General features: G+C 71.2%; 106 protein-coding genes and 4 pseudogenes (1 of these 110 only partly in view). 56 read left to right on the top strand and 54 right to left on the bottom strand.

Translation table 11 applies throughout. From position 1 onward, the window contains the following. The 6 genes in view from ABZY11_RS00830 to ABZY11_RS00805 are tightly spaced (at most 48 nt apart) and all read right to left on the bottom strand, a layout consistent with a single transcriptional unit that may run on beyond the window. Positions 1 to 31 carry the 5' portion of an AMP-binding protein gene (locus tag ABZY11_RS00830; protein ID WP_356477027.1) on the bottom strand. Its footprint begins 1580 nt before the window's first position, so only the first 31 of its 1611 coding nucleotides appear in the window; its start codon is at positions 29 to 31; its stop codon lies off the left edge, out of view. Between the two features lie 48 nt (positions 32 to 79). After that, the gene (locus ABZY11_RS00825) at positions 80 to 1240 is read right to left on the bottom strand and encodes an acyl-CoA dehydrogenase family protein (protein WP_356477026.1); all 1161 of its coding nucleotides are present in this window, start codon (positions 1238 to 1240) and stop codon (positions 80 to 82) included. Beyond that, positions 1237 to 3192 carry a biotin carboxylase N-terminal domain-containing protein gene (locus ABZY11_RS00820; RefSeq protein ID WP_356477025.1) on the bottom strand — a complete coding sequence of 652 codons (1956 nt, stop codon included), beginning with the start codon at positions 3190 to 3192 and terminating at the stop codon, positions 1237 to 1239. The genes ABZY11_RS00825 and ABZY11_RS00820 overlap by 4 nt, the downstream gene beginning before the upstream one ends. Positions 3193 to 3200: 8 nt before the next feature. Beyond that, positions 3201 to 4799, bottom strand: coding sequence for a carboxyl transferase domain-containing protein (locus ABZY11_RS00815; protein ID WP_356477024.1), 1599 nt, complete (start codon positions 4797 to 4799; stop codon positions 3201 to 3203). Continuing rightward, a complete protein-coding gene (locus ABZY11_RS00810) occupies positions 4796 to 6511 on the bottom strand; it encodes an acyclic terpene utilization AtuA family protein (RefSeq protein ID WP_356477023.1) in 1716 nt (571 codons plus the stop codon). Before ABZY11_RS00810 ends, ABZY11_RS00815 begins: the two co-directional genes overlap by 4 nt. Next, a complete protein-coding gene (locus ABZY11_RS00805) occupies positions 6508 to 7341 on the bottom strand; it encodes a TIGR03084 family metal-binding protein (protein ID WP_356477022.1) in 834 nt (277 codons plus the stop codon). Before ABZY11_RS00805 ends, ABZY11_RS00810 begins: the two co-directional genes overlap by 4 nt. A gap of 466 nt (positions 7342 to 7807) precedes the next feature. On the opposite strand from ABZY11_RS00805, the gene ABZY11_RS00800 reads away from it, so the two are divergent. Further along, positions 7808 to 8767: a BTAD domain-containing putative transcriptional regulator gene (locus tag ABZY11_RS00800; protein WP_356477021.1), complete on the top strand. Its 960-nt coding sequence runs from the start codon at positions 7808 to 7810 to the stop codon at positions 8765 to 8767. Between the two features lie 46 nt (positions 8768 to 8813). Here the strand turns inward: ABZY11_RS00800 and ABZY11_RS00795 are convergent, their stop codons facing one another. The 8 genes from ABZY11_RS00795 to ABZY11_RS00760 form a co-directional block, all read right to left on the bottom strand. Then, on the bottom strand, positions 8814 to 9695 hold the full coding sequence (locus ABZY11_RS00795; RefSeq protein ID WP_356477020.1) for an ABC transporter permease subunit: 882 nt from the start codon (positions 9693 to 9695) through the stop codon (positions 8814 to 8816). Next, entirely contained in the window at positions 9692 to 10654 is a 963-nt protein-coding gene (locus tag ABZY11_RS00790; protein WP_356477019.1) for an ABC transporter ATP-binding protein, read from the bottom strand. Before ABZY11_RS00790 ends, ABZY11_RS00795 begins: the two co-directional genes overlap by 4 nt. Positions 10655 to 10740: 86 nt before the next feature. Then, complete coding sequence (locus tag ABZY11_RS00785) at positions 10741 to 11256, bottom strand: multidrug transporter (protein WP_356477018.1); 516 nt, start codon at positions 11254 to 11256, stop codon at positions 10741 to 10743. Between the two features lie 52 nt (positions 11257 to 11308). Continuing rightward, the gene (locus ABZY11_RS00780) at positions 11309 to 13456 is read right to left on the bottom strand and encodes a peptidase domain-containing ABC transporter (protein ID WP_356477017.1); all 2148 of its coding nucleotides are present in this window, start codon (positions 13454 to 13456) and stop codon (positions 11309 to 11311) included. Then, positions 13453 to 13965 (bottom strand): hypothetical protein, encoded by a 513-nt coding sequence (locus ABZY11_RS00775; RefSeq protein WP_356477016.1) that lies wholly within the window; start codon positions 13963 to 13965, stop codon positions 13453 to 13455. The genes ABZY11_RS00780 and ABZY11_RS00775 overlap by 4 nt, the downstream gene beginning before the upstream one ends. Next, the gene (locus tag ABZY11_RS00770) at positions 13959 to 17273 is read right to left on the bottom strand and encodes a type 2 lanthipeptide synthetase LanM family protein (protein ID WP_356477015.1); all 3315 of its coding nucleotides are present in this window, start codon (positions 17271 to 17273) and stop codon (positions 13959 to 13961) included. The genes ABZY11_RS00775 and ABZY11_RS00770 overlap by 7 nt, the downstream gene beginning before the upstream one ends. Positions 17274 to 17361: 88 nt before the next feature. Further along, positions 17362 to 17604: a mersacidin/lichenicidin family type 2 lantibiotic gene (locus tag ABZY11_RS00765; RefSeq protein ID WP_266689336.1), complete on the bottom strand. Its 243-nt coding sequence runs from the start codon at positions 17602 to 17604 to the stop codon at positions 17362 to 17364. 25 nt (positions 17605 to 17629) lie between these two features. Beyond that, positions 17630 to 17851, bottom strand: a complete 222-nt coding sequence (locus ABZY11_RS00760; RefSeq protein WP_030709583.1) for a mersacidin/lichenicidin family type 2 lantibiotic — start codon at positions 17849 to 17851, stop codon at positions 17630 to 17632. 307 nt (positions 17852 to 18158) lie between these two features. Between ABZY11_RS00760 and ABZY11_RS00755 the strand changes: the two genes are divergently transcribed. Beyond that, positions 18159 to 18332 (top strand): hypothetical protein, encoded by a 174-nt coding sequence (locus ABZY11_RS00755; protein WP_356477014.1) that lies wholly within the window; start codon positions 18159 to 18161, stop codon positions 18330 to 18332. A 36-nt stretch (positions 18333 to 18368) separates the two neighbouring features. On the opposite strand, the gene ABZY11_RS00750 is transcribed toward ABZY11_RS00755, so the two are convergent. Then, a complete protein-coding gene (locus ABZY11_RS00750) occupies positions 18369 to 18797 on the bottom strand; it encodes a DUF3592 domain-containing protein (RefSeq protein ID WP_356477013.1) in 429 nt (142 codons plus the stop codon). An 88-nt stretch (positions 18798 to 18885) separates the two neighbouring features. Continuing rightward, positions 18886 to 19863: an EamA family transporter gene (locus ABZY11_RS00745; protein WP_356477012.1), complete on the bottom strand. Its 978-nt coding sequence runs from the start codon at positions 19861 to 19863 to the stop codon at positions 18886 to 18888. A 150-nt stretch (positions 19864 to 20013) separates the two neighbouring features. Here ABZY11_RS00745 and ABZY11_RS00740 point away from each other — a divergent pair, with 150 nt between their 5' ends. Continuing rightward, positions 20014 to 20913, top strand: a complete 900-nt coding sequence (locus ABZY11_RS00740) for a LysR family transcriptional regulator (protein ID WP_356477011.1) — start codon at positions 20014 to 20016, stop codon at positions 20911 to 20913. 88 nt (positions 20914 to 21001) lie between these two features. Here ABZY11_RS00740 and ABZY11_RS00735 read toward each other — a convergent pair whose 3' ends face one another. Next, positions 21002 to 23956: an FAD-binding and (Fe-S)-binding domain-containing protein gene (locus ABZY11_RS00735; protein WP_356477010.1), complete on the bottom strand. Its 2955-nt coding sequence runs from the start codon at positions 23954 to 23956 to the stop codon at positions 21002 to 21004. 304 nt (positions 23957 to 24260) lie between these two features. Between ABZY11_RS00735 and ABZY11_RS00730 the strand changes: the two genes are divergently transcribed. The 8 genes from ABZY11_RS00730 (at position 24261) to ABZY11_RS00695 (ending at position 31739) form a co-directional block, all read left to right on the top strand. Next, entirely contained in the window at positions 24261 to 25805 is a 1545-nt protein-coding gene (locus ABZY11_RS00730; protein WP_356477009.1) for an ATP-binding protein, read from the top strand. After that, positions 25802 to 26245 carry a roadblock/LC7 domain-containing protein gene (locus tag ABZY11_RS00725; RefSeq protein WP_356477008.1) on the top strand — a complete coding sequence of 148 codons (444 nt, stop codon included), beginning with the start codon at positions 25802 to 25804 and terminating at the stop codon, positions 26243 to 26245. The genes ABZY11_RS00730 and ABZY11_RS00725 overlap by 4 nt, the downstream gene beginning before the upstream one ends. Next, entirely contained in the window at positions 26242 to 26604 is a 363-nt protein-coding gene (locus ABZY11_RS00720) for a DUF742 domain-containing protein (RefSeq protein WP_356477007.1), read from the top strand. Before ABZY11_RS00725 ends, ABZY11_RS00720 begins: the two co-directional genes overlap by 4 nt. Then, on the top strand, positions 26585 to 27259 hold the full coding sequence (locus ABZY11_RS00715) for an ATP/GTP-binding protein (RefSeq protein WP_356477006.1): 675 nt from the start codon (positions 26585 to 26587) through the stop codon (positions 27257 to 27259). Before ABZY11_RS00720 ends, ABZY11_RS00715 begins: the two co-directional genes overlap by 20 nt. After that, the gene (locus ABZY11_RS00710; protein ID WP_356477005.1) at positions 27256 to 28536 is read left to right on the top strand and encodes a cytochrome P450; all 1281 of its coding nucleotides are present in this window, start codon (positions 27256 to 27258) and stop codon (positions 28534 to 28536) included. Before ABZY11_RS00715 ends, ABZY11_RS00710 begins: the two co-directional genes overlap by 4 nt. Next, entirely contained in the window at positions 28533 to 29741 is a 1209-nt protein-coding gene (locus ABZY11_RS00705; protein WP_356477004.1) for a cytochrome P450, read from the top strand. Before ABZY11_RS00710 ends, ABZY11_RS00705 begins: the two co-directional genes overlap by 4 nt. Positions 29742 to 29861: 120 nt before the next feature. Beyond that, entirely contained in the window at positions 29862 to 30980 is a 1119-nt protein-coding gene (gene serC / locus ABZY11_RS00700) for a phosphoserine transaminase (protein WP_356477003.1), read from the top strand. Between the two features lie 147 nt (positions 30981 to 31127). After that, positions 31128 to 31739: a Uma2 family endonuclease gene (locus ABZY11_RS00695; protein ID WP_356477002.1), complete on the top strand. Its 612-nt coding sequence runs from the start codon at positions 31128 to 31130 to the stop codon at positions 31737 to 31739. Here ABZY11_RS00695 and ABZY11_RS00690 read toward each other — a convergent pair whose 3' ends face one another. The 3 genes and pseudogenes from ABZY11_RS00690 to ABZY11_RS00680 form a co-directional block, all read right to left on the bottom strand. Then, positions 31740 to 32141, bottom strand: a complete 402-nt coding sequence (locus ABZY11_RS00690; protein WP_356477078.1) for a DUF4259 domain-containing protein — start codon at positions 32139 to 32141, stop codon at positions 31740 to 31742. Positions 32142 to 32213: 72 nt separating this feature from the next. Continuing rightward, positions 32214 to 32711 (bottom strand): annotated as a pseudogene (locus ABZY11_RS00685) (GNAT family N-acetyltransferase); the annotation flags it as partial. A 4-nt stretch (positions 32712 to 32715) separates the two neighbouring features. Then, positions 32716 to 33708, bottom strand: coding sequence for a WD40 repeat domain-containing protein (locus ABZY11_RS00680; RefSeq protein WP_356477001.1), 993 nt, complete (start codon positions 33706 to 33708; stop codon positions 32716 to 32718). A gap of 58 nt (positions 33709 to 33766) precedes the next feature. Here ABZY11_RS00680 and ABZY11_RS00675 point away from each other — a divergent pair, with 58 nt between their 5' ends. Then, entirely contained in the window at positions 33767 to 34453 is a 687-nt protein-coding gene (locus ABZY11_RS00675; protein WP_356477000.1) for a GDSL-type esterase/lipase family protein, read from the top strand. A gap of 144 nt (positions 34454 to 34597) precedes the next feature. Here the strand turns inward: ABZY11_RS00675 and ABZY11_RS00670 are convergent, their stop codons facing one another. Next, entirely contained in the window at positions 34598 to 35221 is a 624-nt protein-coding gene (locus ABZY11_RS00670; RefSeq protein WP_356476999.1) for a helix-turn-helix domain-containing protein, read from the bottom strand. Positions 35222 to 35256: 35 nt separating this feature from the next. Further along, on the bottom strand, positions 35257 to 35847 hold the full coding sequence (locus ABZY11_RS00665) for a TetR/AcrR family transcriptional regulator (RefSeq protein WP_356477077.1): 591 nt from the start codon (positions 35845 to 35847) through the stop codon (positions 35257 to 35259). A 415-nt stretch (positions 35848 to 36262) separates the two neighbouring features. Here ABZY11_RS00665 and ABZY11_RS00660 point away from each other — a divergent pair. After that, positions 36263 to 36631: pseudogene (locus tag ABZY11_RS00660) on the top strand (class I SAM-dependent methyltransferase); the annotation flags it as partial. Positions 36632 to 36767: 136 nt separating this feature from the next. Next, a complete protein-coding gene (locus ABZY11_RS00655; protein WP_356476998.1) occupies positions 36768 to 37010 on the top strand; it encodes an SDR family NAD(P)-dependent oxidoreductase in 243 nt (80 codons plus the stop codon). Between the two features lie 155 nt (positions 37011 to 37165). On the opposite strand, the gene ABZY11_RS00650 is transcribed toward ABZY11_RS00655, so the two are convergent. Both ABZY11_RS00650 and ABZY11_RS00645 read right to left on the bottom strand, forming a co-directional pair. Continuing rightward, a complete protein-coding gene (locus ABZY11_RS00650) occupies positions 37166 to 37816 on the bottom strand; it encodes a hypothetical protein (protein WP_356476997.1) in 651 nt (216 codons plus the stop codon). A gap of 118 nt (positions 37817 to 37934) precedes the next feature. Next, positions 37935 to 38519: a cysteine hydrolase family protein gene (locus ABZY11_RS00645; protein WP_356476996.1), complete on the bottom strand. Its 585-nt coding sequence runs from the start codon at positions 38517 to 38519 to the stop codon at positions 37935 to 37937. A gap of 135 nt (positions 38520 to 38654) precedes the next feature. On the opposite strand from ABZY11_RS00645, the gene ABZY11_RS00640 reads away from it, so the two are divergent. Further along, positions 38655 to 39041 (top strand): YwqJ-related putative deaminase, encoded by a 387-nt coding sequence (locus tag ABZY11_RS00640; protein WP_356476995.1) that lies wholly within the window; start codon positions 38655 to 38657, stop codon positions 39039 to 39041. A gap of 21 nt (positions 39042 to 39062) precedes the next feature. Here ABZY11_RS00640 and ABZY11_RS00635 read toward each other — a convergent pair whose 3' ends face one another. After that, a complete protein-coding gene (locus ABZY11_RS00635) occupies positions 39063 to 39680 on the bottom strand; it encodes a hypothetical protein (protein WP_356476994.1) in 618 nt (205 codons plus the stop codon). 223 nt (positions 39681 to 39903) lie between these two features. Between ABZY11_RS00635 and ABZY11_RS00630 the strand changes: the two genes are divergently transcribed. Continuing rightward, a complete protein-coding gene (locus ABZY11_RS00630; RefSeq protein ID WP_356476993.1) occupies positions 39904 to 40290 on the top strand; it encodes an Imm1 family immunity protein in 387 nt (128 codons plus the stop codon). Between the two features lie 28 nt (positions 40291 to 40318). Here the strand turns inward: ABZY11_RS00630 and ABZY11_RS00625 are convergent, their stop codons facing one another. Beyond that, positions 40319 to 42352 carry a serine/threonine-protein kinase gene (locus ABZY11_RS00625; RefSeq protein ID WP_356476992.1) on the bottom strand — a complete coding sequence of 678 codons (2034 nt, stop codon included), beginning with the start codon at positions 42350 to 42352 and terminating at the stop codon, positions 40319 to 40321. A 125-nt stretch (positions 42353 to 42477) separates the two neighbouring features. After that, positions 42478 to 42978, bottom strand: coding sequence for a hypothetical protein (locus tag ABZY11_RS00620; RefSeq protein WP_356476991.1), 501 nt, complete (start codon positions 42976 to 42978; stop codon positions 42478 to 42480). Positions 42979 to 43401: 423 nt separating this feature from the next. Here ABZY11_RS00620 and ABZY11_RS00615 point away from each other — a divergent pair, with 423 nt between their 5' ends. Both ABZY11_RS00615 and ABZY11_RS00610 read left to right on the top strand, forming a co-directional pair. Continuing rightward, a complete protein-coding gene (locus ABZY11_RS00615; protein WP_356477076.1) occupies positions 43402 to 45474 on the top strand; it encodes an N-acetylmuramoyl-L-alanine amidase in 2073 nt (690 codons plus the stop codon). 123 nt (positions 45475 to 45597) lie between these two features. After that, positions 45598 to 46593 (top strand): aldo/keto reductase, encoded by a 996-nt coding sequence (locus ABZY11_RS00610; protein ID WP_356476990.1) that lies wholly within the window; start codon positions 45598 to 45600, stop codon positions 46591 to 46593. Positions 46594 to 46706: 113 nt separating this feature from the next. Here the strand turns inward: ABZY11_RS00610 and ABZY11_RS00605 are convergent, their stop codons facing one another. Then, positions 46707 to 47234 carry a PadR family transcriptional regulator gene (locus ABZY11_RS00605; protein ID WP_356476989.1) on the bottom strand — a complete coding sequence of 176 codons (528 nt, stop codon included), beginning with the start codon at positions 47232 to 47234 and terminating at the stop codon, positions 46707 to 46709. Positions 47235 to 47316: 82 nt separating this feature from the next. On the opposite strand from ABZY11_RS00605, the gene ABZY11_RS00600 reads away from it, so the two are divergent. Continuing rightward, positions 47317 to 48093 carry an alpha/beta hydrolase gene (locus ABZY11_RS00600; RefSeq protein WP_356477075.1) on the top strand — a complete coding sequence of 259 codons (777 nt, stop codon included), beginning with the start codon at positions 47317 to 47319 and terminating at the stop codon, positions 48091 to 48093. A gap of 199 nt (positions 48094 to 48292) precedes the next feature. Here ABZY11_RS00600 and thpR read toward each other — a convergent pair whose 3' ends face one another. Further along, complete coding sequence (gene thpR, locus ABZY11_RS00595) at positions 48293 to 48868, bottom strand: RNA 2',3'-cyclic phosphodiesterase (protein ID WP_356476988.1); 576 nt, start codon at positions 48866 to 48868, stop codon at positions 48293 to 48295. Between the two features lie 106 nt (positions 48869 to 48974). Between thpR and ABZY11_RS00590 the strand changes: the two are divergent. Then, positions 48975 to 49316 (top strand): annotated as a pseudogene (locus ABZY11_RS00590) (Uma2 family endonuclease); the annotation flags it as partial. Positions 49317 to 49390: 74 nt separating this feature from the next. Here the strand turns inward: ABZY11_RS00590 and ABZY11_RS00585 are convergent. Next, complete coding sequence (locus ABZY11_RS00585; RefSeq protein WP_356476987.1) at positions 49391 to 50725, bottom strand: MFS transporter; 1335 nt, start codon at positions 50723 to 50725, stop codon at positions 49391 to 49393. An 89-nt stretch (positions 50726 to 50814) separates the two neighbouring features. Continuing rightward, positions 50815 to 51255, bottom strand: coding sequence for a MarR family transcriptional regulator (locus ABZY11_RS00580; RefSeq protein ID WP_072485764.1), 441 nt, complete (start codon positions 51253 to 51255; stop codon positions 50815 to 50817). A 145-nt stretch (positions 51256 to 51400) separates the two neighbouring features. Here ABZY11_RS00580 and ABZY11_RS00575 point away from each other — a divergent pair, with 145 nt between their 5' ends. Continuing rightward, positions 51401 to 51616 (top strand): ribbon-helix-helix protein, CopG family, encoded by a 216-nt coding sequence (locus tag ABZY11_RS00575; protein WP_072485765.1) that lies wholly within the window; start codon positions 51401 to 51403, stop codon positions 51614 to 51616. Here ABZY11_RS00575 and ABZY11_RS00570 read toward each other — a convergent pair. Next, positions 51609 to 53063 carry an NCS2 family permease gene (locus ABZY11_RS00570; RefSeq protein WP_356476986.1) on the bottom strand — a complete coding sequence of 485 codons (1455 nt, stop codon included), beginning with the start codon at positions 53061 to 53063 and terminating at the stop codon, positions 51609 to 51611. The two genes, ABZY11_RS00575 and ABZY11_RS00570, sit on opposite strands and share 8 nt — an antisense overlap. A gap of 220 nt (positions 53064 to 53283) precedes the next feature. Between ABZY11_RS00570 and ABZY11_RS00565 the strand changes: the two genes are divergently transcribed. Both ABZY11_RS00565 and ABZY11_RS00560 read left to right on the top strand, forming a co-directional pair. After that, positions 53284 to 53598 carry a DUF2530 domain-containing protein gene (locus ABZY11_RS00565; RefSeq protein ID WP_356476985.1) on the top strand — a complete coding sequence of 105 codons (315 nt, stop codon included), beginning with the start codon at positions 53284 to 53286 and terminating at the stop codon, positions 53596 to 53598. Between the two features lie 147 nt (positions 53599 to 53745). Next, entirely contained in the window at positions 53746 to 56226 is a 2481-nt protein-coding gene (locus tag ABZY11_RS00560) for an HAD-IC family P-type ATPase (protein ID WP_356476984.1), read from the top strand. 21 nt (positions 56227 to 56247) lie between these two features. Here the strand turns inward: ABZY11_RS00560 and ABZY11_RS00555 are convergent, their stop codons facing one another. From ABZY11_RS00555 to ABZY11_RS00540, 4 genes are all read right to left on the bottom strand, one after another. Further along, entirely contained in the window at positions 56248 to 57021 is a 774-nt protein-coding gene (locus tag ABZY11_RS00555; protein ID WP_356476983.1) for a DUF5707 domain-containing protein, read from the bottom strand. A 143-nt stretch (positions 57022 to 57164) separates the two neighbouring features. Then, on the bottom strand, positions 57165 to 58049 hold the full coding sequence (locus ABZY11_RS00550) for a calcium-binding protein (protein WP_356476982.1): 885 nt from the start codon (positions 58047 to 58049) through the stop codon (positions 57165 to 57167). Positions 58050 to 58240: 191 nt separating this feature from the next. Next, positions 58241 to 61447 (bottom strand): molecular chaperone Hsp90, encoded by a 3207-nt coding sequence (locus ABZY11_RS00545; protein WP_356477074.1) that lies wholly within the window; start codon positions 61445 to 61447, stop codon positions 58241 to 58243. 460 nt (positions 61448 to 61907) lie between these two features. Next, entirely contained in the window at positions 61908 to 62843 is a 936-nt protein-coding gene (locus ABZY11_RS00540) for a DUF3027 domain-containing protein (protein WP_356476981.1), read from the bottom strand. A 489-nt stretch (positions 62844 to 63332) separates the two neighbouring features. On the opposite strand from ABZY11_RS00540, the gene ABZY11_RS00535 reads away from it, so the two are divergent. The 4 genes from ABZY11_RS00535 to ABZY11_RS00520 are packed head-to-tail and all read left to right on the top strand — an operon-like array spanning position 63333 to position 66853. Next, the gene (locus ABZY11_RS00535; protein WP_356476980.1) at positions 63333 to 64760 is read left to right on the top strand and encodes an MFS transporter; all 1428 of its coding nucleotides are present in this window, start codon (positions 63333 to 63335) and stop codon (positions 64758 to 64760) included. Positions 64761 to 64787: 27 nt separating this feature from the next. After that, positions 64788 to 65267 carry a DUF2771 domain-containing protein gene (locus tag ABZY11_RS00530; protein ID WP_356476979.1) on the top strand — a complete coding sequence of 160 codons (480 nt, stop codon included), beginning with the start codon at positions 64788 to 64790 and terminating at the stop codon, positions 65265 to 65267. Positions 65268 to 65295: 28 nt separating this feature from the next. After that, a complete protein-coding gene (locus ABZY11_RS00525; protein WP_356476978.1) occupies positions 65296 to 66003 on the top strand; it encodes a futalosine hydrolase in 708 nt (235 codons plus the stop codon). After that, positions 65984 to 66853 (top strand): 1,4-dihydroxy-6-naphthoate synthase, encoded by an 870-nt coding sequence (locus ABZY11_RS00520; protein ID WP_356476977.1) that lies wholly within the window; start codon positions 65984 to 65986, stop codon positions 66851 to 66853. The genes ABZY11_RS00525 and ABZY11_RS00520 overlap by 20 nt, the downstream gene beginning before the upstream one ends. Positions 66854 to 66900: 47 nt before the next feature. On the opposite strand, the gene ABZY11_RS00515 is transcribed toward ABZY11_RS00520, so the two are convergent. Next, positions 66901 to 67284 (bottom strand): cold-shock protein, encoded by a 384-nt coding sequence (locus tag ABZY11_RS00515; protein WP_037692759.1) that lies wholly within the window; start codon positions 67282 to 67284, stop codon positions 66901 to 66903. Positions 67285 to 67517: 233 nt separating this feature from the next. Here ABZY11_RS00515 and ABZY11_RS00510 point away from each other — a divergent pair, with 233 nt between their 5' ends. From ABZY11_RS00510 to ABZY11_RS00475, 8 genes are all read left to right on the top strand, one after another. Then, positions 67518 to 67742, top strand: a complete 225-nt coding sequence (locus ABZY11_RS00510) for a hypothetical protein (protein ID WP_356476976.1) — start codon at positions 67518 to 67520, stop codon at positions 67740 to 67742. Positions 67743 to 67973: 231 nt separating this feature from the next. After that, positions 67974 to 68507 (top strand): VOC family protein, encoded by a 534-nt coding sequence (locus ABZY11_RS00505; RefSeq protein WP_356476975.1) that lies wholly within the window; start codon positions 67974 to 67976, stop codon positions 68505 to 68507. A gap of 199 nt (positions 68508 to 68706) precedes the next feature. Next, entirely contained in the window at positions 68707 to 69384 is a 678-nt protein-coding gene (locus ABZY11_RS00500) for a DUF4232 domain-containing protein (protein WP_356476974.1), read from the top strand. A gap of 353 nt (positions 69385 to 69737) precedes the next feature. Further along, entirely contained in the window at positions 69738 to 70136 is a 399-nt protein-coding gene (locus tag ABZY11_RS00495) for a DUF6507 family protein (RefSeq protein ID WP_356476973.1), read from the top strand. Positions 70137 to 70333: 197 nt separating this feature from the next. Continuing rightward, on the top strand, positions 70334 to 72187 hold the full coding sequence (locus ABZY11_RS00490; RefSeq protein WP_356476972.1) for an EndoU domain-containing protein: 1854 nt from the start codon (positions 70334 to 70336) through the stop codon (positions 72185 to 72187). Between the two features lie 5 nt (positions 72188 to 72192). Further along, complete coding sequence (locus ABZY11_RS00485; protein ID WP_356476971.1) at positions 72193 to 72555, top strand: hypothetical protein; 363 nt, start codon at positions 72193 to 72195, stop codon at positions 72553 to 72555. A gap of 54 nt (positions 72556 to 72609) precedes the next feature. After that, entirely contained in the window at positions 72610 to 74076 is a 1467-nt protein-coding gene (locus ABZY11_RS00480; RefSeq protein WP_356476970.1) for a DUF6177 family protein, read from the top strand. Next, complete coding sequence (locus ABZY11_RS00475) at positions 74076 to 74672, top strand: DUF1877 family protein (protein ID WP_356476969.1); 597 nt, start codon at positions 74076 to 74078, stop codon at positions 74670 to 74672. The genes ABZY11_RS00480 and ABZY11_RS00475 overlap by 1 nt, the downstream gene beginning before the upstream one ends. A 22-nt stretch (positions 74673 to 74694) precedes the next feature. Here the strand turns inward: ABZY11_RS00475 and ABZY11_RS00470 are convergent, their stop codons facing one another. Together ABZY11_RS00470 and ABZY11_RS00465 are read right to left on the bottom strand one after the other, a co-directional pair. Continuing rightward, positions 74695 to 74886, bottom strand: coding sequence for a DUF397 domain-containing protein (locus tag ABZY11_RS00470; RefSeq protein WP_356476968.1), 192 nt, complete (start codon positions 74884 to 74886; stop codon positions 74695 to 74697). Between the two features lie 11 nt (positions 74887 to 74897). After that, on the bottom strand, positions 74898 to 75578 hold the full coding sequence (locus tag ABZY11_RS00465; RefSeq protein WP_356476967.1) for a DUF5753 domain-containing protein: 681 nt from the start codon (positions 75576 to 75578) through the stop codon (positions 74898 to 74900). A 43-nt stretch (positions 75579 to 75621) separates the two neighbouring features. Between ABZY11_RS00465 and ABZY11_RS00460 the strand changes: the two genes are divergently transcribed. Next, positions 75622 to 75813: a hypothetical protein gene (locus tag ABZY11_RS00460; protein WP_356476966.1), complete on the top strand. Its 192-nt coding sequence runs from the start codon at positions 75622 to 75624 to the stop codon at positions 75811 to 75813. 100 nt (positions 75814 to 75913) lie between these two features. Here ABZY11_RS00460 and ABZY11_RS00455 read toward each other — a convergent pair whose 3' ends face one another. Beyond that, a complete protein-coding gene (locus ABZY11_RS00455) occupies positions 75914 to 76471 on the bottom strand; it encodes a Uma2 family endonuclease (RefSeq protein WP_356476965.1) in 558 nt (185 codons plus the stop codon). A 196-nt stretch (positions 76472 to 76667) separates the two neighbouring features. Next, positions 76668 to 76884 (bottom strand): annotated as a pseudogene (locus ABZY11_RS00450) (HAD hydrolase-like protein); the annotation flags it as partial. A 200-nt stretch (positions 76885 to 77084) separates the two neighbouring features. Between ABZY11_RS00450 and ABZY11_RS00445 the strand changes: the two are divergent. The 4 genes from ABZY11_RS00445 (at position 77085) to ABZY11_RS00430 (ending at position 79921) form a co-directional block, all read left to right on the top strand. Next, positions 77085 to 77285, top strand: a complete 201-nt coding sequence (locus tag ABZY11_RS00445; RefSeq protein WP_356476964.1) for a hypothetical protein — start codon at positions 77085 to 77087, stop codon at positions 77283 to 77285. A 73-nt stretch (positions 77286 to 77358) separates the two neighbouring features. Then, positions 77359 to 78108, top strand: a complete 750-nt coding sequence (locus tag ABZY11_RS00440) for an ATP-binding cassette domain-containing protein (protein ID WP_356476963.1) — start codon at positions 77359 to 77361, stop codon at positions 78106 to 78108. A gap of 62 nt (positions 78109 to 78170) precedes the next feature. Continuing rightward, a complete protein-coding gene (locus ABZY11_RS00435) occupies positions 78171 to 79340 on the top strand; it encodes a hypothetical protein (protein WP_356476962.1) in 1170 nt (389 codons plus the stop codon). Then, positions 79337 to 79921 carry a hypothetical protein gene (locus ABZY11_RS00430; RefSeq protein WP_356476961.1) on the top strand — a complete coding sequence of 195 codons (585 nt, stop codon included), beginning with the start codon at positions 79337 to 79339 and terminating at the stop codon, positions 79919 to 79921. Before ABZY11_RS00435 ends, ABZY11_RS00430 begins: the two co-directional genes overlap by 4 nt. Before the next feature lie 289 nt (positions 79922 to 80210). Here ABZY11_RS00430 and ABZY11_RS00425 read toward each other — a convergent pair whose 3' ends face one another. Further along, positions 80211 to 80402: a DUF397 domain-containing protein gene (locus tag ABZY11_RS00425; protein ID WP_356476960.1), complete on the bottom strand. Its 192-nt coding sequence runs from the start codon at positions 80400 to 80402 to the stop codon at positions 80211 to 80213. Between the two features lie 11 nt (positions 80403 to 80413). After that, positions 80414 to 81259 carry a helix-turn-helix transcriptional regulator gene (locus ABZY11_RS00420; RefSeq protein WP_356476959.1) on the bottom strand — a complete coding sequence of 282 codons (846 nt, stop codon included), beginning with the start codon at positions 81257 to 81259 and terminating at the stop codon, positions 80414 to 80416. A 204-nt stretch (positions 81260 to 81463) separates the two neighbouring features. Between ABZY11_RS00420 and ABZY11_RS00415 the strand changes: the two genes are divergently transcribed. Next, a complete protein-coding gene (locus tag ABZY11_RS00415; RefSeq protein ID WP_356476958.1) occupies positions 81464 to 81925 on the top strand; it encodes an ATP-binding protein in 462 nt (153 codons plus the stop codon). Positions 81926 to 81985: 60 nt separating this feature from the next. Here the strand turns inward: ABZY11_RS00415 and ABZY11_RS00410 are convergent, their stop codons facing one another. Together ABZY11_RS00410 and ABZY11_RS00405 are read right to left on the bottom strand one after the other, a co-directional pair. Beyond that, entirely contained in the window at positions 81986 to 83944 is a 1959-nt protein-coding gene (locus ABZY11_RS00410; RefSeq protein WP_356476957.1) for a transglycosylase domain-containing protein, read from the bottom strand. A 229-nt stretch (positions 83945 to 84173) separates the two neighbouring features. Next, the gene (locus tag ABZY11_RS00405) at positions 84174 to 84809 is read right to left on the bottom strand and encodes an HAD family hydrolase (RefSeq protein ID WP_356476956.1); all 636 of its coding nucleotides are present in this window, start codon (positions 84807 to 84809) and stop codon (positions 84174 to 84176) included. A gap of 131 nt (positions 84810 to 84940) precedes the next feature. Between ABZY11_RS00405 and ABZY11_RS00400 the strand changes: the two genes are divergently transcribed. From ABZY11_RS00400 to ABZY11_RS00385, 4 genes are all read left to right on the top strand, one after another. After that, positions 84941 to 85951: an iron ABC transporter permease gene (locus ABZY11_RS00400; RefSeq protein WP_356476955.1), complete on the top strand. Its 1011-nt coding sequence runs from the start codon at positions 84941 to 84943 to the stop codon at positions 85949 to 85951. Beyond that, positions 85948 to 87030 carry an iron chelate uptake ABC transporter family permease subunit gene (locus ABZY11_RS00395; protein WP_356476954.1) on the top strand — a complete coding sequence of 361 codons (1083 nt, stop codon included), beginning with the start codon at positions 85948 to 85950 and terminating at the stop codon, positions 87028 to 87030. The genes ABZY11_RS00400 and ABZY11_RS00395 overlap by 4 nt, the downstream gene beginning before the upstream one ends. Before the next feature lie 11 nt (positions 87031 to 87041). Further along, positions 87042 to 87914: an ABC transporter ATP-binding protein gene (locus tag ABZY11_RS00390; protein WP_356477073.1), complete on the top strand. Its 873-nt coding sequence runs from the start codon at positions 87042 to 87044 to the stop codon at positions 87912 to 87914. Between the two features lie 91 nt (positions 87915 to 88005). After that, positions 88006 to 88992, top strand: coding sequence for an iron-siderophore ABC transporter substrate-binding protein (locus ABZY11_RS00385; RefSeq protein WP_356476953.1), 987 nt, complete (start codon positions 88006 to 88008; stop codon positions 88990 to 88992). Positions 88993 to 89081: 89 nt separating this feature from the next. On the opposite strand, the gene ABZY11_RS00380 is transcribed toward ABZY11_RS00385, so the two are convergent. Continuing rightward, positions 89082 to 90146, bottom strand: coding sequence for a hypothetical protein (locus tag ABZY11_RS00380; protein WP_356476952.1), 1065 nt, complete (start codon positions 90144 to 90146; stop codon positions 89082 to 89084). An 85-nt stretch (positions 90147 to 90231) separates the two neighbouring features. On the opposite strand from ABZY11_RS00380, the gene ABZY11_RS00375 reads away from it, so the two are divergent. The 3 genes from ABZY11_RS00375 (at position 90232) to ABZY11_RS00365 (ending at position 95124) form a co-directional block, all read left to right on the top strand. Further along, the gene (locus ABZY11_RS00375; RefSeq protein WP_356476951.1) at positions 90232 to 92700 is read left to right on the top strand and encodes a helicase C-terminal domain-containing protein; all 2469 of its coding nucleotides are present in this window, start codon (positions 90232 to 90234) and stop codon (positions 92698 to 92700) included. A 121-nt stretch (positions 92701 to 92821) separates the two neighbouring features. Then, positions 92822 to 93364 carry a hypothetical protein gene (locus ABZY11_RS00370; RefSeq protein WP_356476950.1) on the top strand — a complete coding sequence of 181 codons (543 nt, stop codon included), beginning with the start codon at positions 92822 to 92824 and terminating at the stop codon, positions 93362 to 93364. Between the two features lie 116 nt (positions 93365 to 93480). Beyond that, positions 93481 to 95124 (top strand): DNA repair helicase XPB, encoded by a 1644-nt coding sequence (locus ABZY11_RS00365; protein WP_356476949.1) that lies wholly within the window; start codon positions 93481 to 93483, stop codon positions 95122 to 95124. Between the two features lie 64 nt (positions 95125 to 95188). Here ABZY11_RS00365 and ABZY11_RS00360 read toward each other — a convergent pair whose 3' ends face one another. Then, on the bottom strand, positions 95189 to 95380 hold the full coding sequence (locus ABZY11_RS00360; RefSeq protein ID WP_356476948.1) for a hypothetical protein: 192 nt from the start codon (positions 95378 to 95380) through the stop codon (positions 95189 to 95191). Positions 95381 to 95753: 373 nt separating this feature from the next. On the opposite strand from ABZY11_RS00360, the gene ABZY11_RS00355 reads away from it, so the two are divergent. Continuing rightward, a complete protein-coding gene (locus ABZY11_RS00355; RefSeq protein WP_356476947.1) occupies positions 95754 to 97868 on the top strand; it encodes a UvrD-helicase domain-containing protein in 2115 nt (704 codons plus the stop codon). Positions 97869 to 97974: 106 nt separating this feature from the next. Here ABZY11_RS00355 and ABZY11_RS00350 read toward each other — a convergent pair whose 3' ends face one another. Beyond that, on the bottom strand, positions 97975 to 98664 hold the full coding sequence (locus ABZY11_RS00350; RefSeq protein ID WP_356476946.1) for a copper homeostasis protein CutC: 690 nt from the start codon (positions 98662 to 98664) through the stop codon (positions 97975 to 97977). 249 nt (positions 98665 to 98913) lie between these two features. Between ABZY11_RS00350 and ABZY11_RS00345 the strand changes: the two genes are divergently transcribed. Further along, positions 98914 to 101184 carry a heavy metal translocating P-type ATPase gene (locus ABZY11_RS00345; protein ID WP_356476945.1) on the top strand — a complete coding sequence of 757 codons (2271 nt, stop codon included), beginning with the start codon at positions 98914 to 98916 and terminating at the stop codon, positions 101182 to 101184. On the opposite strand, the gene ABZY11_RS00340 is transcribed toward ABZY11_RS00345, so the two are convergent. Continuing rightward, positions 101168 to 102067, bottom strand: coding sequence for a biotin-dependent carboxyltransferase family protein (locus tag ABZY11_RS00340; protein ID WP_356476944.1), 900 nt, complete (start codon positions 102065 to 102067; stop codon positions 101168 to 101170). The two genes, ABZY11_RS00345 and ABZY11_RS00340, sit on opposite strands and share 17 nt — an antisense overlap. Further along, positions 102064 to 102744 carry an allophanate hydrolase subunit 1 gene (locus tag ABZY11_RS00335; RefSeq protein WP_356476943.1) on the bottom strand — a complete coding sequence of 227 codons (681 nt, stop codon included), beginning with the start codon at positions 102742 to 102744 and terminating at the stop codon, positions 102064 to 102066. Before ABZY11_RS00335 ends, ABZY11_RS00340 begins: the two co-directional genes overlap by 4 nt. A gap of 449 nt (positions 102745 to 103193) precedes the next feature. Between ABZY11_RS00335 and ABZY11_RS00330 the strand changes: the two genes are divergently transcribed. Both ABZY11_RS00330 and ABZY11_RS00325 read left to right on the top strand, forming a co-directional pair. Next, the gene (locus ABZY11_RS00330) at positions 103194 to 103877 is read left to right on the top strand and encodes a hypothetical protein (protein ID WP_356476942.1); all 684 of its coding nucleotides are present in this window, start codon (positions 103194 to 103196) and stop codon (positions 103875 to 103877) included. A 91-nt stretch (positions 103878 to 103968) separates the two neighbouring features. Beyond that, positions 103969 to 105243, top strand: coding sequence for a Cmx/CmrA family chloramphenicol efflux MFS transporter (locus tag ABZY11_RS00325; RefSeq protein ID WP_356476941.1), 1275 nt, complete (start codon positions 103969 to 103971; stop codon positions 105241 to 105243). A 49-nt stretch (positions 105244 to 105292) separates the two neighbouring features. On the opposite strand, the gene ABZY11_RS00320 is transcribed toward ABZY11_RS00325, so the two are convergent. Then, complete coding sequence (locus tag ABZY11_RS00320; protein WP_356476940.1) at positions 105293 to 105568, bottom strand: DUF4031 domain-containing protein; 276 nt, start codon at positions 105566 to 105568, stop codon at positions 105293 to 105295. Beyond that, positions 105565 to 105933: a hypothetical protein gene (locus ABZY11_RS00315; protein ID WP_072487914.1), complete on the bottom strand. Its 369-nt coding sequence runs from the start codon at positions 105931 to 105933 to the stop codon at positions 105565 to 105567. The genes ABZY11_RS00320 and ABZY11_RS00315 overlap by 4 nt, the downstream gene beginning before the upstream one ends. A 165-nt stretch (positions 105934 to 106098) precedes the next feature. On the opposite strand from ABZY11_RS00315, the gene ABZY11_RS00310 reads away from it, so the two are divergent. From ABZY11_RS00310 to ABZY11_RS00295, 4 genes are all read left to right on the top strand, one after another. Beyond that, positions 106099 to 107016 (top strand): MurR/RpiR family transcriptional regulator, encoded by a 918-nt coding sequence (locus ABZY11_RS00310; RefSeq protein WP_356476939.1) that lies wholly within the window; start codon positions 106099 to 106101, stop codon positions 107014 to 107016. A gap of 79 nt (positions 107017 to 107095) precedes the next feature. Beyond that, positions 107096 to 108061: an N-acetylmuramic acid 6-phosphate etherase gene (gene murQ / locus ABZY11_RS00305; protein ID WP_356476938.1), complete on the top strand. Its 966-nt coding sequence runs from the start codon at positions 107096 to 107098 to the stop codon at positions 108059 to 108061. 48 nt (positions 108062 to 108109) lie between these two features. Beyond that, positions 108110 to 109663 carry a PTS transporter subunit EIIC gene (locus ABZY11_RS00300; protein WP_356476937.1) on the top strand — a complete coding sequence of 518 codons (1554 nt, stop codon included), beginning with the start codon at positions 108110 to 108112 and terminating at the stop codon, positions 109661 to 109663. A gap of 760 nt (positions 109664 to 110423) precedes the next feature. Further along, entirely contained in the window at positions 110424 to 110927 is a 504-nt protein-coding gene (locus ABZY11_RS00295; protein WP_356477072.1) for a calmodulin-binding protein, read from the top strand. 106 nt (positions 110928 to 111033) lie between these two features. On the opposite strand, the gene ABZY11_RS00290 is transcribed toward ABZY11_RS00295, so the two are convergent. Together ABZY11_RS00290 and ABZY11_RS00285 are read right to left on the bottom strand one after the other, a co-directional pair. Further along, entirely contained in the window at positions 111034 to 111267 is a 234-nt protein-coding gene (locus ABZY11_RS00290; protein WP_356476936.1) for a hypothetical protein, read from the bottom strand. Then, positions 111257 to 111505, bottom strand: a complete 249-nt coding sequence (locus ABZY11_RS00285) for a hypothetical protein (protein WP_356476935.1) — start codon at positions 111503 to 111505, stop codon at positions 111257 to 111259. Before ABZY11_RS00285 ends, ABZY11_RS00290 begins: the two co-directional genes overlap by 11 nt. Positions 111506 to 111583: the final 78 nt, after the last annotated feature.

Below are 111583 nucleotides of genomic sequence, written 5' to 3'. Positions count from 1 at the left end.
CGGGGTGGTCGCTGTGGAACACGTGCACCATGGCGGAGTCCCTTCGGAGCGTCGGTGTGGGGGGACAGCCTGCCGTGTGTCAGTACGACTTGGGGAGGCCCAGGGACTGGTGGGAGACGTAGTTCAGGATCATTTCCCGGCTGACGGGGGCGATCCGGGCGACGCGGGCCGCCGTGATCAGGGACGCGAGGCCGTATTCGCGGGTGAGGCCGTTGCCGCCGAGGGTGTGCACGGCCTGGTCGACGGCCTTGACGCAGGCTTCGCCCGCCGCGTACTTCGCCATGTTGGCGGCCTCGCCCGCGCCGATGTCGTCGCCGTCGTCGTAGAGCCGGGCGGCCTTCTGCATCATCAGCCGGGCCAGTTCCAGTTCGATGTGGGCCTGGGCGAGGGGGTGGGCGATGGCCTGGTGGGAGCCGATGGGGTCCTTCCACACCTGGCGGGTCTTGGCGTAGTCGACGGCGCGGGCGAGTGCGTAGCGGCCCATGCCGATACCGAAGGCGGCGGTCATGATGCGTTCGGGGTTGAGTCCGGCGAAGAGCTGGAGGAGCCCGGCGTCCTCATCACCAACGAGGGTGTCAGCGGGGAGCCGTACGTCGTCGAGGACCAGCTCGAACTGCTTCTCCGGGGCCTGGAGTTCCATGTCGATCTGCGAGCGGCCGAAGCCGGGGGCGTCACGGGGGACGATGAAGAGGCAGGGCTTGAGCCGGCCGGACCGGGCGTCCTCGGTGCGGCCGACGATGAGGGTGGCGTCGGCGATGTCGACGCCGGAGACGAAGACCTTGCGCCCGGTGAGCAGCCAGTCGTCGCCGTCCTTGCGGGCGGTGGTGGTGATGCGGTGGGAATTGGACCCGGCGTCGGGTTCGGTGATGCCGAAGGCCATGGTGAGGCTGCCGTCGGCGAGGCCGGGGAGCCACTGCTGCTTCTGGGCTTCGGTACCGAAGCGGGCGATGACGGTGCCGCAGATCGCCGGGGAGACCACCATCATGAGCAGCGGGCTGCCGGCCGCCCCCAACTCCTCCAGGACGATGGAGAGTTCGGCCATCCCGCCGCCTCCGCCGCCGTACTCCTCGGGGAGGTTCACGCCGAGGTAGCCGAGCTTGGCGGCCTCCGTCCACAGTTCGCGCGGGTGGGCGCCGTCGCGGACGACGGAGGTCATGTAGTCGCGCCCGTAGCGCTTTCCGAGTGCGGCGACGGCGGCGCGCAGGGCCTGGTGCTCTTCGGTTTCGAGGACGGTGCTCATTGCTTCGGTTCCTCCTGTACGTCTTGCACGACGGCGAGCAGGGCGCCGACCTCCACCTGAAGGCCGGGTGCGGCGTGTAGCGCGGCGAGGGTGCCGGAGGCGGGGGCGAGGATGCGGTGCTCCATCTTCATCGCCTCCAGCCAGATCAGGGGCTGTCCGGCCTCGACCGCCGCCCCGGTGGTGAGCCCGTCGGCGACGCGGACGACGGTGCCGGGCATGGGGGCGAGCAGGGAGCCGGGTTCGGTCCGGTCGGTGGGGTCGGTGAAGCGGGGCAGGGCGGTGAAGGTGTACGAGCCGGTGGCGGTGTCCACGTACGCCTTGTCCCGGTGGACGGCGATGTCGAAGTGGCGGGTGATGCCGTCGGCTTCGAGGGTGACGCGGCCGGGCCGGGCGGCGACGACGCGTTCGCCGGTTTCGGGGACGGGGCCGGTGCGGGTGGTGCGGTAGGCGGCCTCGTGTTCGGTGCCGTCGGGTTCGGCGCGGTAGCGCTTGGTCCGGGGCTGGGAGGAGATGTTGCGCCAGGCGCCGAGGCGGGCGGAGCCGGGTCCGGGGCCGTGCTGCCGGGACGCGGCGTCGGCGAGGGCGGCGGCCAGCGCGGCGAGGCGCGGCCCGGCTTCGTCCGGGGACGGGGTCGGGGTGAGGGCGTCCAGGTGGCGGTCGTAGAAGCCGGTGTCGGGGCGGGCGGCGAGGAAGTCGGGGTGGCGCAGGGACCGTACGAGCAGCTCGCGGTTGGTGACCGGGCCGTGGATGCGGGCGCGTTCCAGGGCGCGGGCGAGGAGGCGTACGGCTTCGGTGCGGGTGGGGGCGTGGGCGATGACCTTGGCGAGCATCGGGTCGTAGTGGACGCCGATGGTGTCGCCGTCGGTGTACCCGGTGTCGAGGCGGAGGCCGGGTTCGTCGGGCACGTCGAGTGTGTGCAGTGCTCCGGTCTGCGGCTGCCAGTCGCGGGCGGGGTCCTCGGCGTAGAGGCGGGCCTCGACGGCGTGGCCGTACGGTGCGGGGGGTGCGGCGGTGGGCAGCGGTTCGCCTTCGGCGATGCGCAGTTGGAGGGCGACGAGGTCGAGCCCGAAGACCGCTTCGGTGACGGGGTGTTCGACCTGGAGGCGGGTGTTCATCTCCAGGAAGTACGGGCGCCCGTCGGCGGCGAGGAGGAATTCGACGGTGCCCGCGCCCCGGTAGCCGACGGCGTGCGCGGCGGCCACGGCGGCGTCGTGCAGCCGGGCCCGCAGCGCGTCGTCGAGACCGGGGGCGGGGGCTTCCTCGATGACCTTCTGGTGGCGTCGCTGGAGCGAGCAGTCGCGGGTGCCGAGCGCCCAGACCCCGCCGTGCCCGTCGGCCATGATCTGGACCTCGACGTGCCGGCCGCGCTCCACATACGGCTCCGCGAAGACCTCGCCGTCCCCGAACGCGGCCGTGGCCTCCGCCGTCGCCGCCTTCAACTCGGCGGGCAGTTCGGCGAGTTCGCGTACGATCCGCATCCCGCGTCCGCCGCCGCCCGCCGATGCCTTGAGCAGCAGCGGCAGGTCCCGAGCGGTGACCCGCCTCGTGTCGACGGGGGCGAGCAGCGGCACCCCGGCGGCGGCCATCAGCCCCTTGGCGCGGGTCTTGGACGCCATCAGCTCGATGGCCTTGACCGGCGGGCCGACCCAGACGAGGCCGGCGTCCTGAACGGCGCGGGCGAATCCGGCGTTCTCGGAGAGGAAGCCGTAGCCGGGGTGGACGGCGTCGGCACCGGCCGCGAGCGCGGCGCGTACGACGAGGTCGCCGCGGAGATAGGTGTCGGCCGGAGCGGCGCCCGGCAGCCGTACGGCGGTGTCCGCCTCCCGTACGTGGAGCGCGTCGGCGTCCGCGTCGGAGTACACCGCGACGGTGGCGATGCCGAGTTCCCGGCAGGTGCGGAAGATCCGGCAGGCGATCTCGCCCCGGTTGGCGACGAGCAGGGTGCTGATCATGGTCTTCCTCACATCCGGAAGATGCCGAAGCCGCTGCGGGCGCCTTCGACCGGGGCGGTGTGGATCGCGGACAGGCACATCCCGAGGACGGTCCTGGTGTCGCGCGGGTCGATGACCCCGTCGTCGTACAGCCGCCCGGAGAGGAACATCGGCAGTGACTCGGACTCGATCTGCTGCTCGACCATGGCGCGCAGTCCGGCGTCGGCCTCGTCGTCGTAGGGGCGCCCCTTCGCGGCGGCGGAGGCGCGGGCGACGATGGACAGCACCCCGGCCAGCTGCTGCGGCCCCATGACGGCGGACTTACTGCTGGGCCAGGCGAAGAGGAAGCGCGGGTCGTACGCCCGGCCGCACATGCCGTAGTGCCCGGCCCCGTACGAGGCGCCCATCAGCACGGACAGATGCGGGACCTTCGAGTTCGACACCGCGTTGATCATCATCGCGCCGTGCTTGATGATGCCGCCCTGCTCGTACTCCTTGCCGACCATGTAGCCGGTGGTGTTGTGCAGGAAGACCAGCGGGATGTCGCGCTGGTTGGCGAGCTGGATGAACTGGGCGGCCTTCTGCGACTCCTCGCTGAACAGCACGCCCTGCGCGTTGGCGAGGATGCCGACGGGGTAGCCGTGCAGCCTCGCCCAGCCGGTGACCAGGCTGGTCCCGTACAGCGGCTTGAACGCGTCGAAGTCGGAGCCGTCGACGAGCCGGGCGATGACCTCGCGCGGGTCGAAGGGCACCTTCAGGTCGCCGGGCACGATGCCGATCAGCTCGTCCTCGTCGTACTCCGGCGGCTCGGCGGGGCCCGGATCGGCGTGCGCCTTGCGCCAGTTGAGGCGGGCGACGATCCGGCGGGCCTGGCGCAGCGCGTCCTGCTCGTCGACGGCGAAGTGGTCGGCGAGCCCGGAGGTGCGGGCGTGCATCTCGGCGCCGCCGAGCGATTCGTCGTCGCTCTCCTCGCCGGTCGCCATCTTCACCAGGGGCGGTCCGCCGAGGAAGACCTTGGACCGTTCCTTGATCATGACGGTGTGGTCGGACATGCCGGGTACGTACGCCCCGCCCGCGGTCGAGTTCCCGAAGACAACGGCGACGGTCGGGATGCCGGCCGCGGAGAGCCGGGTGATGTCGCGGAACAGCGCCCCGCCGGGGATGAAGATCTCCTTCTGCGAGGGGAGGTCGGCGCCGCCCGACTCGACGAGACTGATGCAGGGCAGCCGGTTGGCGAAGGCGATCTCGTTGGCCCGCAGGGCCTTCTTCAGGGTCCAGGGGTTGGAGGCGCCGCCGCGTACGGTCGGATCGTTGGCGGTGATCAGGCACTCCACGCCCTCGATCACCCCGATCCCGGTGATGAGCGAGGCGCCGATCGCGTACTCGCTGCCCCAGGCGGCGAGCGGCGACAGCTCCAGGAACGGGGTGTCCTCGTCGATCAGCAGCTCGATCCGCTCACGGGCCAGGAGCTTGCCGCGCGAGCGGTGCCGCTCCACGTACTTCCCGCCGCCGCCCGCCTGCGCCTTGGTGTGTTCGGCGGCCAGCTCGTCGAGTTCGGCGAGCATGGCCGTGCGGTTCGCGGCGTATTCGGGGCTCGCGGTGTCGAGCGCGGTGGGCAGGACGGTCATGCGTGCGCCTCCGGTGCGTGGACGGTCTCCAGCAGCGATACGGGAAGGGGCAGGTGCCGGGAGCGCAGCCACTCCCCCACCGCCTTGGCCTGCGGATCGAACCGGTGCCGGGCGGCGACGCCCTCGCCGAGCAGCCCGTGGACGACGAAGTTCAGAGCGCGGAGGTTCGGCAGGACATGGCGTACGACGGTGAGTCCGGCGGTCTCCGGCAGCAGTTCCCGCAACCGTTCGACGGTCAGCTCATGGGCCAGCCACCGCCAGGCGTCGTCGTGTACGGCCCACACCCCCACGTTGGCGTCCCCGCCCTTGTCACCGCTGCGGGCACCCGCGATCCGGCCGAGCGGGGCGGACCGGGTGGGCCCGGGGTCCGGCAGGGGTGCGGGCAGCGGCGGCTCGTCGGCGTCCCGGAGCGGCCGGGTCGTCGCGGGAGGTGCCAGGCTCTCCCGCCGCCCGTCGGGGAGCACGGCGATGTGCGGGACTTCATCGGCCGGTACGTACCTCGCCTCGAACACCCCGTACGGCGCACCCTTGCCGGGCGGGGCGGTGACGTGGAACCCGGGGTAGCTGCCGAGCGCCAGCTCGATCGCGGCGCCGGAGACCGCGCGCCCGACGGTCTCCTGGTCCCGGTCGCGGACGACGAGCCGGAGCAGGGCGCTCGCGCTCTCCTCGGTGGCGGCGTCGGCCCGGTCGGTCCGGGACAGCTCCCACCGCACCTCGTCGGGTTCGGCGCCGGATCGGGCGAGCGCGTCCGCGAACTGCTCTTGCACCAGGTGGGCCTTGGCCTCGATGTCGAGGCCGGTGAGCACGAAGACGACCTCGTTGCGCCAGCCGCCGAGCCGGTTCAGCCCGACCTTGAGGGTGGGCGGCGGGGCCTCGCCGCGCACGCGAGAGATCCTGACGCGGTCGGGTCCGTCCTGGGTCAGCCGTACGGTGTCGAGCCGGGCGGTGACGTCCGGTCCGGCGTACCGGGCCCCGCCGGTCTCGTACAGCAACTGGGCGGTGACGGTGCCGATGTCGACGACGCCGCCGGTGCCGTCGTACTTGGTGATGACGGACGAGCCGTCGGCGTGGATCTCGGCGACGGGGAAGCCGGGGCGGCGCAGGTCGTGGCCCCGGAAGAACGCGTAGTTGCCGCCGGTGGCCTGGGTGCCGCACTCCAGGACGTGTCCGGCGACGACGGCCCCGGCGAGCGCGTCGAGGTCGTCGGGACCCCAGCCGAAGCGGGCGGCGGCGGGCCCGGTGACCAGGGCCGCGTCGGTGACCCGCCCGGTGACGACGATGTCCGCGCCGGCGGTGAGGCAGGCGGCGATCCCGGCGCCGCCGAGGTAGGCGTTGGCGGTGAGGAAGCCCTCGGGCACGGGGAGGCTGTCGCCCTCCACATGGGCGATGCGCACGGGGACACCGACCTTCCGCGCCAACTCCCGCACGGCGTCGGCCAGTCCGGCCGGATTGAGTCCGCCGGCATTGGCGACGATCTTCACCCCGCGCTCGTGGGCGAGCCCGAGTCCCTCTTCGAGCTGCCGCAGGAAGGTGGTGGCGTAGCCGCGCGCGGGGTCCTTGAGCCTGCTCCGGCCGAGGATGAGCATGGTCAGCTCGGCCAGGTAGTCCCCGGTGAGGACGTCGAGGGGGCCGCCGGTGAGCATCTCGCGCACGGCGTCGAAGCGGTCGCCGTAGAACCCGGAGGCGTTGCCGATCCGCAGCGGTGCGGTCACTTGTCCTCTCCCCGGGGTGCGCGGCTTCCTTCTCCCCGGGGTGCGCGGCCCGGTCCGGCGGGCCCGGCGAACGCCTGGGCGATGCCGAGCCACTGGTCGGCGTCGGGGCCGGTCGCCCGGACGGCGAGGTCGTCGCGGTGGGCGCGCTGGGTGACGAGGAGGCAGAAGTCGACGAGCGGCCCGGTGACGCGCTGCGGTGCTTCCTCGGGCCCGAACGCGATCAACGCTCCGTCCGGGGCTTCGAGTTCGACCCGGAACTCCTCCTCGGGCGCCTTGATCCCCCGTACCAGATAGGCGTAGTCGCGGGCCCGCACCCCGATCCGGGCGACGTGCCGCAGCCGGGCGGTGGGGGTCCTGGTGACCCCGAGGGCGTCGGCGATGTCCTGGCCGTGCGCCCAGCTCTCCATGATCCGGGCGGTCGCCATGGACGCGACGCTCATCGGCGGCCCGTACCAGGGGAACTTCACGCCCGGCGGGGCCGCACCCAGGGCCTCGTGCAGCCGGGCCCGGCCCTCGCGCCACCGGACGAGCAGTTCCTCGGCCGACAGCAGCGCGACGAGCTCCCCGGCGGCCTCGTCGACGAACGTCTCGGGGTGCGCGAGCGCCTTCTCGACCTCGGCGGCGAAGGCGTCCGGTTCGGTGACGGCGATCAGGGCGACCTCGTCGGTCCAGTTCAGGTGAGCGATCTGATGGGCGACGGTCCACCCCTCGGCCGGGGTCGGCCTCGCCCAGTGGGCCGCGTCCACCCCGGCGACCAACCGGTCGAGTTCCTCGCTCTCCTGACGCAGGTCGTCGAGTACGGCGACGGTCACGGCCGATGCATCGGACACGGTGCACTCCCTCGGGGCGTGGCGGTGTGCCCAGGAGCATGGCAGCGGGCCAATAAACAATCAAGCATGCTTGCATGATTTTTCGCCCGCAAACTGCCTCGATTTGGCGGGAACCGATCGGCCGGGCCTCCATGAACGGAAGCGGAGGATCCTACCTCCGAGTAGCCCCGATCGGAAGATTCCCAACCGCAGGATTCAAGTCAATTACGCGCTGCTACTAGCCGGATCTCGTTCCCTCTGCAAGCGTGAACGCAGTTCCAACGGGGGAACAAAAGACTGACACCTGTGCGCGTTCCCCCTGCCCTGACCAAGCAGGAGACGATATGACGCACTTGAGCCGGATCTCGCCAGACATCGAACGAAGGGTCCTCCTCCCTGCCCGGTTCGGTGGCGAGAATCGGACAACGGAGGTTCTGCGGCTCACCACCGGCAGGCCCCTCACTGCGTACCTGTGAGAGGACTCCTGTTGATCCACTCCCCACAGACCGGACCTCCCGACGGATCCGCTCCCCACGCCGTCGGGAACGAACCGGCCCCGGCCGGCCACACCACCCCGGCGACACCGCCCGACGCCCACGACGAACGCCCGGATCCGCGCTTCGGCGTCCTCGGGCAGCTCTCGGTCCACGGCAGGACCATGTCGGTCACCTCACCCGTCCGGCGCGCGGTCCTCACCGCTTGCCTGCTCCGGTACGGGCGGCCCATCGGCATCGCGGAGTTCAGCGAGATCCTTTGGGACGACCCGCCGGTGTCGGCCACGGCGAACCTCCGCAGCCACGTGACGGGACTGCGCCGAGATCTCGACGAGGTCGAGCCCGGGCTCGGCGACCGGATGCGGACCTACCGGGGCGCCCAGTGCGGATACGGGCTGGAGATCGCGCCCGACGAGTTCGACCTGCCCCGGTTCACCGCCGCGGTCCAGCGTGGCCGGAGCTGGCTGTTACGCGGCTCCCACAAGTCGGCGGTCGACGCCCTGGAACAGGCCGTGGGCCTCTGGAACGGTCCCTTCGGACAGGACCTCCCGCCCACTCGGTGGTTCAACGCCCACATAGCGGGGCTCAACAACGCCCGGCTGGACGCCTATCAGGACCTCTTCACCGCGTCCGTCCTCGCCGGCCGCACCATCATGCTGGCCTACCGCATCGAGAGTGTGATCGCCGAGGCCCCTTACCGCCAGCACCTGTGGGAGCTGCTCGCGGCGGTGCACTGCCTGCACGGCGACACCGTCAGCACGCTGTCGGTGGTCAACCGCTGCCAGAAGCTGTTCGCGGAGGATCTGGGACTCGATCTGCCCCCCGGTATCGAGGCCATGCGGACGGCGGCGCTCAACTGGGACCGTGAGGAGGCCATGCGGCTCGTCGCGTCCCGGACCCAGGACTTCGCGGAGCGGTGCCAGTGCCGAAGACCTCCGCGTCCTTCTTCCTGACGCGGAGGCCTCGCACCTGAGTCCGGTGGCCGTCCGGCCACCGGACTCAGGTCACGTCCCGCCGGAGCAGCAGCAGCGTTCCCGTGAGGCCGCCGACCAGGCTGTAGGCGACGAGCACCACGGCGCCCGTCCAGGGAGCGGGGGCCCCGGCGAAGAGCTCACCGGGCGTGGTCATGATCTGGGACGCCACTCCGGGCAGCAGCACCTGGGCCTGGAGCACCCAGTTCTCCTCCAGGACCAGGTCGTGCACGACCTGGAAGGCAAACGCGACTACGACCGAGGACAGGAAGTACAGCACCGCCGCGGTGACGGTGGCGGCGGTCTGGCTGCGGATGAGCACCCCGAGGCCGAAGCCGAACACGCCCCACACCAGGTAGGCGGCCAGGTTCAGCAGAACCGCGCCGAGCACGTCCCCGCTCCCGAGCCCGAGACCGGTGCCCTGAGAAGTCAGGAAGATCCCGCCGACCACGAGGCTTCCCAGCGTCGCCGCCAGCCACAGCCCGGCCGAGGAGATGAGAACGACGACGAGCTTGGCCGTGACGACGCGGCCCCGGCGGGGCGCTGCGAGGAACGTGGCCGTCAGGGTCCGGTACTGGTACTCGTTGGTCACCAGCAGGATGGCCAGCACGCCCGCCAGCAGCAGGCCGAGGGTCTGCCCGGAGGTGTAGAGGGTCGCGGCGATGCGGCCGGGGGCCGACTGGGTCTCCCAGAGGTCGCGCATCGTGCTGACCTGCTCGGCGGACATGTCCTCGCGGGGGGTCAGGATCGCCCCTGCCAGATAGTCCTCGAACGGCTGCATGAAGGTGTGGGCCTGCCAGCTGTTCCACAGCGCCAGCAGCACCGCCACCGCGGCCATCGCCGCGCCGGCGATCCACCAGGTGGGCAGCGTACGGAGCTTGAGCAGCTCGCTGCCGATCAGCCCCCTCATCGGATCTCCGCCTTTCCTTGCGTGAGCCGCAGGAACGCCTGTTCCAGATCGGGCGCGTCCTCGGCCAGTTCGTACAGTTCCCCGCCGTGGGTGGCCGCCGCCGCGGCCACCGCGCCCGCCCCGAGGCCGCTCACGATCAGGAGCCCGTCCCCGGCGGGCGGACGCGTCACGACCGCTCCCGCCGAGGTGAGCGCCGCCGCCAGTTCCGCGGGCCGTGAGGCGCGGACCCGCACACGGGCCTCGCCCCGCACCCGCGCGGCGATCTCGCGGCTCGACCCTTCGGCCACCAGCCGCCCCTGACTGATGATCACGAGATCGTCGGCGGTCTGCTCGACCTCGGATATCAGGTGGCTGGAAACGAGCACCGTACGGCCTTCGGCGGCCAGCGTCCGCAGCAGGGCGCGCATCCAGGCGATCCCTTCGGGGTCGAGCCCGTTGGAGGGTTCGTCGAGGATCAGGACAGGCGGATCGCCGAGCAGCGCCTGGGCGAGGTTGAGTCGTTGCCGCATGCCGAGCGAGTACTCCCCGTAACGCCGCCCGCCTGCCTGGGCCAGTCCGACGTGGTCGAGCACCTCGTCGGCCCGGCGGGCCGGCAGGCCCGTCGCCGCGCACTGCACACGCAGATGGTCACGGCCGGTCCGCCTGCGGTGTGTGCCGGACTCGTCGAGCATCGCGCCGACGGTTCTGAGCGGCTGTGCCAGGTCCCGGTACGGCCGTCCGCCGACGGTCGCGGTGCCGGACGTCGGGGCCGTCAGGCCGAGGAGCATCCGGAGCGTCGTCGTCTTGCCCGCCCCGTTCGGGCCGAGGAAGCCCGTGACGCGTCCGGGCGCGACCGTGAAGGACAGGTCCTCCACGGCCCATCTGTCGCGGTACCGCTTCGACAGGCCGCGGAACTCGATCGGCCGGCCGCCGGCCGGGGCCTGCGTGTCCTTCGCTTCCGGCACTTCCGGTGGGGTCATGAACTCTGTTCCTTACGTTCGCGCGGCTGCCGTGCCGGGTGTCACGGGCACGGGCGTCGGGGCCGCTGAATCGTGCGTGGAGGCCGTCAGGTCCGTACGTGCCGGTCGCGGTGGGCGCGCAGGTCCTCCGCCAGGTGCGATCTGCGCAGACGGCGAGTGCGCAGCAGCCTGCGCCAGTCCGCCGCGGTGTCGTGCATCAGCTGCCGGTGGAAGTAGTTGACGTACTCCGCCAGGCCCAGGCCGTACAGCACGAGGCCGGGGGCCCAGTCGGACGGCGGCCGTCCCGGGAGGGCCGAGACCATGACCGCGAGGCCGGCCGCCAGGGCCACGGCGCACAGCGGCCGGAGCGGGCGGAACACCCCGATCGCGGGCGGTTGCCGTGCTCCGGTGCGCAGTTGACGTGCCTTCAGTGCCCAGTACCCGGACCCGATGAGCAAGAGCCCGGCCACCAGGGCGAAGCCCACCGCGTTCGCGGTGCTGAAGGGTGCGCCGAGGGCCGCGAACACCGCCCAGCCGATCAGTGCGATGTTCGCCGCTTCCAGGAGGGTCAGCGTGCGCAGTCGCCTCAGAAGCTCCGGCCGGGAGCGTGTCACAGGGGTCATGCTCCCAGCATCGCGTGCCACGCCGGGCCGGGGGGACGTGAGCGGGGATCGGTCAGTCATGGACCAGTTGCTGGCCGACGAGGGCCGCGTACGCACCCCCTCGTGCGACCAGTTCCTCGTGGTCACCGTCCTCGACGATCCGGCCGCGGTCGATGACGAGGATGCGGTCCGCGTCGCGCACGGTGCTCAGCCGGTGCGCGATGACGATGCGGGTGCAGTCGAGTTCCGAGAGGTTCTCGTGCACGACCGCCTCGGTGGTCGCGTCCAGGTGGCTGGTGGCCTCGTCCAGCAGCAGAACCCTCGGCCGGTGCACGACGGCGCGGGCCAGGGCGACCCGCTGCCGCTGCCCGCCGGACAGGCCGTTGCCGCCCTCGCCGAGGATTGTCTCGTACCCCATCGGCATGTGCGTGATGTCCTCGTGGACCGCCGCGAGGCGGGCCGCCTCGACGACATCGTCCAGGGTGGCATCGGGCATGACCAGCGCGATGTTGGTCAGCACCGAGCCGCTGAAGATGTCCGCGTCCTGGGTGACGACGCCGCACTGGCGGCGCAGGTGTCCGAGGTCCAGCTCGGTCAGCGGGGTGGAGCCGTAGGTGATCTCCCCGTCCGTCGGGTCGTAGAGCCCGAGGATGAGACGGGCCAGGGTGGACTTCCCCGAACCGCTGCTGCCGACGATGGCGATCTTCTCGCCCGGCCGGACGGTGAGGGAGATGCCCGACAGGGCCTCCGGTCCGTCCCCGGAGTAGCGGAAGCTGACGTCGGTCAGGGTGATCGGCTCGCTCAGGTCCGCCTTCCCGGACCCCTGTCCCAAGGACTCCGGGGGTTCGTTCAGCACGTCGCGCAGCCGGTCGAGGTGGACCCGGATGGTCTGGAACGTCTTGATGCTGCGGCCCAGTTGGGCCACCGGGGCGAGTGCGGAGCCGGCCAGGGCGATGAGCGCGAGCATCGTTCCCAGCGACAGGTTGTCGCTGAGGACGAGGTAGGCGCCGAGTACGAGCATGAGCAGCGGAGACGCGGTGCCCAGCATGCCGAGGACTCCGTCGATCGCGTTGTCCAGTCTGCTCCGGCGTACGGAGGACTCCAGCTGCTCGGAGAACTTCTGCGACCACCGGCGCACCACGACGTGTTCGGCGCCGGAGGACTTGACCGTCTCGGCGCCGGTCACCGCTTCCAGGAGCGTGCTCTGCGCCTCCCCGAGTGCCTGGAGTTCGCGTTCGGTCAGCCGCTGGGCGGTCCGGGCGGAGGCGAACATGATCACGAGCTGGACGGTGGCGACGGCGAGGATCGCGGCGACGAACAGCAGGGACTTGAAGCCGATCACCACGAGGTAGACGCCGAGCAGGGCCACGTCCAGAAGGACCGCCAGGAGCTGGCTGGAGACGGCGTCACGGACGTACGTCATGCTCGACACCCGTACGAGCAGGTCGCCCCCGGTGCGCAGCTGGAAGAACTTGTACGGCAGGGACATCAGATGTCTGAGGAACGTGCCCATCATCGACCAGTCCATCCGGGTCTGCAGCCACAGCAGCAGCTCGGCCCGGGCCAGCGTCATCAGACCGTGGCTCACGGTGTACGCGACGAGACCGGCCGCCAGGACGAACAGGGTGTCCTCGCCGCGCCCGGGCAGGACGCGGTCGACGATGTACGCCGTCAGGAAGGCCGGGAGCAGTCCGAGGAGCGTGAGCGCGGCGGAGGCGCCGATGACCCCGGAGACGACGGGCACGGAACGCGGCAGGAAGGGCCGGACGAAGGACCACAGTCCCGCCTCGGCGCCCTCGCGGCGTTCGAGGTCCTCGGTCGGCTCCAGCTCCAGCGCCACCCCGGTGAAGGACGCGTCCAGTTCCGCGTAGGTGATGTGCCGCCGTCCGGACGCCGGGTCGACGATGTCGACCCCGCGGCGGGTGAAGCGCTCGATGACGACGAAGTGGTTCATGCCCCAGTGCGCGATCAGCGGCAGGACGAGCCCCCGCAGCGCCTCCGGTTCCGCGCGGAAGGCCCGTACCTTCAGGCCCAGTTCGCGCGCCTGCCGGGCGATGGAGGCGGCGCTCGCCCCGTCGCGCGAAAGCACCATCCGGTCGCGCAGCTCCGCGACGGTGGTGGAGCGGCCGTGGTGGCCGAGCACCATGGCGAGGGCGGCGACGCCGCACTCGACCGAGGTGGACTGCAGCCGCACGGGCACCCTGCGGCGGATGATGGTCACTGGTTGCCCCTTCCGTCCCAGATGTCCATGAGCAGCGGGCGGGTGCCCTGGTCGAGGACCACGGACGCGCCCTCCTTCAGTCCGCCGGCGACGCCACCGGGAAGTTCGACGAGCACCATGGTGACCTGGGACCCGCCCTGACCGGTCTGGAAGTCCTTCACCCGGCCCTCCACACGCCGGCCGTCCACGCGCAGCAGCACGTCGCTGCCCTTCGCCGGCGGGCCGAAGCCCGGGAAGGCGAGCACGCCCTGGCGTCCGTTGACGCCGGCCAGGGTGCCGGTCGGCCCGACCGGCACCCGCACCATGAGGCCGGCCACCACCGTGGCGGCGAGCAGCAGGGCCCCGGCCAGGGCCCATCGCCACTGCGGCCGCATCCGTTCGGGGTGGAAGCCGGTACGGGCGGCGCCACGCGGGTTGGCGCGGTAGGCCGCCACCATGCTCGGCCGGTAGACGCCGTCGGAGAGGGCGCCGTCCGGTGGGGCCGCCGGTGCGGACCCGCCGTTCAGCACGTCTTCCCCCGGGTGTCCGGGGCGGCGAGCGTCAGCAGGTCCGGCACCCGCTCGGGTGCGGCCTTGCGCGCCAGTCCCCAGGCGATGCCGGCCAGACCGGTCATGAGACCGGGTGTCTCCACGCCCTTCGGGACGCCGCACAGCCAGCCGTTCTCCCGGCCCTCGTGCAGCAGCGTGTTCCACACCCGGGGCAGCAGGCCGGCCACCTCCGGCTCCTGGTCGGCTCTGCTGCTCTCGTCGATGATGAGCAGATTGCCGATGTCCCCGTGGCACAGGCTGTGGTTGCCGAGACCGGACACCGGGTCGAGGTCGAGGCCCGTCGAGATGGCGGCGAGGACCGCCATGTGCCGGTCGCTCTCGATCAGGTCGGCCAGGTCCGGGACGGTGCGCAGCTCCTGGAAGGCGTTGCGGGCCATCGCGATGCCCGGGGCGCCGTGGCACCAGGCGTTCATGACCGTACGCCCGCCGAGGTTGGCCGGCCGCAGGTCGCGCCAGGTGCGCAGCTCCGGGTCGAAGGCGGTCCGTTCGTAGGTGAGCGCGTGCCGGACGGCCTCCTTGTACTCCGGGCGGGGAGCGACCCGGTCGAGCCGGGCGAACGCGTACGCGATGCCGGAGGCGCCGTGCGAGAAGCCGGCGAGCGGCTCCTCGGGGTTGATGGGGGTGGCCCAGCCCCATCCCTCGCCACGTTCCTGCCGGGTGGCCAGCAGTCGGTCGGCGCAGCGCGCCGCGATCCGGGCCGCTCCGGTGCCCGGCCGGGCGGTCTCCAGCGAGAGGAGGGCGAGGATCGCCCCCGCCGAGCCGGAGACGATGTCCAGGAGGGGGTCCTCCTCGACGAGTTCGTCGATGGCGGGCAGCAGGGTGGCGGCGGCTTCGGCGTACTCGGGCCGGTCGTGGCGTACGGCGGCGTGGGCCAGGGCGTAGACGGCACCGCCGAACGGGCCGAACGCGCCGATGCCGAACTCTGCGGCTCCCGGCTTCTTCGCCAGGCTCGCCAGCGTCTCGGCGATGAGCACCGACCGCTTCGCCACCTGGTCGAAGGCGGCCCGGGCCAGCTCGCCGGTCCGCTCGTCGCCGGTCACGGCCGCGACGGCGTCCAGGGCATGCGCGATGCCGGCGGTCCCGGTGTAGAGGCCGATCGGTGCGGGCGCGTACTGCCAGTACTTCTCGTCGACCAGGTCCAGCCCGATCCAGCCCAGCCCGTGTTCGTCGCGGATGCACAGGTCCGACAGCCGGTGCGCGAGGCGCAGGGCCTCCTCGGCGAAGTCGCCGGGGTCGGCCGCGCCGTCCAGCCGGGGACGGTGCCAGTTGGGCCAACGGGCGTCGCTCTCGCCCATGGCGGTGGCGGCGACGCACGAGCGGATGACCCGCGCCTGGAAGGCGAGGTCGGCGTCGCCGAGGGCGACGAGGCGTTCGCGTACGGCGGTCAGTGGCGGGTATCGGGTACCGATCGGCCGGCCGTCCAGTCCGCCGCGCAGGGTCCCGGACTCCGCGTCGACGGTGAACATGGGTATGTCTCCGAGAGTGAGCTCGGCGACCTCGTCCAGGATCATCGCGTCGCGGGACTCCGGCATCTCGACATGTCCGCCCGCCAGCCGGGCGAGCGAGCGGGAGTGGTCGAGGCCGTCGCGCATGAAGTCCGGGTGGGTGCTCTCCAGCAGCAGCCGGCCGTAGATGTGGGTCGGCCTGGCGATGAGCCGGGTCCGGACGAGGCCGAAGGGGGCCAGCGGCCCCTGGGCGGCGAGCAGTTCGTCACGGCCCGCTTCCAGCAGCCGGTAGACGTGGGTGAACCCCTCGACGAACGAGTCGACCCGGCCGACCAGGTCGATCGGTTCGCCGTCGGCGGTCATCGGGTGGTTGCGCTCGGCGTCCATCTCCATCCGGCGCTTGACCAGCCGCATCCGGTCGGTTCCGCTGCCCTCCCAGGTGGGCACCGGCATGGGGGTCAACTGCCCGCCGTGGCCCGCCAGTCCGCTGACGTCCAGGCCGAAGGTGCCGTCCTCGCCGCGCACCAGCAGGTGGTTGGGGAGGATGCCCACGGACTGGACGGAGTCGGCGAGGGTGACCGCGGCGATGTCCGTCTCACCGTCGATCTTGACGACGGCCGCGGTCTTGTCGTTGTGCAGCAGCGCCTCCAGGTCGACGAGAACCGGGTACTCGCCCGCGGCCAGCACGTTCTCGAAGTGGAAGTCCGTGGCGTGCAGCAGGTAGAGGAGTGACGTCAGGGCACCGAGCCGCCAGGCGTAGCGGTCGCCGCCTTCGGCGTCGGTGGTCGCGGTGGTGTCGACCTGTTCGACCCACCCGTGGCTGCCACGGTCCACGATGCCGATCCGGGCCAGGTCGTGCGGGGCTCCCTGCCGGTTGACCCAGTCCAGGAGCCCGTCGAAGGCGGTGTCCATGGCCAGCGGGCGGGGCTTGAAGACCAGGGTGGCGGTGTCGAATTCGACCATGGCGACGGAGCGGCCCCGCCGGTGCTTGTCGCCGGCACCGAACTCCAGGCGTTCGAGCCGCCGGGGCCCCGGGGCGGCGAGCAGGCTCCCGCGCAGTGCGGGGAGGTCGGCGACGAGCGCCTCGATCAGCTCGACCCGCGTGTCGATCCAGAAACGGAGCTGGCCCACGATCAGCCGTGCCAGGACCGGGTATTCGTCCCAGAGCGCGAGGGCGTTGCCCTCCGAGCGGAGCAGTTCGACGTACGAGGAGAAGCGCTCCTCGGGGGTCTCGCCGCCGAGGCGGTCCTCGACGCGGGCGATGTTGAGTTCGAGTACGAGGGTCCGCTGCACATGGCCGAGCAGGTCGGCGGCCGGGGCGGTCGCGCGGACGACGTCGAGGACGTGGCCCGGGTCGGCCATGACGGGGTCGTCGCTGGTCCGCACGCGTTCCTCGACGAGCGCGTCGAGTTCGTGGACGGCACCCTCCACGAGGGGGCGGATCACTTCCAGGAGGCCCATGTCGGGGTCGAGGCGGCGGTTGGCGTCCGTGGTGGCCATGCCCTCGGCCCACCAGCGCCTGAAGACCTGGTGCCAGTCGGGTTCGTCCGTCAGGCGGGCGGCGAGGGACGCGTCGCTCTCGCCGAGCAGAGCGGCCAGTTCGTCGGCTCCGACGCCCAGCGGTGCGAGCCGTGCGTCCAGCGTGGCGCGCTCACCGGTCAGCGGCGCCAGCTCCCGCCACATGGCCAGGCGCTTCTCGCCTCGCACCGGGTCGGACTGCGACGGAGTCCCGCCGAGTCTTTCGCTCAGGGTGGCGGCCCGGTGCCAGGGGAGGTGGGCCCCGGCCGACCCGCTGGTGGGGTGCTCGCTTGCGACGTCAGGCATTCCGCTCTTCCTCCTGGGGCATGAACGTGACCGGCGGGGGCGCACAGTCGCCCGCCCCTGCCGGTCACGCCGTTTCTTCGGTACGCTGCTAGTTCTTGCAGGGCTTACCGGGGTTGCAGGCGAGACCACATACGGTCCAGCCCGAATACCACGGCAGGCACGAGCAGCACCCGAGAGTGCCGAGAACTCCGGAGCCGGCTCCGTTGATCTCGGTCAGCTCCTCGTCGGTGATTGCGGTGAGGCCTTCGCCCGACGGATGGGCGGGGGCCTCACTCCCGAGGGACAGCCGGTAGTCGGCGTCCTTCCAGGACCGGACTATGTCCACGAACATCACTCCTTGTAGGAATCTGTCAGGCTCAGCAACAGCCACGCGTGCCCATGCTGCAACTGCCGCAGAGGGTCCCGGTCGGGGAGCACACCGTCACGGTCAGAGTGATCGTGGCGCACGCCCACGTGGTCCCGCCCGCGACGCCGTCGAGCTGATCGTCGGCCAGCTCGACGAGGCCGGCCGGGTTGGCGGGAGCCTCGCTGAGGGTGGCCCGGTACTCGGGGTCCTTCCATGCGCGAACAAGGTTCATTTGTCTGTCACCTCCTTTCGCTGAGGATGAGAACCGGGCCTGGGAGGCCGGGTTCCGAGTGCCATCCTCAGCGGCCCTCATGCAGCCGGAATACCGCGCGGGCGGCTCAGTGCGCACACGCGGCGCATACGCCGGCGATCGCCGCTGCGGACCGCCGCGACTTTCGAACCCCGCCCGGTGACACCGCACTTGGGCGGCAGGGGGGCATTCCGGAGGAGGTGTTCGGAGGAGTCGCGGGAAGGCAGGGCGTACCGAGGGAGGCGCGGGAAGGCGGCGCGTACCGGAAAAGGGCACGGGGAGGCGGCGCGTGGACGCGCGTGTGCCGGCCGGGTTCCCGCCCGCGCACGCGCGGTGGATGGCCGGCGCCTCCTACGACGCGCTGCTCCCGGGCCCCGGCCCGGCGGACGGCCTGCCCATGGGGCGGTTCTTCCTCGGCGCGACGACGGACGGCCTGTACTTCGACACCGTCAACCCCGGATGAGCGGCGCCCCGGCGGTCGGGCGGTGCCGGGCCGTGCTCAGGGGACGAGGGCGATGACGACCGCCGAGACCAGGGCGAAGAGGCTGCCCGCCCCGGTGAGCAGGGACCTGGCGTGGCGCATTCCGAAGGACGGGGCGCGGGTGGTCGCGTCCTTCGGGTTCGCGGCGCTGTAGTAGACGGTCACGAAGTCGCCCCGGGCCGGGGTGAGGCGCGACTGGCGTTCCTCGAAGCTGACGGTGTGCCCGTCGTCCGTGCGGAACTCCAGGGTGGGGTGGGTGTACACGACGGGGCCGCCCTCGGGGCTCTGGACCTCCTCGGTGCGCAGGGAGATGCACCGGGCCTCGGCGGTGAGCCCCTCGGCCCAGGCGGCCCGGAGCCGGGGGCCCTGGAGCTGCCGGTCCTGGTTCCTCCCGAACATCACGGCCGCGCCGACGGCGAGGACGAAGTAGACGGCGGCGATGACCATGGCTCCCCCGGCGTGTTCCGTGTACGGGCCGCCATGATCCCGTGCGCGCGGCGGGTCGACAAGGGCCTGCCCGGCCCGCGCACCTGCGTCAGACCCGCTCGCGCGGCTTCGCGCGCCGCGTCTGGCTGCGTACCGCGCCCATGCTCGCCCCGATGACGAGGGCGATGGCCAGCGCGTCGGTGGTCGTCAGGGCCTGGTCGAGGATCAGGAATCCGGCCGCGGCCGCGATCGCCGGTTCCAGGCTCATCAGGATCGCGAAGGTGGGCGCGGGCAGGCGGCGCAGCGCCATGAGTTCGAGGGTGTACGGAAGCACCGAGCTCAGCAGCGCCACCGCCGCGCCCAGCCCCAGCGTCGACGGGACCAGCAGCTTCGAGCCCGCCTCCATGATGCCGAGGGGCAAAGAGAAGAGTGCGGCGACGACCAGGGCCAGGGCCAGGCCGTCCGCCTGGGGGAAGCGGCGGCCGGTGCGGGCGCTGAAGACTATGTACGTCGCCCACATGGCGCCCGCGCCGAGCGCGTAGGCGGCGCCGACCGGGTCGAGGCGGTCGAAGCCGCCCCCGCCCAGCAGCACGACGCCGCCCAGCGCGAGCCCGGCCCAGACCATGTTGATCGGGCGGCGGGACGCAATCACCGAGAGGGCGAGCGGGCCCAGCACCTCCAGGGTGACGGCCGCGCCCAGCGGGATGCGGTCGGCCGCCTGGTAGAAGAGCGTGTTCATGCCGCCCATGGCCAGCCCGAACGCGAGGACCGTGCCCCAGTCGGCGCGCGAGTGGCCGCGCAGCTTCGGGCGGCAGACGGCCAGCATGACCAGCGCGGCCACGGCCAGACGCAGGGTGACGACGCCGAGCGCACCGGCCCTCGGCATCAGCAGGACCGCGACCGCGGAGCCGAACTGGACGGAGAGGCCGCCCGCGACCACCAGCGCGACCGGGGCGAGTGCCGCGCCCCGGCTCTTGGGGCGAGCGGGGCCTGCCGCGTCGCCCAGGGCGGGAGCCGCCTCGGGTACGGCGACGGCTGCGGCCTGATCCACGGCCACCACCCCTGCGGCACTGCGCTGATCGTTCACCTGCGGTGTTCCTCCCGGATCCGACAGTGCAATTCAATGCACTGTTCGATTGAAGATACTGCACTTCTCCCGTGCGGTACGTCCTCTTACGGTAGGTACCTCCGTGTGGCACGTGAAATGTCGGTCGAGCTGTGGTTATGCTTCCCGCGCATGAGCATGGGGCGTTCCGGACAAAGCGCTGGTCGCGGCATCGAAGTGCGGCATCTGCGCGCCTTCCTCGCCGTGGCCGACGAGGGCAACGTCACCCGCGCCGCCGCCCGGCTCCGTCTCACCCAGCCCGCGGTCTCCCGCACCCTCGCCGCCCTGGAGCAGCACCTAGGCATCCGGCTCGTCGACCGGTCCACCCACCATCTCGTCCTCACCCCCGAAGGCGTCGCCTTCCGGGACAAGGCCGCCGCCGCGGTCGCCGCCTTCGACGAGGCGCTCGACGCCGGCGGGCTGCGCCACTGGCCGCTGCGGCTCGGGCACGCCTGGTCGGCGTTCGGCCCGTACACCACACCGCTGCTGCGCCGCTGGCAGGAGCTGTATCCGCAGACCCCGCTCGAACTGCTGCGGATCGACGACCGCACCGCCGGTCTCACCCGCGGCGAGGTCGATGCCGCGCTGCTGCGGGGGCCCGTGGAGGCGCCCGGTCTCGTCACCGAGGTGCTGTTCGACGAGGACCGGGTGGCGGCGGTGGCGGCGGACGGACCGCTCGCGGGCCGCGCCGCGCTCCGTCTCGCCGATCTGGCGGGCGAGACCGTCGTCCTCAACACCGTCTCGGGCACCACCACCGTCGAGCTGTGGCCGTCGGGCGGGCGGCCCGCCGCGACGCTCACCGTCGCCAACACCGACGACTGGCTGATGGCCATCGCGGCGGGGCGCGGGGTCGGGGTCTCCGCCGCGTCCACCGCCGACATGCATCCGCACTCCGGGGTCGCCTACCGGCCGTTGGTCGACGCCCCGAGCGTCTCCGTCCTGCTCGCCCGGCGGGATGCGCCTGGGCATCCGGCACTGCCGAAGCTTGTCGCGCTGGCGCGGGAGGTGGTGGGGCGGGGGGTTGCGGGGTGAGGGGGCGGTGCGGGGTGGGCGGGGCCGGGGGGCCTGTTCCCCTACCCGCCCCTTCCCGTAACCGGGGCTCCGCCCCGGGCCCCGGTCCTCAAACGCCGGACGGGCTGGGTGGTCCGCCGGAGGGGCTGGAGTTGGGGCTGGATGGCCCGCCGGGCAGGCCGGGTGGTCCGGGTGGTCCGCCGGGCGGTCCGGGTGGTCCGCCGGGCGGGCCGGAGGGTGCGTCGGGCGGGGGCAGGGCCGCTGCCAGTAGTTCTGCCAGGTGGTGTGCGCGTACGCCGCCCAGTTGTTCCAGCTGTGTCCGGCAGGAGAAGCCGTCCGCCAGGAAGGCCGTGCCCGGTTCCGATGTTTGTACCGACGGGAGCAGGCTCTCCTCCGCGCAGGCCACGGATACGTTCCAGTGGCCCCGTTCGAAGCCGAAGTTGCCGGCCAGGCCGCAGCAGCCGCCGCTCAATTCGCCGGTCAGTCCGGCGCGTTCCCTCAGTCGGCGTTCCGCCGCGTCGCCCAGGACCGCGTGCTGGTGGCAGTGGGTCTGGCCGGCGGCCGGGCGGTTCAGGCGGGGTGGTTGCCAGTCGGGGGCGTACTCCTCCAGGTACTGGGCCAGTGTTCTCACCGACGCGGCCAGTTCGGCGGACCTCGGGTCGTCGGGGAGGAGTTCGGGCAGGTCCGTGCGGAGGGTGGCGGCGCAGCTCGGTTCGAGGACGACCAGGGGGGCGCCGAGTGTGCCGCCCAGCCGGTCCAGGGTGCGGCGCATGACCGTGCGGGCCTTGTCCAGCTGGCCCGTCGATACGTAGGTGAGGCCGCAGCACAGCCCTCGGCCGGCGGGGATCGAGTGGCGGCCCGCCGCTTCCAGGACCCGTACCGCCGCCCGGCCCACCTCGGGCGAGAGGTGTTCGGTGAAGGTGTCGGGCCAGACCATGGCCACCTCGTCGTTCGAGAAGATGAACGTGCCCTTGCCCCAGCGCCGGTTGAGCCACCGGGTGAACGTCTCCCGCGCCAGGACCGGAATGTCGCGCTCCGGTGCGACGCTTGCCAGCCGCTTGGCGAGGGCGGCGAGGAGGCGCACCCGGGCCAGGGCGTTGAGGGCGGGCGCGAACGGGGACGCCAGGCGCAGCCATGTCGGCAGCCGGCCCATCGTGTAGTGGGAGGCCGGGCGCAGCCGCCGCCGATAGTGGTGGTGGAGGAACTCGGCCTTGTACGTGGCCATGTCGACGCCCACCGGGCAGTCGCTGCGGCAGCCCTTGCAGGACAGGCAGAGGTCGAGCGCGTCCAGTACCTCCGTCGACCGCCAGCCGTCCGTGATCACCCCGCCCGCGTCGCCCGCGAGCATCTCGTGCAACAGCCGGGCCCGGCCCCGGGTGGAGTGGGCCTCCTCGCCGGTCGCCCGGAACGACGGGCACATCACACCGGTGCCCACCGGCTCCGCCGTACGGCATTTGGCGACGCCCACACACCGGCGTACCGCCGCCGAGAAGTCACCGCCGTCGTGCGGGTAGCCGAACTCGACGTCCACCGGGCGCTTCGGCAGCACGTCGAAACGGAGGTTCTCGTCGAGGCGGGCGGGGCGGGTGAGGATGCCGGGGTTCATGCCGCCGTACGGGTCCCAGATGTCCTTGAAGCGGGAGAAGAGGGCGACCAGTTCGTCCCCGTACATGCGCGGGAGCAGTTCGGCGCGGGCCTGACCGTCGCCGTGTTCGCCGCTCAGTGATCCGCCGTGCGCGACGACCAGGTCCGCGAGCTCCTCGGAGAAGCGGCGGAAGCGGGCCACCCCCTCCGTGCTCAGCAGGTCGAAGTCGATCCGGACGTGGATGCAGCCGTCGCCGAAGTGCCCGTACGGAGTGCCGCGCAGCCCGTGTCCGGCGAGCAGGGCTCGGAAGTCGCGGAGGTAGGCGCCGAGGCGGGCGGGCGGTACGGCGCAGTCCTCCCAGCCGGGCCAGGCCTCGGTGCCGTCCGGCATCCGGGTCGCGGTGCCGGCCGCGTCCTCGCGGATCCGCCACAGGGCCCGCTGTCCGGCCGGGTCGGTGACGACGGTGCCGTTCAGGGCGTCGGCCGCCCCGAGGACGCGCTCGGCGTGCGCCCGCGCCTCGACCGGGGTGGCGCCGCCCGTCTCGACGAAGAGCCAGGCACCGCCGCGCGGCAGCCCGACCGGTTCCCGTACGAGATCGGCGGCCATGCCCTCGACGGTGAGCGGGTGGTGCGGGAGCAGGCCGGGGGCGGCTTCGGCGGCCGCGGCCTCGTCGGCGTATCCGAGTACGGCGAGTGCGCGGGCGGCCGGTGCCTCGACCAGTCGTACGGTCGCCTCCGTCACCACACCGAGTGTCCCCTCGCTGCCGCAGAAGGCGCGGGCGAGGTCGGTGCCGCGTTCGGGCAGGAGGGCGTCCAGGGCGTATCCGGAGATGCGGCGCGGGAGTTCGGGGAAGCGGGTGCGCAGCAGGGCGAGGTTGGTGCGGATGAGTTCGGGGAGGCCGGCCAGGGCCTCGGGGGTTCCGCCCCGGCCCAGTCGCAGGGTGTCGCCGCCGTAGCGGGCCACGGTCAGGGTGTGCACGTTGTCGGCCGTGGTGCCCCAGGCGACCGAGTGCGCGCCGCAGGAGTTGTTGCCGATCATGCCGCCCAGCGTGCAGCGGCTGTGCGTGGACGGGTCGGGGCCGAAGGTGAGGCCGTGCGGGGCGGCGGCGGCGCGCAGCTCGTCCAGGATCACGCCCGGCTGGACGACAGCGGTACGGGCGCCGGGGTCCAGTTCGACGATCGCGCGCAGGTGGCGGGTGAGATCGAGCACGACGCCGGTACCGGTGGCCTGCCCCGCGATGGAGGTGCCGCCGCCGCGCGGCACCACGGGCACCTCGTGCGCGCGGCAGACCGCGAGTGCGGCGGCCACGTCGTCGGCGTCGCGCGGGAAGACCACGCCGAGCGGTACCCGGCGGTAGTTGGAGGCGTCCATCGTCGTCAACGCCCGTGCGGTGGCACCGAAGTCGGCCTCGCCGCGGACCGCGGTGCGCAGGGCCTGGGCGAGTTCGGCGCGTTCCGTCGGATTCTGATGTGCGGCCATGGGGCCCAGGATGCCGTTGATCGGGCCACTGGGGCCGTCCGGCGCCGCCCGTTTCCCCTGAATACGTCAATACGTCGGAATACGTCGGACGCATAGTCACATACGTAACAGAGAACGCCACAAGATCTTCCCAAAGAGAGCGTCAATTCTCATATAGTGGCCGAGACTTGCCTTGGAATTGTCAGCTCCAGTTGCCGCATTCACTCCCGCTGCTCCGAACTGTCCCGATCCGAACCATTCGACCCGCCCGATCTGTCCGACCCCGTCCGTTCCGTCCGCCCCCGTCCGCTCCCAAGGACTCCCATTGAGCCCCTCATCCCGGCCGACCGCAGTGGCCCTGCTGATATCGCTGGCCGTCACCGGATCCCTGTGTCTGTGGGCGGTCGTCGCGGCCCCCGACTCGGTACGGACCGAGCTGGCCTGGGGGGCGGGTGCCGCCGCCGTGCTGCTGTCCGCCGCCGTGGCCGTCGCCGTCCAGGCCCGTGCCAACGCCAACCGTCTGCGCGCCCGACTCGCCTCGGAGACCCAGCGGTTCACCGGCGAGATCAGCCGCCTCGTGTCCGCCTCCGCGGCCGAGGGCCAGCGGTTCACCGCCGAGACCGCCCGAATCAAGTCCGCCGCGGCGGCCGAGACGGCACGCCTCAGGTCCGCGGCCGAGGCCGAGACGGCGCGGCTCACCGCACATGCCGCCGCCGAGACCGAACGGCTCACCGTGGAGATCGCGCGGCTCACCGCCCGCGCGACCCGCAGCGAGACCGAGCGCTCGGCCGCAGTCGCCGCCTGCGCCAACGCCGCGGGCCGGATGCAGGCCCTGGCCACCAGCATGCTCGCCGACCTGCGCGAGATGGAGCACCGGCACGCCGCCGAGGACGTGCTCGGCGATCTGCTGCACCTGGACCACCGCACCGCCCAGGCGGGCCGGCTCGCCGACTCCATCGCCGTGCTGACCGGTGCCCGCTCCGGGCGGCGCTGGGCGAAGCCGATCGTGATGGAGTCGATCCTGCGCGGCGCCATGGGCCGGATCAGCGGCTACCAGCGGGTGCGGCTCCACTCCACCAGCGATGTCGCGGTCGCCGGTCACGCCGCCGAGGGCGTCATGCACGCGCTCGCCGAACTCCTCGACAACGCCGCCAACTTCTCGCCGCCCACGGCCGAAGTCCATGTGTACGTCGAGGAGGTGCCGGCCGGCATCGTCCTGACCGTCGAGGACAGCGGCCTGGTCATGAGCGATGTGCAGCTGCGCCGCGCCGAGCGTGCGGTGTCGGCCACCCAGGACCTGGTGGGGCTCTCCGGCACCCGGCTCGGCCTCGCCGTCGTCGGCCGGCTGGCCCGCAAGCACGGCCTGACCGTCTCGTTCCGGCCCTCCGCCCGCGGTGGCACGGGCGCCCTGATGATGCTCCCGCAGGAGCTCCTCACCCGGACCCTGGTAGCGGCCCCCGCCCCGGTGTCCCGGCCGGTGCCCGAGCCGGAACCCGCACACGGCACCGCGCCGGCGAGCACTGCGGCGAGCACGGCGACGGGCACAGCGGCCACGACCGACGCCCAGCACCCGCAGCACGCACCGGCCGCCGCCGAGCCGGCCGGACCCGCCCCGGCGGACTCCGCCACGGACTCCCCCACGTCCGAGACCACCGGCAACCTGCCCCGGTTCGGCGAGAGCGGGCTGCCCAAGCGCCCCCGCGGCCGTACCCTCGCCGCCGCCGAGGCCCGCGCCAACACCCACGCCGACGGCGCCGCGACCCCCCGGCCCCGCACCTCCGACCCCAAGGAACAGGCAGCCCGCTTCAGCAGCTTCCGCCAGGCTGTTCGGGCCAATTCCCCGTACCCGGAAGAAGGCAACACCCGATGACCGCCACCACCGACGAGAAGCTCAACTGGCTGCTGGAGGGGCTCCTGGAGCGCACCCCCGGCACTCGTCACGCCCTCGTCCTGTCCAGGGACGGCCTCAAGCTGTGCCGCACCCCCGAGCTCTCCGTCGACCAGGCCGACCAGCTGGCCGCGATCTCGGCCGGAATCCAGAGCCTGTCGCACGGCGCCTCCGTCGAGTTCGGTGACGGCACCGGCGGCGTACGGTCCGCGATGGCCGAGTTCTACGGCGGTGTGCTCTTCATCGTCGAGGCGGGCGCGGGCGCCCATCTCGCGGTCGTCGCCTCCGAGGACTCCGACGTCGGCCTCATCGGCCACAACATGAGCGAACTCGTCGAGCAGCTCGGCGAGCACCTCAGCGCCCCGCCCCGCTCCCCCGCGGCCTCCGAGGTCACCACCACCGACGCCAACGCGGCCGTATGACCCGCCCCCGCCCCGGCCGGGACGACGATCCGGACCGGCTGTACACCCTCACCGGAGGGCGCAGCCGGTCCGACTCGGACGCGTTCGACCTGGTGACGCTGGTGGTCTCCGAGTGCGAGCCGAGCCCCGGCATGCAGTCGGAGCACGTCACGATCCTGCGGATGTGCCAACTGCCCACCGCGGTCGTGGAGATCGCGGCGGCCCTCGGCCTGCCCGTCAGCATCGTCCGGATCATGCTGTCCGATCTGCTGGACACCGGACGGATCAGCGCCCGTCACCCCCGTACTGCCCGTGTCGCGGACCGGCTCCCCGACCCCGACATCCTGGAACAGGTGCTCGTTGGACTCCGCAACCTCTGACCGTGCCGCCCTGCGGGCGACGGCCGACAACGGACTGAAGATCGTCGTCGTCGGCGGCTTCGGCGTCGGCAAGACCACCATGGTCCGCTCCGTCAGCGAGATCCGTCCGCTGAACACCGAAGAGACCATGACCCGCGCGGGCGAGGCCGTCGACCACCTCGACGGTGTGCAGTCGAAGACGTCCACGACCGTCGCCTTCGACTTCGGCCGGATCTCGCTCGACGAGCGCTCGGTGCTGTACCTCTTCGGCGCCCCCGGTCAGGAACGCTTCTGGTTCCTGTGGGACCGGCTGTTCTCCGGCACCCTCGGTGCCGTCGTGCTCGTCGACACCCGCAGGCTCGCCGACTCCTGGTACGCGATCGACCGGCTGGAGCACCACGGCACGCCGTTCATCGTGGCGTGCAACGACTTCGGCGGCCCGCTCCACACCGAACAGCAGATACGCGAGGCGCTCGCCCTCTCGGACGACGTGCCCCTGGTGGAATGCGACGCCCGGGACCGTTCGTCCAGCAAGTACGTGCTGATCACGCTGGTCGAGTACCTCCACGCCCTCTCGCGGGGCGGGGCCGCCGCCCGGTCCGGCGCCCCCGAAACCGACCCGTCCGCCGCCCGTCCGGAGACCGCGCCGGAGAAGACCCCGGAGCCCACCCCGTGACCCAGCCCCCGGCACCATCCTCCGGCTGCCCCGTCTCCCAGGGCCGCGTGCCGCTCTCCGGCCCCCGGTTCCAGACCGATCCGACCGGGCTCTACCGGGACATGCGCCGCGACCACGGGTCCGTGGCGCCGGTCGTCCTCGACGGTGACGTCCCCGCGTGGCTCGTGATCGGCTACCGCGAACTGCACCAGGTCACCGGCGACCCGGTGCTGTTCAGCCGCGACTCCGACCTGTGGAGCCAGTGGGACCGCATCCCCGACGACTGGCCGCTGCTGCCGATGATCGGCCGCAAGCAGCCGTCGATCCTTTACACGGTCGGCCCCCGGCACACCGAGCGCGCCGCGATGATCAGCAACGCGCTGGAGGCCGTCGACCCGTTCGCGCTGAAGCGGTACGCGGAGGAGTTCGCCGACGGTCTCATCGACCGGTTCTGCGCCACCGGCGGCACCGAGATCATCGCCGACTACGCGATGCTGCTGCCCGCCCTCGTCCTGGCGAAGATCTACGGCTTCGACGACACCATCGCCCACGCGCTCGTCGGCTCGCTCAACGACATGATCGACGGCCGGGAGCGGGCGCTGGCCGGCCAGCAGCACCTCGCCTCGTCCATGTTCCAGCTGCTGGCCGACAAGCACGCCGAGCCCGGCGACGACGTCGCCTCGCGGATGATCGCCGACCGCGGCCACTTCACCGACGAGGAGGTCGCCCAGGACCTGATGGTCATGATGGCCGCGGGCCACCAGCCGACCGCCGACTGGATCGGCAACTCGCTGCGGCTGATGCTCACCGACGACCGGTTCGCCGCCTCCCTCTCCGGCGGCCGGCACAGCGTCGCCGAGGCCATGAACGAGGTCCTGTGGGAGGACACCCCGACGCAGAACGTCGCGGGCCGCTGGGCCTCGCGCGACACCCGTCTCGGCGGCCGCCACATCCAGGCGGGCGACCTGCTTCTGCTGGGCATCGGCGCCGCCAACGCGGACCCGCAGGTCCGCACCGACGGCTCCGCGATGACCGGCGGCAACAACGCCTTCCTCTCCTTCGGCCACGGCGAGCACCGCTGCCCGTTCACGGCCCAGGAGACCGCCGAGGTCATCGCCCGTACCGGCATCGAGGTACTGCTCGACCGGCTCCCGGACATCGACCTCGCCGTCCCCGCCGGACAGCTCACCCGGCGCCCGTCCCCGTGGCTGCGGGGCCTGACCGGTCTGCCGTTGACCTTCACGCCCACCCTCGCCCTGGGACCCGCGGCGGGAACCGACACCGGAGGCCAGAGATGACCCGGATCGTCCTCGACCCCTTCGTCACCGACCTCGACGGCGAGAGCGCCCGGCTGCGGGCCGCGGGCCCGCTCGCCGAGGTGGAACTGCCGGGCGGGGTGCACTGCTACGCGGTCACCCACCACGCCGAGGCGCGGCAGCTGCTCACCGACAGCCGGATCGTGAAGGACATCAACGTCTGGAACGCCTGGCAGCGCGGCGAGATACCGATGGACTGGCCGCTGATCGGCCTCGCCAATCCGGGCCGCTCCATGCTCACGGTCGACGGCGCGGACCACCGCCGGCTGCGCACCCTGGTCGCGCAGGCGCTGACGGTGAAGCGGGTGGAGCGACTGCGGGCCGGCATCGAGGCGCTGACCACGGCGAGCCTGGACCGGCTGGCCGCGCTGCCGAAGGGCGAGCGGATCGACCTGAAGGCGGAGTTCGCCTACCCGCTGCCGATGAACGTGATCAGCGAGCTGATGGGCGTGGACAGCGCCGACCACCCGCGGCTGAAGGAGCTGTTCGAGAAGTTCTTCTCGACGCAGACGCCGCCCGAGGAGGTCCCGCAGATGATGGCGGACCTCGGCGCGCTGTTCACGAAGATCGTCGACGGCAAGCGGGAGAACCCGGGCGACGACCTCACCAGCGCCCTGATCGCGGCCTCCGAGGACGGTGACCGGCTCACCGACGAGGAGATCGTCAACACCCTCCAGCTGATCATCGCGGCCGGTCACGAGACCACGATCAGCCTGATCGTGAACGCGGTCGTCGCGCTCCAGACGCACCCCGAGCAGCGCGAGCAGGTGCTGAGCGGTGAGGTGCCGTGGGAGAACGTGATCGAGGAGACCCTGCGCTGGAACACCCCCACGTCGCACGTCCTGATCCGGTTCGCCACCGAGGACGTCGAGGTGGGCGACAAGGTCCTGCCCAAGGGCGAGGCGCTGATCGTCTCCTTCGGCGCGCTCGGCCGCGACGAGGCGCAGCACGGTCCGACCGCCGGTGACTTCGACATCACCCGCTCCCCCAACCGCCACATCGCGTTCGGCCACGGCCCGCACGTCTGTCCGGGTGCGGCGCTCTCCCGGCTGGAGGCGGGCGTGGCGCTGCCCGCGCTGTACGAGCGGTTCCCGGAGCTGGAGCTCGCCGTACCCGCGTCCGAGCTGCGGAACAAGCCGATCGTCACCCAGAACGACCTGCACGACCTGCCGGTGGACCTGGGCTGACCGGCATCCCCCGCCCGGCTGCTTCGGCGTCCCCCCGCACGCCGTCCACGGACCGGAGCGGGTGTCTCATCCGACGGACACGGTGCTCGGCCGTGTCCGTGAGGCACTACGCTCCGGTTCGTGGCCGATATCCAGATTCCCGCTGACATCAAGCCCGCCGACGGACGCTTCGGCGCCGGTCCTTCCAAGGTGCGGACGGAGGCGCTCGACGCGCTGGCCGCCACCGGTACGTCTCTTCTCGGTACGTCCCACCGCCAGGCCCCGGTCAAGAACCTGGTCGGCGCGGTGCGTCAGGGCGTGCGCGACCTCTTCTCCCTCCCCGAGGGCTACGAGGTGATCCTGGGCAACGGCGGCTCCACCGCCTTCTGGGACATCGCGACGCACGGACTCATCGAGACGAAGTCCCAGCACCTCAACTTCGGCGAGTTCTCGTCGAAGTTCGCGAAGGCCGCCAAGCTCGCTCCGTGGCTGGCCGACCCGACCGTGATCGCCTCCGACCCGGGCACCCACCCGGACCCGCGGGCCGAGGCGGGCGTCGACGTCTACGCCTTCACGCACAACGAGACCTCGACCGGTGTCGCCGCGCCCGTGAAGCGCGTCGCGGGCGCCGACGAGGGCTCCCTGGTCCTGGTGGACGCCACCTCCGGCGCCGGCGGCCTGCCGGTCGACATCACCGAGTCGGACGTCTACTACTTCGCCCCGCAGAAGTCCTTCGCCTCCGACGGCGGCCTCTGGATCGGCGTCTTCTCGCCGGCCGCCCTGGAGCGCGCCGCGCGCGTCCACGCCTCGGGCCGCCACATCCCGGAGTTCTTCTCGCTCCCGACGGCGATCGACAACTCCCTCAAGAACCAGACGTACAACACCCCGGCGCTGGCCACGCTGTTCCTCCTGAACGAGCAGCTGACCTGGATGAACACCCAGGGCGGCCTGGACTTCACCACCGGCCGCACGGCCGACTCGGCGCGGAACCTGTACGGCTGGGCCGAGGAGTCGAAGTACGCGACCCCGTTCGTCAGCGACCCGGCGAAGCGCTCGCAGGTCATCGGCACGATCGACTTCGCGGACGAGATCGACGCCGCCGCCGTCGCCAAGGTGCTGCGCGCCAACGGCATCGTCGACACCGAGCCGTACCGCAAGCTGGGCCGCAACCAGCTGCGCGTGGCGATGTTCCCGGCGATCGACCCGTCCGACATCCAGGCGCTGACCGCCTGCATCGACTACGTGATCGAGAAGCTGTAGCGAGTACCCCGCATGACGAAGGGCCCCGCGCCGGTGCGCGGGGCCCTTCGTCGTTCACTCGGTCGGGTGGCGGAACGGCTTTCGGGCACTGGCGACCGGACCGGCCTACGATGATGACCTCGACATCACCCCTTCAGGAGGCCCGCAATGTCTGCAGCAGCAGTCGAGCACCCCTGTGACGGTGAGCCGGAATCGCTGCTCGACACGGCCAACAGCCTCATGGAGCAGCACCCGGGTTACCGCGTCGAGATCATCGGAGGCGTCATCACAGTGGCCCCATCCCCGGACGCCCCGCACGCCCGAGTGTTGACCAAGGTCATGCGCCCGTTCATCGCAGCCGGTCTCGACGACGGCGAGGCAGAGGTCCTTCAAGGGATCGGCGTGTGGCTCCCCGGCGGCCCGGCCGACTACGCCATCCCCGACCTGGCGGTCGTCGACGCCGATCTCGACGAGCATCTGGTCGAGAACAACTGCTACGACCCCGCCGTCTTCCGCCTCGTCCTGGAGGTCACCTCCAGCAACTACAACAACGACCTGCGCAACAAGGTCGCCGCCTACTCCGAGGCCAAGATCCCGGTGTACGTGATCATCGACCGCAGGCACGGCCGGGTGCATGTCCTGACCGAGCCCATGGGCGGCGGTTACGACAGCCACCAGGTGTACGCCCCGGGGCAGACCGTCACACTGCCCGAGTCGATCGGCGCCCCGGTGACCCTCGACGTCGACAAGCTCATCCAGGCCGGCCGCTACCGCGCCTGATCACCCGGCCGCCACCAGAACCTCCCGGAGCCGGGCTATGCCCGGGACCCATTCCTTGTCCCCCGCGTCGTCCCACAGCTCGCGCAGCTCCGAATTCTCGCCCAGCACCGCGTCGAGGGCCTTCACCGCGAGGGGGCGCAGGTCCGTCGCGAGGGCGGGCAGGGGGTTGTCGGGGCCGTACGCGGTGGTCACCGGCTCACCGCCCGGGCACTGGGAGGCGACCAGTGCCGCCGCCGCGACGGCGGGAGCGCCCTCGTCACTGTCCAGGTAGTCCGCCTCGATCGCGACGGTCAACGCGTTACGGATCACCGCTTCCCGTCCGGCCTCCGGTGCGTCGTCGATCTCGCCGGAGAAGTCCGCGGCGGTGTCGTTGTCGAAATGGCCGGTGTCCCAGGTGCCCATGAGGTTCCCTCCGCAAGCGCTGTCCGTACGTGGGTAACTCTCGCATCCACCACTGACAACGGCGGTGCGCTGCCAGCGCCGTTCGCCCTCGCACCACTCCTCCGTCGGCACCAGTCCCGCCGCACCGGCCACGGTGGCGGAGGCGTCGTGGTCCGGATGGATGTGGGCGAGGACAGTACGCACCGCCCCCGGCCCCGCCCCCAGCAGGTGCGCCACCAGCCCCGCCGCGGCCTCCTTCGCGTACCCGCGCCCCTGCCACCGCGTCCCGACCACCCAGGCGATCTCCGCCTCCGCACCCGGCACGTCCACCGTCGCCTGCACGTATCCGGCCAGCCGGCCCTCGCCCCGTACCCGCAGCACCCAGTTCCACCACCGCACCCCGGGGTCCGGTGATCCGGCGGCCTGGCGTCGGTAGCGGGCCCGCAGATCGTCGGCGGTCTCCGGGGCGCCTCCGGTGTACGTGTGCAGGGCCGGGTCGTCCAGCACCGCCGCCATCTCGTCCGCGTACCCGACCCGCAACGGCAGCGCGTCCAGCCGGGCGGTGACGAACGGCTCGGGATCCAGGATCATCCCCTCATTTCCCCTTCCGCCGCCGCCCCATGAACACCAGGAAGCCGATGCCGGCGAGTACGAGCACCCCGGTCAGGGTCGTCCCCTTCACGTCCCCGGTGCCCGCGCTCCCCGCTCCGGCGGACGAGGCCGACGAGTCGCCGCCCCGGGACGGCGACTTCCCGTCGCCCCCGTTGCCGCTGTCCACGTCCACCCGCTGCACGTCGCTCCGCTCCCCCTCCGAGCCGAACATCAGCGCCGAGCCGTCCGCCGTGTACGTCACGGACTCCGCCTGCCGCTGGAGCGGGGCCCGGACCGCGTGGTCGGCGCTGAGCCTGCCGTTCTCGAAGACGTAACCCCGGGCGCTGAAGTAGGAGCGCAGCACCAGTTCCTTGCCGTCCGGCGAGAACGCCCCGTCCGTCACCCACGGCACCTCGCCCACCCGCCGGAAGACATTGGTGGCGCCGGTGGTCAGCTTCGCGGGGCCCTCGTACAGCCCGCCGCCGTCCTCGTTCTTCGACGCGATGTAGACGCGTCCGGTCCTGGGGTGGACCATCAGGGCCTCGGCGTTGCGCGGGCCGTCCGCGTACTTCACGTCGAACTGGGTGGCCCGGACCGTCGCGTCCTTCAGTTGCTCCGGCTCCGGGAAGCGGTAGATCCAGACGTGGTCCCAGCTGCCGTTCAGGTTGTCACCGATGTCACCGACGTACAGATTGCCGTCCGGGCCGAGCGAGATGGCCTCCACGTCGCGCGGCTGCCCCACCCCGCTCATGGTGATGGTCGCGACGGTCTTCCCGGTCCGGGAGTCGACGGCGTGGACGTACGGCCCGTCGTCGCTGTCGTTGTGCGTCCAGTAGATGCCGGGGTGGACGCGGCTGGCGGCGAGGCCACTGGACTCGGTGATCCGGGGGTCCTCGATCGTGAAGCTCCGGTCGGCCCCGTCGTCGGCCACGGCCGGAGCCGCCCCGGCGAACAGGAGCAGCGCGGCGGCTCCGGACACAGTCAGGTACGAACGCATGGCACAAGTGTCCATCGTCACGTCGCAGGCGGCAGGAGTGATCCGCGATGATGACGCCATGCGGTTCACGTTTGTCGGCGATTCCATGACCATCGGCCGCGTCGGCGACTTCACCTGGCGCTACCGGATGTGGCAGCACCTCAGCTCCACCCTCGGTGCGCCGTTCGCGATCGTCGGACCGCGCAGCGAGCTGTACGACACGGCCGCGGACGCCCCGGTCGGTCATGAGTACGGCGCGCCGGACTTCCCCGCCGAGGCCCGCGCCCACCTGGCCGGCTGGGGCGAGGGCTGGCTGCACATGGCCCCGGTGATCGCCGGCACGGTGGCCGGGCACCGCACGGACGTCCTGCTCGTCTCGCTCGGCCTGATAGACCTCGGGTTCTACACGGACAGCGAGCAGACCGCCCTGAACGCAAGGGCGTTCATCGCCGCGGCACGCACCGCGAACCCGCACGTCAAGATGGTCCTGATGCCCGTGATACCGAACATCCGGGCCGAGTCGGACGCCCCGTTCGCCGCCGAGTGCGACCGCTTCAACGAGTTGCTGGCGAAGGCGGTCGCCGACCTCGACGACCCGATGTCCCCGGTCCTGCTGGCCTCCCGCCCTCCGGGGTACGACATCCACGAGGACACGTACGACGGAACGCATCCCGGCCCCAGCGGCGAGCACGCGCTGGCGGGCGCGTTCGCCGACGCGATGCATCAGGCGTGGGGGCTGGGCAGCCCGTACACGCCCCGCCCGTGACCCCGCCCAAGGGGAACCGACTCGGCGGGAACGGCCACCCGGCACCTCTGACCCGCCCGGCACGGCGAGGCGGGGCCGGAGCGACGGCGGCGGGCTGACGGAGAACGGCCGCCGCCAGGCGGCCCTGCCCGGCCTGCGGGCGCCTCACCGCTCCGAGGAAGGTCGGGCCCGCACGTGCATCCGCTCCCCCTGCTGCCCGAACAGGCTGAGGAATTCGACCGGATCGGGCCCGGCACTGGCCCACGCGTGCGGCGTACGCGTGTCGAACTCGGCGACCTCACCGGCCGTGAGCACCAGATCGTGTTCTCCCAGCAGCAGCCGCAACCGCCCCGCCAGCACGTACAGCCACTCGTATCCCTCGTGCACCCGCTGCTCCAGCGGCCCCGTGGACCCGCGGCCGCCGGGCAGGATCTGCTTGTACGCGTGCAGCCCGCCGAGGTGCCGGGTGAGCGGTACGAACGTCATGCCGTCGCGGGTGAAGGGGCGGAAGTGGATGCGCGGGTCGCCGGTGGCCGGGGCGCCGACCAGTTCGTCCAGCTGGACCCCGTACGCCTTGGCCAGCGGCAGCAGCAGTTCGAGCGTGGGCTTGCGGCCGCCCGACTCCAGGCGCGAGAGGGTGCTGAGAGAGATCCCGGTCGTCTCGCTGAGCTGCGCCAGGGTCGTGCCGCGCTCCTGGCGCAGGGCCCGCAGCCGCGGGCCGACGCCTGTCAGGACGGTCGTGATCTCGTCGTCGTCCGGTCGTTCCGCATGCTGCGCGCCGTCTGCCATGCCCCCATTATTTGCCGCCCCGGCAACCGGACCCGTCAGGACGGCAGGATCATGGCCAGCGAGAGCCGGGTCAGCTCATCGGTCAGCCACCGGGCGTCGACCTGGCGGGGCCGGCGGCCGTGGTGGGCCATGAGTTCGTCCACCGCGTGGTTCAGCACCGTGACGGTCACCGTGTGGTCGCTCGCCACCGCCTCGCCCCGGCGCACGGCGCGCTCGGCCTCGGACGTCAGGAACTCGATCCACATCGCCCGCCAGGTCGCGAGGTGGTTGTCCACTTCCCGGCTCACCCCGAGCACCTCGACGAACGCCACCCGGGCCGCGCACTTGTCCTCGGTGACCGCCCTCACGTAGGCGTCGAAGAGCAGCCGGACCCGTTCCGCCGTCGGGCAGTCCTCCATGCCCTCCGCCATCAGGGCGTTCTCGGCGGCGCGCAGCCCGTGGGTCGCCACCTCGTCGTACAGCGCCATCAGCAGCACCTCCCGGGAGAGGAACTCCTGCTGGAAGACGTGAACGGGCACCTTCGCGCGGGCGCACAGCTCCTCGACGCCCGTGTGCGCGTACCCGTACGCGCCGAACAACTCCCGCCCTGCCCGCAGGAGTCGGTCCCGTGCTCCCAGGAGCTCCATGGACTGCCCTGCCGCCCCGTTCCGCCGGATCGCCACGACACCCGTCATCGGTCCTCCTTCGTCGTCCGTACCGCTGCCCCCACTCTCCCCGCTCCGCCCCGCCGGTGGTGGGTCCGCCACGCACTGAGGCCCGCGCAGGGTGATCCCTCGGCCAAGTCCGATCAGCCATCCACCCGTTGCTGGTACGGGGGGAACGGAACTCCCGAAGAAGCAGCCGCCGGGGGGCGCGAAGCATGCCTCTTCACGCCCCAGCGCGGGTGCCCCTGCGGCCAAGGCCGGTACGCGCGAAAGGGGTTGCCGCCCCCATACTCCTCCGGCCGTCAGGCTCCCGCCCGCCTGTTTCGCCGGCCCCTGTCCAACTGGGCCCCGGGGCCTCGCGAATCTACGATTTCCCCAGGTGGAAAGGGGGGGCCGGGTGGACTGGAACATACGCACGACGGACGACGTACTGCGGCTCATGGACAACCTGTTCGCACGGGATGCCGACCGGTGGACGGCGGACGCGGGCTCCTGGTGGGACGGCTTCTACGCGGACCGGGAGAAGCCCGTGCCGTTCTTCGTGGCGAAGCCGGACGAGAGCCTCGCCTCGTACGCCGACCGCGGCCTGATCGCCCCGGGCCGCGCCCTGGAGCTCGGCTGCGGGCCGGGCCGCAACGCCCTGTATCTGGCGGGCTACGAGGTCGACGCGGTGGACCTGTCCCCGTCGGCCCTCGCCTGGGCCGGGGACCGGGCCCGCGAGGCCGGGGCCGACATCCGGTTCCACTGCGGCGACATCTTCGCGCTCCACCCGGACACGGGCGGCGGGAGCGGGCGTCAGGAAGCAGTGGCGCCGCCCCGGCCCGCCTCGGTGTCCGCGACGAGGAGAAGGCCACCGGGCGACCGCGGAGATCACCGCCGGGCAGCCGGACGCCGACCTGGAGGTGCGCCGACTCGATCTGGCGGATCTCGACTCGGTCCGGGCCTTCGCCGACCGGCTGCGCGCCGACCATCCACGGCTGGACGTGCTCGTCAACAACGCCGGGGTGATGGCACCACCCCGGTCACTGAGCGCGCAGGGCCATGAACTCCGGTTCGCCTGCAATCACTCGGGCCACTTCGCGCTCACCCCCGGGCTGCTGCTCGACCTGCTGTCCGTCGGACGCGATCCCGGGTGGTCACGGTGAGTTCCCCCAACCACCGGCAGAGCCGTCTCTTCCTCGACGACCTCTCGGGGGAGCGCACGTACTCACCGATGGGGTTCTACAACCAGTCGGTCCAGGCGGACGCACCACGGCCGGTGAAGCTCGGGCTTCACCGGCCGTGGTGCGTCCCTTACGGGTCAGGCCTTGCCGGTGCAGATCGCGTCGTAGGGCCGCCCCGGGCTCGGGAACAGCTCCAGGGGCTTGCTGCCGGTCGGGCACTGCGCGGCGGTCTTCGTCAGGTCGAGCACCTTGCTCACGCCGCTTCCGCCGCTTCCGCAGGCGACCTCCTTGGCCTGGTCGTCCACGCAGTCGCCCTTCACCAGCTGGCCGCCGCCCGCACCGGCGTCACCGGGGTGGTCGCCGCTCAGGTTGCGGCCGCAGATGGTCTTGCTGGGAATGCCGGACTTGGCGTCGCCGGAACCGAAGGAGACCTTCACCGAGATGATCGCGTCCGTGCCGGCCGGGCACTGGATGGAATCGGAGAAGATGGCGCCGTCCTTGATCTCCAGGGCCTTGAGCGTCGCCTTGGAGTCGCCGCAGTCCAGCGGCTGGTAGGCGTCCTTCACCTTGCTGTCGGGCCCGGCGCAGTCGCCGACCTTCCAGTCCTTGGCCTCGTGGGTACCGTCGCTCGACGACTTGTTGCAGGCAGTGGCCGCCCCGAGGACAAGTGCGACGGCCAGCACCGCCTTCGAGCCGTTCAGGAGAGCCGCACGAGAGCTGCGTCGCGGTGAGGAGACGGTGCTGCCTCGGCTGCCGCTACGGGGTCGCGTACTGCCGATAACTCTCATGCTGCTCCTTGAGTCCGTGTATGTGGCGCGGCCCGCACGGCACTTGGCGTGGTCCGCGCTTGGTGGCGCGCGCGTGATGACGACAGGACCGGGCGCCGCGGTTCCCGCTCCGGACGATTCAGCCGGCCCGCTGGGTGGGCGCGGCGAACTCCACGTCCGCGGCGCGCGCCACGACCTCCAGATCGCTGCCGAGGGCCCATTCGGCGACCCGTGAGACCGCGGCGGCCGGGACGACCTCGCTGATCCCGGGCGCGGCCGGGATGTCGTGCGTCGCGTGGGCGTCGTGCGGCATGACGACCCGGTACCCCAGCGCCAGCGCCGTACGGGCCGTCGCCTGTACGCACATCTCGGACATCACGCCGCAGATGGCGAGCGCCCGCACCCCTGAGTCCTCCAACAGGCCCCCCAGGGGCGTCCCGTGGAACCCGTCGTCCCTGGTCTTGCGGATCACGACCTCGGTGGGCGAGGCCTCGACGCGATGGTGGAGCTCCCACCCGGGCGCGCCCGGCTCGTCCCCCGCTCCGGGCCGCCCGTCGTTCTGTACGTGGACGACGAGCGCCCCGCCCCTGCGCGCCCGCGCGATCAGGTCCGCCGTCCGGTCCAGCAGCCGGGCCGCCTCGGGCACCGCCCGGTCACCCTCGACCGCGTCCGCCTGGACGTCGACAACGATCAGTGCCTGTACGGGAAGTGCGCGATGGCTCATGCCGTCATCATGTCCGTCGGCACCGGCCACCTCCACATGTTTTGAGACGGAGAGTGCCCCCCGCGCGCTGCCGAGCCCGTTGGTAGGGTCTTCAGCTCAATGTGATGTGAACGCATGCGTGGAACGGGGACTTCTTTGTCTGAGCAATTCCCTGCCGTAGCCTCCTCCCTGCTGATCGGCGGCCAGGTGGTCAGCCACACCAGCCTGGTCGGGGAAGGCACCGCCAATCTCCATCCCGCCATCCGGTCGTTCGTCGAATCACTGCCGGCCGACGTGCGCAAGCCGTTCACCGGGTGCTGCGCCGAATCGGCCCTGGTGTCCGACCAGTTGTGGGCGCTCGACTCCGCGCGGAGCGACAGCCGCCCGGCCACTCTCGACGAGGCCGCGCCGCACTTCGCGGGATCGGCCATCATCTCCAAGATGATCCGCGGCCAAGGACACCCCGATCACGGCAGGACCACCGAGCCGTGCGACGTCTGCGGACTGCTGCTGCAGACGTTGGGCGTGCAGGTGATGTCCTGACGCAGGACCCCCCACCCCGCCCTACGCCTTCAGCCCCACGATGCCCCAGCCCCGCCCGGCCGCTTCGGTGAGGACGCGTCCCCACTCCGCCAGCAGGCGGGCGAACCCGTCGAAGTCGCCGACCCAGCCGTCGGGGACCGCAGCGTGCTCGGTGAACGCCTCGCGCAACCCGTGGAGCCGTGGACGTACGCCCTCCCAGGTCGCGGTCAGCTTTCGGACACTCTCCGGTGACCGGGCGACCATCAGGCCGTACGAGCCTCCCGGGTCGTCGGAGAAGAAATCCTCGTCCGTCTGCCTCGACTCGCCGTCCATGCCGTCCCAGATCAACCCGAGCAAGAAGCTGTCCAGCTCAGCGCGCAACAGCGGATCGGCGTGGTCCCGGACGCGCTCCCAGCGGTGCGTGGCCCAGAAGTGCGGCTTGTACGAGCCCAGGGTGTGCAGGAATTCGTAGACGGCGAAGCGCGCGCTGTTCGGCCCCTGCGGCCATGTCCAGTCGCCCTGGACGTCCGGGGCATCGTGGTCCCACAGCCCTGTCTCGTCAGCACCCCAGGCGTCCTCCAGCCGCGACAACCGGTCCCGCTCGGACACTTCGCCCAGCCATGACCAGTCGACGATCAGCACCGTGATGTCAACTCCCATGGGGCGAGGCTACAGAGCGTCCGTACGCGACCGAGCCCGGTCAGGTCAGGTTGCCGTCCCGCCCGGTTCCGCCGCGAATGCTGCCACGCGTTCACGCCACGGGGTGTGGGGTGGCCCGTCCTCGTACGCGGCTGCCTGGGCCCGGTAGAACTCCCACGCCGCGTCGCGGTCCGGAGACACCTCGGATCACGACCCCGATCCGCGGTGTGAGATCGTGCTGCGCATGATGGAGCCGATGGCGGAGCCGTGGGTCCTTGTCGACGGCGCCGTTGAGGTGTCCGCCGACGCGGTGGCGGAAGCGCTCCGGGCCAGGATCGCCGACGGGAAGCTCGAATCGCTGCTGGAGAGCCCGTCCGGGCGAACCCTGTTCGTCGTGAGCAACACCGAGCGGGCGATGGTGATGCTGCTCGAATACCCCGGCGACCCCGGCGAGCACGCCGCGGACCCCGGGGCGGAGGACTGGAGCGACGGATTCGTCCTCTCCAACGGGCAGGCCGACGAATACCCCGACGCCGACACCGTGCCGCTCGACGAAGCCCTCCGGATCGTCCGCCACATCCTCGCCACCGGCCGACCCCCGGCCGACGCGGCCTGGGTGGTCGACCGCTGAACCGGCCCGTGATCAAGGCGTCAGGGTGTCAGGACGGGCATTCCGTCAGCTTCGGCTTGTTCGGCGGACTCTCCCTGTTCAGCAGCGGGGCGAGGTGACCGGCGTACAGCTGCTCCCAGACGCCGTCCGTCATGATCTTCTTCAGCGCCGAACACACCTCCCCCTTCAGCCCCTTCTCACCCGGATTCATGGCGACGCCGTAGCCCTCCGCTCCCGGACCGCTGTCCAGCCGCTTCAGCTCGGTGGGGTTGTTCTTGACGAACCCGGCGAGGATGACGTCGTCCGTGCTCACCGCGTAGACCGGCGACGTCGGGTCCAGCAGGTCGCGCACGCACCTGTCGTAGCCGCTCGGCAGCGACTGCGTCATGTTGTATCCCGCCTTGGGCAGCCATGACTCGTACGTCGAGCTCCTCGCGGTACACACTTCGAACTGCTTGTTCCGCAGCATCCTGGAGTCGTCGATCGACACCGCCTTCGCCTTCTTGCGGACCATGAAGCTACGGCTCGCCACGTAGTACGGTCCGGCGAACGCGACGCTGTAGTCGGGCGACTTCGCGTGCTTGCGCTCCTCCGTGATGCTGTAGGTGGCGATGACCAGATCCACATCGCCCTTCTGCAGTATCGTGCTCCGGTTCTCGCTGCTCACGGGTTCGAAGGTGACCCGGTCCCGGCGGTAGCCCATGTCGTGCGCGATGGCATAGGCCATTTCGATCTCGTACCCGCGGTACTTGCCGCCCTTGGCCCGCTCGCTCAGTCCGGGCTGGTCGGCCTTGACGCCCACCTTCAGGACCGGGTGCGTCTTGATGTACGGCTCCGATTCGGGGCCCGGCCCCGAACGGCCGCCCGCGTCCGCCTTGCCGTCCCCCTGCATGCGGTCCACGGCGAACCATCCGAGACCGGCCAGCAATGCCGCGCACACCACGGCCGCCGAGACCTTCTGCCGGCTCCGGCCGCGCTTCTCCGGTCGCCGCGGCGGGGGCGGCGGGGGTGGGGGCAGTGCCTGAGGGGGTACGGGTGGCGGCACGGGCGCAGGCTCGGGTACCGGGTCCGGCTTCGCGGCGGAATTGCGGAGGATCTCCTGGAGCATGTCCTCCGCGCTCGCCGCGCTCAGGCGCCGGCCCGGGTCCTTGTGCATCAGCTGCCCCACGACACCGGCCAGCTCCCCGCCGTGTTCCATCGGAAGGGGGTCGGACTGGCAGGCGGCGACCAGGACCTCGTACTCGTTCGGCCGGTCGAAGGGATGCCTGCCCTCGACCATCTCGTACAGCGTCACACCCAGCGACCACAGGTCGGACGCGGGAGTCGCGGCGCTCTCCTGCGACGTCTGTCCGAGCAGCTCGGGCGCCAGGTACTTGAAGGTGCCGATCAGCTCACCGGCCCTGGTGAGCGGGACGGCGCCGTCGAAGGTCGCGATCCCGAAGTCCGCCAGGATCGCGAAGTCGTCCTTGGCGAAAAGGATGTTGGCCGGCTTCACATCGCGGTGGACCACCCGCGCCTCGTGAACCGCCCGCAGCCCGCCCAGCACCTGAAGGCCGATCGCGGCCGTCCGCCGCACCGAGAGCCGCTGCTCCGCGCGCATCAGGTCCGCCAGCGAACGCGCGTCGAGCAGGTCCATCACGATCCAGACCTGGTTGCCGGACTCGACCCTGTCGTGCACCGCCACCACGTTCTGGTGCCTGATCTTGGCGATGGCCGCGGCCTCCCGCCGGGCCCGCTGCATCATCTGCTCCTGCGTGGCCGCCCCGATGGCGTCCCGGCCCAGCAGGCCCTTCACGGCGACGTGACGGTCCAGGCGAGTGTCCAGCGCCTCCCAGACCTCGCCCATGCCGCCGCGCCCGAGGCTGTGCAGCAGCTCGTAACGGCCGTCGATCACATGGTGCGGTGCGGGGGCCGCCGCCCGGTCCGGCGACTGGGACGGCTCCGACTCCGTCTCCGGCCACGGCTGTGCGTGTTCGGTCGAGTCGCTCCGGAGGAAGTCGCCCGCCCGGCCGTCGGCGCTACGGGGGGAGTCGTCGCCCTGCCCGTGGTCCGAATCGCGACCGTCCGTACCCTCGCTGTGCATGCGACCCCCTGTGGACTACATGGAGGCAACAGACTAGACGCTCGGTCATATGCGAAGTGGCCCACAGCACCTTGCGATTCGGTCATCGCGCGACGCTCCCCGGCCACCCCCTCGGCCGTCCGTACTCACCCTCCGGCGAACCGCTCCCCGCACCGGCTGCAGAACACCGGCTCCGGGTCCGGCGAGAGCCGGCCGCACCCCGGGCAGACCCGGTCCAGCATGCAGGGGGCCTCGCCGCCCTCGTACGACGGCGCGGGCACCGCCGGGGCCGCGGACTTGATGGTCAGGCCGGGGCGGCGGCGGTGGACGGTCAGGTAGGTGAGGCCGTCCGGGCCGGCCGCGAGGGCGCGGCGGGAGGTACGGGGCAGCCAGGCGACGGTGGTGGGCGTCAACTCCAGCGAGTCGGCCCCCGCGTCGATCCGGCCGTTGCCCGCGACGACGACCAGGAGGACGTCCAGCACGTCCTCCTGGTGCATACCGACCTCGCCGCCCGGTGGAAGGCGCACCAGGTTGGCATCCAATTCCCGGCCCTGCTCGGCAAGTTGCCACAGCGCCCCGCGTTCGTCGCGGGTCGCGCCACGGAGCAGTTCGTCGAGTACGGCCAGAACGCGGGGTGCGGGGTTCACGGCACCCAGGCTACGCGTCGGCGGGGGCGGTGCCGGGCTGTCACCCGGGCATGGCAAGCTGTGCCTCCGCTGTATGCGCGCGGTAGCACTCGTACCCCCCACTGGTCACGTGTGACCTGTGCTGTCGCCTGTCGCAGCGACTCAAGAAACGAACATCGAAGACGATCCTTGGGGTACGACTTGAGATCGAAGCGCAGAATCCCGAAGCAAACCATCTCGAAGCGAAGAATCTGGATCACGGCCGCCGTGGCGACGTCGGCCGTGGCCGGTGTCCTGGTATTCGAGGGGGTGACGGGCAACTCCTCGGTGGACACCGACGCCAAGTCCGGCCCCACGAAGGCCGAGGTGCGCGCGACCTCGCTGAAGGTCGGCGGTGACGGCACGTCCGCCGTTCTCGGCAAGCGGGACACCGCACCGTTCAGCATGCTGGGCATCACCTGGACCGACCCGGCGGCCCGGGTCACCGGAGCCGTCGAAGTACGGACCAAGTCCGCCACCAGCGGGAACTGGACGTCCTGGGTGCCGCTCGAAACCGACATGGACGGGCGTACGGAGACCGGCCGGTCCGGCGTACGAGGGAGCACCGAGCCGCGCTGGGTGGGGCCCTCCAACGGTGTGGAGGTACGGATCAACGCGGGCGGCAAGGTCTCCGCGAAGCTGCCCGCGGGGCTGCGGCTGGACACCGTGGACCCGGGCCGGGGCAGCACGCTCGCCGCGGACCCGGCCGCCTTCGCGGCCGATCTGCCCGCTGAGGACCCGTCGGCCACGCCCACCACCGACCCGGCCGAGCCGGTCCCGTCCGATCCGGCCACGCCGGGCGACGGCACCGAGACGCCCGCCGAGCCCACGCCGTCCGAACCGGCGACGCCGACCCCGTCCGAGCCGGCCACCCAGGAGCCCACTCCCCCGGAGAGCCCGACCCCCTCGGCGTCGCCGAGCTCCTCCCCGGCCGAGACCCTGCCGCCCGCGCCGCCGTCGACCGTGCCGAAGCCGCCGATCGTCTCGCGGGCCGGCTGGGGCGCCGACGAGTCGATCAGCCCGGAGGCGCCGGAGTACCTGGACGGCATCAAGGCTGTCTTCGTCCACCACACCGCGGGGAGCAACACCTACTCCTGCGCGGACTCCGCGGCGGTGGTACGCAGCCTGTACGCGTACCACGTCCAGAGCGAGCACTGGAAGGACATCGGCTACAACTTCCTGGTCGACAAGTGCGGGACGATCTTCGAGGGCCGCAAGGGCGGGGTGGACCGGCCGGTCTTCGGCGCGCACACCTACGGCTTCAACCGGGAGTCGACCGGTATCGCGGTGATCGGCACGTACACGGACGCGACCGCGCCCAGTGCGGTGACCACGTCGGTGGCCCGGATCGCCGCGTGGAAGCTCGGCCAGTACAAGGGCGACCCGGCGGGCAGCACCATGCTCACCGCGGGCGCCACCGGCAGCAACTACTTCGGCACGCAGTTCACCGCCGGTACGAAGTACTCCTTCAAGCAGATCTCCGGGCACCGTGACGGCTTCAACACCCAGTGCCCCGGCAACATGCTGTACGGACAGCTGAAGTCGATCCGCGATCTCGCCGCGGGCCCCGTCACCGGGCTGGCCATCAAGTCGGTGACCGGCGCCGGGCTCTCGGGCACCACGTACTACACCAGGTCCGCGGTCACCGTGGGCTGGTCGGCGAGCACCCCGAGCGCGTTCGTCTCCAAGTACGAGCTGCTGGTCGACGGCAAGTCCGTCGCCACCACCGCGGGCACCGCCGGCTCCGCGCCGGCCACCCTCGCCATCGGCTCCCACCAGGTCCAGGTCCGCGCGACCCACCAGTCGGGCAAGGTCACCACGTCCGCGGCGGCCACCGTGGTCGCCGAGCAGACGGCGCCCACGTTCTCCACCAAGCCGAACCTGGCGCTGCGCACCGGCACGGTGAACACCACGGCCGTCCCGGTCACCCTGAAGTGGAAGGCCACCGACGCCGCTTCGCTCAAGGAGGTCCGGCTCACCGCACCGCTCGCCAGGACCTACGGCCCGACGACCACCAGCGCCTCGCACACCGCCAAGTCGGGCGTGGCGACCACCTGGTCCATGAAGGCGTACGACCAGGCGGGCAACACCGCCACCGCGTCGGTCGCCGGTACACCGGTCATCGTGCAGGAGAGCTCGGCGACGAAGTCCGGTACGTGGACGACGCGGTCCTCGACCAGCTACCTCGGCGGCAAGTCGTACTCCAGCTCGTCCAAGGGCGCCGCTCTGAGCTGGACGTTCACCGGCCGCTCGGTCGCGCTGGTGGCCTCCCGGGCCACCACCTCCGGTCAGGTGTACGTCTATGTGGACGGGGTGAAGGTGTCCACGGTGGACCTGAAGTCCAGCACCACCAAGTACCGCGACGCGCTGTGGACGAAGAGCTGGTCGTCCAGTGCCAAGCACACCGTCAAGATCGTCGTCGTCGCCACCTCGGGCCGGCCGACGGTCACCACCGACGGCATCGTGTATCTGAAGTGATCCGCACGGCGGTCTGAAGCAATCCGCATGACGCGCTGCCCCCGGGACTCGGCAGATCCCGGGGGCGGTCGCGTGCCGGTCACCCTTGCTTCGAGCGGACTCGAAGGCGTTGGCTTGGTGCCCATGGAGTACACACAGCTCGGACGCACCGGACTCAAGGTCAGCCGCCTCGTCCTCGGCACCATGAACTTCGGCCCGCAGACCAACGAGGTGGACAGCCACGCCATCATGGACGCGGCACTGGACACGGGGCTGAACTTCTTCGACACCGCGAACGTGTACGGCTGGGCCGAGAACAAGGGCCGCACCGAGGAGATCATCGGCACCTGGTTCGCCAAGGGCGGCGAACGCCGCGACAAGGTGGTCCTGGCCACCAAGATGTACGGGAACATGGGCACCGACGGCGAGGCCTGGCCCAACCACGACAAGCTCTCCGCCGTGAACATCCGGCGCTCGGTCGATGCCTCGCTGAAGCGGCTCCAGACGGACTACATCGACCTCTACCAGTTCCACCACGTCGACCGGAACACCCCCTTCGAGGAGATCTGGCAGGCGATCGACGTCCTGGTCCAGCAGGGCAAGATCCTCTACGCGGGTTCCTCGAACTTCGCCGGTTACAAGATCGCCCAGGCCAATGAACTGGCCGCCCGGCGGGGCTCGTTGGGGCTGGTCAGCGAGCAGTGCATCTACAACCTGATGGAGCGCCGCGCCGAGATGGAGGTCATCCCGGCCGCGCGGGACTACGGCCTCGGGGTCATCCCGTGGTCCCCGCTGCACGGCGGGCTGCTGGGCGGTGTGCTGAAGAAGGAGCGCGAGGGCACGGCCGGGCGCTCGGCCTCCGGCCGCAGCGCGGACGCACTGAAGAACGCGGCGCAGCGCGAGAAGATCCAGGCGTACGAGGACCTGCTCGACAAGCACGGTCTGGAGCCGGGCGAGGTCGGCCTGGCCTGGTTGCTCACCCGGCCCGGGGTGACGGGGCCGATCGTCGGACCGCGCAACCGGGAGCAGCTGGACTCGGCGCTGCGGGCACTGGAGCTCGACCTCTCGGCGGAGCTGCTGGCGTCGCTGGACGAGATCTTCCCGGGTCCGGGGCCCTCGCCGGAGGCGTTCGCCTGGTGAGGACCGTCTGACCGGCCGTTGGACCACCGGGCCGTCGCCGTCCCGTCCCCGCAGGGGGCGTGGGTGGCGGCGGCCCGTTCGTACGTCCACTGTCCACGGAGAGCGGCGTCGGCTCAGGGCGCGTGCAGTTCCTTCAGCGTCTGCCCGAGCCAGCTCAGCTCCGCCTCGCTGGTCGCGCGGGCGATCCTCAGCAGCCCCCGCCGGAACGGGTCGTCGAACGACTCGGCGCCGAGCGGCCGCTCCCCCTCGTAGAAGAAGCTGCTCGGCTCCTCCAGGAACGCAAGCCGGCGCCGCAGTACGTCGGCCTGCTCGGCCGGGGACGGCAGATGGCGCAGGAAGGCGAGGACGGTGAACCAGCGGTTCTCGTCGCTGATGTCCACCTCGTCGGCCTCCCGCAGCCGCCGCCGCAGCTCCTCGCGTCCCGGGCCGGTCAGGGTGAGGGTGTGGCGGGGGGCGGCCCTGCTGCCGGGTTCGGTGCGGCGCTCCAGCCATCCGGCGCGCTCCAGGCGCTTGATCGCCGGGTACAGCGTGCCGTCCGCGATGGGGCGGACGTGCCCGGTGAGGTGGGCGACCCGACGCTTCAGCTCGTAGCCGTGCAGCGGTTGCTCGTACAGAAATCCAAGGATGGCCAGTTCCAGCATGTGCGTATCCTCTCCGACGAGCCTTATACATCGGCATCTATGTATAGTCTCCCCGATGCTTGGCGATGACGAGGAGGAAGACATGCACAACGCCCGGGTGACCGCGGACGGCGCGCGCATCAGGTGGGTGGAGCTCCCCGGCCGGCCCGGCAGTACCCGCACCCGGGTCTATCTGCACGGGCTCGGGGCCTCGTCCGGCCCGTACTTCACCGCGAGCGCCGCCCATCCCCTGCTGGCCGGCAGCCGCTCGCTGCTCATGGACCTGCTGGGCTTCGGGATCAGCGACCGCCCCACGGATTTCGGCTACACACTGGAGGAGCACGCCGACGCGGTGGCGGCGGCGCTGGAGGCGGCCGGGGCGTACGACACGGACGTGATCGCGCACAGCATGGGCGGCGCGGTGGCCATCGTGCTCGCGGCGCGCCATCCGCGCCTGGTGGCCCGGCTGGTCCTGGTCGACGCCAATCTCGACCCGGTCGCCCCCGGCCCCGCCCGGCCTGGCAGCAGCGGCATCGCGGCGTACTCGGAGAAGGAGTTCCTGGCGCACGGCCGGGCCGAGGTGCGCGACCGGGTGGGGCCGCACTGGTGGGCGACGATGCGCCTGGCGGGCCACGAGGCGCTGCACCGCAGCGCGGTGCACCTCGCCGCCGGGACGACGCCGACGATGCGTGAACTGCTGCTGGACCTGAAGATCCCGCGCACCTTCCTGCGGCCGCTGGACGACGGGCCGCTGCCCGGTGAGGAGACGCTCGCCGAGCACGGGGTGCGGGTCGTGGCGGTCCCGGAGTGCGGGCACAACATCATGCTGGACAACCCGGAGGCGTTCGCCGAGGAGACCGCGCGGGCCCTCGCCGTCTGAGGAAGGGGCGCATGGGCTTCCTGCCGCCCGCCGAGGAGGGGCGTACGCCGCCGGCTGCGGCACGGACGCCGACGGAGGCCGGCCGGGTCACGCCCCGACGGCGGCCGCCACGGCGACGACGATGAACATCAGCACGAGCACGGCCGCCATGATGCGGTTTCTGGTCTTCGGATCCACCCTCCGAGCGTAACCGCCGACCTCAGTGCCCCAGCGACCAGGATGCGACCACCTCGTACCTGGGCCGCTCGCCCGGCACCCCCGCGACCGGCAGATTGCTGCGTACCAGGGCCAATTCGCCGACCTCCCACCCGGTGCCCTCGAAGCTTCCGAGCTCCTCGACCAGGGGGCGCAGGTCGACCTCGGCGCGGCGGCTGCGGGCGAGGGTGAGGTGCGGGTGGTAGGCGCGGTGCTCGTCCATCGGGATGCCGGTGCGGCGGGCGGCGGCGTCGGCGCGCTCGGCGAGGAGCCGCAGCGTGTCGAGCGCGCCCGCGGCCCCCGTCCAGAGCGCCCGCCCGCCGAACCGGCCCGCGCCGTGGATGCGCAGCCAGAAGGGGTCGGTGCGGTGGGCGGCCCGTGCGAGACGCTCCTTCAGTTCGGGCAGCAGTTCCTCGTCCACGGGCCCGAGGAAGGCGAGCGTGAAGTGCCAGCCGGGCAGCCCGGTCCAGCGAAGACCCTTGGCCTCGGGAAGCGCGTGCAGCGGGGCGACAGCGCGGCGCAGTTCCTCGACGGCGGGGGCGGGCGGCAGCACGGCAACGAAGAGTCTGAGACGGCTCATGGGCCGAGTGTCGCACCGTACAGGCGTGTCTCGGCCTCCGTACGTATCGTTGTACTACGCGGCTGCCCGCGCCCGCGCGGCACCGGGGAGGAGCGCCACGATGACCGGGCTACTCAACGGTTTCGCCTCCGATGTCGTCGCACTGACCGAAGGTGCCACCGAGGACGCCAACGGCCAGTGCCACTACCAAGACATCGAGTTCGTGGCCGAGGTGATCTCGAAGAGCACCGCCGCGAACGACTACGGATCGAGGAAGGCCACCTACGCCACCGCCGGTGTGCCCGTGTACCTCATCGTCGACCCGTACACCGGCACCTGGCACCTCCACACGCTCCCGAAGGAGGACGAGTACCGCAGCGTGCTGAGCCTCGACTTCGGCACCCCGGTCGACCTCACCTCGACCGTGGTGGGCCTCACCCTGGAGACCGGCGGCTTCCCCCGCGACTGACGCTTGCGGACACACGGCGGCCCCGACCGGTGCTCACCGGTCGGGGCCGTGCCATGTGTCTCGTCGGACGGCGCTCACGCCGCCGCGGCCAGCTCCTCCCGCGGGACGAACCGGACGTGCGGACGGCCGGGCCGCAGGTCGACGCGGAGGCGCAGGCCTCCGACGCGGGCCAGCATCAGGCCGACACCGAGCGCGGCCACCAGGGAGAACGCGCCGCCGACAGCCATGCCCGTACGGACCCCGTAGGCATCGCTGATCCAGCCGACGATCGGGGCGCCCACCGGCGTACCACCGGCGAAGACCATCATGTACAGGCTCATGACCCGGCCGCGCATGGCCGGGTCGGCGGCCATCTGGACGCTGGTGTTCGCGCTGATGTTGGTCGTCAGGCCGATCATGCCGATCGGGACCAGCAGGACCGCGAAGAGCCAGACGGACGGCGACAGGGACGCGATGATCTCCAGCACGCCGAACGCCGTGCCCGCGGCCACCAGCATCCGCAGCCGGGAGGAGCGGCGGCGGGCGGCGAGCAGGGCACCGGCGAGGGAGCCGGCCGCCATGAGGATGTTGAAGAACGAGTACATCCCGGCGCCGCCGTGGAAGATCTCGTCCGCGAAGGCCGTGAGCCAGATCGGGAAGTTGAACCCGAACGTGCCGACGAAGCCGACCAGGACGATCGGCCAGATCAGCTCGGGGCGGCCGGAGACATAACGCAGGCCCTCCCGCAGCTGTCCCTTGGCGCGCGGTACGACGGTGGTCCTGTGCAGCTCGCTCGTACGCATCATCAGCAGGCCCACGAGCGGGGCGGCGAAGGACAGGCCGTTGAACATGAAGGCCCAGCCGCTGCCGACCGTGGTGATCAGGACACCGGCGACGGCCGGGCCGATGAGCCGGGCGGACTGGAAGTTCGCCGAGTTGAGACTGACCGCGTTGCGCAGCTGGGCGGGTCCGACCATCTCGGACACGAACGACTGACGGGCCGGGTTGTCGACCACCGTCACCATGCCGAGCAGGAAGGCGATGAGGTAGACGTGCCACACCTGGACGACCCCGGAGAGCGTGAGCACCGCGAGGGCGATCCCGCACAGGCCGAGCGCCGCCTGGCTGAAGAGCAGGAGCTTCCGCTTCGGGAGGCGGTCCGCGATGACACCGCCGTAGAGGCCGAACAGAAGCATCGGAAGAAACTGGAGGGCCGTGGTGATGCCGACGGCGGTGGCGGACCCGGTGAGGCTCAGGACGAGCCAGTCCTGCGTGATGCGGGACATCCAGGTACCGGTGTTGGAGATCACGGCGCCCGTGGCGAACAGGCGGTAGTTACGGATCTTCAGCGACGAGAAGGTCCCGCCGGGCTTGCTCTCGTGGGTGGAAGTCGGTGCGGGGGCGGAGTCTGCTCCGGATCCCGTACTCAAAAGGGTTCGCCTCCTCGGGCGTATACATTTCGCTGACTGACGGGGTGCGGCGGTGCGGGCGGTGCGCCGGCTGCGCGCGGCCTGCCCCGCTACAGGTGGGCGAGCTTCTCCAGCACGGGCGCCGCCTTGCGCAGCGTCTCCCACTCGTCCTCGTCCAGGCCCTCGGCGAGGGCGGTCAGCCAGGCGTTCCGCTTGGAGCGGCTCTCTTCGAGCATGGCTTCCGCCTGCTCGGTCTGGCTGACCACCTTCTGGCGACGGTCATCGGGGTGCGGTTCCAGTCTGACCAGCCCCTTCGCTTCCAGCAGCGCGACGATGCGGGTCATCGACGGAGGCTGCACATGCTCCTTGCGGGCCAGTTCGCCCGGCGTGGCCGAGCCGCACCTGGCGAGCGTGCCGAGCACCGACATCTCGGTGGGGCTCAGCGACTCGTCGACGCGCTGGTGCTTGAGGCGTCGGCTGAGCAGCATCACGGCGGAGCGAAGGGAGCTCACGGCGGCCGCACTGTCGCCGTCGTGGATCAGGTCAGGCATGTTTATTAGCGTAACTCATTAGTCGCTCTAAAGACCATTCGTGTTACACGCGCGAGAGGCACTTCACCCAATCGGTCACCCGAACGAGTGAGTCGGATCCGGAAAGTGACGCGAAACGACCCAGTGGGCCGTAACCCTGCTTGCCATGGGATCGACTGTGCTCAGCCTGCGGATAGACGGTGAGCTGCTCGACCGGCTCCGGCAGCATGCCGCCAAACGCGGAATGAGCGTCCAGGACTATGTGGTCCGGACGCTCATTCGCGATGATTTCGACGAGCGCTTCAAGGCGGCCGTCGACGAGACGGAGAGGTTCTACGGCCCGGAAGGGACCGCGGGGATCAGGGCCGAAGAGGTCACGTGAGGCCCAGGGCCGGCATCGCGTAGTAGAAGACGAAGACCAGCGACACCACGTACATGGCCACCGGCACCTCGCGCCAGCGCCCGGCCGCCACCCGCAGCACGGAGAAGGCGATGAAGCCGATGCCGATGCCGTTGGTGATCGAGTACGTGAACGGCATCATCACCATGGCGAGGAAGGCCGGGATGGCGAGCGTGTAGTCGCTCCAGTCGATGTCCCGCACCGAGCCCGAGATGATCAGGAAGCCCACCGCCAGCAGCGCGGGGGTGGCCGCCTGCGAGGGGACCATGGTCGCCAGCGGCGTCAGGAACAGCGCCATCGTGAACAGCAGACCCGTCACGATGCTCGCGAAGCCGGTGCGGGCACCCTCGCCGACACCCGCCGTGGACTCCACGAAACAGGTGCCCGCGGAGGCGGAGCTCGCACCGCCCGCGGCGACCGCGATGCCGTCCACGAACAGCACCTTGTTGATGCCGGGGAAGTTGCCCTCCGGGTCGGTCAGCTTCGCCTCGTCGCCGACACCGAGGATGGTGCCCATCGCATCGAAGAAGCAGGACAGCAGCACGGTGAAGACGAACAGGATGCCGGTGAGCACGCCGACCTTGCTGAAGCCGCCGAACAGACTGACGTGCCCGATCAGCCCGAAGTCCGGGGTGGCGACCGGATTGCCCGGCCACTGCGGAACGGTCAGACCCCACGCCCCGGCCGGCAGATCGGCGACGGCATCGATGATCAGCGCGACGACCGTCATCGCGACGATGGAGATCAGGATCGCGCCCGGCACCTTGCGGACGATCAGCGCGAGGGTGAGCAGCGCACCGATGATGAAGACCAGGACCGGCCAGCCGTTGAGGTGGCCGTCGCCGCCGAGCTGGAGCGGCACGGTGGTGTGCGCGGCGTCCGGGACGCGGGAGACGAAGCCCGAGTCGACCAGGCCGATCAGCAGGATGAAGAGGCCGATGCCGATCGCGATGCCCTTGCGGAGCGATTTCGGCACGGCGTGCATCACGCGTTCCCGCAGCCCGGTCGCGACCAGCAGCATCACCACGATGCCCGCGAGGACGACCATGCCCATCGCGTCCGCCCAGCTCATCCGGGGGGCGAGCTGGAGGGCCACGACGGTGTTGACGCCGAGGCCGGCGGCCAGCGCGATCGGTACGTTGCCGATGACGCCCATCAGGAGCGTGGAGAACGCGGCGGTCAGCACGGTGGCGGTGACCAGCTGGCCGCCGTCGAGCTGATGCCCGTACATGTCCTTGGCGCTGCCGAGAATGATCGGGTTCAGCACGATGATGTACGCCATCGCGAAGAACGTGGCGAATCCGCCGCGGATCTCTCGTGCGACCGACGACCCCCGCTCGGAGATCTTGAAGAAACGATCCAGGCCGCCTCGCGGCTGAGGGGCCGCCGGCTGCTTGGCATCGACCGGAGCGGTGGCCGAGGGGGACATGTATGACCTCAGTCGTACGTAGAGGGGGAAGAAAGTGGTCAGCTTTGGACTTTTACACGAATAATTCGAGTCAGCCTCAAGCAGATTCAGTATGAATACATAAGGCAAAGATCGCTATCTCCGCGCGTAGACCCTTGGGCCGCCTGGGCCGAGCGCTCTTATGCATCCGGACTTCACGGGCTACGGGAGGGGGCCGTATGGGGCCCCATAGACTGAGGTCATGGCGAAGTGGACACCGAAGCACGAGGCACCCGAGCCCCTGGAGGGGCCCGTCGTCGCCACCATCACCGGCGGCACGATCCTCTGGTTCGTCCTCTTCCTGGTCCAGCTCCCGTTCTACGGCTGGTTCGACGACCACGGACATCTGTGGTGGCTGTGGACCTGTCTGGCCGGTGCGGGGCTCGGCCTGATCGGCATCTGGTACGTGCGGGGGCGCGACGCGGCGATCAAGCGGGCGGCGGCCGCGGCGTCGGCCGGCACCGGCACGTCCGGCGCCGGGACGGGCTCCGAGGGCGCGTCGGGCGCCACCGTCTGACGCCGGTCGACACGGCCCGGCCTCTCCGTAGAACACGGTCCGGCGCCAGGTGCTCGTACCACCACAGGACCATTCCCCTCCTCCCCCGGTCTGATCTTCGGACCGCCCAGTGGGTGATTCAGGCCGTCCGCCCGTACCGTCGAAACCATGACGCAGCGGGCATCCCATTCCTTCGGTGAGCAGACTCCCGAAGCAACCGGCTCCACCGACCACCCCGGTTCGGCCATGATCGACGCCGGGGCCGAGCTCGACCCGGTCCACCCGATGAGGCTGCCCGCCCCGGCCGTGAACCCACGCGGGCTGACCGCGGCCGAGGTGGCCGAGCGGATCGCCCGCGGCGAGGTCAACGACGTACCCGTCCGCTCGTCCCGCTCCGTCCGCGAGATCGTCCGCGCCAACGTCTTCACCCGGTTCAACCTGATCATCGGCGTGCTCTGGCTGATCATGCTGTTCGTCGCGCCGATCCAGGACAGCCTCTTCGGCTTCGTGATCATCGCCAACACCGGCATCGGCATCATCCAGGAGTGGCGGGCCAAGAAGACCCTGGACAGCCTCGCGGTCATCGGCGAGGCCAAACCCACGGTGCGGCGCGACGGGGTCGCGGCCGAGATCTCCACCTCCGAGATCGTCCTCGGCGATCTCGTCGAGCTGGGCCCCGGCGACAAGGCCGTCGTGGACGGCACGGTCGCCGAGGCCGACAGTCTGGAGATCGACGAGTCGCTGCTCACCGGCGAGGCCGACCCGGTGCTGAAGCAGCCCGGCGACCCGGTGATGTCCGGCAGCTTCGTCGTCGCGGGCGGCGGTGCCTTCACCGCCACCAGGGTCGGCCGCGAGGCCTACGCCGCCCAGCTCGCCGAGGAGGCGTCCCGCTTCACCCTCGTCCAGTCCGAGCTGCGCACCGGCATCTCCACGATCCTCAAGTACGTCACCTGGATGATGGTGCCGACCGCGATCGGCCTCGTCATCAGCCAGCTCGTCGTCAAGAACAACGACGTCAAGGAGTCGATCGCCCGGACCGTCGGCGGCATCGTCCCGATGATCCCCGAGGGCCTGGTGCTGCTCACCTCGGTCGCCTTCGCGATCGGCGTCGTACGGCTCGGCCGCAAGCAGTGCCTGGTGCAGGAGCTCCCCGCCATCGAGGGGCTCGCCCGCGTCGACGTCGTCTGCCTGGACAAGACCGGCACCCTCACCGAGGGCGGCATGGACGTCACCGAGGTGCGGACGCTGGGCGGTGCGGACGACACGTACATACGGAGCGTGCTGGGCGCCCTCGGCTCGTCCGACCCCCGGCCCAACGCCAGCCTCCAGGCCATCGTCGACGCCTACCCGGACGGCGAGCAGTGGCGGTGCACCCAGACGCTGCCGTTCTCCTCGGCCCGCAAGTACAGCGGCGCCGCGTTCGACGAGGGCGGCGGCCGGGAGTCGTCCTGGCTGCTCGGCGCCCCCGATGTGCTGCTGCCCGAGCAGGACCCGGCGCTCACCGAGATCGAGCAGCTCAACGAGCAGGGTCTGCGGGTACTGCTGCTGGCCCGCGCGCAGGGTGCGCTCGACGGGCCGGGCATCGCGGCCGGGGCCGTACCGAGCGCGCTGGTCGTGCTGGAGCAGCGGCTGCGGCCCGACGCCGGGGAGACCCTGTCCTACTTCGCCGACCAGCGGGTCGCCACGAAGGTGATCTCCGGTGACAACGCGGTCTCGGTCGGCGCGGTCGCCGGAAAGCTGGGCCTGCCGGGCGCCGAGCACACCCTGGACGCGCGCCGGCTGCCCACCGACCCGGACGAGATGGCCACGGCCATGGAGGAGAACGCGGTCTTCGGCCGGGTCACCCCGCAGCAGAAGCGGGACATGGTCGCCGCCCTCCAGTCCCGCGGCCACACCGTCGCCATGACCGGCGACGGCGTCAACGACGTACTGGCGCTGAAGGACGCCGACATCGGCGTCTCCATGGGTTCGGGTTCCGAGGCGACCCGGGCCGTCGCCCAGATCGTGCTGCTGAACAACAGCTTCGCGACGCTGCCGTCCGTCGTCGCCGAGGGCCGCCGGGTGATCGGCAACATCACCCGGGTCGCCACCCTGTTCCTGACCAAGACCGTCTACTCGGTGCTGCTGGCGGTCCTGGTGGTCTGCACGCAGGTCGACTACCCGTTCCTGCCGCGCCATCTGACCCTGCTGTCGACGCTGACGATCGGCGTCCCGGCGTTCTTCCTGGCCCTCGCCCCCAACAAGGAACGCGCCCATCCGCACTTCGTGCGCCGTGTCATGCGGTATGCGATCCCGTCCGGCGTCATCGCGGCCGTCGCCACCTTCGCGACGTATCTGATCGCCCGGCACTACTACACCGGCCCCGGTGCGCTGGACGCGGAGACCAGCGCGGCCACGCTCACGCTGTTCCTGGTCTCGATGTGGGTGCTGGCGATCATCGCCCGCCCGTACACCTGGTGGCGGATCGGCCTGGTGGCGGCGATGGGGCTGGCGTTCCTGATCGTGCTGGTGGTGCCGTGGCTCCAGGAGTTCTTCGCGCTGAAGCTGGTGGGAACGACGATGCCGTGGGCCGCGGTGGGGATCGCGGTGGTGGCGGCGGCCGGCCTGGAGTACGCCTGGCGGCTGGTCGGCCGACGCTTCCCGTCGTAGTGCGCCGTCCCCGCCCCGCCGTCACTTCACGTCGACGAAGTCGCCGGCGGTGGTGACGGCCGGGGTGGTGGACGTACCGGCGAAGCTGTAGCGCCAGTAGCCGTCGACCGAGGCCTTGACCGTGGTCTTCAGGTTCCCGGTGCTGTTCGTCTTGATCGTCTTGACCGTGGTGTACGTCGAGCTGGTCTTCTTGCGGAACTGGAGCTTCACGGACTGCGTCGCGTAACCGTGGTACGCGTGGTCCTCCCAGTTCGCCCGCGACAGCTTCCCGGTGACCGTGATGGTCCCGCCCTTCTTCACGGGCTCCGGCGAGGCGTTGACCGTCAGCTTCGAGTAGCGCTGGACCTTCGCCGTGGCGGCGAAGTCGGAGTAGTAGCTGGAGCCGTCCTTGGCCTCCGCGCCCGCGAGGACGTGCCAGGAGCCCGCCAGCGCGTTCTTCGGCAGGTCGACCCTGGGGTCGATGGTGATGGTGAGGGAGCAGGTGCTGGTGGTCGCGTTCGCGGCCTTGCAGGTCGCCTCGTCCTCGTTGGGCAGCAGGGCGCCGTCCATGCCCTCGTCCTGGTCCTTGCCGTGCCACAGGATCAGCCAGCCGGTTTCGATGCCGGAGGCGTGCGAGGCGGTGACCGAGACGGTGATGGTCCTCGGCGCCGTCGTCCCCAGGACGATGCCCTTGCCACCGTTGACGGTGATCTTGGAGAGGACGGGATCGGCCGTGGTCGCGTGCGCCGCCGGAACGGCGAGGGCGGACAGGACCAGGGCGCCGGAGGCTGCGGCGACAGTGGCACGTATGCGCATGGGTTTCTCCGTGGAGAAAGGCCTTGGGGGCCGGGTGGGATGCACGGGACGGATGCGTGAGCAGCGGGACCCCTCGTGGAGGGATCCCGCTGCTCACGGGTGGCCACGGGTGTGGCCGGGTGGATCTGCTTCAGGTCGGCGGACTAGCGCACGTCGACGAAGTCGCCGGCGGTGGTGACGGCCGGGGTGGTGGACGTACCGGCGAAGCTGTAGCGCCAGTAGCCGTCGACCGAGGCCTTGACCGTGGTCTTCAGCGTGCCGGTGCTGCTCGTCTTGATCGTCTTGATCGTGGTGTACGTCGAGCTGGTCTTCTTGCGGAACTGGAGCTTCACGGACTGCGTCGCGTAACCGTGGTACGCGTGGTCCTCCCAGTTCGCCCGCGACAGCTTCCCGGTGACCGTGATGGTCCCGCCCTTCTTGACCGGCTCCGGGGCGGCGTTGACCGTCAGCTTCGACAGCCGCTGCACCCGGGCGGTGCTGTAGAAGTCGGTGTAGGCGATGTCGGTCTGGTTGCCGGCGAGCGCGCCCGCGGAGACGTGCCAGGTGCCGGCCAGGGAGTTCTTGTACAGGTCGTAGCGCGGGTCGATCGTGAACGTCAGCTTGCAGGTGGAGGTCGTCGCGTTGACCTTGGTGCAGGTCGAGACGTCCTCGTTCGGCAGGATGGCGCCGTCGATGGTGTCCGGCGACGTCGGGTTCGTGCCGTGCCAGAGGTCGGCGTAGGCGTCGATGACACCGGTCGCGTGCGACGCGGTGACGGAGATGGAGATCGTCTTCTCGGCGGTGGTGCCCAGGACGATGTCCTTGCCGCCGTTGACGACGACCTTGGAGATGACCGGTTCCGTGGCGTCGGCGGTGGCGGCCGCGGCGGCCTTCGCCGAGCCCGCCGCAGCGGTGCCGAAGACCTCGGCACCCGACGTCGGCTTGTGCAGGTTCGGGACGGAGTGGTCGCCCGCCTGGGCGGCCGGGACAGCCAGAGCAGACAGGGCCAGGGCGCCGGAAACGGCAGCAACAGTGGCACGAATACGCATGTGTTTCCCCAGTGGAGAAAGAGCCCCGCGGGCACGTGATGCGCCTCGCGCGGGACTGGTTCGGACTGTGAGTCTGCTGACTCGAAAGACCAGACCCGCGACACATGTGAAGGGTTGTACACCGAGTTGAACTTCTTGCGAAGATCCCTCCACCGGTGTCCCGACCGCCCCTGACCGCCTGTGACCGCCCGTCAGTCGAACCAGCGGTCCCGGGCCAGCTCCTCCGTACGGGACGGGTCCTCCAGAAGTGCCGCGACCTCGAAGCGGCGCGGCCACTGCCCCGCCGCCCAGGCCAGCCCCGCCGCGACACCCTCCAGCGTGGCGGCGTGGACCGTGCCGTCGGGGGTGCGGCGCCAGTCCAGTTCGACGCCGCCCGCGCGCAGTTCGCCGTGTTCGACGTACGAGTGCGGGGTACCGGCGCCGAGCAGGACCCGTACCGCATCCGGCACCTGATGCTGCTCGCCCTCCGTCGACACCTGCGCATCGACGCTCTCGCCGAGCCGGCGCACCTGGAACAGCTCGGCCAGTTCGGCCGCGCGCGTCGGGGCGACCGGGAGCAGCGGGAGCCCTTCGGTGAGCGGCAGCAGATCGGGGGCGTCCGCGATCACGGCGTCCGCCGCGTCGACGACCCGCACCTCGCCGTCGACCACGGCCCGCAGCTCGTCCGGCAGCGTGACCTGTTCCGGGTCGAGGTCGGCCAGGGCGGTGTACAGGGAGTGCAGCTGTACGGGGCCGACCGGTCGGCCCTCGTCCGCGAGCCGGCCGAGGAGTTCGGCGGCGCCGCCCGGCTCGTCGAGCAGCGCGGCCACGGAGGTCCGTACGCCGAGGGCGCGCAGCACCTGCGCGTCGTCGAAGCCGGTCGCGTCGGCGGAGTCGTACAGCCCGGCCAGCCGGGGGTCGCCGCCCGCGGCCCGCAGCCCGGCGGGCCGACGGCCGTCGAGCACCGGGTGGTCGCGCAGCCACCAGGCCGTGTACGAGCGGACGGACTGCGTGGTGCCGTCCGGCAGCAGCACCCGCACCGGCTGGGTCAGCGCGTCGCGCAGCGGCGGTCGGGCGAGCATGGCGAGCGCCTGCGGCCAGGCGTCGTCGTCGACCAGGTCGAGGTCGCGGACGGCGACGATCTCGGTGGCGACCGGCGGTACGGGTGTGTCGGGCAGCTGGTCGAGGATGTCCTCGCACCACACGTCCACGGCGTCCAGCAGACCGGCGTCGTCGGGCTCGGCGAAGTCGCCCTCGCGCGGCTCCAGTTCGTCCGGGTCCAGCACGACATCGGTGGTCCGTACGAGTGCGAAGGTGGCCAGTACGCCGCAGGCGGTGAGCGGCTGCTCGCCCCAGCGGTCGGCCAGCTCCTGGTCGCAGAGGGCCAGTTCGCCTTCTCGCATGACGGCCGCGAACGGGCTCCCGGGCAGGACGAGTTCACCGGCGGGGGCCGGTTCGCCGTCCTCGTCGGGGAGGGCGAGCGCGCCGAGCCAGGGCTCGTCACCCGGTGCCAGTTCGGCGTCCCGTACGAGGGTGAGGACGGTCTCGGCGAGCTCGTCGCCGTCCAGCGCGTCCTCGTCCCAGATCTCGCCCGCGTCGAGCGACCCGGCGACGGCGGCCCGCACCTGCGGGGTCGTCAGCACGGCGCGCGGGGTGGCGGGCAGGGCGCCCAGCTTCTCCAGCAGCGGATGGGCGGCGTCCGGGTGGGCGACCTTCAGCCCGAGCCGGGCGAGGCGTTCCAGCACCGGTCCGGCAGCCGCGTCGGGGAGCGGGAGGAGGACCTGGCGGGGTCCGATGGTGGTGCGGGGCATGGCCGGGGCACCGGAGTCCGCGGCCTCCGGTGTCCCGGCCAGCGGTACGGGCAGGCCGGAGAGGCGGTCCGGGTCGATGCCGGACAGGCTGTCGTACAGCCGCCGCCACCAGCCGGGGTCGCGCTCCAGGCCGGCGAGCCGGTCGATCGCCTCGGTCAGCGGGACCCGGGCGATCCGGAGCGTACGCAGCTCGCTGCGGCGTTCCAGTCCGGCGGGCAGCAGACACGGCAGGACCTCGGCGAGCACCCGTACCGTCTCGGCGCCGACCCCTTCCAGCACCTCGGCCTCGATGGGCCGCAGCGCCGTGGTGGCCGTCCCGGGGAAGCCGTCCGGCCGCACGTCCCAGGTGTCCCACCGGTCCGCCTCGGCGGTGGTGTCGCGCGGGGCGGCGGGCGCCAGGAACGCGACGCGCGGCAGCCGCTCCAGGATCGCGCCGCGCAGTGCGCCGTCCAGTTCGCCCTTGCCTAGCGGCCCCGGTACGAGGTCGATGGTGTCGACGGACACCGGCTGCCAGCCGGCCAGCAGTTCGGCGTACGCGTCGGCGGCGCGCTGCACCAGGAAGTCGGTGAGCGGTCCCGGCGCGAAGTGGCGGCGGGCGGTGTCGAGCGGCAGCGACGCGATGAGCAGCGCGGGGATGCCGAGGGGTTCGTCGGTGGGGGTCGGCGCGTGGACGACGGGGAGGGTACGGGGGCGTGCCGGGGCGCCCTCCGTGTCCACCGGCACCGCCCAGGTGACCGACCAGTGCGGGCGCAGCCGTTCCTCGCGGGGGCGGTCGGCGAGCAGGGCGGGCTCGACGGGGCCTTGGTGGGTGACGGTGCGCCAGCGGTTCGTACCGTGCGCGGAGTCCTCGACGTGGATGTACGGGCCGTGCTCGGAGCGGCGCAGCGTCCGTACGGTGTCCGGGGTCTCGATCACGATCTCGTCGAGGCCGCGCAGGGTGAGCAGCAGCGCGTCGTCGACCGCGTCGAGCAGCCGGACCACGAGGTCCTCGGCACCGCCGTCGCGCAGCGGGAGGACGACGACGGTGTCGTACCCGTCGGGTGCGGTGCCCTCGGCGGGCAGCGGGAGCCGGAGCAGGGGTACGTGGCCGTCGCGGCGGCGCAGCTCGTCGCCGAGGCCGGGGCTGGCGACGGCCGCCCGTGCGGCGAGGTCGCGGGCCTCGGCGAGGGACCAGCGGACCCCGCCGTGCCGGCCGACGACGGCGGGCTCGTCACTCACCGCGAGCACGGCGGCGAAGCCGACGCCGAACCTGCCGACGGCCCCTTCGTGCCCCTCGCGCTTGGCGGAGGCGCGCAGGGTGGAGAGCGACTCCACGCCGGTGGCGTCGAGGGGTGCGCCGGTGTTGGCGGCGGCGAGGACGGCGGGGGTGTCCGGAGTCGCCTGGTGCAGGGTGAGGCGGAGCCGGCCGGGAACCCGGGCGCGGGCGGCGGCGTCGGCGGCGTTCTGGGCCAGCTCGACGACCAGGCGGTCGCGGTAGCCGCCGAGCGCGAGGTCCTCCTCGGCGTTGGCGTCCTCTCGGAATCTGGCGGGGCCGGCGCCCCAGGCGTCGAGCACACCGCGCCGCAGCCGTGCGGTCCCGAACGGATCGGCCCCCTCGGTCGCATTCATGCTCACGCTCTGACTCCGCTCTTTCCGGTTACACACTGCCCGTGCCGCCAAGTGTGCGCCCGAAGGTACCGGGTCCTCGCACCGGACGGGGGCCGCCGGACAGCGCTTCGGCCGGTTCGAGCCCGTGGGCGCCGCGCTTGGCGCCGCGCCTTGGGTCCGCGCTTGGGTCCGCGCTTGGGTCCGCCGCTGGGCAGGAGGTTGCCGCACTGCCCTCCGCGGCAAGGATTCCGTCCTCAAGCGCCGGACGGGCCGGGGTCGCCGGGCAAGGGGGAAATCCCAGGCCGCGGGGAAATTCCCCGGACGAGCGGCAAAATCAAGCCTGTCCGGCGATCGAGGACAAAGCGGTTCGCCGGGGCGCCCGGCATCCCGCTCAAGCCCGCCGGCGATTGAGGACGGACCCGGTCCGCCGGAGCAAGCCGCACCCCGCACGCCGCGGGAAGCCACACCCCCCGGCCACCGCCTAGGAGTGGCCGAGGTCCTCCGTGGGCCCGTCCGCCTCCGCCGGCACGGAGCCGGAATCCCGGGCCGGCCGCAACGGATACTCGTCCGCCTGCATCGTGTCCAGCGCATGCGGCACCGGCTTCGGCGGCTTCGGCATCACCGCCGCCTCCGAATGCCCACCGCACCCGTACGACAGCGACACGACGCGCCCGTCCGCCGGACCGAACTCGTTGGCGCACACCCCGAACGCCTGCCTCAGCGAGCCCGCCAGCGGCACCAGGAAGGCACAGGTGACGCACGAGGCCGGGGCCGCCTGGGCCATCGGCGTCTTCGCGCCGAACGTCTCGTCCCACCGGTCGGCCGCCGCATGCAGCCCGTACCGGGACAGCACCCGCGCCCGCCGCATGCCGAGCTCGTCCGCGACCGCCGCGATCGAGCCCCGGCTCGTCGTCGCGGGGCGCGTCGTCAGCTCCGCGTCCTCCGCGTCGACGAGGTCGGCCATCTCCTGGGACATCTCGGAGACCGCGGAGTTCGGCGGCGGCTCGTCCTCGCCGGTGTAGCCGGGCTCCAGGCGGATGTCGTCCGCCTCGGTCGGCAGCAGATCGCCGGGCCCCATGTCACCGGGGCGCAGCCGCTCGCTCCACGGCACCCACTCCGGGGCGAGCAGCGCGTCGCCGCCGGGCAGCAGCACCGTCTCGTCGAGGGTGACGTACTTCGCGCGGGAGGCGCGGGCGACGGTCACCGCCCAGCGCCAGCCCCGGTAGCCGGGCTCCTTGCACTCGAAGAAGTGCGTGACGACCCGGTCCCCCTCGGAGACCACGGCCACATGCTCACCGACGACCCCCGGCGCGGCTGCCTCCTCGGCCGCCGCGCGGGCAAGGTCTACCGCCTCGGCGCACAGACGGTCGGGGACAGGGGTACGGGCCGTACGGCTTCGCGTCGTCGCAGCACTCACAGGTCTCGCTTCTCTCCTACGCCAGTCTCACGAGCGCGCCAGCACATCCATCGGTTTCGGCCATGACGGATGCGGGCGGAGCGGACCTGGGGGCCGCGTCGACGTCCACACCCGTTGCTGCCTGCCTCGGGCACACCTTCTGCAATCCATTCTGCGGGATCGCCGAGAGGCGCGCGGCCGAGAACAACCGCCGGTGGCGCGCTACGCACGCTACCCTCTCCGCCGCCCCCCGCCCACCTGCCCGTCCCAAACAAGGCCGTATCCGGTGTCGTGTCCCGTGGGAAACCCCGGAGAATCCCCTGGGAAACCGCTGCGAATCCCTTACGAATCCTCTGCGGAGACCGCCCCGGGCCGCTCACGAAGGGCCACGGCCCCGGGCCGGGCCGGCCCCGTCCGGCCTGGGCGGATCACTGGCCCGACAGGGCGGAGTGCACCGCGTCCCGCACCGATGCCGGTTCGCCACCACCGTGGCTGGGGCACTATGACGAAGTGACTTCCGCCAGGTCGCACAAAGAACCCGGCCCGCTCCGCAGGACGGGCCGGGCGATCGGTCGTGCCCTTCACAAGCCGTTCACCGGCACCGTCAAGGGCATCCGGAAGGCGACGCACGCGCATGGCGCCGGGGAGTCCGGGCTCGGCAAACTGATCGAACTGCACGCCGTGAACGGCGCGGGCGATGTGATGATCACGGTCGCGCTCGCCTCGACGGTGTTCTTCTCCGTACCGACGGACGAGGCCCGCGGCCGCGTCGCCCTCTACCTCGCCGTCACCATGGCGCCCTTCACGCTCCTCGCCCCCGTGATCGGCCCGCTCCTGGACCGCCTGCCGCACGGGCGGCGCGCCGCGATGGCCGGTGCCATGCTGGCCCGAGCGGTGCTCGCGCTCACCATGTCGGGGGCGGTCGCCACCGGCGGCCTGGAGCTGTATCCGGCCGCGCTGGGCGTCCTGGTCTGCTCGAAGGCGTACGGAGTCGTGCGCAGCGCGGTGGTGCCGCGGCTGCTGCCACCCCGCTTCTCCCTGGTGAAGGCGAACTCCCGGGTCACGCTGGCCGGGCTCCTGGCAACGGGTATCGCCGCCCCGATCGGGGCGGGGCTGCAGACCTTCGGGCCCGGCTGGCCGCTGTACGGCGCGTGCGTGATCTTTCTCGGCGGGACCGTGCTCGCCTTCACGTTGCCGCACAAGGTCGACTCCGCGAAGGGCGAGCGGAAAGCCCGGCTGGTGCCGCCGCACGGCGTGGCGGTGTCCCGGACCGAGTCGGGGCGGGACGGCGGCAAGCGGTCCTGGCGGGCGCGGCGCAAGGAGCGGAACGGCGAGAAGCGGCCCGGACTGCGGTCCGTGGGACCGTCCGTACTGAACGGGCTCCAGGCCAACACCGCGCACCGCGCGCTCTCCGGCTTCCTGATCTTCTTCCTGGCGTTCCTGCTGCGCGAGCAGCCGCTCTCCGGGCAGAGCGCCGCCGTCTCGCTCGGCATCGCCGGCGTCGCGGCCGGCGTGGGCAACGCGCTCGGCACGGCGGTCGGCTCCTGGCTTCGGGCCCGCGGCCCCGAGGTGATCGTCGCGTCGGTGCTGGCCCTGGCCCTGGGGGTCGCCGTGCTCGCCGCGCTCTTCTTCAGCACGGTCATGGTCGCCGCGCTCAGCGCCACGGCGGGCTTCACCCAGGCCCTGTCGAAGCTCTCGCTGGACGCGATGATCCAGCGCGACGTACCCGAGGAGGTACGCACCTCCGCGTTCGCCCGGTCCGAGACCGTGCTCCAGATGTCCTGGGTGGTCGGCGGCGGCATCGGCATCGCCCTCCCCCTCAACGGCGTACTGGGCATGTCGGTCGCCGCGGGCATCCTCGCCCTGGGTGCCGCAACGTCCGTACGGGGTCTGCTGGGCGCCGCGCGGCGCGGCTCGCCGCACCCCCGCGTGGCGTGAAGCTGAGCGACCGATAGCCTTCGGCCCATGACCGTTGCGTTCTTCTCCGGTAAGGGCCGCCGAATCGGCGTCGCTCTTGGTGCCGTGTCCGCGGGACTCCTTGTCCTCTCCGCCTGCGACAAGCCGACGCCGCTCGCGACCGTAACGGTCGGCGGCAACTCGGTGAGCTCCGAGGCGACCTGCTACAACGACGGCAAGCCCCTCAAGAAGTCCGAGTACCAGAGCTGCCTCAACAAGAAGGCGGAGAAGTCCGTCGAGGTCGCGATGGACGACAAGGTCCGCTTCGGCGTCGACCCCGAGGTCGCGGACAACGGCTGGACCCTGTTCATCAACGGCCAGCAGGCCGAGCAGGAGCCGTACAAGAAGACCTACCGGTCCATCCCGGGCAGCGCCTTCTTCTCCAGCCAGACCGGCGAGACCACGAACAAGACGCAGATCAGCATCGTGGAGACGAAGGGCAAGCAGCTCACGGGCATCTGGCACTTCGAGCTGAAGAAGTCCTCCTGACCCCCTCCTGACCTCGGAGGACTCCCCCGTGCGTGTGCTCGTCGTGACCGCTGTCCCAGCAGAACGGGACGCGGTCACGCGTGCGTTCGGAGACGTTTCCGGGCTGCCCGTGCACAGCGTGCCGGGCGGCGCCGAGATCCACCGCGCGGGGCCCTTCGACGTCCTCGCGGGTGGCGTCGGACCGGCCGCCGCGGCCGCCGGAACGGCTTTCGGCCTCGCCTCCGGACCGTACGGCCTCGTCGTCTCGGCCGGCATCGGCGGCGGATTCGCACCTGCCGCCCCGGTCGGCTCGCTCGTCGTCGCGAGCGGCATCGTCGCCGCCGATCTGGGCGCCGAGACGCCCGAGGGCTTCGTGCCCGTCACCGGCCTGGGCTTCGGCCGCGACCGGTTCACGCCACCGCCCGCGCGGGTACGTGACGTGGCCGCCGCCACCGGCGCGCTCACCGGCGACGTCCTCACCGTCTCCACCGTGACCGGCACCGCCGACCGCGCCGCCGCCCTGCTCACCGCGCACCCGTCGGCCGCCGCCGAGGCCATGGAGGGCTTCGGGGTCGCGGAGGCCGCCGACCGCGTCGGCGTGCCCGTCCTGGAGATCAGGGCGGTCTCGAACGCCGTCGGCCCGCGCGACCGGGACGCCTGGCGTATCGGCGACGCGCTGGCCGCGCTCACCGGGGCGTTCGGGAAGCTCGTACCCGTACTGGAAGGTTGGACCCACCATGACCGACACGACTTCTGACCCGTCGAACCCGCTGCGGATCGCTTTCTCGCCGTGCCCGAACGACACCTTCGTCTTCGACGCCTGGGCGCACGGAAGGGTCCCCGGCGCGCCCGCCCTCGATATCACCTTCGCGGACATCGACATCACCAACGGAATGGCCGAGCGCGGCGAACTCGACGTCCTCAAGGTCTCGTACGCGGTGCTGCCCTGGGTGCTCGACGAGTACGCGCTGCTGCCGTGCGGCGGGGCACTCGGCCGGGGCTGCGGCCCGCTCGTCCTCACGAGGGAGGGCGCGGACACGGACCTGACGGGAAAGACCGTCGCCGTACCGAGCGAGCGCTCCACCGCCTATCTGCTGTTCCGCCTCTGGGCGGCCGAGGTGGTGCCGGGCGGTGTCGGCGAGATCGTCGTGATGCCGTTCGACGAGATCATGCCCGCCGTGCGCGACGGCAAGGTGAACGCCGGTCTCGTCATCCACGAGGCCCGTTTCACGTACCAGAACTACGGGCTGCACAACCTCGCCGACATGGGCAGGCACTGGGAGGAGACGACCGGGCTGCCGATCCCGCTGGGCGCGATCATCGCCAAGCGGTCACTGGGCGCGGACACGCTGAAGCTGCTCGCCGACTCGGTGCGCACCTCGGTACGGATGGCCTGGGACGACCCGGAGACGTCCCGGCCGTACGTGCTGGAGCACGCCCAGGAGATGGACCCGGCCGTGGCGGACCAGCACATCGGGCTGTACGTCAACGAGTTCACCGCCGACCTCGGCGAGGACGGCTACGCGGCGATCCGCGGACTGCTGACCCGCGCGGCGGCCGAGGGACTGGTACCGCCCCTCGGCCCCGACGCGTTGTCTTTCGTCTGAGCCACGCGTTCGCCCGAGCTGCGCCCGGGATCAGACGTCGAGCGGGATCAGACGTCCAGCTGGTCGGCGACCGCGCGCAGCAGGCCGCCGATCTGCTTGCCGGCCGCCTTGTCGGGGTACCGGCCGCGCTCCAGCATCGGCGTGATGTTCTCCAGCAGGGTGGTCAGGTCCTGCACGATGGACGCGAGCTCGTCCGGCTTGCGGCGCTGCGCGGCCGCGACGGAGGGGGTCGGGTCCAGGATCGCCACCGAGAGCGCCTGATCCCCACGCTGACCCGCGACGACCCCGAATTCGACGCGCTGGCCCGGCTTGAGGGCATCGACGCCGTCGGGGAGCACGGAGGAGTGCACGAAGACGTCGCCGCCGTCGTCGCGGGAGAGGAAGCCGAAGCCCTTCTCGCTGTTGAACCACTTGACCTTGCCAGTCGGCAAAGCACGCACCCCATCTCAACCCGTATGCCGGAACAAAGCCTCAGCAGGTCAGGCTATCCAGTGGTGGTGCTCCCCTGCTGGCAGCAGCCTCCCCAGGGGGGGTACCCCTCGTCAAGCCTGATCATCCGGACGCTGTCCGGAAACGACGCTTGTTGCGCACACCGGTCACCGCCGGGTTGACCGCAGGGTCGGCCGCGGGGTTGACCGCCGCTGCCGGGAACTACCCTGGCCGGGTGAGTACTACACCTTCTGGCGCAGGTGACCGGCTGGTCCGGATCGGCGCGATCGTCTTCTTCATCGGCGCCCTGTCCACCATGGCCACCATGGCCCCCCTCTTCCTCGGCACCCATCCGCTCCCGTCCATCGCCTGGTCGCTGTGCATGCTGATGGGCGTCGGCTTCCTGATCGCGGCGGCAGGCGTGATCCGGTCGGTGCGAGCGGGGTCGGCGAAGCGGTAGGACCGGGGCGCCGGAACCGATCCGCGCGGTCTCCTGCGACAGCCTTCACCACCCTGAGCCGGCGGACCTCACGCGTGCCGGAAGCCTGGAGATCAATCTGTCCGTGCCCGGCGCCTTCCAGCACTTGCCGCGAGTACCGCTCGCATCGCCGTGGGGGCCCAGTAGGACAGAGCCAGACCTATAGCGCCCCTATCTTCGCTGTCGACGAGCAACAGCGACGAGAGGACCGCGATGCCCGAGCAGACCAACACCACGCCTGAGGGCTACACCACCGTTGCGCCCTGGGTCGTCACCGACGACACGGGAGCGTTCCTCGACTTCGTCAGCCAGGCGTTCGGCGGTGAGGAGCTCGCGCGGGTGTCGACCGAGGACGGCTCGATCGGGCACGGTGAGATCCGGGTCGGCGACACCGTCGTGCTGGCCTTCGACCGTCACGCGGCCTGGCCCACCATGCCGAGCCTGTTGCGCCTGTTCGTCGCCGACGCGGACGAGGCGTTCTCCCGGGCCGTTGCAGTCGGCGGCCAGGTCGTCACTTCTCTGGTGGACGACGCCTTCGGCCAGCGTGGAGGGCGGATCAAGGACCCGTTCGGCAACATCTGGTGGGTGGTCAGCCGCGTCGAGGACGTCTCCGAGGAGGAGATGTGGAAGCGGCTGCAGGCTCCCGTGTACGCCGAGGCCATGCGCGTGGCTCAGGAGACCCTCGACGCCGAACTGAGCGGCCGACGCCACGGACGCAGCAGCGCACCCATCAGGGCCACCGACTGACCAGCATGCGTCCGGCCGCCACCTGCAGGGCGGGCGTCGCAGGTCCTGGCTTCGTGATCATGTCACCGGTCTGCGACAGCGTCGTCCTGGAACGAAGACTCCGGGATCCCTCCGGCGCACAGCCCCCTCATAGTGATCAAGCGAGCACCGGGAAGCCGATGCCGCTCCGGCCTCAACCACTGATCACCAAGGGGATTTCATGTTCGGCAACCGTCGCAGGGCCCTCCTCGTCTCCGCAGCGCTCGTGGGCGGCGCCATGCTGATGACGGCGTGCCAGGACACGGACGCGGCCACGGACAACGGTGCCGCGCAGAGTTCTTCGTCCGCCACCCCGGGCACCTCGTCCGGCTCGTCGGCCGCGAGCAGCGATCGGGGCACGGACAAGGGTGCCGACCAGCGCTCCGACACAGCCGGCAAGGGAACCAAGGACGGGGCAGGCTCCGGCGCCGACACCGGCAACGGCAGGCGGGAGCAGGTCGGTCAGGTCTGCGGCGCCAACGACATCTCCTGGAGCACCAAGTCCGAGACCCAGGCCGGCGGGTACATCCTGATCACCGCGAAGGCGAAGTCGGGCATCACCTGCGTCCTGCCTGCCGCGCTCCCGACCGTGGCCTTCGGTTCCGACGGCACCGAGGCGGGCCCCGCGGAGCAGGCCGTCGGCGAGCAGATCACGCTGAGCGGGAACACCACCGCCTACGCCGGGGTGAACCCGAAGACCACCAACGCGGACGGCGGCAAGGAACTGGACAGCATCATCGTCGCCATCGGTGACGACGACTCCAACCCGGTCTCCCTGCCGGTCGACACCATCACCGTCGACAGCCCGATCGTCACCAACTGGCACACCTCCCCGGCGGACGCCGTCCCCTTCGACTGAGCCCACCCGCAACACCGCGGCGCTCGCACAGCGTTTCCCGCGGTTCACCACACTCTCCCTTCCCGGCCGCAAACGCAGCCATCCACCCCACCGCGCCACCCGGCCACCGCCACCCCGAACGGCACTGGGAAGTGAGAGTCCATCTCACCACCTCTATTCCGGCAATCCACCCCACCCATCGCGCCCCCACGGCAACACTGCGTACTCAACCCAACGCGCTATTGGCTTGAAGTGCGTTGCCATTGCTATTGCCCCCTTGATACAGATGAAGATCTTGTCGCCAGTGGCATGCGTGCTGCCACGCGCAGGCGACGAGACGTACCGGCCGGGGACGCAGGGGGATGGGGAACGGCATGACGGGGTGGGACATCGAGCCGAGCGGGGTGGAGTCCGTTCTGTCGTTGGTGGGGCTGGCCGCCGATGACCTGAGCAAGGGCGTCAGGGGCTATGGCGAGAGCGTGGAGGATGCCGCGCTGCACGCGGGGACGATCAGCGGGCCGTACTGCGGCGAGGCACCGGCGGGGCCGGTGGGCGCTGCGGTGGCGAACTTCATCTCGGACACCCAGCAGCAGATCAGGTTCATGGCCGCCCGCACCAAGAAGTCGATGGACGGCACGGTCAAGGCCACCACCGAGTACATCGAGGGTGACCTGGCCATGGCCGCCCGGGCCCAGCGCGACGCGGCGAAGGCCCCGACGCCCGCCGAGATCAGGGCGGTCGGGCAGAAGTCCGGCCACCGGGGCGGGGAGTAGCCGCCGTGATCGAACCAGGTGGGATACCTCAATACACCGGTGACTTCGGCCAGTTGGAGAAGGCCGCGTCCAGTCTCCGTACGCATGCCACGGGCATCCGGACCGGCGGGAAGGACGTCCACTCCCGCTTCCAGGCGACGGCCGCGTACTACAAGGCACCCGAGGCCGAGAAGCTGTTCTCCTCGACCCAGCCGGTCATGGACACGGCCGACGAATTCGCGGGGAACATCGAGTCGCTCGCCGATGCCCTGGACACGTTCGTCTTCGAGGCCAAGCCGCACGCCGACCGTCTCAAGCAGCTGAAGCTGGACGCCATCGACTTCGTCGACAGCGCCCGGGGCGACGACGACTGGACCAAGGACGAGAAGAAGACCGACGCGCACCAGGCGTTGATGGACGGTGTGGCAGCCGCGTGCGCGGGCTTCCAGGAAGCCGAACGCAACGCGGCCAACAAGATCAACGCGATCAGCCCGGGGGCATGCCGCCCCGCGTGGATCATCGACGACGGCACCCACGGGCTCGGCATGTACGGCCAGAACGCCGACGCGCTCAAGGGCATGAAGGACCTGCCGTGGGGCAGCCCCGAGGGACGTACCTACGAGCGCTGGAGCCTGGAGTGGTGGGGGCACGGGGCCAAGAGCTGGGCCTGGGACGGCATCGCCAAGGACAGCATCTGGGGCGGCATCGACGGCCTGGGCACCCTGATCGGTTTCCATGGCGGCGAGGCCCGCGACCAGGCGTGGGACGGTCTGCGGCGCACCGCCGTCGGCGGCTACGCCTACGGCATGGACCTGTTCGGCCAGGACGAGCACCTGTCCGACTGGCAGCGTGACAGCAAGGCGTACGCGAAGGAGTTCGGCAAGCAGTTCATCGCGTACGACATGGCGAACGAGGACCCCGCTCGCGCCCACGCCGTGGTCTCCTTCAACATCCTCACCCTCGCCACCGGCCCCTTTGCCGCTGCCGCGAAGCTCGGCAAGGGCGGCACGATCGCGAAGGCCGCCGGCACCATGGCGAAGATCGGCGACGCCCTCGACCCGCTCTCCGGCACGTTCAAGGCCGCCAAGGCCCTCTCGGACCTGCCCAAGGTCTCCCAGGTCCTGGCCAACGTCAGCGACCACCTCCAGATCCCGAAGACCAGGTTCCCCGACGGCACCTTCGACCTCAGCGACCGTTTCCGGGTCGACAAGGACGGCAACTTCATCCCGCTCAACCGGGACGGCACACCCAACCTGGACCCGGCCAGGCACGAACCCTCCGCCGCCGAACGGGGCGCCGGCCAACCGCACGGCGATCGCGAACCGGTCGGCGTCGCAGGACGCGCGCCGGGAGCGACCGCCCACGCAGGCGACGGCCTGCCGCCGCGCGGCGGCCATGACACGGGTCACGGGGGCGGTTCATCACATACAGCAGGCACTGCAGACGGGGCAGTACCTGGCCACGGAATCGCTGATGGCGACCACGGGGCAGATTCCAGGCGTGACACCATTGATCGCGACAACGGCGCGGGGCCTGGCGATAGCGACGGGCCTACCGGGCGTTCCGGTGTGGGTCACCCGGGTGCACCCACTCGCGATCTCAAGGAGTTCACCGACCAGCTCCTGGCTGGGCAGCACCCCCTGTCGGCGGTACCTCCCTCAGCACGAGGCAAGGTAGTGGAAGAGTTGTCGCGACGCTACGGAGTGCCGAAGGAGGCCATGAACCATGTTCTCTTCGGCGAGGTGAAGGACTTCAAACCACAGGGCTGGCACGCATTCGACGAAGGAATGCCCGACCGAAAAATTATCCCTGATACGATCCGAAAGAATCCCGACAACACCATCAATGCTCAAATAGTAATGCGTGCCGATAACGGGGACTGGTTGCAAAAAGTGAGCACTCAGCACACTTTCTTTCCAGAGCATTGGACGGTGAAAGACATCGCCAAGGTGGCCCGGAATCTGGAAGAGGCACCTTTGAGGAAGGGTAAAGCGAAGATCACGTACGACGGAGTGCGAGTTGTCGGGTTGTTCAACAAGGGCAGCATGACTACGTTCTTCCCCGGCGGGTGAGGTAATTGAGTTTTACAACTAAAGGCCAGTGGTCTTTCTCGTACGACGAAGACGATTTCATCGTCGCCAACCACCCCGACTTCGACAGCTCCACCAACGATGCCATATCCAACTATTTTGACGACGTGCGCAATATCCGCTCCACGGAATGGCTCATGTCGGAGTGGAGGGAGATCGAGAGGCATTATCCGGAGGAACCCAACGGCGTTTCCTTTAACGCGACCGTGGCAACACTTTCAGGCGTGGGCGAAGTGACCATCGAGTCGCAGTATGGTCAATTCGAGACGATCACACTCCCGGAATCAGAATTTCTCTGCGCTGTTCGCGCTTTCCGCGAGTTCCTTTCACCTGCCAGGAGTGACGGCTGAATCCGGCTCACCAAGCCAGGCCTGCCCCGCTGAGCCGCGCTTCAGGAGCAGCACATGACCCAGGACGTCATTGCCCTCACCCAGCAGATGCCGGACACAAGAACGCTGCTGGCCGCGCTCCACGCCGGCGGTCCCGATCTGCTCGTGAACCGGGCGGGCGACGGGTCCGTCGCTCAGTTGTGCACAGCCGCCGGGCAGGCACTGGTGTCACTCGAAGCACCCCGGTACCTCCAAGTGCCGGGTGAGGTGGCCAGGTTGCTCGGGCCGGACGTGCACGCGGAGTCGCCCGTGTGGTGGACCGAGGCGCGGGCGACCAGTTCTGTGGAGGGGGCCGCGCGGCTGGCCGGGTCCGTCGCCGGGCGGGTGGCCGCCGTGCACGGAGGCGACGTCTGGCCGCGCGAGGCCGGTCATACCGATCTCGTGGCGGATCTCGTCGATGTCGTCACGGAGGCGACTCCCATGGGCCTCGACCTGCTTACCGACAAGGCCGCAGTCGTCATCCAGGGCCGCCCCGTGATCGCTGCCTCGACCTGGCTGACCGACGTGGTGCGCAACGCGGCCCGCACCGGGCGCGAACTCCAGCTCGTCACCCCGCCCAGCACCCGGCTCACTTTCCCCGCCCGCACGCTGCTGGACGGGCTGCCCTCCCGCTGGGTCGTGAGCGACCCCGAGTGCGGGTACTACGACGGCCTCTCCGGATCCGTACTGCGCTGGCACGACGGGCGTTTCACCCACGCCTCCAACGACAGACCCCAGGTCGCGGACGCCTTCCGGCCCCGCCCCGGCACCGAAGGCGAACGGCAGCTGCTGCTCTCCATCCGTACGGTCCACCCCGCCGACGAGCATCTCGTCCTGGGCGGTGCCCTGGAACAGGCCTGGCGCACACTCACCGGAGCCCCGCCCGCCGGATGGGCAACCGCCGAACCTGTCAGCGTTCCCTGGTCACCACGGCAGTTGACCGACCTGGCCCGTACTCGCGCTCAGCAGTCCCTGCCCACCTGGGCCGTCGCGATCGGCTCCCCCGACCACCCGGCGATCGCCACCGTGCGCACCGCCCGCACCCACTTCGGCGTCGAGGAGCACATCACGCTGGCCGTCGGCTACCGCGCCGATCAGAACGCTCCGGTGGACGCCATGCCCGAGCTGGCCGAATCCCTGGCCGCCAGGCACAACCTCGCCACGATGATCGGCCAACTGCGCACCGCACGCGCGGATCTGACCACCCCCGCCCACCGCGAACCGCCCCCGGTGCCGCTCTCCTTCACCCTCGGCCCCGACGCCGTCGCCGATCTCGAAGCGGACCGCACTGCTTTCGCGCCCGTCCGACTCGGCCCGGCCACGCGGCCCGCCCTGCACTACACGCTCGGCAACGGCACCGACCCCAACGCCTGGCAGCGCCTGCGGCAGATCAACGACCATGTGAATGCCACCCGGCAGACGAACCAGGCAGGCGAGTCCGTGGCACGCACGGAAACCACTTCGGTGAGCTACGCAACGCCTCTGCATCGAAGGAACTGCTAGTGGGCTTCTGGATGGGAATCACCCGGCACGACAACGCGGAAATCCTGCAACTGCTCGACCACCCGGAAGGGCCGGACGCGGGCAGGGAGCGAGTTCGCAACGAGTGGAACTCCAACGACGACTGTTACCGGCCCGGATCCCTGCTGCGCACGCTGGAGTCGACGTACATCACACGTACCTGGGATGCGATCCACACACTGCTGACCGGGTGCGAGAACATCGACATGGTCGATTTCGCTCCCCCTACCGGTGAACCGCCTGCCTGCGACGTCATCATGGGAGGCCTCATCGTCGGGCGCCGCGGCGGCCATGGTCTGCGGATGAACAATCTCCTGCTGCTGATGCCGGACGAGGTCCGTGCCGTCGAACGATTCCTTCAAGGCATCGACCTGGACGAGATGATCCGGGAGCGCCGCGATCTGCTGGATGAGGTGTACGTGTACTCCTTCTGCACGACTGTCCGGAATGATGACGGCAGCGAGCACGAGTCAACCATGGCCGAAGACGGCAGCCTCGCCGACGACTTCGCAACCCTGCGCGACTTCTACGCCCGCGCGGCCGAAGCCGGAAACGCTGTGATCAAGGACATCTCCTGACCGGCCGCAGACTCTTCGGGAGTCAGTCCTGGCGGTGGCCCTCCTTGAGGATACGTACGAGGGCGGCCCACGCGGCGGGGGTGGTGCGGAGTACCGCTCCCGTGGGGTCGGCGGACTCGGTGAGGTCGACCGTGCCGGAGGCGGGGGCGGCTACGTGTATGCAGGACTCGCCCTCGCCGCAGTACGAGGACTTCTGCCACATGTGACTCGACAATTCGGATCCCTTCACAGGTTCTGGGCGACGGCGTGTATCAGGTCTCGCGACCCGGCAACGTCCAGGGCGAGCGACTCCAGACGGGCCAGGACCTGGCGGTATTTGTGGAGTTGGGCTTCGGTGTCCAGGAGGACGATGCCGTGTGCCTGATCCAGCTGAACGGTGTCCAGTTGCGGCACGGAGCCGTGTACGTAGTAGATGGGCTGGCCCGCCCCTGGGTATGCACCCGCCCTGAACGGGATCACTTGAATCGTGACGCGCTCACGCTCGCTCATGGTCAGGAGATGCGCCAGCTGCTGTCTGGCCACGGTCGGCCCGCCGAATTCCATGTGCAGAGCTGCTTCGTGGATGACCGCACGGTAAGGGGGCGGGTCCTCCCGGAAGACGGCGCTTTGACGCTTGATGCGAAAAGACAGGCGGTGCTCGACCTCCGGGGGAGGAAGAGCGGGAACGACCTGGCGGAATACCTCACGTGCATGGTCCGTGGTCTGGAGTAGCCCAGGCAGTCCGGCTGTATGCGAGGTGCGCAGCGCGGCCCCATGGTGCTCGATCTCCGCCAGGTCCAGCAGGCCGTTGGAGAGGGTCTCGCGGTACTCCTCCCACCAGCCGCGCTTGCGGTCGCCGGTCATGGCTGCCAGCGCATTGACCAACTCGTGGTCCGAGCAGTCGTAGTGGCAGGACAGTGTGCGCACCCGCTCGGCGCTGACACCGTAGCGGCCGGCTTCGATGTTACTGATGCGAGCCTGGTTGCCGCCGAGGAGCCTGGCGGCCTCGCCGGAGGAGCTGGCCGAGCGCGGACGGGGGCTGTACCTCGTCACGCTGTACGCGGAGCGCTGGGGCGCGTACCCGATGCGGGGCGGGCTGCCGGGGCAGGGCGGGAAGCTGCTCTGGGTGGAGTGCGCGGCCAAGACGCAGGGGGCCACCTGATCCAGCTCGGCTCCCGCCCCTCCCGAGGGCCTGCGTCGCGTGCCGCTCCAGCAGCGCCGGGAATTCCGCAAGGGATGGCGGGACGATGCCCGCGCCCGCCTCACGGAGTTCCGGTTACTGCCGTGCGAGTCCGGCCGGGTCGATCGCGAAGGGGAACGGGGGCATCGAGCCGGGTGACCTCGCCGGACAGGGCGGTCGTCTGCTCGACGTACCGGCCGTTCTCCAGCTCGGTGATGATGAGCCGGGGCGCCGGGTCGAATTCCAGGCGCCAGTAGTGCGGGATGGGCTTGAACTTCCGGTCCATCGTCTTGTTGCCGGGTGAGACCAGCTCGACCACGAGCTGAACGGCTTCGGCGTCGATGCTGACACCGTCGTCGACGGTCGCGCCCGCGTCGGCGACCACAATGTCCGGCACCACCAGGCCGGACGGCAGGGTCACGTTGATGGCCTCCAGGATCTCGACCGGTGCGCCGGCGGCGCGGGTCGCGGCGTCCATGGCCACGTGGAGCCGGAAGGACGCTCGTTGGTGGCGCAGGCCGGGGGCGGGGGACATCACCAGGGACTCCCCCAGCAGTTCGTACCGGACGCTGCGGTCTTCCGGCAGCGCGAGGACATCGGCGACGGTCCACGGCCCTGTGTGATCGGCTGCAACGCTCATTCCCTCCACCTCCTCATCCGCACAGCACTGCCAGTGTGGCCCGGACCGGTGCCGGGTGTCTTCTGGCAGGCCGTACGACGGTGGTCGTCACCCCCATTCTGCCGGGCAGGCGTGACGGCAAGAGCGCGATCCGGCCGAAGGAGCTTGATCCGGCGAAGGGGTGTGATCCGAGCCCCGCCCCTCCCCCGCCGACGGCCTACGCCGCGTACCGCTCCAGCCATGCCGGGAACTCCGCCAAGGACGACAGGACGACGTCCGCTCCCGCCGCCCGGAGTTCCGTCGCGTCGCCACGGGCCCGTGGTGACCGCGACCGAGAGGGCGTCGGCCGTGCGGGCGCCGCGTACGTCGCCGGTGTGGTCGCCGACGTAGATGTGCGCGCCGTGCTCGCGCAGGGCGTGGCCCTTGGCCCCGGCCCGCAGGCCGACCGTCTCCCAAAGGCCGTACCGCTCGGGCACGTCCCGCCACGGAGCACCAGCGCGGGTGCGCCAGCGTATGCCGGAGCAGCAGCTTGACCGGTGTCGCGCCCGGGTTTGAGTCCCGCACGTGGTACGCACCGAGCTCGTCCACGGGTACCAAGATCACGTTTACCGGATGCTCGGGCTTCAACAGTGTCGTGAACGTCACCCTGTACAAGGTGGTCAACAACCTTCCGGACACTGACTACACCCGGGCGGCGTTCACACAGTGCTTCGCGAGCAGCTCGTCGACTTCGACGGGCAATTGGTCCGATCACGGAGCCGGGGACTACTACTTCGTCGTCAATGATGGTGGCGGCGCGAGCGTGTCGGTCAAGTCGCTGACTGTCACCTACTGATCACACTGGCCTCGGCCCACTCCGCGCATGCGGAGTGGGCCGAGGGACATGTTCTGTCGATGAGGTTGTCTTCATGCCGTTGCACTACCAGTCCTGCACGTTCCGCTACAGCCGCAGGACACGCCCTGTCATCGACAGACTCGATCTGAGTTTCTCGCCAGGCAACACCGTGCTCCTGGGCCCCAACGGGGCCGGCAAGAGCACGCTGCTCACGCTCGGAGCGAGCGCGAGCGCCCCCCAGGGGGGAAAGGTCTGCTTCGGTGAGCTGCGGTCCACGAACAGCAGGACCCTGCACGACTACCGGCGCAAGGTGTCCTGGCTGCCCCAGCGGACTTCGTTTCTTCCGGGGATGACCTGCCACGAACACGTCGCCTACGTCGGCTGGCTCAAAGGGATGCGTGAGCGGGAAGCATGGCGTGCCGCCCCCGCAGCGATTGAGCGTGTCGGACTGACGGCGAAGATCAAAGACAAGGTCGGCACCCTGTCCGGCGGACAACAGCAGCGGCTGGCCATCGCCCAGGCATTGGTCCACGACGCGGAACTCCTTCTCCTGGATGAGCCTACGGTCGGCCTGGACCCCAACCAACGCCGCAGGTTCCACGACCTGCTCGTCGAACTCCGTGGAAGCGTGCACGTGATCGTCTCCACCCACGACATAGCCGACTTGCACCAGGCCTTCGACGAGGTCGTAGTCCTGGAGAACGGCACTCCGAGATTCCAGGGCGGAGTAGCGGAATTCGAAAGTCACGCCGCCTCCGAAAGCGTTCCAGGACGGCGTTTGGAGAGCGCGTACTCGGCTCTGCTGGGAGCTGTGGAACAGTGATCTCACTCGGGAACCTGCGCGCGTCCTCCACTCCCTGGCTGATTCTGCCGGCGCTCCTTTACATGGGCAGCTTCGTCGGGGGCGAGAACTTTTGGGGCGTCCCCAACTACGGCCCCGCGTCGGGTGAACTCGCCTCGTGGGGAATCACGGTGATCGCTCCGGCGGTGGCTGGAGCCGCCGCCTGGGAAGCCGGCCGCCAACGCAGTGTCGGAGACATCCGGAAAGTCAGCTCGCGAAGCACGGTGCGGCAGTGGTTCTGGGCAGTCCGGCCTGTCTTCGCGCTCCATCTTCTCCTCGTTGCCGGCGCCCTCATCATGGCCAGGCTTGCAGTCGGCGTCTGGCCGAGCGGCGCTGGTTTGCTCGCAGTCGGACACCTGCTGGTGCTCCCATGCGGCTGGATGGTCATTGGCTGGGTAGTTGGGCTGCTGTGCCCCCGCGCCGTAGCAGCACTGATTGCCGCAGTCGGCAGCTGGGTATGGCTGGCCGTTCCGCGCTCCATGAGCGCTCCCGCCTGGCGTCACCTGACCGGTTTCGCGACCGAAGGATCTACCCTGACCGACACCCTTGACCCGCTCGTCTACCTAGTTCCATGGCTGGTCACAGCAGGTCTCACAGTGGCCGTTGTCCTGCTGGCGGGGGTCCGCCGCAGGCCGTGGCTGCTCGCGGTCAGCGTGGCAGTGCTCGTAGCCACGCTCGTCACCGGCCGCAGTCTTGTGTCGGACTGGGGTTACAGCCCGCTGACCAATGCGCGTGTCGGCCACACCGTATGCGTCGGCAAGTCGCCCGCGCTCTGCCTGCCCGAGGAGTACAAAGAGAAGGCCGCGGGCCTACGCAGTGATTCCTTGCCTGCGCTGGAGGCGCTGCGAGCTGCCGGAGTACCCTCCCCACGAACCCTGCGGATGGCCTCTGACGACCTCGGCCTGAAGCCGGGCACCTGGCCTCTGTACTGGTCGCCGGAGAACTCTACCGAGCAATTCGAGATCGACCTCGCGCGGTCGGCCGTCACCGGCGTTGCCGCGCTCCATGGCGTGCGAAACTGCCGACAGCCGTATCTGGCCGATACATGGGCGCTGCTGGTCCTAGGTGTGGACGAGAGGAGCGTGCAGGCAAGCGTCCCTCCCCAGGACTGGACACAGGTACAGCGGATACGTGAGCTTCCGGCCGCGCAGCAGGCCAACTGGTTCACCAAAGCCGCTCAGGACCAGACGCACTGCGTGGTGGGTCAGACATGAAGATCTACTTCTCCGTCGTACGACGCTGGTGGACCGTGCCCGCAGCACTCGTTCTGCTGGCGCTGGTCTGCTGGGTGCTCGGTGGGACAGAAGTGCCCGTCCCCGGCTTTCTTGGCGGCATGGTCAGCATGCGCGTCCAGTACTTCACACCCCTCCTGGTCATCGGGGCCATCCTGTACTGCCTCGACCGCCGCCTCACTGCGCCGGAGATGACCGCGGTTGTGCATGTGGAGCGCCGGGACCTAAGCGCTGTGACGGCAGCTGTGGCGTTGTGCCACCTGCTCGGCCTCATCGTGGGCATGGACATCCCACGCAACCTGATGGTGCTCCTCGCCGTTGCCCTGATCGTCCGGAGGCTCAGTAACGAGGCAGCAGCTGGAGCCGCATGTCTACTCCTCCTGCTGGCCAGCGCCAGCCTCGGCCGCGCCTACCAGCCTTCCGGGCAACCTACTGGCGAGTGGTGGGCCCTCACCCTCTACCCATCCGAGAATCTGAGCGCTTGGACGGCGGCTGCCGTTCTGTTCGGATTGGGGCTGCTGGCATCCGGCCAGCGCCTTTCATCGACACGCTCATCCAGATGACCAGTCCTCCGCCCTCTCTGTCAGCCTTGGGTGGGACATCCCGTTCTGCGGGGTTGGCCTGAGAGGGCACGACAGGGAGAACCGTCCCTTGTGCCCAGTACAGAGCCCGTCGGGTCCGACCCGGCGCAACTGGAGTCTCTTGTCCTGTGCGACTACTCGGATGTCCTCGGCGACGTGTCGCTGACTCTGGACGTCTTCGTCCAGGATGCCGTCTCCCAGCAGCCGACCGAGCCGGAATTCGGTTCACGTTTCGCTGTTGAGGCGCAGACCGCGGTCCTGTATCCCGCAGTCAGTCCTGGCAGTGGCCCTCTTTGAGGGTACGCACGAGGGCGGCCCACACGCGTGGTGTGGTGCGGAGTATCGCCTCAGTGGGGTCGCCGGATTCGGTGAGGCTGACCGTGCCAGGGACGGGTGCGGCCACGTACACGCAGGAATTGCCCTGGGCACAGTAGGACGACTTCTGCCATACGGGAGAGGACATCTCGGATTCCTTCACAGGTCGCGGATGATGTTGTGGATGAAGTCCCTGGAAGTGTTGTGGTCCAGCGCGGTCGCTTCTATGCGGCTGAGCAGCACGCGGTATTTCTCCAGTTGGGCCTCGGCATCGAGGAATACAGGACCGTGGGACTGGTCCAGATTCACGGTGTCGAGCTGTGGCACCGACCCCAGGAAGTAGTAGATCGACTGGCCGGACCCGGCGAAGGTCCCTGCGGAGAAGGGGATCACCTGAAGAGTGATGTGATCCCGTTCGCCCATATCGAGAAGATGCTGAAGCTGCTTGCGGGTCACCTCCGGGCCGCCGAACTGCATGCGCAGCGCGGCCTCGTGGATGACGGCCTGGTGAGGTGTCGGTGATTCCCGGAACAGGACAGCCTGTCGCTTGATGCGGAAAGAGACGCGGTGCTCGATGTCGGGAGGTGACAACTCCGGTACGTCCTGGCGGAAGACCTCGCGCGCGTACTCCGCGGTCTGAAGGAGACCGGGGATGTGAACGGTCACGGCTGTCCGCAGCCGACGGGCGTGGTGTTCGACCTCCGCCAGGTCGAGGAGCGGCGCGGGAAGGATCTCCCGGTACTCCTCCCACCATCCGCGCGTGCGGTCATTGGTCATGTTCCCGAGCGCGGCGACGATGTCCCTGTCAGTGCAGTTGTAGTGGCAGGCCAGGGCACGTACACGCTCAGGGCTCACGCCGATGCGCCCCGCCTCCATGTTGCTGATCTGGTTCTGCTTGATACCCAGGAGTTGACCGGCCTGGGTAGCGGTGAGGCCTGCGCGCTCGCGAAGTTTGCGCAGCTCGGAGCCAAAACGGAGTTGGCGACCCGTCGGGTTGGTTCTCACGGGCTTGCTCGCCTCCTTGAGCGGCTGGTCACCCACAAGGGTGTCAGTTTATGGATTCGTCGAGATTCGGTTAACACGTTAACCGTGAATCGCTACCTTGGATCTCAGGCCACCCGCCCGGAAGTACCCCGCTCGACGGAGCGGCCTCGTCACCGGGCAACTCGAAGTGCATCCTTCAACTTCCCTCCGTGAACGGAGACTTCCATGGTCGGTTCCACGGTATCCCCGCCCTGGACATACACACTCCAACTCCCACAGGATCCCCGCGCCCCCGGCGTCGCCCGTGCCACCCTCCGCAACGTCCTGCGCGTGCACGGCATGCCCGAACTCACCGAGACCGCCGAACTGTTGGCCAGCGAGCTGGTCACCAACGCCTACCTGTACTCCTCGGGGCCGTACTCCCTCCGCCTGCGCGACGCCGGGCACGGCCGGGTACGGCTGAGCGTCTGGGACACCGATCCGCACATTCCGGCGCCGTTCCGCTGGAGCGCCGAGGCGCCGGAGGAGCTGGCCGAGCGCGGACGGGGGCTGTATCTCGTCACGCTGTACGCGGAGCGCTGGGGCGCGTACCCGATGCGGGGCGGGCTGCCGGGGCAGGGCGGGAAGCTGCTCTGGGTGGAGTGCGCGGCCAAGACGGACGACGCTCCGTCGTACGGCGCCCGGTGAACCCGCATCCCGCACCCGGCACCGGCTCCCTCGTCGGGGGGATCGCGGACGGGGGTGGGTCTACGTCCCCATGACGTAGGCGTTCCAGATCCGGAGCGGGAAGACATTGCCGCGCCCCGAATCGGGTCCGCCCACGCCCTGCATTCCCAGCAGTTGAGGGGTGCCCGGCTTGCTGCGGAACATCGTGACGGCCGTGGTCAGCCCCTTGGTGTGGCCGATGAACCAGGCCGACTTCATCCGGTCGTCCTCGCCGGTCGCGCCTGCCGAGACGTCGTCGGCAGCCTTGGGCCCGGCCAACATGGCGAACTTCCCGTCCCGACCCAGCCGCGTCCAGGCCACCATCCCCAGGGTGTTGTTCACATCGTTGGCTACCGAGGCGTCCATCGCGCGCCGCAGCTCGGGCTTCCCGAAGCCCTCGACCGCCTCGCCGTCCCGGGTCACCCTGGTCACCGAGTAGGGATCGGCCCTCATACCGTCGTTACTGAAGGCGGTGTACGCGTCCGCCATCCTGACCGCGCTGGGTGTGGACGTGCCGAGGGGAAAGGACTTGTCCAGGCGGGCCAGACTCTCCTCGTGCAGCCCGGCCGATACCGCCAGTTCCTTCACCTTCTTCAGCCCGATGCCCTTGCCGAGCAGCACGAAGGTTGCGTTGGACGACTTGACCAGCGCATCGCGCAGGGGCGTCGGCGCCGTGACCATCACCTGGCCGGGACCGGCACCCGGCGGGGTGGGAAGCGCCGCGTACGGGCCGTCCTTGATCAGACGCCCCTCACTGTCGTAGCCGCTGTCCAGGGTGATCCCGTCGCCGTGCTGAAGGGCCGCTGCCAGCACGAAGGGCTTGAAGGCCGAGCCGACGGGGACGCCCGCGGTGTCGGCGTTGTTGGTGAAGTGGGTGACCGCGTCGGCTCCGCCGTACACCGCGACCACGGCCCCGTCGGACCGCACGGATGCGGCGCCGACCTCGACGTACTTGTCCTCGGGACGCTTCTTGGGGTCGAGGTCGCGCTTGCGCACGCTCCGCACGGCCCGTTCCAGCTGCCCCACCCTGGCCTTGTCGAACGTGGTGTGCACCCGGTAGCCGCCCCGGAAGAGGTCCTTGTCAGTGAGGCCCGAGCGCTTCTTGATGTACTTGTTGGCGATGTCGACGAGATAGCCGGTCTGGCCGCCGAGGCTGGTCGGCTTGGCGGCCGGCCTCGGCTCGGGGAACTTCTGGTACGCGGCCCGCTCGGCCTTCGTCATCGTGCCGATCTCCACCTGCCGGTCGAGGATCCACTCCCAGCGGTCGACGGCTCGTTCGTGGTTGCCTTTGCCGCCTGCGGGGTCGTACTGCTCCGCCCCCTTGAGCAGGGACGCGAGCAGCGCCGCCTGGCCGGGATCGAGGTCCTTCGCGGGGATTCCGTAATACGCGTGCGCCGCTGCCTGGATGCCGTAGGCGCCGCGGCCGAACCAGCTGGTGTTCAGATATCCCTGGAGAATCTCCTCCTTGCTCTGCTTGTTGCTCAGCTTCAGCGAGATGAAGAACTCCTTGAACTTCCGGGTGGCCGACTGCTCCTGGCTGAGATAGGTGTTCTTCACGTACTGCTGGGTGATGGTGGAGCCGCCCTGGGTCTCACCGCCTTTGACCATGCTGACGGCCGCGCGGGCGATCCCCTTCGCCGATACGCCCGAGTCGGAGTAGAAGGTCTCGTTCTCGGCGGCGATGACCGCGTTCTCCACCGAATCGGGTATGTCGGCGAGCGTGACGTTCTGCCGATCGACCGCGCCCACGCTCACCATCTGGCTGCCGTCCGCCCAGTAGTAGACGGTGCCCTGCCTGCGCGCCTCGGCGTTCTCGTCCGGGATGTCGACGGATGCGTAGACCACGGCGAACAGCCCGGCCAGCGCTCCGGATCCGAGCAGGATCCCGCTCAGCGCCTGCCGCCACGAAGGGGCCCAGCGGCGCCAGTTGCTTCTCCCCCGGCGGGGGTAGTCGACACGAAGCCCGCGAAGGCGGGTCGGGCGGATGGGGCGTCGGGCCATGCTCCGGCTCCTCGTTCACCGTCCCGCACCGGTGCGGTGCGGACTTGTGAGAGGAGATGTTCCGGATCGCGATCGGGTTGTCTCGGAGCCCCGTCCGACACGGGTGGCGAACCGAGGACAGAGCACAGCGGCCGTCGGCAGCCAGGTGGATTGAGGTCGTCAGCCCGCCGCGGGAGCGTCCGGAGGCATGGCCGCCCGGCACTCAGTGAATCTGCCTCGGCCGAAGGCCCTACGCCGCGTCCCCGTCCAGGTACCCGACCAGCCAGGCCGGGAACTCCGTCAGGGACGACAGGACGACGTCCGCCCCCGCCGCCCGGAGTTCCGTCGCGTCGCACGGGCCCGTGGTGACCGCCACCGACAGGGCGCCGGCCGTGCGGGCGCCGCGTACGTCGCCGGTGTGGTCGCCGACGTAGATGTGCGCGCCGTGCTCGCGCAGGGCGTGGCCCTTGGCCTCTGCCCAGAGGCCGCCGATGATGGCGTCGGGCTCGATGCCGAGGTGGGCCATGTGGAGTTCCGCGCTCGGCTGGTGCTTGGCGGTGACGACTATCGTCCGGCCGCCCCGTTCGTGGATCGCCGCGACCGACTCCCGGGCGCCCGGCAGCGCGAGGCTGGGGTCGATGGCGTGTGTGGGATAGATCTCGCGATAGCGGTCGGCGGTCGCGGCCACCACCTCGGCCGGGAACCAGTGCCGCAGCTCTTCGTCGACCGGCGGGCCGAGCCTGCTCACCACCAGGTCGGCGTCGATCGGTGTCCCCGTTTCGGCGGAAAGTGCCAGGTAGGCAGCCTTGATGCCGGGCCGGGTGTCGATGAGCGTCATGTCGAGGTCGAAGCCGACCGTCAGGGGGTGCGAGGGCATGGCAACCATTGTCGTGGGGGTGGGTGGCACATCCGTCCCAGGTGCGGCCTTCGGCCCTGAAACGGCGGTGCTTAGACTTAGCCAAGCCTTACCTTCGCACCGTTCTTCGCCACCTGTTCTTCGCCACTTGATTGGGTCCGATGTCAGCCGCCGCTCCACGCCGCTCCAGACGCGCACTCGCGACGGCGGCGGCCGTCGTGGCGCTGCTCGTGGCGGTGCTCCTCAGCCTGGCCGTGGGGGCCCGCTCCATACCCCGGGCCGAAGTGTTCGATGTCCTGCTGCACGGCGGGCACTCCGACAATGCCGAAGTCATCCGGAACATGCGCGTGCCGCGCACCCTGATCGGGCTGATGGTCGGCGCAGCACTCGCCCTCGCGGGCACGGTGCTCCAGGGCATCACCCGTAACCCCATCGCCGACCCCGGCATCCTCGGCATCAGCCAGGGCGCCTCGGTGGGCGTGGTGCTGGCCATCGCGTACGCCGGGATCCACACCCTGACGGGGTACGTGTGGTTCGGCTTCGCGGGGGCGGCGATCGCCTCCGTCGCCGTGTACGCGATCGCGTCGAGCGGGCGCGGGGGCGCCACCCCCGTGAAGCTCGCGCTGGGCGGCGCCGCCATCAACGCGCTGCTGGTGTCGGTGACCTCGGCGGTACTGACGACCAAGGCGTCCGCGCTGGACGAGTTCCGTTTCTGGCAGGTCGGCTCGCTGGGCGGGCGCGAGGCCGAGGTGGCGGCGCAGATCTGGCCGTTCATGCTGGTCGGGACGGTGCTCGTACTGTCCGTCGCCCGCGGGCTCGACGCGCTGGCGCTCGGCGAGGATGTCGCGAAGGGGCTCGGGCAGAACGTCGCGACGGTACGGATCGTCGGCGGCATCGGTGCCACCGTGCTGACCGGTGCCGGTGTCGCGGCGGCCGGGCCGATCGCGTTCATCGGGCTCGCCGTCCCGCACATCGCCCGCGCGATCGTCGGCTCCGACCACCGCTGGGTGCTGCCGATGGCGGCGCTGATCGGGCCCGTGATGCTGCTGGTGTCCGATGTGATCGGCCGTATCGTCTTCCCGCCGAGCGAGGTTCCGGCGGGTGTGATGACGGCACTGATCGGGGTGCCGTTCCTGGTCGCCCTCGTACGCCGGAAGGCGGTGCCCGCATGAGCGCCGAAGCTGCGGTCCGGGTGCGGCCCGCCGGGTATCACGTCGTACGGATCGGGGCGCGGGCGCGGTTCCTGCTGCACCGGCGGGCGGCCCTGGTCGCCACCGCCCTCGTCGTGCTGCTCGCCGCCGTCTGTGTCGCGTACCTCTGCGTCGGCGAGAGCTTCGTCGCGCCCGGCGAGGTCGTGAAGGTGGTGCTGGGGCAGCCGTCCCCGGACGAACTGGTCGTCGGCACGCTGCGGCTGCCGCGGATGACCGTGGGGCTGCTGGTCGGTGCGGCCTTCGGGATCGCCGGTGCGCTGATCCAGACCGTCGCCCGCAATCCGCTGGCCAGCCCGGACATCATCGGCATCAGCCAGGGGGCGAGCGCGCTCACGGTCGGCGCGATGACCTTCGGCATCACCTCGTACACCGTGCTGCCGTACCTCTCCGTGATCGGCGGGGTGGCCGCGGCGGCGCTCGTGTACGTCTTCGCCTGGCGCGGCGGGCTGCACGCCACCCGCTTCGTCCTCATCGGCATCGGCTTCGCCATCGCGCTGCGCTCGGTCACCACGCTGTTCCTGACGAAGGGCGACTACCTGGTCGCCCAGCAGGCACAGATCTGGATGACCGGCTCGCTCAACGGCCGCGGCTGGGCCGAGGCCGCGCCGATCGGCTGGACGCTGCTGATCCTGCTGCCCGCCGTCCTGTGGGCGGCCCGCGCCCAGCGCACCGTCTCGATGGACGACGACACCGCGACCGCGCTCGGGGTACGGCTGGGGCGGGTACGGCTGGGGCTGGTCGCGCTCGGGGTGGTCCTGGCGTCCGTGGCGACGGGGACGGCCGGGCCGGTCGACTTCGTGGCGCTCCTCGCCCCGCAGATCGCCCGCAGGATGACCCGCACCGCACAGATCCCACTGCTCTGCTCGGCGCTGCTGGGCGCGGTGATCGTGGTGTTCGCGGATCTGCTGGCACGCAGGCTCTTCTCGCCCACCGAGCTGCCGGTGGGCGTACTGACGGCGGCGGTCGGCGCCCCGTATCTGATCTGGCTGATCATCCGCGGTCAGGGCGGCGGTCGCGGCCGTAGTGGAGGCACAGCATGAGTTCGACCCCTATGTCCGACACCACGGCGACCGGCACCGGGGCCGCGACCGGCAACACGGCGGACGCGACCGGTCGGCTCACCGCGCGGGAGCTGACGCTCGCGTACGAGGACCGCACCGTCGTCGACGCGCTGGACCTCGACGTCCCGGACGGCCGGGTCACGGTCATCGTCGGCCCGAACGCCTGCGGCAAGTCGACCACCCTGCGCGCGCTCGGCCGGCTCCTCAAGCCGCGCGGTGGGGCCGTGCTCCTCGACGGCACCGAGCTGTCGAAGATCCCCACCCGGAAGATCGCACAGTCGATCGGGCTGCTGCCGCAGACCCCGGTGGCCCCCGAGGCGATCACCGTCAGCGACCTCGTCGCCCGCGGGCGTCAGCCGCATCAGCACTGGTGGCAGCAGTGGTCGGAGGAGGACGAGCGGGCGGTGACGGACGCGATGGAGCGTACGGACATCACGGCGCTCGGCGAACGGTCCGTGGACGAGCTGTCCGGCGGTCAGCGCCAGCGGGTCTGGATCGCGATGGCGCTCGCCCAGGAGACCGATCTGCTGCTGCTCGACGAGCCGACCACGTACCTCGACATCGCGCACCAGGTGGAGGTCCTGGACCTGGTGCGCCGGCTCACCGCCCCGGCGGCGGACGGCAGCCGCGGCCGGACCGTCGTCACCGTGCTCCACGACCTCAACCAGGCCGCCCGGTACGCGGACCACCTGGTTGCCATGAAGGCGGGCCGGATCGTCGCCGAGGGCCGCCCGCAGGACATCGTCACGGCCGGTCTCGTACGCGAGGTCTTCGGCCTGGAAGCGGTGATCGTCCCGGACCCGGTGACCGGTTCGCCGCTCGTGGTGCCGGGTGCTCCGTGGCAGGCCGAACCGGCTCGGTGAACCCGCGCACCGGTCCCGGTCACCCCGGCGCGTACGCGACCGACGACCAGCCCCACTCCTTCGAACCCACGACAAGAAAGTAGGGCTTCCCATGGCCCCCTCCATCCGCCGCCGCGGCCTCGCTCTCGGCGCTCTCTCCCTGGTCGGCGCGCTCACGCTCTCCGCCTGTGGATTCTCGGAGTCCGGCGGGAGCGCCAGCGGCTCCGGCTCCGACTCCGGAAGCGCCGAGACCCACACGGTCAAGACGGCCATGGGTGACGTCAAGGTCCCCGTGGATCCCAAGCGCGTCGTGGTCCTCGACACCGGTGAGCTGGACTCCGCGCTCACCCTCGGCGTGCAGCCCGTCGGCGCGACGCACTCGGCGTCGGAGGACAGCTTCCCCTCCTACCTGCCCGCGGACCGGACGAAGGACATCAAGGAGGTCGGCGAGATCGCCAACCCCAACCTGGAGACCGTCGCCTCGCTGAAGCCGGACCTGATCCTCACCAGCAAGGTCCGGGACGGCGACCGCTACGAGCAGCTGAAGGCGATCGCCCCCACCGTGATGACGGAGTCCACCGGAACCGCCTGGAAGGAGAACTTCCAGCTGCACGCGGAAGCGCTCGGCAAGCAGGCCGAGGCGAAGAAGGTCGTCGCCGACTACGACGCCCATGTCGCGAAGGTGACCGAGGCGATCGGCGGCAAGGAGAAGGCCGCCGACACCGACGTCAACTTCGTCCGCTTCGTCGAGGGCGCCGACATCCGCATCTACGGCAAGCAGAACTACATCGGCTCGATCCTCGCCGACCTCGGCATGGGCCGCCCCGCGATCACCGACAAGGCCAAGGACGGCTTCTCGTACGACGTGTCGCCCGAGAAGATCGACCTGGCGGACGCGGACGTCGTCTTCACGTCGACGTACGGCGACCCGGCGAAGGCGGGGACGACCAAGACGATGAACAGCGGCCTGTGGAAGGGGCTGAAGGCGTCCAAGGACGGCAAGGTCTTCAAGGTCGACGACCGGCTGTGGATCGCGGGCATCGGCTACACGGCCGCGGGCCAGATCCTCGACGAGTTCCAGACGAAGATGACCGGCTGACGTTCGGGCGAAGCCGACCGGCCGACGTTCCTTTTCAAACGAAGACGACCGGCTGACACCCGGCCGTCAGACCGCCTCACGCCCGGCCGTCACGACCGTGGCCTCCGCGACCTCCACACCAGGTAGAGCGCGGAGGCGACGGCCGCCCCCCGCACCACCCACGGCCACATCTGACCGATCGCGTCGCCCATCTGCCCGCTGCCGATGGGCTCGCCCCACCGGCCGTCGCTCCTGCCCCACAGCCAGACCAGAGCGCCCGCCGCGACCACGCCCGGCAGCCCCATCGCGGCCCACTTCGCCTCCGCGCGGGACAGCGTGCGCGAGCTGTACGCGAGCAGCCAGCCGCCCGCCAGGGCCAGCCAGGAACCCGTCACGGCGCCCGCCACCAGCAGCACGGCCGCGAGCAGCAGCAGCGGGTGGGAGATCCCGCGCCCGCCCGCCCCGTCCTCGCGCGGCGCACGGCGGCGGAGCCGCGGAAGCCGGCGGCGGCGCGGCGCCTCCTCCTCCTCGTCGCCGGTATCCTCGCCGGACTCCTCGTCCTCGTCCGGCTCCTCGTCCACCGCCGCGCGCGGGCGCGGCACCGCGTCCCGGGACGGCGGCGGCCTCATCATGTCCGGGATCTCGACGCCGCCGACGAACCCCGGCACATCGACCCCGTCACCGAACGGCCCCGGCTCGATCCGCCACCAGTCGGGCTCGCTCCCGGACGGCCCCAGCTCGTCCGTACCGGCCATGTGCGGCGGCGAAGGCACCCGGCCGCGCGACGCCTCCGGCGTACCGGAGGTGGGCTCCTCCGGCTGCGACGCGCCCTTGCCTGAACTGTCTTTGCCGTCCTTCCGGAGCAGCCCCTTGCGCGGACGGGGAATGCCGCGTCCTTCCTCCGCCGCGGGCTCCGGCTTCCCCGCGATCTCCACCGGACCGTCGCCCGACGTGGCCGCGGCGGCCACCAGTTCGTCCGGTGTGCCGAGCCTCCCGATGATGCGGCGGACCGCCGCCGGGCTGTCTCCGGACTGCTTCCCGCGCTGTCGGTCGATCTCGCCCCGGAGCGTCGACACGAGCCTCATCCGGGCGGCCGAGGACAGCTGTTGCTGCTGTGCCAGGTCCCCGACCCGGCTCAGATAGTCGTAGACCAGCTGGTCGCTCTCGATCCCCACGCGATCGTTCCCCTCTACCGCCCTGCACCGACGGTAGCGCCCTCAGAGCCTCTCGGGCCCGTCCGGAGCGACTACCGTGGGACGGATGGGGATGACCACACCACCGCGGACGCTCGCCGAAGCACTTCGCGCCCGGGACGACGAGTCGCTGGCCGGGCTGCTGCGCGCCCGCCCCGATCTCCTCAACCCGGTGCCGGGCGACATCACCCAGCTCGCCACGAGGGCCGGCACCCGCGCCTCCGTCGTACGCGCGCTGGAGCACCTCGACAAGTTCGCCCTGCAGACTGCCGAGGCGCTCGCGGTGGCCGCCGAACCCACCCCGTACGGGACACTGCTCGGCCTGCTCACCGGCGACGGCCGGGACGACGGCGAGCACCGCGACGACGCGGGCGCGGCGATCGCGGACGCGCTGCCCGGTGCCCTGGCCACGCTGCGCGAACAGGCCCTCGTCTGGGGCGAGGACGAGCGGCTGCGGCTGGTGCGCACGGCGCGCGAGATCCTCGCGCCGTCCCCGCAGCACGCCTCCCCCACCGGTCTCGGGCCGAGCGTCGCCGAGGCGACCTCCGGCATGTCGCCGGGCCGCCTCCAGGAGATCCTGGCCACCGCCGGGCTGCCCGCCACGCACGACCCGGTCTCCGCCGTGACGTCCCTGTCCGCGCTCTTCACCGACCGGGCCAGGATGGCCGAGCTGCTGGACTCCGCCCCGGCCGAGGCCCTGGCCGTGCTGGACCGGCTGGTGTGGGGGCCGCCGTACGGGGAGGTGACCCCGAACCCCACCCCGCCCGTGAAGTGGCTGCGCGACCACGGGCTGCTGCTGCCCGTGTCGACCCGCACCGTGGTGCTGCCCCGCGAGGCCGCCCTGCATCTGCGGGCCGGGCGCGCGCACCGCGTACCGGAACCGCGGCCGCCCGCCGTGGAGGCGGTCGCCAGCCGCGATCCACAGGCTGTGGACAGCGCCGCGGCCGGTCAGGCGCTCCTCGCCGTGAACACCGTCGAGGAGCTGCTGAAGAGCTGGAACGGCGGCGGCCCCCCGATACTGCGGGCCGGCGGGCTCAGCGTCCGTGAGCTGAGGAAGACCGCCACCGCCCTGGAGGTCCCCGAGCAGGTCGCCGCGTTCTGGGTCGAACTCGCCTACGCGGCCGGGCTGCTGGCCTCCGACGGGGAGGCCGACGAACGGTACGCGCCGACGCCCGCGTACGACGACTGGGCCGAGCTCCCCGCCCAGGAACGCTGGGCGGCCCTCGCCACCGCCTGGCTCGCCGCCACCCGCACCTCCGGCCTGGTCGGCGGCCAGGACGCCAAGGGCCGGGCCCTGTCCGCGCTGGGCCCCGAACTCGACCGCTCCGCCGCCCCGGAGGTGCGCCACCGGGTCCTCGCCCTCCTCGCCGCCCTGGACCCCGGCACCGCCCCCGACCCGGAGACCGTCCTCGCCCGGCTGCGCTGGGAGCGCCCGCTGCGCGGCGCAGCCGCCTCCGCCGGGGACACCACCGATCTGCGGTCCCGGCTCGCCCTGTGGACGCTCAACGAGTCCGAGCTCCTCGGCATCACCGGCCGCGGCGCGCTCGCCACGCACACCCGCGCCCTGCTCGACGCCGGACCGGCCGAGGCCGCCGCGCTGCTCGCGCCCCTCATCCCGGAGCCGCTGGACCACGTCCTGCTCCAGGCCGACCTCACCGCCGTCGCCCCCGGCCCGCTGGAACGCCCGCTGGCCGACATGCTCTCCGCCCTCGCGGACATCGAGTCGAAGGGCGGCGCGACGGTCTACCGCTTCACCCCCGGCTCCGTACGCCGCGCCCTGGACGCCGGGCAGTCCGCGGCCGATCTGCACGCCTTCCTCGCCGCCCACAGCCGCACGCCCGTCCCGCAGCCGCTCAGCTATCTCATCGACGACGTCGCCCGCCGCCACGGCCATCTGCGGATCGGCGCCGCCTCCTCGTACGTGCGCTGCGACGACGAGGCCGTGCTGAACGAGATCCTCGCCGACAAGCGCTCGGTCACCCTGCGGCTGCGCCGGCTCGCGCCGACCGCCCTGGCCGCCCAGGTCGACCCGGCCTCCCTGCTCGAAGGGCTGCGCGAGATGGGCTACGCCCCGGCCGCCGAGTCCGCCGAGGGCGACGTCCTGATCACCCGCGCGGGCGCCCTCCGCACCCCGCCCCGCACGGCCCCCGTCCCGGTGCCCGAGGGCCCTCCGGTGCCGGACGACACCCTGCTCGGCGCGGCGGTACGGGCGATCCGCGCCGGGGACACGGCGGCCACGGTGGTCCGCAAGGACGCCCCGGAATCACCCGGCGCCCCCACGGCCACGCCCGGCGCCCTGCCCCGTACGACCTCCGCCGAGACCCTCGCCACCGTCCAGGCCGCCGCGATGACCGGATCGGCGCTCTGGATCGGCTATGTGAACGCGGACGGCGCCGCCAGCCAGCGCGTCATCGCCCCGGTGCGGGTCGAGGGCGGCTTCGTCACTGCGTACGACCACACGGCGGACGAGGTCCGCACGTACCCGCTGCACCGCATCACCGGCGTCGCCGAACTGGCGGACGACGCGACGGCCTGACCCTCAACGCATCCCCGTCCTCATCGGCCACCGCCGGGCGCGGCAGTGTGTGCGAATCGGGGGTGGGTCGGCCGATGAAAGGGCACACTCTGTCGTGTCCACGACGCTGGAGGGGGATGTCATGCGGCGCACCGATGCGGCCAGGCAGCTGGGGGGATTCGTCCGTGAGCACCGTACCGACGGGGGCAGACGGCTGCGGCACGCCGGAATCATGCTTGTCGTCGGAGCGGTGGGCATGGCCTTCGGGGTGCCGGTGGCCGTCGCGTCGATCGGCACCACCGAGGGGGCGCCGGAGCTGGCCGGCCTGCTGCTCGGCGTCGGGCTGGTGGGGCTGGGCCTGGGGATCTGGCGACTGGTCCAGGGGTTCCGTACCCGTGAGCAGTGCTTCGACGTCCACGAGCGGGGGCTGACCCACCGCGTGGCGGGCACCGCCACGCTGATCCCGTGGCAGGACATCGCGTCCGTCGGCGCGCACGGCGCGGACGGCCGGCCCCTGGCCGAGGCCCGCGGCATGGGCTTCACCTGCGACATCACTCTGAACGACGGACGCAGGATCCGCATCGACACCTTCACCGAGGACGTCCGGCAACTGGCGCAGACCGCCCACCGCGCCGTACACCTGGGCCGGCTCCCCGAGGGGCGGGGCAGCCGCCGGGCGGACTGACCGGCGGCCCCGCACCCAGCACCACCGCGCCCGGATGCGGCACACTGGACGTTTGGCCGGTACCGGCCGTCCACGGCTGTATCCGGCCGTCCCCGCAGCAGAAAGGGCCGACGCGCGTGACCGGACCCCTCATCGTCCAGAGCGACAAGACACTGCTCCTCGAAGTCGACCACGACCAGGCCGACGCCTGCCGTCGGGCCATCGCGCCCTTCGCCGAGCTGGAGCGCGCGCCCGAGCACATCCACACCTACCGGCTGACCCCGCTCGGGCTGTGGAACGCGCGGGCCGCCGGGCACGACGCCGAGCAGGTCGTCGACGCGCTCGTGCAGTACTCGCGTTATCCCGTTCCGCACGCGCTGCTCGTCGACATCGCCGAGACGATGGCCAGGTACGGCCGCCTCACCCTCTCCAGGCATCCGGTGCACGGCCTGGTGCTGACCTCCACCGACCGGCCCGTGCTGGAGGAGATCCTCCGCTCCAAGAAGGTGCAGCCGCTGGTCGGGGCGCGGATCGACCCGGACACCGTGGCGGTGCACCCGTCCGAGCGCGGGCAGATCAAGCAGACGCTGCTGAAGCTGGGCTGGCCGGCCGAGGACCTCGCGGGTTACGTCGACGGCGAGGCGCACCCCATCGAGCTGGCCGAGGACGGCTGGGCGCTGCGGCCGTACCAGAAGCAGGCCGTCCAGGGGTTCTGGCACGGCGGATCGGGTGTCGTCGTACTGCCCTGTGGTGCGGGGAAGACGCTGGTCGGGGCCGGTGCCATGGCCCAGGCCAAGGCGACCACGCTGATCCTGGTGACGAACACGGTCTCGGCCCGGCAGTGGAAGCACGAGCTGGTGCGGCGGACCTCGCTGACCGAGGACGAGATCGGCGAGTACAGCGGTACGCGCAAGGAGATCCGGCCGGTCACCATCGCCACCTACCAGGTGCTGACGACCCGTCGCAAGGGCGTCTACCCGCACCTGGAGCTCTTCGACTCCCGGGACTGGGGGCTGGTGATCTACGACGAGGTACATCTGCTGCCCGCGCCCGTCTTCAAGTTCACCGCCGATCTCCAGGCCCGGCGGCGGCTCGGCCTCACCGCGACGCTGGTGCGTGAGGACGGCCGCGAGTCGGACGTCTTCTCGCTGATCGGGCCCAAGCGGTTCGACGCCCCGTGGAAGGAGATCGAGGCGCAGGGCTACATCGCACCGGCCGACTGTGTCGAGGTGCGGGTCAATCTGACGGACTCGGAGCGCCTGGCGTACGCGACCGCCGAGACCGAGGAGAAGTACCGGTTCTGTGCGACGACCGCGACGAAGCGGGAGGTGACGGAGGCGCTGGTGCGCAAGCACCGCGGCGAGCAGACCCTGGTCATCGGGCAGTACATCGACCAACTCGACGAGCTGGGTGAGCATCTGAACGCCCCGGTGATCAAGGGCGAGACGAGCAACGCCCAGCGCGAGAAGCTCTTCGACGCGTTCCGGGAGGGCGAACTCAAGGTCCTGGTGGTCTCGAAGGTCGCGAACTTCTCGATCGACCTGCCGGAGGCGACCGTCGCCATTCAGGTCTCGGGGACGTTCGGCTCGCGCCAGGAGGAGGCGCAGCGGCTCGGCCGGGTGCTGCGGCCGAAGGCGGACGGGCACGAGGCGCGGTTCTACTCGGTGGTCGCACGCGACACGATCGACCAGGACTTCGCGGCGCACCGCCAGCGGTTCCTGGCCGAGCAGGGGTACGCGTACCGGATCGTGGACGCGGACGAACTGCTGACCGACAGCTGACCTGCGGCCGACCGGCGCGGGCTCAGCGGTCGCGGCGGCTGACCGACGGCCGGCGTGGTCGTGCTCAGCGGTCGCGGCGGCGGACGCCCGCCTCCTCCGCGTACTCGCCGAGCACGACCACGCCGAACGCGGCGCGGACGAAGACCTTGACGGCGCGGACCGCGTCGCCGACACGGTGGGTGCGGTGATGACCGGTGGCCGCGGTCGCGCCGTGCGCGGGGCCGGTCCTGCGGGGGTTCAGGAGGACTGTGCTCATGTCTTCCATGGTCCTGCGCCCGGCCCGTGCGGGCATCGGCCCGCGGGTGGAATCCGGCGGCGGCACGGGTAGGTCTGCGGTCGCATGCCGTCCCCTACGGGATGGACCCGGCGGTTTATTCGTTCGCCCCCGACGGGCTCGGTCGATACAATCGCCGGTCTGCCCGCCTCCCGCACCGTGGTACCGGCGGCCCGCAAGGGCCCGCGCCGGCAGCCGGGGGAGCGCCGCCGACCGGACGGAAACCGGCCGACAGCCGTACGCGCACCTGCTGTGCGTACCCGTGATCGATCCCCGAGCGGACCGCATCGCCCCCGAGCACGACCGGGACGAGGCGCGGTCCGCCGTCCTGCGTTGAAAAGCCGGAGGCAACACCGTGCCCGCGCACGAACCCGAGAGCGACACCACCACCGATCCCCTGGGTCACGAACGCGCCCATCTCACCGCGTCCCGCGCCGCGTTGCGCGCCATGCGCGAGGACGCCCAGGCCCTGGACATCCGCGATGTCACCGCGAACTGGGTCAACGCGGCCGTCCTGCAGGCCCAGATCGACGAGCGCATCAAGTCGCTCGCCGATCTCGCCCACACCCCGCTCTTCTTCGGCCGCCTGGACTATCTGCACCGGGTCGGTGCCGAGCAGGCCGAGGGCGCTGAGGGAGAGCAGTTCTACATCGGGCGCCGCCATGTCCACGATGCCGACGGCGACCCGATGGTCATCGACTGGCGCGCGCCCGTTTCGCAGCCGTTCTACCGGGCCTCCAGGAAGGACCCGCAGGACGTCGGGCAGCGCCGCCGCTTCGGGTACACCGGCGGTGAGCTGACCGCGTACGAGGACGAGCACCTCACCGACCCCGCCGAGGCCGAGCAGACCAGCAGGCTCCTCCAGGCGGAGATCGAGCGGCCGCGTGTCGGTCCGATGCGGGACATCGTCGCGACGATCCAGCCCGAGCAGGACGAGATCGTCCGCAGCGAGCTCGGCGGGACGGTGTGCGTGCAGGGTGGCCCCGGCACCGGAAAGACGGCCGTCGGCCTGCACCGGGTGGCGTATCTGCTGTACGCGCACCGCGAGCGGCTGGCCCGTACCGGCACGCTGGTCATCGGGCCGAACCGGTCCTTCCTCCAGTACATCGAGCAGGTGCTGCCGGCCCTCGGTGAGCTGGCGGTGAAGCAGGCGACCGTCGACGATCTGGTGGCGGCCGGCATCGAGGTGCGCGGCACGGACACGGCGGCCGCCGCCGTCGTCAAGGGCGACGCCCGGATGGCCCAGGTGCTGCGCCGGGCGATCCGTTCGCATGTGACGCTCCCGAAGGAGCCGGTCGTGGTGGTGCGCGGTTCGCGGCGCTGGCGGGTACCCGCGTACGAGCTGGAGGAGATGGTCACCGAGCTGCTGGCCCGCGACATGCGGTACGGGGCCGCCCACGACGCGCTTCCGCAGCGCATCGCGCACTCCGTCCTGGTCCGGATGGAGGAGGCCGGCGAGGCCCCCGACGACCGGGTGCAGAACGCGGTGGCCCGCAACCCCGCCGTGAAGGCGGCCGTGAAGGCGATCTGGCCGGCCGTCGACCCGGCGAAGCTGGTGCTGCGGCTGCTCGTCGACGCGGAGTTCCTGGCCGCCCACGCGGAGGGGCTGCTGACCGAGGACGAGCAGAAGACCATCCTGTGGACGAAGCCTGCGAGGAGCGTGAAGTCGGCCAAGTGGTCGGCGGCGGACGCGGTGCTGATCGACGAGGCGAGCGATCTGGTGGCGCGTACGCACTCGCTCGGCCATGTGGTGCTCGACGAGGCGCAGGACCTGTCCCCCATGCAGTACCGGGCGGTGGGCCGCCGCTGCACGACCGGTTCGGCGACGGTGCTCGGCGACCTCGCGCAGGGCACGACGCCGTGGTCGACGGAGAGCTGGGCGCAGGCGCTGCACCATCTCGGCAAGTCGGACGCGGTGGTGGAGGAGCTGACGGCGGGCTTCCGTGTACCGCGCGAGGTGATCGCGTACGCCTCCAGGCTGCTGCCGGTGATCTCGCCGGGCCTCGCGGCGGTGGAGTCGGTGCGTGAGTCGCCGGGTTCGCTGGAGGTGCGGCGGGTGGCCGGCCCGGCGGAGCTGGACGCGGCGGTGCTCGCAGCGTGCGAGGAGTCGTTGACGCGGGAGGGCTCGATCGGCCTGATCGCGGCCGACGCCCGGGTCCCCGTGCTGGCGGAGGCCCTGACCGCGGCCGGGCACGCGTACCTCTCCCCCGGCGAGGAGACGACCGCCGAGTCCCGCCTGACCCTGGTCCCGGCGTCGCTGGCGAAGGGCCTGGAGTACGACTACGTGGTACTGGACGAACCGGCCGCGGTGGTGGACGGCGAGCCGGACGAACGAACGGGCCTGCGCCGCCTGTACGTGGCGCTGACGCGTGCGGTGTCGGGCCTGACGGTGGTGCACGCGGCGGACCTGCCGGATGAGCTGGCGAAACCCAGCCCTGTCGGCGGACATCCCAGCCCCTCCGGCGTTTGAGGAGCGGAGCCCCCGGTTACGGGAAGGGGCGGGTAGGGGAACAGGCCCGCCGCAGGCGACCACCCGCCCCGCCCCGACTCGCCCCCGCCCACCTCACCCCGCCCCGCTACGCGTCGAGCACCGTCCGCCACTCCCGCACCGCCGCCGCGTCCACCGGCCCCGACCACCCGAGCGGGCGCGCCGCGCCGCCGATGTGCACGGCGTCGATGCCCGCGTCCAGCAGCTCCGGCAGGTGGTCCAGCCGGAGGCCGCCCCCCACCAGGATCTGCGACTCGTAGCCGGGCTCGCCCTTGCGCGCCGCCTCGACCAGCAGCGTCGGGATGCCGTCGTCGACGCCCTTCGCCGAACCGGCGGTGAGGTACGTGTCCAGGCCGGGCAGGTCCGCCAGCTGCTTGCGCAGGGCGTCCCGGTCGGCGGCCCGGTCGATCGCGCGGTGGAAGGTCCAGTGGCAGCCGTCCAGCTCGGCGACGAGGCGTTCGACGGCGACCAGGTCCGGCCGGCCCTCGGCGTCGAGGAAGCCGAGGACGAACTCCTCGGCGCCCTCCGCGCGCAGCTCGCGCGCCTTGGCCACGAGCACCTCGATGTCGCCGGCCGCGAAGCCGTCCGCCACCCTGAGCATCACCCGCAGCGGAATGTCCACCGCCGCCCGGATCTCCGCGAAGGTCGCACAGGACGGGGTCAGGCCGTCCGCCGCCATGTCGGTGACCAGCTCAAGCCGGTCCGCACCACCCGCCTGGGCAGCGACCGCGTCCTCCGCGTCGAGAGCGATCACCTCCAGGACTGCACGGTTGCTCATGGGATCCCAATCCTCCAGGAAGCATCAATAGGTCTAGTCCAATGGCCAGCCTACGGGTCGGTACACCGAGGATGCAGCCTCAATGCCAGGTGAAGATACGTGAGGTCGGGCGCACATCGGGTGATCGAACGCGCACGGTGCGGACCCGGGCGGCACATCCGCCCTTGCGTTTCATAGGGGAGGGGGGTATACCTGAGTCAGCAATGCATACCCCCTAGGGGTATCACCGTCACCGCCAGGGAGGACACCGTGTCCGCGCACACCGCCACAACCGGCACCGGCACCGCCGCAGAGGTCGAGCTCGCGATCGGTGGCATGACCTGCGCCTCCTGCGCGGCCCGCATCGAGAAGAAGCTCAACCGGATGGACGGCGTCGAAGCCACCGTCAACTATGCGACCGAGAAGGCCAAGGTCAGCTACCGGGGCGAGGACATCTCCGTACAGGACCTGATCGCCACCGTCGAGAAGACCGGCTACACGGCGCACGAGCCCGCTCCCCCGGTACGCACCGAGGAGGACGCCTCCGGGACCACGGAGACCGACGAGCTGCGTCCGCTGCGGCAGCGGCTGCTGACCGCCGTCGCGCTCGCCGTGCCGGTGATCGCGATGTCGATGATCCCTGCGCTCCAGTTCGACTACTGGCAGTGGCTCTCGCTGACGCTGACGGCCCCCGTCGTCACGTACGCCGCCTGGCCGTTCCACAAGGCCGCGTTCACCAACGCCCGGCACGGCGCGGCGACGATGGACACGCTGATCTCGGTCGGCACCTCGGCCGCGTTCCTGTGGTCGCTGTGGGCGCTGTTCTTCGGCACGGCGGGCATGGTCGGCATGACGCACCCGTTCGAGCTGACCATCGGGCGGAGCGACGGCGCCGGGAACATCTACCTGGAGGCCGCAGCCGGAGTCACCGCGTTCATCCTGGCCGGGCGCTACTTCGAGGCCCGCTCGAAGCGGAAGGCGGGCGCGGCCCTCAAGGCGCTGCTCGAACTCGGCGCCAAGGAAGTGACCGTGCTGCGCGGCAGCCGTGAGGTGACCGTGCCGACCGCCGACCTCCAGGTCGGGGACCGGTTCCTGGTCCGCCCCGGCGAGAAGATCGCCACCGACGGCACCGTCGTCGAGGGTGCCTCGGCCGTGGACGCCTCGATGCTGACCGGCGAGTCCGTGCCCGTGGAGGTCGGCGTCGGCGACTCCGTCACCGGGGCCACGCTCAACGCGGGCGGCCGGCTCGTCGTCGAGGCCACCCGGATCGGCGCCGACACCCAGCTGGCCCGGATGGCGAAGCTCGTCGAGGACGCCCAGAACGGCAAGGCGGCGGCCCAGCGCCTCGCCGACCGGATCTCCGCCGTCTTCGTACCCGTCGTCATCGCCCTGGCGCTCGGCACGCTCGGCTTCTGGCTCGGCAACGGCGCGGGCCTGACCGCCGCGTTCACCGCCGCCGTGGCCGTACTGATCATCGCCTGCCCCTGCGCCCTGGGCCTCGCCACCCCCACCGCCCTCATGGTCGGCACCGGCCGCGGCGCCCAGCTCGGCATCCTGATCAAGGGCCCCGAAGTCCTGGAGACCACCCGCCGCGTCGACACCATCGTCCTCGACAAGACCGGCACCGTCACCACCGGCCGCATGACCCTGCTCGACGTCCACACCGCCGACAACACCACCGAGAACGACGTACTGCGCCTCGCCGGCGCACTCGAACACTCCTCCGAACACCCCATCGCCCAGGCCGTCGCCGCCGGAGCCGCCGAACGCACCGGCGCACCCCTGCCCACCCCCGAGGACTTCACCAACATCGCCGGCCTCGGCGTCCAGGGCATCGTCGAGGGACACGCCGTCCTCGTCGGCCGTGAGCAGTTGCTCGCCGAGTGGGAGATCCACCTGCCGGTGGAGCTGGCCCGGCGCAAGGCCGAGGCGGAGGCCGCGGGCCGGACCGCCATCGCGGTCGCCTGGGACGGCGAGGCACGGGCGGTGCTCGAAGTCGCCGACGCGGTGAAGGACACCAGCGCGGAGGCCATCGAGCGGCTGCGGGCCCTGGGCCTCACCCCGATCCTGCTCACCGGCGACAACCGGGCGGTGGCCGAGGCGGTCGCGGCCGAGGTCGGGATCGAGAAGGTGTACGCGGAGGTCATGCCGGAGGACAAGGTCGACGTCGTCAAGCGCCTCCAGGCGGAGGGCCGTTCGGTCGCCATGGTCGGTGACGGCGTCAACGACGCGGCGGCCCTCGCCCAGGCCGATCTGGGCCTGGCGATGGGGACCGGCACGGACGCCGCGATCGAGGCCGGTGACCTGACGCTGGTGCGCGGCGACCTGCGGGCCGCGGCGGACGCCATCCGGCTGTCGCGCAAGACCCTCGGCACCATCCGTACGAACCTGTTCTGGGCCTTCGCCTACAACGTGGCCGCTCTGCCGCTCGCCGCGGCCGGGCTGCTCAACCCGATGATCGCGGGCGCCGCGATGGCGTTCTCGTCGGTCTTCGTGGTCGGCAACTCGCTGCGGCTGCGGGGGTTCAGGGCGGCTTCGTAGCGCCGGCTCTCAGCCCGTCCGCACGAAACCGCACCCGGGTTCCCGGCACCGCCTGTGCCGCGCCCGCGAGTGCGGTTTCGTGCACGACACCGACGACCGGGTATCCCCCGGTCGTCGGATGGTCGTTGAGGAACACCACCGGCCGCCCGTCCGGCGGTATCTGGATGGCCCCCAGCACCATGCCCTCGCTCGGCAGCTCCCCCTCCCGCGCACGTTCCAGCGCGGGCCCCTCCGTCCGCAGCCCGATGCGGTTGCTGTGCGGCGACACCCTGTACGCGGCGGTGGCGAGAGTCCGCAACGCCGCGTCCGTGAACCAGGTATGACGTGGCCCCAGCTGCACCGGCAGGACGAGTTCGGTCGGCGCCCCCGGCCACGGCACGACGTCCGGCGCCAGCGGAACGGGCCCCGCAGGCATCCCCAGCGGCTCCACGTCCCCGTCCCGCAGCGGCGCCGGTCCCAGCCCGGACAGCAGATCCGCCGACCGACTGCCGAGCACCGGCTCCGGCACCAGGCCGCCGCGGAACGCCAGATAGCTCCGCAGGCCGCCCTCCGCCGGACCGGCGTCGAGCACCGCCCCCGCCGGTACGGGAACGGGGACGCCCCATGCCACCGGTCGCCCGTCCACCGTGACCCGGCACGCGGCACCCCCCACCACAACCACCGTGGAACGTCTCGGCCTTACCGCACACCCGGTGACCGTGGTCTCCAGTACCGCCGCGTCCGCCGTGTTGCCGACCAGCCGGTTGGCGAGGCGGAGGGCCGGTGCGTCCAGTGCGCCGGCCCTCGGCACCCCGAGGTGTGCCCAGCCGACCCGTCCCGCGTCCTGCACGGTGGTCAGCGCCCCGGCCCGGACCACGTCGAGGGCATCCGTCGCCTCGATCACTCCGCCACCCCTGCCGCCCCCGCCACCACGAACCGCACCCGCGCGCCGGGCCTCAGCAACGCCGCCGGTTCCCGTGCCGCGTCCCACAGCTCCTCGGGGTCCGGCATCCGCCCGATGAGCTGCCACCCGCCGGGCGACGCGCGCGGGTAGACCCCGGTGTACGGCCCCGCAAGAGCCACCGCCCCCGCCGGAACCTTCGTGCGCGGAGTCGCCCGCCGCGGCACATGAAGGTGACCGGGCAGTCCGGTCAGATAGCCGAAGCCGGGCGCAAACCCACAGAACGCCACCCGGAACTCCGTACCGGCATGAATGCCCGGCACCTCGTCGACGCCGACGCCCCACGCTGTGGCGACCTCGGCGAGATCCGGCCCGTCGTAGACGACAGGGATCTCGACCGCGTCCCCGGTCCCACGCCGCAGCGGCGGTGTCCGCCAGGATGTGAGTTCGCGAGCGAACTGCACCCGCGCCTGACGCGTATGGTCCGCGATACCGTCGAGCAGCACGCTTCGTGCACCAGGCACAATCTCCCTTATGGCGGGCAGTTCACCGCGCGCGTGGCGGCGCAACAACTCGGCGTGGAAGGCCTCGGCATGCTCGCCGGAGGACAGCTCGACGAGCAGCGCCTCCCGGCCAACGGGCAGCACCAGCACCTCGGCACCGAATCCGTCCCCGCTCACACACACGCCCGTACGCCAGCGCCCGCCTCTTCCAGCGCCCCGCGGGCCTGGCGGGCCAGCACCGTGGTTCCGGGCTCGCGCGGAAGCCACGGGCGACATCGGCGCTGGTGACGCAGTCGAGCAGCACGTCGTCGGTGAGGGTTCAGTTCCCGAACCCTTCACCGAGGTCCGCGTTGAGATCCACCGGATTGTCTGGACTCATCAGATCCGTCACGGGCGCACATTAGCGATTATCTGACAATCCAACAACGAATGGTGTCGCTCGGCTCGGGGGCAGGGACGACCATACGGTGACCGGCCGTTCCGCCGACCACTCGGCGGGTCGACCGAGCACGTACGCCCGACAGTCAGGGGACCGGGCAAGGCGGCCGACATGGTCGGCAGGGCCGACCGCACAGGCAGGTCGCGGAGCCCCCCGAGACCGTCCGACCCCGAGCTAGGGTCGTCCCATGACCGACAGCTCGCGTGCGAACGGTGCCCCCGGGGCGGACCGTACCGACGACTCCCTCCGTGAGCGCTGGCAGGAGGCGCTCACCCGCGCCCGGAGCGGGGCCGACGGCCCCGCTCCGGCGCCGTACGCCGACAACCTGCTGGCCCGCTGGGCCGAGCCGCAGCGGCGGTACCACACCACCGCGCACCTGGTCGCGGTGCTCGATCACATCGACACGCTCGCCGGGTACGCGGCCGACGCGGACGCGGTACGCCTCGCCGCCTGGTTCCACGACGCGGTGTACCGGCCCGACCGGTCCGAGAACGAGGAGCGCAGCGCGGCGCTGGCCGAGCGCGCCCTGCCGGAAGCAGGCGTACCGGACGGTGTCACGGCCGAGGTGGCCCGTCTCGTACGGCTCACCGTCACCCACGACCCGGCGGACGGCGACGCCAACGGCGAGGTTCTTTGCGACGCGGATCTGGCGATCCTCGCGGCCTCCCCGGGGAAGTACGCGGCGTACGCGGCGCAGGTGCGCGAGGAGTACGGCTTCGTGCCCGACGACGCGTTCCGGGAGGGGCGGGCGACGGTGCTGCGTCAGCTGCTCGGGCTGCCGCGGCTGTTCCGTACGCCGCACGGGGCGGAGCACTGGGAGCCGCGGGCGCGGCAGAACCTGATGACCGAATTGGAGCTGCTCAGCCACTAGGACAGGCCCTGGCCCGCGGCAGCGGGGAATGCGCGGGGCCCGATCGCTGTTGGCAGCTGTCATGCCCGACTCTGCCGCTCGCCGCTCTCGCATGCCCCTGGCCGTATACATCCTGGGTCTCTCGGTCTTCGCCCTGGGAACCAGCGAGTTCATGCTCTCCGGGCTGCTGCCGCCCATCGCCGACGACATGAACGTGTCGATCCCCCGCGCCGGACTCCTCATATCCGCCTTCGCGATCGGCATGGTGATCGGCGCCCCGCTGCTCGCCGTGGCCACGCTCCGGCTGCCGCGCCGCACCACGCTGATCGCCCTGATCTCCGTCTTCGGCCTCGGTCAGGTCGCGGGCGCGCTGGCTCCGACGTACGAGGTGCTCTTCGCGTCCCGGGTGGTGAGCGCGTTCGCCTGTGCCGGGTTCTGGGCGGTGGGGGCTGCGGTCGCCATCGCGATGGTGCCGGTGAACTCGCGGGCCCGTGCGATGGCCGTGATGATCGGCGGTCTGTCGATCGCCAATGTGCTGGGTGTGCCGCTGGGCGCGTTCCTCGGTGAGAACCTCGGCTGGCGGTCGGCGTTCTGGGCCGTGGGCGCGGCGTCCGCCGTGGCGCTGGTCGGGGTGACGACGCTGATTCCGCGCATTCCGCTGCCGGAGCAGAAGCCGCGGCTCAAGCAGGAGATGAGCATCTACCGGGACCGGCAGGTGTGGCTGTCGATCGTGATCACGGCGCTCGCCGCGGGCGGGGTCTTCTGCGCGTTCAGCTATCTGGCCCCGCTGCTGACGGATGTCGCCGGGCTGGACTCGGGCTGGGTGCCGACGGTGCTCGCGCTGTTCGGGATCGGGGCGCTGGTCGGTACGACGATCGGCGGCCGGGTCGCGGACGCGCATCTCTTCGGGGTGCTGATGAGCGGTATCGCGGCCTCGACGGTCTTCCTGATCGCGCTGGCGCTGTTCGCGTCGAACCAGGTCGCTGCGGTCGGGCTCTCGTTCCTGCTGGGCCTTTCGGCGTTCTACACGGCCCCGGCGCTGAACGCCCGGATGTTCAATGTCGCGGGCGCCGCCCCGACGCTGGCCGGCGCGACGACGACGGCCGCCTTCAACCTGGGCAACACGGGCGGCCCCTGGCTGGGCGGCACGGTCATCGACGCGGACCTCGGTTTCGCGGCGACCGCGTGGGCCGGGGCGGCGATGACGGTACTGGCGCTGGCGGCCGTGGTGTTCTCGCTGCGGCTCCAGGGCGGGAGCAGGTCGCGACGGGTGACGGGCTCGCCCGCCGTGGTGGCGTCGGGGGCGTCCGTGAAGGACGGTGCGCCCGTGCAGGACGGCGCGTCCCTGGCGGAGGTGTACACGGACGCGGGCACGTCCGCCGGCTGACGCCGCCCGGCACCTCTGCCCCCGCCGCCCGCGCCCCCGGCACTCCGCTTCAGTTGGCGGGGGCGGGCCGTCCCTTGGGCCGCCGCAGCCCCGCCTCCGTGATCCGGCGGACGAGCTCCTTCGAGCCGACCTCCTTCGCCCCGGCCCGCACCGCGTCCGCGTACCGCGTCTCCGGTACGTCGTAGTGGTCCCGCTCGAACGCGCGCGGCGGGCAGCCGATGGACGCCGCGAAGGCGTGCAGCTCCTCGAAGGAGACATCGCTGACCAGGTGCGACCAGAGTCGCCCGTGCCCCGGCCACTCGGGCGGGTCGATGTAGACGGTCACCGCCGCAGTATCCCGCTCAGCGAACCGACCGGTGCCACGGCCACCGCGGCCTTGGTGCACACCCAGTGCGGGTCCGGGCCCAGTTCGGGTTCGACGTCGAGGGCGTGCGGGTCGCCCGCGTCACAGACCGGGCAGAGCGGCCAGCGCCCGTACCGTTCGAGCAGGGCGTCCTGCACGTCCTGGGCGACGAGACCGACCACGAACGCGGCACCGTCGGGCCACTGCTCGACCCACCAGCGGCGATGTGTCACCGCGTCCTCGACCAGCGAGACGATTCCGGCCTCGGCGACGTCACCTGCGGCGAGATCGGCCATGACCAGCGCACGGGCCGTGTGCAACGCCTGTTCCAAGGGGTTCATCTCCATGGGCCCATTGTCACCCCGCCCACGAACCCGCCTCGCGCGCCCGTCGCAGCCGTTTCCGCGCTGTCGGAGGCCGGGACCAGGGCGGTCGGAGGCAGGGGCCGGGGATGTCGGAGGCAGGGACCAAAGGGGGTTGACGGGCAACCCGGTTGAAAATATCTTTCAAAGGTGACCCATGACCTGAAGGAAAGTTTCAGCGCTGACTCACCGCCCGCCCCGGCGGCCCTCGCGGCCAAGGTTCGTACGCTCGCGCCGTCCATGACCCGTTCCATGCAGCGTGTCGCCGAGACCGTCGCCGGTGACCCGGCCGGCTGCGCTGCCCTGACGGTCACCGGTCTCGCCGAGCTCACCGGCACCAGCGAGGCGACCGTGGTCCGCACGGCCCGCCTCCTCGGCTACCCCGGCTACCGCGATCTGCGCCTGGCCCTCGCCGGGCTCGCCGCGCACCAGCAGTCCGGCCGGGCCCCCTCCGTCACGGCCGACATAGCGGTCGACGACCCGATCGCCGACGTGGTCGCCAAGCTGGCGTACGACGAGCAGCAGACCCTCGCCGACACCGCCGCGGGGCTCGACACCGTCCAGCTCGGTGCCGCCGTGGCCGCCGCCGCCACCGCCCGGCGGATCGACATCTACGGCGTGGGCGCCTCCTCCCTCGTCGGCCAGGACCTCGCGCAGAAGCTGGCCCGTATCGGCCTGATCGCGCACTCCCACACGGACCCGCACCTCGCGGTGACCAACGCCGTGCAGCTCCGCTCCGGCGATGTGGCCATCGCGATCACGCACTCCGGCTCCACGGTCGACGTCATCGAGCCGCTGCGGGTCGCCTTCGACCGCGGTGCGACGACGATCGCGATCACCGGTCGCCCCGACGGCCCGGTCTCGCAGTACGCCGACCACGTACTGACCACGTCCACCGCCCGGGAGAGCGAGCTGCGGCCCGCCGCCATGTCGAGCCGTACGAGCCAGCTCCTCGTCGTCGACTGCCTGTTCATAGGCGTCGCGCAGCGCACGTACGAGACGGCCGCACCGGCCCTCGCCGCCTCCTACGAGGCGCTGGCCCACCGCCACACCCCACGCCCCCGCTGACCGGCCCGCATCCCCCGCACCCGCACCCGCACCCGCACCCGCGGAACCGTACGAGACCGAGAAAGCAGAGCCGCCCTCCATGACCTCCACCACCGACGCCGACCCCACCGCCTCCGACGGTTACGGGGAGCTGCGCGCCCAGCTCGCGACGCTCACCACCGAGGCGTTCCGGCCCGAGCTCGCCGAGATCGACCGCCTCGGCACGCTTGAGATCGCCCGCATCATGAACGGCGAGGACCAGTCCGTCCCGGCCGCCGTGGGCGCCCGGCTGCCCGAGATAGCCGCCGCCATCGACGGCACCGCGGAACGCATGGCCCGCGGCGGCCGGCTGATCTACGCGGGCGCGGGCACCGCCGGCCGGCTCGGCGTGCTCGACGCCAGCGAGTGCCCGCCCACCTTCAACACCGACCCCTCCGAGGTCGTCGGCCTGATCGCGGGCGGCCCGACCGCCATGGTCAAGGCCGTGGAAGGCGCCGAGGACAGCAAGGAGCTGGCCGCCGCCGACCTCGACGCCCTGGAGCTCACCGCCGACGACACCGTGGTCGGCATCTCCGCCTCCGGCCGTACGCCGTACGCGATCGGGGCCGTCGAACACGCCCGCCGGAAGGGCGCGCTGACCATCGGACTGTCCTGCAACGCGGACTCCGCGCTGGGCACCGCGGCGGACCACGGCATCGAGGTCGTCGTCGGCCCGGAGCTGCTCACCGGCTCCACCCGGCTCAAGGCGGGCACGGCCCAGAAGCTCGTCCTCAACATGCTCTCGACGATCACGATGATCCGGCTCGGCAAGACGTACGGGAATCTGATGGTCGACGTCCGCGCCTCCAACGAGAAGCTGCGCGCCCGCTCCCGCCGGATCGTCTCGCTCGCCACCGGGGCGTCCGACGAGGAGATCGAGGCCGCCCTCGCCGCGACCGACGGCGAGGTGAAGAACGCCATCCTCACCATCCTCGGCCAGGTCGACGGCCCCACCGCCGCCGCCCTGCTGACCGCGTCCGAGGGCCACCTCCGGGCCGCCCTCGCCGCCGCCCCCCGCACCACCTGACCCACCGGCTCCACCTCCGCACCCCCGCACAGCAAGGCACCACGCACCATGGCAACAGAAGACAAGAACCGCGCCACCGCCGCCGCGATCCTGCCGCTCGTCGGTGGCGCCGCGAACGTCAGCTCCATCGCCCACTGCATGACCCGGCTCCGGCTGGGCCTGCACGACCGCTCGCTCGTCGACGACGAGGCCCTCAAGGCGGTCCCCGCCGTCATGGGTGTGGTCGAGGACGACACGTACCAGATCGTCCTCGGCCCCGGCACCGTCGCCCGGGTCACGCCGGAGTTCGAACGGCTGGTGGAGGAGGGCAGGGCAACAGCGCCCCGACCGGCCCCCGCCGAAACCGCCGCGGCCCCCGCCTCCGACTCCGCTTCGGCGGACGAACTGGCCGCCCAGGGTGCCGCGATGAAGGCGGCGCGCAAGGCTAAGAACTCCACCCCGTTCAAGCTGTTCCTGCGCCGGATCGCGAACATCTTCGTCCCGCTGATCCCCGCGCTCATCGGCTGCGGCATCATCGCCGGCCTCAACGGCCTGCTGGTGAACCTGGGCTGGCTGGCCTCGGTCACCCCCGCCCTGGCCGCGATGGCGTCCGGCTTCATGGCACTGATCGCCGTGTTCGTCGGCTACAACACCGCGAAGGAGTTCGGCGGTACGCCGATCCTGGGCGGTGCGGTCGCCGCGATCATCGTCTTCCCGGGCGTCGCGAACATCGAGGCGTTCGGCCAGAAGCTCTCCCCCGGACAGGGCGGTGTGCTGGGCGCACTCGGTGCGGCGGTGCTCGCGGTGTACGTGGAGAAGTGGTGCCGGCGCTGGGTGCCGGAGGCACTGGACGTACTGGTCACCCCGACCCTCACGGTCCTGGTCTCCGGCCTGGTGACGATCTTCGGCCTGATGTACGTGGCCGGCGAGGTCTCCACCGCCATCGGTACGTTCGCCGACTGGCTGCTCTCCAACGGCGGCGCGGGCGCGGGCTTCGTGCTCGGCGGCCTCTTCCTGCCCCTGGTGATGCTGGGCCTGCACCAGGCGCTCATCCCGATCCACACCACCCTGATCGAGCAGCAGGGCTACACCGTGCTGCTCCCGATCCTCGCGATGGCGGGCGCCGGCCAGGTCGGCGCGGCCGCGGCGGTCTACTTCCGCCTCCCGCGCAACCAGTCGATCCGCCGCACCATCAAGTCCGCCCTCCCGGCCGGTCTGCTGGGCGTCGGCGAACCGCTGATCTACGGCGTCAGCCTGCCGCTCGGCCGCCCGTTCATCACGGCATGCGTGGGCGGTGCGTTCGGCGGCGGCTTCATCGGCCTGTTCAACCAGCTCGGCGACAAGGTCGGCTCCACGGCCATCGGCCCGTCCGGCTGGGCCCTGTTCCCCCTCCTCGACGGCAACCACGGCCTGGGCACCACGGCCGCGATCTACGCGGGCGGCCTGCTCGTCGGCTACCTCGCCGGGTTCCTCGCGACATACTTCTTCGGCTTCAGCAAGGACCTGCTGGCGGAGTTCAACGTCTCGCAGGAACCGGCCGAATCCACGGTCGCGGCAACGGGCGGCCCGACGTCACCGACCCCCGGCCCGGACAGCCCGGCGAAGGAACCGGCCGGGGTCTGACCCGGAAGCACGCGAACATGGATGAGGGCGGCACCCGACACCGGGTGCCGCCCTCATCGTGTCCGCTCAGACCGGGAACTCATCCGTGAGGAGCGTCGTACCGAACGGCACCGGCAGCGTGAGCGGCTTCCCGAACGGCACCGGATCGGAGTGCTTGTAGGTCCCGTCCTCGTTGGGCTCTAGAGCTTGCCGATCGGGGCCACGTGGACGCCAAGGGTCTGGTGGATCCCCAGATCTTCAGGCAGATCTCTGTAAAGCCTGCGCAGCCGACGATGTCCTGCGCACCCGCGCCGAGGCCGTCGCGGCGACCGTGGACGTACGACCGGACGGCCGGCTCGTCGTTCGGGAGCCGGCCGAGGACCGGGCCCTGGACGCCGGGTCCGGATCTTCCAGGGCGGCACGGTCATCGAGAAACCCCCCACCGCCCCCGCCGGCCTGGAGGCGCGGGCGGCCCGCCTCGCCGGCCGGCCCGAGACCTTCACCGACGCCGGGGGCCCCGGCTCGTGGCGGCTGTACGCCTTCCCCGTCGACGCCCCCGCCCGGCAGGGGCAGGCGCCCACGCGGGCCGGCACCGTCGTCAGCTCGGTGAGCCTCGATCCCTACCGCAGCACGGCGCGCGTACGTGTCCGTCGTGTCGGTTGTCATGGAACGGCACGTTGGCAGGGGCTCCCTGAGAATTTCCTGACTGCGCTCCAGCGGCCCCGGGAGTGCCGACCATGACTTTACGCGTTCGCGACATTACATTGCGTCATGAGTGACCATGATCATCATGGTCTGCCACGCACCGTTGGAGAACCTCGTGCGACACATGTTCACCAAGATCGGGAGCCTCGCCGCCGTCGCGATGCTCGCCTTCACCGCGGCCCCGCAGGCCCAGGCCACCCAGCACGGCGACGGTGCGCAGCGCACCGCCGCCGTCGCGCCCGCGTACTTCGAGATGACGGACATCACCCGGAGCAGGTTCGTCGTGAAGCTGGTGAAGGAGCGCGAGATCCAGCACGCCAGGGACCTGGTCAGCGGCGCCACCGAAGAGGAGCAGCACGTCGTCGGCAGGCTCATCAAGCGCCCGGCCGCGTACAACCCGGGCTGGAGCTTCCACTACGACCCGGAGACGGTCCATTTCTTCGACTACGCCATCGAGGTCTGCGACGCGACCCTGCCGTACGTCGAGGACCACCTCGACGAGGCCGGCGGCGCCTTCCTGCCCGGCCTCTACTTCTGCCCCTGGACTTCGCGGCTCGTACGCGAAGTCCCCGCTCCGTAAGCAGCGTCGACCGGGCCCCATCGGCCCGTTTCGAAGGGCGGCACCCCTCCGGGGCGTCGCCCTTCCGTACATCCACCGCCAGGTCACACCCGGCGTCCCGACGCCGTCATGGCAGCCTCCCCTCCCTGTTGACCTCCCGGACCCGGGCCCGCAGCACCTCCCCCAGTGGAGCCGGGCGCACCGACTCCGGCGGGCATTCCCACTCCGCCCCACCACCCGGCGCCCGCAGTTGGACGTACGGCCCGACGTTGCCCATCACGCGCCCCACCCGCCCGTCCCGGGTGTCCACCGCGAACGACCCCGGCTCGGGCGCGCACGGCTCAAGCCCCTCACCCGTCATGGCCGGCCAACCCCTGCTCCTCCAGCACCACGCTCAGCCGCAGCGCCGTGTCGAGGTTGCACCGGCCGAGGTCGACCAGCGGCGACACGGGGTCGCTCCCCGCACACGACACCGGGTCGACCCGCAACGACGGCAGCGTGATCCCGACCCCCGAGAAACCCTCCTTCAGTCGCGCCACCACATCCTCCGCCGCCCGCACTCTGCCCTCCGCCGTCCTGCGCCGTTCCTTGATCGTCATGGCCCATTCCTTTCCACGCTGAGTAATGACAATGCATACCCAGCGTGTCCAACGCGTCGCTAACCTGGAAGAGGCGCA

The sequence above is a fragment of the Streptomyces sp. NPDC006510 genome, assembly GCF_040611955.1.
In the GTDB taxonomy this organism is placed as follows: Bacteria; Actinomycetota; Actinomycetes; order Streptomycetales; family Streptomycetaceae; genus Streptomyces.
This window is presented reverse-complemented; position numbering and strand designations above follow the sequence as displayed.

Bases quoted from the DNA above. Each gene is read 5' to 3' on its own strand.
- ABZY11_RS00455 (WP_356476965.1), bottom strand. From the start codon at position 76,471: ATGAGCGTTGCAGCCGATCACACAGGGCCGTGGACCGTCGCCGATGTC.
- ABZY11_RS00740 (WP_356477011.1), top strand. From the start codon at position 20,014: ATGAGCATGGGGCGTTCCGGACAAAGCGCTGGTCGCGGCATCGAAGTG.
- ABZY11_RS00530 (WP_356476979.1), top strand. From the start codon at position 64,788: ATGACCGTTGCGTTCTTCTCCGGTAAGGGCCGCCGAATCGGCGTCGCT.
- ABZY11_RS00795 (WP_356477020.1), bottom strand. From the start codon at position 9,695: ATGAGGGGGCTGATCGGCAGCGAGCTGCTCAAGCTCCGTACGCTGCCC.
- ABZY11_RS00765 (WP_266689336.1), bottom strand. From the start codon at position 17,604: ATGTTCGTGGACATAGTCCGGTCCTGGAAGGACGCCGACTACCGGCTG.
- ABZY11_RS00295 (WP_356477072.1), top strand. From the start codon at position 110,424: ATGATCATCATGGTCTGCCACGCACCGTTGGAGAACCTCGTGCGACAC.
- ABZY11_RS00390 (WP_356477073.1), top strand. From the start codon at position 87,042: ATGTCCGACACCACGGCGACCGGCACCGGGGCCGCGACCGGCAACACG.
- ABZY11_RS00605 (WP_356476989.1), bottom strand. From the start codon at position 47,234: ATGCTGGAACTGGCCATCCTTGGATTTCTGTACGAGCAACCGCTGCAC.
- ABZY11_RS00610 (WP_356476990.1), top strand. From the start codon at position 45,598: ATGGAGTACACACAGCTCGGACGCACCGGACTCAAGGTCAGCCGCCTC.
- ABZY11_RS00770 (WP_356477015.1), bottom strand. From the start codon at position 17,273: ATGCCTGACGTCGCAAGCGAGCACCCCACCAGCGGGTCGGCCGGGGCC.
- ABZY11_RS00330 (WP_356476942.1), top strand. From the start codon at position 103,194: ATGACCGACAGCTCGCGTGCGAACGGTGCCCCCGGGGCGGACCGTACC.
- thpR (WP_356476988.1), bottom strand. From the start codon at position 48,868: ATGAGCCGTCTCAGACTCTTCGTTGCCGTGCTGCCGCCCGCCCCCGCC.
- ABZY11_RS00690 (WP_356477078.1), bottom strand. From the start codon at position 32,141: ATGGGCACCTGGGACACCGGCCATTTCGACAACGACACCGCCGCGGAC.
- ABZY11_RS00665 (WP_356477077.1), bottom strand. From the start codon at position 35,847: ATGGAGCTCCTGGGAGCACGGGACCGACTCCTGCGGGCAGGGCGGGAG.
- ABZY11_RS00645 (WP_356476996.1), bottom strand. From the start codon at position 38,519: ATGAGCCATCGCGCACTTCCCGTACAGGCACTGATCGTTGTCGACGTC.
- murQ (WP_356476938.1), top strand. From the start codon at position 107,096: ATGACCTCCACCACCGACGCCGACCCCACCGCCTCCGACGGTTACGGG.
- ABZY11_RS00375 (WP_356476951.1), top strand. From the start codon at position 90,232: ATGGGGATGACCACACCACCGCGGACGCTCGCCGAAGCACTTCGCGCC.
- ABZY11_RS00545 (WP_356477074.1), bottom strand. From the start codon at position 61,447: ATGAATGCGACCGAGGGGGCCGATCCGTTCGGGACCGCACGGCTGCGG.
- ABZY11_RS00425 (WP_356476960.1), bottom strand. From the start codon at position 80,402: ATGTCCTCTCCCGTATGGCAGAAGTCGTCCTACTGTGCCCAGGGCAAT.
- ABZY11_RS00430 (WP_356476961.1), top strand. From the start codon at position 79,337: ATGAAGATCTACTTCTCCGTCGTACGACGCTGGTGGACCGTGCCCGCA.
- ABZY11_RS00635 (WP_356476994.1), bottom strand. From the start codon at position 39,680: ATGGGAGTTGACATCACGGTGCTGATCGTCGACTGGTCATGGCTGGGC.
- ABZY11_RS00315 (WP_072487914.1), bottom strand. From the start codon at position 105,933: ATGGAGATGAACCCCTTGGAACAGGCGTTGCACACGGCCCGTGCGCTG.
- ABZY11_RS00490 (WP_356476972.1), top strand. From the start codon at position 70,334: ATGGACACGGCCGACGAATTCGCGGGGAACATCGAGTCGCTCGCCGAT.
- ABZY11_RS00625 (WP_356476992.1), bottom strand. From the start codon at position 42,352: ATGCACAGCGAGGGTACGGACGGTCGCGATTCGGACCACGGGCAGGGC.
- ABZY11_RS00285 (WP_356476935.1), bottom strand. From the start codon at position 111,505: ATGACGATCAAGGAACGGCGCAGGACGGCGGAGGGCAGAGTGCGGGCG.
- ABZY11_RS00680 (WP_356477001.1), bottom strand. From the start codon at position 33,708: ATGCGTTCGTACCTGACTGTGTCCGGAGCCGCCGCGCTGCTCCTGTTC.
- ABZY11_RS00415 (WP_356476958.1), top strand. From the start codon at position 81,464: ATGGTCGGTTCCACGGTATCCCCGCCCTGGACATACACACTCCAACTC.
- ABZY11_RS00555 (WP_356476983.1), bottom strand. From the start codon at position 57,021: ATGCGCATACGTGCCACTGTCGCCGCAGCCTCCGGCGCCCTGGTCCTG.
- ABZY11_RS00325 (WP_356476941.1), top strand. From the start codon at position 103,969: ATGCCCCTGGCCGTATACATCCTGGGTCTCTCGGTCTTCGCCCTGGGA.
- ABZY11_RS00495 (WP_356476973.1), top strand. From the start codon at position 69,738: ATGACGGGGTGGGACATCGAGCCGAGCGGGGTGGAGTCCGTTCTGTCG.
- ABZY11_RS00750 (WP_356477013.1), bottom strand. From the start codon at position 18,797: ATGGTCATCGCCGCCGTCTACTTCGTCCTCGCCGTCGGCGCGGCCGTG.
- ABZY11_RS00735 (WP_356477010.1), bottom strand. From the start codon at position 23,956: ATGGCCGCACATCAGAATCCGACGGAACGCGCCGAACTCGCCCAGGCC.
- ABZY11_RS00815 (WP_356477024.1), bottom strand. From the start codon at position 4,799: ATGACCGTCCTGCCCACCGCGCTCGACACCGCGAGCCCCGAATACGCC.
- ABZY11_RS00520 (WP_356476977.1), top strand. From the start codon at position 65,984: ATGACCGACACGACTTCTGACCCGTCGAACCCGCTGCGGATCGCTTTC.
- ABZY11_RS00705 (WP_356477004.1), top strand. From the start codon at position 28,533: ATGACCCGGATCGTCCTCGACCCCTTCGTCACCGACCTCGACGGCGAG.
- ABZY11_RS00370 (WP_356476950.1), top strand. From the start codon at position 92,822: ATGCGGCGCACCGATGCGGCCAGGCAGCTGGGGGGATTCGTCCGTGAG.
- ABZY11_RS00350 (WP_356476946.1), bottom strand. From the start codon at position 98,664: ATGAGCAACCGTGCAGTCCTGGAGGTGATCGCTCTCGACGCGGAGGAC.
- ABZY11_RS00570 (WP_356476986.1), bottom strand. From the start codon at position 53,063: ATGTCCCCCTCGGCCACCGCTCCGGTCGATGCCAAGCAGCCGGCGGCC.
- ABZY11_RS00725 (WP_356477008.1), top strand. From the start codon at position 25,802: ATGACCGCCACCACCGACGAGAAGCTCAACTGGCTGCTGGAGGGGCTC.
- ABZY11_RS00405 (WP_356476956.1), bottom strand. From the start codon at position 84,809: ATGGTTGCCATGCCCTCGCACCCCCTGACGGTCGGCTTCGACCTCGAC.
- ABZY11_RS00385 (WP_356476953.1), top strand. From the start codon at position 88,006: ATGGCCCCCTCCATCCGCCGCCGCGGCCTCGCTCTCGGCGCTCTCTCC.
- ABZY11_RS00630 (WP_356476993.1), top strand. From the start codon at position 39,904: ATGATGGAGCCGATGGCGGAGCCGTGGGTCCTTGTCGACGGCGCCGTT.
- ABZY11_RS00505 (WP_356476975.1), top strand. From the start codon at position 67,974: ATGCCCGAGCAGACCAACACCACGCCTGAGGGCTACACCACCGTTGCG.
- ABZY11_RS00580 (WP_072485764.1), bottom strand. From the start codon at position 51,255: ATGCCTGACCTGATCCACGACGGCGACAGTGCGGCCGCCGTGAGCTCC.
- ABZY11_RS00790 (WP_356477019.1), bottom strand. From the start codon at position 10,654: ATGACCCCACCGGAAGTGCCGGAAGCGAAGGACACGCAGGCCCCGGCC.
- ABZY11_RS00400 (WP_356476955.1), top strand. From the start codon at position 84,941: ATGTCAGCCGCCGCTCCACGCCGCTCCAGACGCGCACTCGCGACGGCG.
- ABZY11_RS00435 (WP_356476962.1), top strand. From the start codon at position 78,171: ATGGGCAGCTTCGTCGGGGGCGAGAACTTTTGGGGCGTCCCCAACTAC.
- ABZY11_RS00500 (WP_356476974.1), top strand. From the start codon at position 68,707: ATGTTCGGCAACCGTCGCAGGGCCCTCCTCGTCTCCGCAGCGCTCGTG.
- ABZY11_RS00565 (WP_356476985.1), top strand. From the start codon at position 53,284: ATGGCGAAGTGGACACCGAAGCACGAGGCACCCGAGCCCCTGGAGGGG.
- ABZY11_RS00760 (WP_030709583.1), bottom strand. From the start codon at position 17,851: ATGAACCTTGTTCGCGCATGGAAGGACCCCGAGTACCGGGCCACCCTC.
- ABZY11_RS00670 (WP_356476999.1), bottom strand. From the start codon at position 35,221: ATGGCAGACGGCGCGCAGCATGCGGAACGACCGGACGACGACGAGATC.
- ABZY11_RS00675 (WP_356477000.1), top strand. From the start codon at position 33,767: ATGCGGTTCACGTTTGTCGGCGATTCCATGACCATCGGCCGCGTCGGC.
- ABZY11_RS00600 (WP_356477075.1), top strand. From the start codon at position 47,317: ATGCACAACGCCCGGGTGACCGCGGACGGCGCGCGCATCAGGTGGGTG.
- ABZY11_RS00550 (WP_356476982.1), bottom strand. From the start codon at position 58,049: ATGCGTATTCGTGCCACTGTTGCTGCCGTTTCCGGCGCCCTGGCCCTG.
- ABZY11_RS00615 (WP_356477076.1), top strand. From the start codon at position 43,402: ATGCTGGGCATCACCTGGACCGACCCGGCGGCCCGGGTCACCGGAGCC.
- ABZY11_RS00440 (WP_356476963.1), top strand. From the start codon at position 77,359: ATGCCGTTGCACTACCAGTCCTGCACGTTCCGCTACAGCCGCAGGACA.
- ABZY11_RS00825 (WP_356477026.1), bottom strand. From the start codon at position 1,240: ATGAGCACCGTCCTCGAAACCGAAGAGCACCAGGCCCTGCGCGCCGCC.
- ABZY11_RS00560 (WP_356476984.1), top strand. From the start codon at position 53,746: ATGACGCAGCGGGCATCCCATTCCTTCGGTGAGCAGACTCCCGAAGCA.
- ABZY11_RS00785 (WP_356477018.1), bottom strand. From the start codon at position 11,256: ATGACCCCTGTGACACGCTCCCGGCCGGAGCTTCTGAGGCGACTGCGC.
- ABZY11_RS00575 (WP_072485765.1), top strand. From the start codon at position 51,401: ATGGGATCGACTGTGCTCAGCCTGCGGATAGACGGTGAGCTGCTCGAC.
- ABZY11_RS00410 (WP_356476957.1), bottom strand. From the start codon at position 83,944: ATGGCCCGACGCCCCATCCGCCCGACCCGCCTTCGCGGGCTTCGTGTC.
- ABZY11_RS00720 (WP_356477007.1), top strand. From the start codon at position 26,242: ATGACCCGCCCCCGCCCCGGCCGGGACGACGATCCGGACCGGCTGTAC.
- ABZY11_RS00290 (WP_356476936.1), bottom strand. From the start codon at position 111,267: ATGACGGGTGAGGGGCTTGAGCCGTGCGCGCCCGAGCCGGGGTCGTTC.
- ABZY11_RS00460 (WP_356476966.1), top strand. From the start codon at position 75,622: ATGCGAGCCTGGTTGCCGCCGAGGAGCCTGGCGGCCTCGCCGGAGGAG.
- ABZY11_RS00360 (WP_356476948.1), bottom strand. From the start codon at position 95,380: ATGAGCACAGTCCTCCTGAACCCCCGCAGGACCGGCCCCGCGCACGGC.
- ABZY11_RS00480 (WP_356476970.1), top strand. From the start codon at position 72,610: ATGACCCAGGACGTCATTGCCCTCACCCAGCAGATGCCGGACACAAGA.
- ABZY11_RS00300 (WP_356476937.1), top strand. From the start codon at position 108,110: ATGGCAACAGAAGACAAGAACCGCGCCACCGCCGCCGCGATCCTGCCG.
- ABZY11_RS00695 (WP_356477002.1), top strand. From the start codon at position 31,128: ATGTCTGCAGCAGCAGTCGAGCACCCCTGTGACGGTGAGCCGGAATCG.
- ABZY11_RS00820 (WP_356477025.1), bottom strand. From the start codon at position 3,192: ATGATCAGCACCCTGCTCGTCGCCAACCGGGGCGAGATCGCCTGCCGG.
- ABZY11_RS00395 (WP_356476954.1), top strand. From the start codon at position 85,948: ATGAGCGCCGAAGCTGCGGTCCGGGTGCGGCCCGCCGGGTATCACGTC.
- ABZY11_RS00650 (WP_356476997.1), bottom strand. From the start codon at position 37,816: ATGAGAGTTATCGGCAGTACGCGACCCCGTAGCGGCAGCCGAGGCAGC.